General features: G+C 68.0%; 103 protein-coding genes and 5 pseudogenes (2 of these 108 running past the window's edge). 47 read left to right on the forward strand and 61 right to left on the reverse strand.

Translation table 11 applies throughout. The annotated features are described in order from the left end of the window. The 5 genes in view from EV376_RS24785 to EV376_RS24805 are tightly spaced (at most 51 nt apart) and all read left to right on the forward strand, a layout consistent with a single transcriptional unit that may run on beyond the window. Positions 1 to 34, forward strand: partial view of an ABC transporter ATP-binding protein gene (locus EV376_RS24785; RefSeq protein WP_130327048.1) — the final stretch only. 809 nt of this gene lie to the left of the window's left edge; 34 of the gene's 843 nt are visible here — the last part of the coding sequence; its start codon lies beyond the left edge, outside the window; its stop codon occupies positions 32 to 34. A gap of 1 nt (position 35) precedes the next feature. Then, the gene (locus tag EV376_RS24790; protein WP_130327050.1) at positions 36 to 932 is read left to right on the forward strand and encodes a branched-chain amino acid ABC transporter permease; all 897 of its coding nucleotides are present in this window, start codon (positions 36 to 38) and stop codon (positions 930 to 932) included. Then, positions 925 to 2,073: a branched-chain amino acid ABC transporter permease gene (locus tag EV376_RS24795; protein WP_130327052.1), complete on the forward strand. Its 1,149-nt coding sequence runs from the start codon at positions 925 to 927 to the stop codon at positions 2,071 to 2,073. Before EV376_RS24790 ends, EV376_RS24795 begins: the two co-directional genes overlap by 8 nt. A gap of 51 nt (positions 2,074 to 2,124) precedes the next feature. After that, positions 2,125 to 3,348 (forward strand): ABC transporter substrate-binding protein, encoded by a 1,224-nt coding sequence (locus EV376_RS24800; protein ID WP_165438104.1) that lies wholly within the window; start codon positions 2,125 to 2,127, stop codon positions 3,346 to 3,348. A 33-nt stretch (positions 3,349 to 3,381) separates the two neighbouring features. Next, complete coding sequence (locus EV376_RS24805; RefSeq protein ID WP_130327056.1) at positions 3,382 to 4,110, forward strand: branched-chain amino acid ABC transporter ATP-binding protein; 729 nt, start codon at positions 3,382 to 3,384, stop codon at positions 4,108 to 4,110. Between the two features lie 76 nt (positions 4,111 to 4,186). Here EV376_RS24805 and EV376_RS24810 read toward each other — a convergent pair whose 3' ends face one another. From EV376_RS24810 to EV376_RS24820, 3 genes are read right to left on the reverse strand one after another with little or no spacing between them, the layout of a single operon-like run. Beyond that, complete coding sequence (locus EV376_RS24810; RefSeq protein ID WP_130327058.1) at positions 4,187 to 4,879, reverse strand: nitroreductase; 693 nt, start codon at positions 4,877 to 4,879, stop codon at positions 4,187 to 4,189. Continuing rightward, entirely contained in the window at positions 4,876 to 5,265 is a 390-nt protein-coding gene (locus EV376_RS24815) for a nuclear transport factor 2 family protein (RefSeq protein ID WP_130327060.1), read from the reverse strand. The genes EV376_RS24810 and EV376_RS24815 overlap by 4 nt, the downstream gene beginning before the upstream one ends. After that, positions 5,262 to 6,755, reverse strand: a complete 1,494-nt coding sequence (locus tag EV376_RS24820) for an AMP-binding protein (RefSeq protein WP_130327062.1) — start codon at positions 6,753 to 6,755, stop codon at positions 5,262 to 5,264. The genes EV376_RS24815 and EV376_RS24820 overlap by 4 nt, the downstream gene beginning before the upstream one ends. 99 nt (positions 6,756 to 6,854) lie before the next feature. Here EV376_RS24820 and EV376_RS24825 point away from each other — a divergent pair, with 99 nt between their 5' ends. Together EV376_RS24825 and EV376_RS24830 are read left to right on the forward strand one after the other, a co-directional pair. Next, positions 6,855 to 7,871: an LLM class F420-dependent oxidoreductase gene (locus EV376_RS24825; RefSeq protein WP_130327064.1), complete on the forward strand. Its 1,017-nt coding sequence runs from the start codon at positions 6,855 to 6,857 to the stop codon at positions 7,869 to 7,871. Next, a complete protein-coding gene (locus EV376_RS24830; RefSeq protein WP_130327066.1) occupies positions 7,781 to 9,448 on the forward strand; it encodes an AMP-binding protein in 1,668 nt (555 codons plus the stop codon). Before EV376_RS24825 ends, EV376_RS24830 begins: the two co-directional genes overlap by 91 nt. On the opposite strand, the gene EV376_RS24835 is transcribed toward EV376_RS24830, so the two are convergent. Then, on the reverse strand, positions 9,402 to 11,012 hold the full coding sequence (locus EV376_RS24835; RefSeq protein WP_130327068.1) for an AMP-binding protein: 1,611 nt from the start codon (positions 11,010 to 11,012) through the stop codon (positions 9,402 to 9,404). The two genes, EV376_RS24830 and EV376_RS24835, sit on opposite strands and share 47 nt — an antisense overlap. A gap of 131 nt (positions 11,013 to 11,143) precedes the next feature. Here EV376_RS24835 and EV376_RS24840 point away from each other — a divergent pair, with 131 nt between their 5' ends. From EV376_RS24840 to EV376_RS24850, 3 genes are read left to right on the forward strand one after another with little or no spacing between them, the layout of a single operon-like run. Continuing rightward, positions 11,144 to 12,010: a 3-hydroxyacyl-CoA dehydrogenase family protein gene (locus EV376_RS24840; RefSeq protein ID WP_207228405.1), complete on the forward strand. Its 867-nt coding sequence runs from the start codon at positions 11,144 to 11,146 to the stop codon at positions 12,008 to 12,010. An 18-nt stretch (positions 12,011 to 12,028) separates the two neighbouring features. After that, entirely contained in the window at positions 12,029 to 12,916 is an 888-nt protein-coding gene (locus EV376_RS24845; protein ID WP_130327070.1) for an acyl-CoA thioesterase domain-containing protein, read from the forward strand. A gap of 27 nt (positions 12,917 to 12,943) precedes the next feature. Next, positions 12,944 to 13,315: a nuclear transport factor 2 family protein gene (locus tag EV376_RS24850; protein WP_130327072.1), complete on the forward strand. Its 372-nt coding sequence runs from the start codon at positions 12,944 to 12,946 to the stop codon at positions 13,313 to 13,315. Between the two features lie 281 nt (positions 13,316 to 13,596). On the opposite strand, the gene EV376_RS24855 is transcribed toward EV376_RS24850, so the two are convergent. The 8 genes from EV376_RS24855 to EV376_RS24890 all read right to left on the reverse strand — a co-directional run bounded on the left by EV376_RS24855 (position 13,597) and on the right by EV376_RS24890 (position 21,146). Next, on the reverse strand, positions 13,597 to 14,679 hold the full coding sequence (locus EV376_RS24855) for an acyl-CoA dehydrogenase family protein (protein ID WP_165438105.1): 1,083 nt from the start codon (positions 14,677 to 14,679) through the stop codon (positions 13,597 to 13,599). 74 nt (positions 14,680 to 14,753) lie between these two features. Continuing rightward, entirely contained in the window at positions 14,754 to 15,959 is a 1,206-nt protein-coding gene (locus EV376_RS24860; protein WP_130327075.1) for a thiolase family protein, read from the reverse strand. Positions 15,960 to 16,012: 53 nt separating this feature from the next. Beyond that, positions 16,013 to 16,840, reverse strand: a complete 828-nt coding sequence (locus EV376_RS24865) for an enoyl-CoA hydratase-related protein (RefSeq protein ID WP_130327076.1) — start codon at positions 16,838 to 16,840, stop codon at positions 16,013 to 16,015. Positions 16,841 to 17,020: 180 nt separating this feature from the next. Then, complete coding sequence (locus EV376_RS24870) at positions 17,021 to 17,686, reverse strand: TetR-type transcription factor C-terminal domain-containing protein (RefSeq protein WP_165438106.1); 666 nt, start codon at positions 17,684 to 17,686, stop codon at positions 17,021 to 17,023. A 536-nt stretch (positions 17,687 to 18,222) separates the two neighbouring features. Then, the gene (locus EV376_RS24875; protein WP_130327078.1) at positions 18,223 to 18,675 is read right to left on the reverse strand and encodes a PaaI family thioesterase; all 453 of its coding nucleotides are present in this window, start codon (positions 18,673 to 18,675) and stop codon (positions 18,223 to 18,225) included. A gap of 132 nt (positions 18,676 to 18,807) precedes the next feature. Beyond that, positions 18,808 to 19,359, reverse strand: coding sequence for a TetR/AcrR family transcriptional regulator (locus tag EV376_RS24880; protein WP_165438107.1), 552 nt, complete (start codon positions 19,357 to 19,359; stop codon positions 18,808 to 18,810). 48 nt (positions 19,360 to 19,407) lie between these two features. Beyond that, positions 19,408 to 20,025, reverse strand: a complete 618-nt coding sequence (locus tag EV376_RS24885; protein ID WP_130327081.1) for a UGSC family (seleno)protein — start codon at positions 20,023 to 20,025, stop codon at positions 19,408 to 19,410. After that, positions 20,022 to 21,146, reverse strand: coding sequence for a hypothetical protein (locus EV376_RS24890; protein WP_165438108.1), 1,125 nt, complete (start codon positions 21,144 to 21,146; stop codon positions 20,022 to 20,024). The genes EV376_RS24885 and EV376_RS24890 overlap by 4 nt, the downstream gene beginning before the upstream one ends. 249 nt (positions 21,147 to 21,395) lie before the next feature. Here EV376_RS24890 and EV376_RS24895 point away from each other — a divergent pair, with 249 nt between their 5' ends. The 6 genes and pseudogenes from EV376_RS24895 to EV376_RS24915 all read left to right on the forward strand — a co-directional run bounded on the left by EV376_RS24895 (position 21,396) and on the right by EV376_RS24915 (position 26,583). Beyond that, positions 21,396 to 22,520, forward strand: coding sequence for an ABC transporter substrate-binding protein (locus EV376_RS24895; protein WP_165438109.1), 1,125 nt, complete (start codon positions 21,396 to 21,398; stop codon positions 22,518 to 22,520). 222 nt (positions 22,521 to 22,742) lie between these two features. Then, a pseudogene (locus EV376_RS31075) lies at positions 22,743 to 22,901 on the forward strand (transposase); the annotation flags it as partial. Between the two features lie 158 nt (positions 22,902 to 23,059). Further along, positions 23,060 to 23,209 carry a hypothetical protein gene (locus tag EV376_RS30350; RefSeq protein WP_165438110.1) on the forward strand — a complete coding sequence of 50 codons (150 nt, stop codon included), beginning with the start codon at positions 23,060 to 23,062 and terminating at the stop codon, positions 23,207 to 23,209. A gap of 5 nt (positions 23,210 to 23,214) precedes the next feature. After that, on the forward strand, positions 23,215 to 23,997 hold the full coding sequence (locus EV376_RS24905; protein ID WP_130327089.1) for an RNA-guided endonuclease InsQ/TnpB family protein: 783 nt from the start codon (positions 23,215 to 23,217) through the stop codon (positions 23,995 to 23,997). A gap of 89 nt (positions 23,998 to 24,086) precedes the next feature. Then, a complete protein-coding gene (locus EV376_RS24910; RefSeq protein ID WP_130327091.1) occupies positions 24,087 to 25,349 on the forward strand; it encodes an IS701 family transposase in 1,263 nt (420 codons plus the stop codon). Positions 25,350 to 25,494: 145 nt separating this feature from the next. Continuing rightward, positions 25,495 to 26,583 (forward strand): IS630 family transposase, encoded by a 1,089-nt coding sequence (locus EV376_RS24915; RefSeq protein ID WP_165438111.1) that lies wholly within the window; start codon positions 25,495 to 25,497, stop codon positions 26,581 to 26,583. Between the two features lie 12 nt (positions 26,584 to 26,595). Here the strand turns inward: EV376_RS24915 and EV376_RS24920 are convergent, their stop codons facing one another. From EV376_RS24920 to EV376_RS24975, 12 genes are all read right to left on the reverse strand, one after another. Continuing rightward, on the reverse strand, positions 26,596 to 27,504 hold the full coding sequence (locus EV376_RS24920; RefSeq protein ID WP_486482792.1) for an IS630 family transposase: 909 nt from the start codon (positions 27,502 to 27,504) through the stop codon (positions 26,596 to 26,598). A gap of 361 nt (positions 27,505 to 27,865) precedes the next feature. Then, positions 27,866 to 29,065, reverse strand: coding sequence for a CoA transferase (locus EV376_RS24925; RefSeq protein ID WP_130327095.1), 1,200 nt, complete (start codon positions 29,063 to 29,065; stop codon positions 27,866 to 27,868). Next, positions 29,065 to 30,549 carry an aldehyde dehydrogenase family protein gene (locus EV376_RS24930; RefSeq protein ID WP_130327097.1) on the reverse strand — a complete coding sequence of 495 codons (1,485 nt, stop codon included), beginning with the start codon at positions 30,547 to 30,549 and terminating at the stop codon, positions 29,065 to 29,067. The genes EV376_RS24925 and EV376_RS24930 overlap by 1 nt, the downstream gene beginning before the upstream one ends. Next, the gene (locus EV376_RS24935; RefSeq protein WP_207228407.1) at positions 30,546 to 31,019 is read right to left on the reverse strand and encodes a MaoC family dehydratase; all 474 of its coding nucleotides are present in this window, start codon (positions 31,017 to 31,019) and stop codon (positions 30,546 to 30,548) included. The genes EV376_RS24930 and EV376_RS24935 overlap by 4 nt, the downstream gene beginning before the upstream one ends. Further along, positions 31,016 to 31,918: an HpcH/HpaI aldolase/citrate lyase family protein gene (locus EV376_RS24940; protein ID WP_130327099.1), complete on the reverse strand. Its 903-nt coding sequence runs from the start codon at positions 31,916 to 31,918 to the stop codon at positions 31,016 to 31,018. The genes EV376_RS24935 and EV376_RS24940 overlap by 4 nt, the downstream gene beginning before the upstream one ends. Then, positions 31,918 to 33,084, reverse strand: a complete 1,167-nt coding sequence (locus EV376_RS24945; RefSeq protein ID WP_130327101.1) for an acyl-CoA dehydrogenase family protein — start codon at positions 33,082 to 33,084, stop codon at positions 31,918 to 31,920. Before EV376_RS24945 ends, EV376_RS24940 begins: the two co-directional genes overlap by 1 nt. 22 nt (positions 33,085 to 33,106) lie before the next feature. After that, on the reverse strand, positions 33,107 to 34,765 hold the full coding sequence (locus EV376_RS24950; RefSeq protein WP_130327103.1) for an AMP-binding protein: 1,659 nt from the start codon (positions 34,763 to 34,765) through the stop codon (positions 33,107 to 33,109). After that, positions 34,762 to 35,820 carry an LLM class flavin-dependent oxidoreductase gene (locus tag EV376_RS24955; RefSeq protein ID WP_130327105.1) on the reverse strand — a complete coding sequence of 353 codons (1,059 nt, stop codon included), beginning with the start codon at positions 35,818 to 35,820 and terminating at the stop codon, positions 34,762 to 34,764. Before EV376_RS24955 ends, EV376_RS24950 begins: the two co-directional genes overlap by 4 nt. A 44-nt stretch (positions 35,821 to 35,864) precedes the next feature. Beyond that, a complete protein-coding gene (locus EV376_RS24960; RefSeq protein ID WP_165438112.1) occupies positions 35,865 to 36,656 on the reverse strand; it encodes an SDR family oxidoreductase in 792 nt (263 codons plus the stop codon). Positions 36,657 to 36,866: 210 nt separating this feature from the next. Beyond that, entirely contained in the window at positions 36,867 to 37,310 is a 444-nt protein-coding gene (locus EV376_RS24965; protein WP_130327109.1) for a nuclear transport factor 2 family protein, read from the reverse strand. Then, positions 37,307 to 38,092 (reverse strand): SDR family oxidoreductase, encoded by a 786-nt coding sequence (locus EV376_RS24970; RefSeq protein WP_130327111.1) that lies wholly within the window; start codon positions 38,090 to 38,092, stop codon positions 37,307 to 37,309. The genes EV376_RS24965 and EV376_RS24970 overlap by 4 nt, the downstream gene beginning before the upstream one ends. A gap of 274 nt (positions 38,093 to 38,366) precedes the next feature. Continuing rightward, positions 38,367 to 38,870 (reverse strand): pyridoxamine 5'-phosphate oxidase family protein, encoded by a 504-nt coding sequence (locus EV376_RS24975; protein ID WP_130327113.1) that lies wholly within the window; start codon positions 38,868 to 38,870, stop codon positions 38,367 to 38,369. A gap of 159 nt (positions 38,871 to 39,029) precedes the next feature. On the opposite strand from EV376_RS24975, the gene EV376_RS24980 reads away from it, so the two are divergent. The 3 genes from EV376_RS24980 to EV376_RS24990 are packed head-to-tail and all read left to right on the forward strand — an operon-like array spanning position 39,030 to position 41,753. Further along, a complete protein-coding gene (locus EV376_RS24980) occupies positions 39,030 to 40,211 on the forward strand; it encodes a thiolase family protein (protein WP_130327115.1) in 1,182 nt (393 codons plus the stop codon). A gap of 13 nt (positions 40,212 to 40,224) precedes the next feature. Next, positions 40,225 to 40,989, forward strand: coding sequence for an SDR family NAD(P)-dependent oxidoreductase (locus tag EV376_RS24985; protein WP_130327117.1), 765 nt, complete (start codon positions 40,225 to 40,227; stop codon positions 40,987 to 40,989). Beyond that, a complete protein-coding gene (locus tag EV376_RS24990) occupies positions 40,989 to 41,753 on the forward strand; it encodes a crotonase/enoyl-CoA hydratase family protein (protein ID WP_130327119.1) in 765 nt (254 codons plus the stop codon). Before EV376_RS24985 ends, EV376_RS24990 begins: the two co-directional genes overlap by 1 nt. Positions 41,754 to 41,882: 129 nt before the next feature. Here the strand turns inward: EV376_RS24990 and EV376_RS24995 are convergent, their stop codons facing one another. Further along, complete coding sequence (locus tag EV376_RS24995) at positions 41,883 to 42,647, reverse strand: enoyl-CoA hydratase/isomerase family protein (protein WP_130327121.1); 765 nt, start codon at positions 42,645 to 42,647, stop codon at positions 41,883 to 41,885. Between the two features lie 374 nt (positions 42,648 to 43,021). Between EV376_RS24995 and EV376_RS25000 the strand changes: the two genes are divergently transcribed. Then, positions 43,022 to 43,774: an FCD domain-containing protein gene (locus EV376_RS25000; RefSeq protein WP_130327123.1), complete on the forward strand. Its 753-nt coding sequence runs from the start codon at positions 43,022 to 43,024 to the stop codon at positions 43,772 to 43,774. Between the two features lie 68 nt (positions 43,775 to 43,842). Here EV376_RS25000 and EV376_RS25005 read toward each other — a convergent pair whose 3' ends face one another. From EV376_RS25005 to EV376_RS25030, 6 genes are all read right to left on the reverse strand, one after another. Continuing rightward, positions 43,843 to 44,562, reverse strand: coding sequence for a branched-chain amino acid ABC transporter ATP-binding protein (locus EV376_RS25005; RefSeq protein WP_130327125.1), 720 nt, complete (start codon positions 44,560 to 44,562; stop codon positions 43,843 to 43,845). Beyond that, entirely contained in the window at positions 44,555 to 45,349 is a 795-nt protein-coding gene (locus tag EV376_RS25010; RefSeq protein ID WP_207228409.1) for an ABC transporter ATP-binding protein, read from the reverse strand. The genes EV376_RS25005 and EV376_RS25010 overlap by 8 nt, the downstream gene beginning before the upstream one ends. Beyond that, on the reverse strand, positions 45,346 to 46,299 hold the full coding sequence (locus EV376_RS25015) for a branched-chain amino acid ABC transporter permease (protein ID WP_130327127.1): 954 nt from the start codon (positions 46,297 to 46,299) through the stop codon (positions 45,346 to 45,348). The genes EV376_RS25010 and EV376_RS25015 overlap by 4 nt, the downstream gene beginning before the upstream one ends. Next, positions 46,296 to 47,183 carry a branched-chain amino acid ABC transporter permease gene (locus tag EV376_RS25020; protein WP_130327129.1) on the reverse strand — a complete coding sequence of 296 codons (888 nt, stop codon included), beginning with the start codon at positions 47,181 to 47,183 and terminating at the stop codon, positions 46,296 to 46,298. Before EV376_RS25020 ends, EV376_RS25015 begins: the two co-directional genes overlap by 4 nt. A gap of 71 nt (positions 47,184 to 47,254) precedes the next feature. Then, complete coding sequence (locus EV376_RS25025; protein ID WP_130327131.1) at positions 47,255 to 48,439, reverse strand: ABC transporter substrate-binding protein; 1,185 nt, start codon at positions 48,437 to 48,439, stop codon at positions 47,255 to 47,257. A gap of 617 nt (positions 48,440 to 49,056) precedes the next feature. Then, a complete protein-coding gene (locus tag EV376_RS25030; protein WP_130327133.1) occupies positions 49,057 to 50,292 on the reverse strand; it encodes a cytochrome P450 in 1,236 nt (411 codons plus the stop codon). Positions 50,293 to 50,380: 88 nt separating this feature from the next. On the opposite strand from EV376_RS25030, the gene EV376_RS25035 reads away from it, so the two are divergent. Next, positions 50,381 to 51,448, forward strand: a complete 1,068-nt coding sequence (locus tag EV376_RS25035; RefSeq protein WP_130327135.1) for an LLM class flavin-dependent oxidoreductase — start codon at positions 50,381 to 50,383, stop codon at positions 51,446 to 51,448. Between the two features lie 7 nt (positions 51,449 to 51,455). Here EV376_RS25035 and EV376_RS25040 read toward each other — a convergent pair whose 3' ends face one another. From EV376_RS25040 to EV376_RS25065, 6 genes are read right to left on the reverse strand one after another with little or no spacing between them, the layout of a single operon-like run. Next, entirely contained in the window at positions 51,456 to 52,616 is a 1,161-nt protein-coding gene (locus tag EV376_RS25040; RefSeq protein ID WP_130327137.1) for a CaiB/BaiF CoA transferase family protein, read from the reverse strand. Continuing rightward, positions 52,609 to 54,150 (reverse strand): AMP-binding protein, encoded by a 1,542-nt coding sequence (locus EV376_RS25045; protein ID WP_207228411.1) that lies wholly within the window; start codon positions 54,148 to 54,150, stop codon positions 52,609 to 52,611. The genes EV376_RS25040 and EV376_RS25045 overlap by 8 nt, the downstream gene beginning before the upstream one ends. Then, positions 54,147 to 55,616, reverse strand: coding sequence for an aldehyde dehydrogenase family protein (locus EV376_RS25050; RefSeq protein ID WP_207228413.1), 1,470 nt, complete (start codon positions 55,614 to 55,616; stop codon positions 54,147 to 54,149). Before EV376_RS25050 ends, EV376_RS25045 begins: the two co-directional genes overlap by 4 nt. A 5-nt stretch (positions 55,617 to 55,621) precedes the next feature. Further along, positions 55,622 to 55,936: an AtuA-related protein gene (locus tag EV376_RS25055; RefSeq protein WP_130327141.1), complete on the reverse strand. Its 315-nt coding sequence runs from the start codon at positions 55,934 to 55,936 to the stop codon at positions 55,622 to 55,624. After that, entirely contained in the window at positions 55,933 to 57,249 is a 1,317-nt protein-coding gene (locus tag EV376_RS25060; RefSeq protein WP_130327143.1) for an acyclic terpene utilization AtuA family protein, read from the reverse strand. The genes EV376_RS25055 and EV376_RS25060 overlap by 4 nt, the downstream gene beginning before the upstream one ends. A 26-nt stretch (positions 57,250 to 57,275) precedes the next feature. Continuing rightward, positions 57,276 to 57,467 carry a ferredoxin gene (locus tag EV376_RS25065; protein WP_130327145.1) on the reverse strand — a complete coding sequence of 64 codons (192 nt, stop codon included), beginning with the start codon at positions 57,465 to 57,467 and terminating at the stop codon, positions 57,276 to 57,278. Between the two features lie 90 nt (positions 57,468 to 57,557). Between EV376_RS25065 and EV376_RS25070 the strand changes: the two genes are divergently transcribed. Further along, positions 57,558 to 58,820 carry a cytochrome P450 gene (locus EV376_RS25070; RefSeq protein ID WP_130327147.1) on the forward strand — a complete coding sequence of 421 codons (1,263 nt, stop codon included), beginning with the start codon at positions 57,558 to 57,560 and terminating at the stop codon, positions 58,818 to 58,820. A 16-nt stretch (positions 58,821 to 58,836) separates the two neighbouring features. After that, entirely contained in the window at positions 58,837 to 60,444 is a 1,608-nt protein-coding gene (locus EV376_RS25075; RefSeq protein ID WP_130327149.1) for an FAD-dependent oxidoreductase, read from the forward strand. Positions 60,445 to 60,720: 276 nt separating this feature from the next. Here the strand turns inward: EV376_RS25075 and fdxA are convergent, their stop codons facing one another. The 3 genes from fdxA to npdG form a co-directional block, all read right to left on the reverse strand. Further along, positions 60,721 to 61,065, reverse strand: coding sequence for a ferredoxin (fdxA, locus tag EV376_RS25080; protein ID WP_130327151.1), 345 nt, complete (start codon positions 61,063 to 61,065; stop codon positions 60,721 to 60,723). A gap of 251 nt (positions 61,066 to 61,316) precedes the next feature. Continuing rightward, positions 61,317 to 63,902, reverse strand: coding sequence for a bifunctional FO biosynthesis protein CofGH (locus tag EV376_RS25085; protein WP_130327153.1), 2,586 nt, complete (start codon positions 63,900 to 63,902; stop codon positions 61,317 to 61,319). A gap of 11 nt (positions 63,903 to 63,913) precedes the next feature. After that, positions 63,914 to 64,594 (reverse strand): NADPH-dependent F420 reductase, encoded by a 681-nt coding sequence (gene npdG / locus EV376_RS25090; RefSeq protein WP_130327155.1) that lies wholly within the window; start codon positions 64,592 to 64,594, stop codon positions 63,914 to 63,916. Between the two features lie 63 nt (positions 64,595 to 64,657). On the opposite strand from npdG, the gene EV376_RS25095 reads away from it, so the two are divergent. From EV376_RS25095 to EV376_RS25105, 3 genes are all read left to right on the forward strand, one after another. Next, positions 64,658 to 65,911 (forward strand): NAD(P)/FAD-dependent oxidoreductase, encoded by a 1,254-nt coding sequence (locus tag EV376_RS25095; RefSeq protein ID WP_207228415.1) that lies wholly within the window; start codon positions 64,658 to 64,660, stop codon positions 65,909 to 65,911. Next, the gene (locus EV376_RS25100) at positions 65,908 to 67,833 is read left to right on the forward strand and encodes a 2-oxoacid:acceptor oxidoreductase subunit alpha (protein WP_130327157.1); all 1,926 of its coding nucleotides are present in this window, start codon (positions 65,908 to 65,910) and stop codon (positions 67,831 to 67,833) included. The genes EV376_RS25095 and EV376_RS25100 overlap by 4 nt, the downstream gene beginning before the upstream one ends. 75 nt (positions 67,834 to 67,908) lie before the next feature. After that, complete coding sequence (locus tag EV376_RS25105) at positions 67,909 to 68,946, forward strand: 2-oxoacid:ferredoxin oxidoreductase subunit beta (RefSeq protein WP_486482928.1); 1,038 nt, start codon at positions 67,909 to 67,911, stop codon at positions 68,944 to 68,946. 269 nt (positions 68,947 to 69,215) lie between these two features. Here the strand turns inward: EV376_RS25105 and EV376_RS25110 are convergent. Beyond that, a pseudogene (locus EV376_RS25110) lies at positions 69,216 to 70,211 on the reverse strand (IS701 family transposase); the annotation flags it as partial. Positions 70,212 to 70,406: 195 nt separating this feature from the next. Between EV376_RS25110 and EV376_RS25115 the strand changes: the two are divergent. The 3 genes from EV376_RS25115 to EV376_RS25125 are packed head-to-tail and all read left to right on the forward strand — an operon-like array spanning position 70,407 to position 73,536. Then, the gene (locus EV376_RS25115; protein WP_165438021.1) at positions 70,407 to 71,603 is read left to right on the forward strand and encodes a site-specific integrase; all 1,197 of its coding nucleotides are present in this window, start codon (positions 70,407 to 70,409) and stop codon (positions 71,601 to 71,603) included. After that, positions 71,600 to 72,550 (forward strand): tyrosine-type recombinase/integrase, encoded by a 951-nt coding sequence (locus tag EV376_RS25120; RefSeq protein WP_130324601.1) that lies wholly within the window; start codon positions 71,600 to 71,602, stop codon positions 72,548 to 72,550. The genes EV376_RS25115 and EV376_RS25120 overlap by 4 nt, the downstream gene beginning before the upstream one ends. Then, positions 72,547 to 73,536 carry a tyrosine-type recombinase/integrase gene (locus tag EV376_RS25125; RefSeq protein WP_130324599.1) on the forward strand — a complete coding sequence of 330 codons (990 nt, stop codon included), beginning with the start codon at positions 72,547 to 72,549 and terminating at the stop codon, positions 73,534 to 73,536. The genes EV376_RS25120 and EV376_RS25125 overlap by 4 nt, the downstream gene beginning before the upstream one ends. A 125-nt stretch (positions 73,537 to 73,661) precedes the next feature. On the opposite strand, the pseudogene EV376_RS25130 reads toward EV376_RS25125, so the two are convergent. Further along, positions 73,662 to 73,961, reverse strand: a pseudogene (locus EV376_RS25130) (transposase); the annotation flags it as partial. A 184-nt stretch (positions 73,962 to 74,145) separates the two neighbouring features. On the opposite strand from EV376_RS25130, the gene EV376_RS25135 reads away from it, so the two are divergent. After that, positions 74,146 to 75,147, forward strand: a complete 1,002-nt coding sequence (locus tag EV376_RS25135) for an MFS transporter (RefSeq protein ID WP_486482929.1) — start codon at positions 74,146 to 74,148, stop codon at positions 75,145 to 75,147. A gap of 119 nt (positions 75,148 to 75,266) precedes the next feature. Here the strand turns inward: EV376_RS25135 and EV376_RS25140 are convergent, their stop codons facing one another. Beyond that, positions 75,267 to 75,842, reverse strand: a complete 576-nt coding sequence (locus EV376_RS25140; protein WP_207228417.1) for a nuclear transport factor 2 family protein — start codon at positions 75,840 to 75,842, stop codon at positions 75,267 to 75,269. A gap of 249 nt (positions 75,843 to 76,091) precedes the next feature. After that, positions 76,092 to 76,700, reverse strand: a complete 609-nt coding sequence (locus EV376_RS25145) for a TetR family transcriptional regulator (protein WP_130327167.1) — start codon at positions 76,698 to 76,700, stop codon at positions 76,092 to 76,094. A 60-nt stretch (positions 76,701 to 76,760) separates the two neighbouring features. Between EV376_RS25145 and EV376_RS25150 the strand changes: the two genes are divergently transcribed. Next, positions 76,761 to 77,294, forward strand: coding sequence for a GNAT family N-acetyltransferase (locus EV376_RS25150; RefSeq protein ID WP_130327169.1), 534 nt, complete (start codon positions 76,761 to 76,763; stop codon positions 77,292 to 77,294). A gap of 144 nt (positions 77,295 to 77,438) precedes the next feature. On the opposite strand, the gene EV376_RS25155 is transcribed toward EV376_RS25150, so the two are convergent. Beyond that, positions 77,439 to 77,627, reverse strand: coding sequence for a hypothetical protein (locus EV376_RS25155; RefSeq protein WP_130327171.1), 189 nt, complete (start codon positions 77,625 to 77,627; stop codon positions 77,439 to 77,441). Between the two features lie 45 nt (positions 77,628 to 77,672). On the opposite strand from EV376_RS25155, the gene EV376_RS30355 reads away from it, so the two are divergent. Then, the gene (locus EV376_RS30355; protein ID WP_165438114.1) at positions 77,673 to 77,876 is read left to right on the forward strand and encodes a hypothetical protein; all 204 of its coding nucleotides are present in this window, start codon (positions 77,673 to 77,675) and stop codon (positions 77,874 to 77,876) included. A gap of 157 nt (positions 77,877 to 78,033) precedes the next feature. On the opposite strand, the gene EV376_RS25160 is transcribed toward EV376_RS30355, so the two are convergent. After that, a complete protein-coding gene (locus tag EV376_RS25160; protein ID WP_130327173.1) occupies positions 78,034 to 79,470 on the reverse strand; it encodes an MFS transporter in 1,437 nt (478 codons plus the stop codon). 126 nt (positions 79,471 to 79,596) lie between these two features. On the opposite strand from EV376_RS25160, the gene EV376_RS25165 reads away from it, so the two are divergent. From EV376_RS25165 to EV376_RS25175, 4 genes are read left to right on the forward strand one after another with little or no spacing between them, the layout of a single operon-like run. Further along, entirely contained in the window at positions 79,597 to 80,220 is a 624-nt protein-coding gene (locus EV376_RS25165; protein ID WP_130327175.1) for a TetR/AcrR family transcriptional regulator C-terminal domain-containing protein, read from the forward strand. A gap of 47 nt (positions 80,221 to 80,267) precedes the next feature. Beyond that, on the forward strand, positions 80,268 to 80,927 hold the full coding sequence (locus EV376_RS30570; protein ID WP_486482930.1) for a chorismate-binding protein: 660 nt from the start codon (positions 80,268 to 80,270) through the stop codon (positions 80,925 to 80,927). Continuing rightward, a complete protein-coding gene (locus EV376_RS30575; protein WP_207228605.1) occupies positions 80,863 to 81,102 on the forward strand; it encodes a chorismate-binding protein in 240 nt (79 codons plus the stop codon). The genes EV376_RS30570 and EV376_RS30575 overlap by 65 nt, the downstream gene beginning before the upstream one ends. A gap of 56 nt (positions 81,103 to 81,158) precedes the next feature. Beyond that, positions 81,159 to 81,764, forward strand: a complete 606-nt coding sequence (locus EV376_RS25175) for an alpha/beta fold hydrolase (protein ID WP_207228421.1) — start codon at positions 81,159 to 81,161, stop codon at positions 81,762 to 81,764. Between the two features lie 55 nt (positions 81,765 to 81,819). Here the strand turns inward: EV376_RS25175 and EV376_RS25180 are convergent, their stop codons facing one another. Both EV376_RS25180 and EV376_RS25185 read right to left on the reverse strand, forming a co-directional pair. After that, positions 81,820 to 83,544 carry an ABC transporter ATP-binding protein gene (locus EV376_RS25180; RefSeq protein ID WP_130327177.1) on the reverse strand — a complete coding sequence of 575 codons (1,725 nt, stop codon included), beginning with the start codon at positions 83,542 to 83,544 and terminating at the stop codon, positions 81,820 to 81,822. Beyond that, positions 83,541 to 85,319: an ABC transporter ATP-binding protein gene (locus EV376_RS25185; protein WP_130327179.1), complete on the reverse strand. Its 1,779-nt coding sequence runs from the start codon at positions 85,317 to 85,319 to the stop codon at positions 83,541 to 83,543. The genes EV376_RS25180 and EV376_RS25185 overlap by 4 nt, the downstream gene beginning before the upstream one ends. Positions 85,320 to 85,439: 120 nt before the next feature. Between EV376_RS25185 and EV376_RS25190 the strand changes: the two are divergent. Next, positions 85,440 to 86,045 (forward strand): annotated as a pseudogene (locus tag EV376_RS25190) (NF041680 family putative transposase); the annotation flags it as partial. 138 nt (positions 86,046 to 86,183) lie between these two features. Here EV376_RS25190 and EV376_RS25195 read toward each other — a convergent pair. Further along, on the reverse strand, positions 86,184 to 86,999 hold the full coding sequence (locus EV376_RS25195) for a TetR/AcrR family transcriptional regulator (protein ID WP_486482793.1): 816 nt from the start codon (positions 86,997 to 86,999) through the stop codon (positions 86,184 to 86,186). Between EV376_RS25195 and EV376_RS30580 the strand changes: the two genes are divergently transcribed. After that, positions 86,915 to 87,862: a recombinase family protein gene (locus tag EV376_RS30580; protein WP_207228425.1), complete on the forward strand. Its 948-nt coding sequence runs from the start codon at positions 86,915 to 86,917 to the stop codon at positions 87,860 to 87,862. The two genes, EV376_RS25195 and EV376_RS30580, sit on opposite strands and share 85 nt — an antisense overlap. Before the next feature lie 305 nt (positions 87,863 to 88,167). Here the strand turns inward: EV376_RS30580 and EV376_RS25205 are convergent, their stop codons facing one another. Both EV376_RS25205 and EV376_RS25210 read right to left on the reverse strand, forming a co-directional pair. Next, the gene (locus tag EV376_RS25205) at positions 88,168 to 88,650 is read right to left on the reverse strand and encodes a hypothetical protein (protein WP_130327183.1); all 483 of its coding nucleotides are present in this window, start codon (positions 88,648 to 88,650) and stop codon (positions 88,168 to 88,170) included. Positions 88,651 to 88,983: 333 nt separating this feature from the next. Beyond that, positions 88,984 to 92,274 carry a DEAD/DEAH box helicase gene (locus tag EV376_RS25210; RefSeq protein WP_165438116.1) on the reverse strand — a complete coding sequence of 1,097 codons (3,291 nt, stop codon included), beginning with the start codon at positions 92,272 to 92,274 and terminating at the stop codon, positions 88,984 to 88,986. A 349-nt stretch (positions 92,275 to 92,623) separates the two neighbouring features. On the opposite strand from EV376_RS25210, the gene EV376_RS25215 reads away from it, so the two are divergent. The 5 genes and pseudogenes from EV376_RS25215 (at position 92,624) to EV376_RS31085 (ending at position 96,712) form a co-directional block, all read left to right on the forward strand. Further along, positions 92,624 to 92,977 carry a hypothetical protein gene (locus EV376_RS25215; protein WP_130327188.1) on the forward strand — a complete coding sequence of 118 codons (354 nt, stop codon included), beginning with the start codon at positions 92,624 to 92,626 and terminating at the stop codon, positions 92,975 to 92,977. Positions 92,978 to 92,979: 2 nt separating this feature from the next. Further along, a pseudogene (locus EV376_RS25220) lies at positions 92,980 to 93,634 on the forward strand (nucleotidyl transferase AbiEii/AbiGii toxin family protein). A 244-nt stretch (positions 93,635 to 93,878) separates the two neighbouring features. After that, a complete protein-coding gene (locus tag EV376_RS25225) occupies positions 93,879 to 94,823 on the forward strand; it encodes a DUF6880 family protein (protein ID WP_486482931.1) in 945 nt (314 codons plus the stop codon). 627 nt (positions 94,824 to 95,450) lie between these two features. Beyond that, on the forward strand, positions 95,451 to 95,894 hold the full coding sequence (locus EV376_RS31080) for a hypothetical protein (RefSeq protein WP_486482794.1): 444 nt from the start codon (positions 95,451 to 95,453) through the stop codon (positions 95,892 to 95,894). Next, the gene (locus tag EV376_RS31085; RefSeq protein ID WP_486482795.1) at positions 95,891 to 96,712 is read left to right on the forward strand and encodes a recombinase family protein; all 822 of its coding nucleotides are present in this window, start codon (positions 95,891 to 95,893) and stop codon (positions 96,710 to 96,712) included. Before EV376_RS31080 ends, EV376_RS31085 begins: the two co-directional genes overlap by 4 nt. A 744-nt stretch (positions 96,713 to 97,456) precedes the next feature. Here EV376_RS31085 and EV376_RS25235 read toward each other — a convergent pair. Beyond that, positions 97,457 to 103,705 carry an RHS repeat-associated core domain-containing protein gene (locus EV376_RS25235; protein WP_130328855.1) on the reverse strand — a complete coding sequence of 2,083 codons (6,249 nt, stop codon included), beginning with the start codon at positions 103,703 to 103,705 and terminating at the stop codon, positions 97,457 to 97,459. A 610-nt stretch (positions 103,706 to 104,315) separates the two neighbouring features. Here EV376_RS25235 and EV376_RS25240 point away from each other — a divergent pair. Together EV376_RS25240 and EV376_RS25245 are read left to right on the forward strand one after the other, a co-directional pair. After that, positions 104,316 to 104,723: a hypothetical protein gene (locus tag EV376_RS25240; protein WP_130327192.1), complete on the forward strand. Its 408-nt coding sequence runs from the start codon at positions 104,316 to 104,318 to the stop codon at positions 104,721 to 104,723. A 366-nt stretch (positions 104,724 to 105,089) separates the two neighbouring features. Beyond that, complete coding sequence (locus EV376_RS25245; protein ID WP_130327194.1) at positions 105,090 to 105,485, forward strand: hypothetical protein; 396 nt, start codon at positions 105,090 to 105,092, stop codon at positions 105,483 to 105,485. On the opposite strand, the gene EV376_RS25250 is transcribed toward EV376_RS25245, so the two are convergent. Further along, on the reverse strand, positions 105,479 to 106,288 hold the full coding sequence (locus tag EV376_RS25250) for a Scr1 family TA system antitoxin-like transcriptional regulator (protein ID WP_130328856.1): 810 nt from the start codon (positions 106,286 to 106,288) through the stop codon (positions 105,479 to 105,481). The genes EV376_RS25245 and EV376_RS25250 overlap by 7 nt on opposite strands. A gap of 399 nt (positions 106,289 to 106,687) precedes the next feature. Here EV376_RS25250 and EV376_RS25255 point away from each other — a divergent pair, with 399 nt between their 5' ends. Continuing rightward, complete coding sequence (locus EV376_RS25255) at positions 106,688 to 106,891, forward strand: DUF397 domain-containing protein (RefSeq protein WP_130327196.1); 204 nt, start codon at positions 106,688 to 106,690, stop codon at positions 106,889 to 106,891. A gap of 663 nt (positions 106,892 to 107,554) precedes the next feature. On the opposite strand, the gene EV376_RS25260 is transcribed toward EV376_RS25255, so the two are convergent. The 3 genes from EV376_RS25260 to EV376_RS25270 form a co-directional block, all read right to left on the reverse strand. After that, positions 107,555 to 108,943 (reverse strand): IS1380 family transposase, encoded by a 1,389-nt coding sequence (locus EV376_RS25260; protein ID WP_130327198.1) that lies wholly within the window; start codon positions 108,941 to 108,943, stop codon positions 107,555 to 107,557. A gap of 389 nt (positions 108,944 to 109,332) precedes the next feature. Next, on the reverse strand, positions 109,333 to 110,313 hold the full coding sequence (locus EV376_RS25265; protein WP_130327200.1) for an ATP-dependent DNA ligase: 981 nt from the start codon (positions 110,311 to 110,313) through the stop codon (positions 109,333 to 109,335). A 539-nt stretch (positions 110,314 to 110,852) separates the two neighbouring features. Next, positions 110,853 to 111,527, reverse strand: a complete 675-nt coding sequence (locus EV376_RS25270) for an HNH endonuclease family protein (protein ID WP_130327202.1) — start codon at positions 111,525 to 111,527, stop codon at positions 110,853 to 110,855. Positions 111,528 to 111,924: 397 nt separating this feature from the next. On the opposite strand from EV376_RS25270, the gene EV376_RS25275 reads away from it, so the two are divergent. Next, a complete protein-coding gene (locus EV376_RS25275; RefSeq protein WP_486482796.1) occupies positions 111,925 to 112,182 on the forward strand; it encodes a hypothetical protein in 258 nt (85 codons plus the stop codon). A gap of 219 nt (positions 112,183 to 112,401) precedes the next feature. Here the strand turns inward: EV376_RS25275 and EV376_RS25280 are convergent, their stop codons facing one another. The 5 genes from EV376_RS25280 to EV376_RS25300 form a co-directional block, all read right to left on the reverse strand. Further along, complete coding sequence (locus EV376_RS25280) at positions 112,402 to 112,626, reverse strand: hypothetical protein (protein WP_486482797.1); 225 nt, start codon at positions 112,624 to 112,626, stop codon at positions 112,402 to 112,404. A gap of 50 nt (positions 112,627 to 112,676) precedes the next feature. After that, positions 112,677 to 113,456: a phosphotransferase gene (locus tag EV376_RS25285; protein WP_130327204.1), complete on the reverse strand. Its 780-nt coding sequence runs from the start codon at positions 113,454 to 113,456 to the stop codon at positions 112,677 to 112,679. Positions 113,457 to 113,472: 16 nt separating this feature from the next. Then, a complete protein-coding gene (locus EV376_RS25290; RefSeq protein ID WP_130327206.1) occupies positions 113,473 to 113,964 on the reverse strand; it encodes a hypothetical protein in 492 nt (163 codons plus the stop codon). Positions 113,965 to 114,129: 165 nt separating this feature from the next. Continuing rightward, on the reverse strand, positions 114,130 to 114,792 hold the full coding sequence (locus EV376_RS25295) for a GNAT family N-acetyltransferase (protein ID WP_130327208.1): 663 nt from the start codon (positions 114,790 to 114,792) through the stop codon (positions 114,130 to 114,132). A gap of 38 nt (positions 114,793 to 114,830) precedes the next feature. Continuing rightward, positions 114,831 to 115,343, reverse strand: the final stretch of a protein-coding gene (locus EV376_RS25300) for a histidine decarboxylase (protein ID WP_130327210.1). The gene runs 744 nt beyond the window's last position; only the last 513 of its 1,257 coding nucleotides appear in the window; the start codon falls outside the window, past its right edge — the gene reads right to left on this strand; its stop codon occupies positions 114,831 to 114,833.

Consider the following 115,343-nt stretch of genomic DNA (forward strand, 5'->3'; position numbering starts at 1 on the left):
CGGCAACTCCGCCCCGTCGACAACGGAGATCTGACGTGCAAGAACCGTTCCAGCTTATTGTCAGCGGAGCGTCGCTCGGCTCGGTCTACGCACTCGTGGCCGTCGGCTTCGTCCTCATCTATAAGGCCACGGGCCAGATCAACTTCGCCCAGGGCGACGTGATGACCATGGGCGCCTTCCTCGTCTACCTCTTCGGGGTGGGCGAGTTCGGGCTTCCCTTCTGGGCCGCGGTGCTGCTCGCCATCGTGGTCGCAGCCGCCTTCATGGTGCTGGTCGAACGGATCGTCGTACGGCTGGCGCAGTACTCGCACGAAGCGGTTCTGATGGGCACACTGGGCATCGGGATCCTCATCCGCGCCGTGCTGGCCGCGGCGTTCGGGACCGACAAGCTCGGGATCGGCGACCCGTGGGGCGACCGCACTGTCTCCGTGGCGGGCGTCGCGCTGACCGTCTCCAGCATCGTCGCGATCGCGGTGACGAGCGTGATCATCACTGCGATGGCGATCTGGTTCCACCGCAGCAGGACCGGGATCTCGATCAAGGCGATGTCCCAGGATCCCGTCGCGGCCGCTGCTCTGGGCGTGAACACCAGGCGCATGACGGTTGCGGTCTGGGCCAGCGCCGGAGCCCTCGCGGTCATCGCCGGGGTCTTCCTGGCCGGATACCCACGGGCCATCGACCCGCACATGGGGCTGATCGCACTGGCTGCCTTCCCGGGGGCCGTCCTCGGCGGCTTCGACTCGATCAACGGCGCCGTCGTCGGCGGTGTCTTCATCGGAGTCCTGCAGACGATCGTCGCCGGCTACGAGGCACCGTACTCCGGCCTCATCGGACAGAACTTCCACGTCATCGTGCCATGGCTGGTCCTCGTCCTGGTCCTGCTCATCCGGCCTCATGGTCTCTTCGGAACGAAACGAGTGATCCGTGCCTGACACCGCAACCGATGACCTCCCCACGGCGCGCGCGACGGCTCGGCCCCCGCGTCTCGCCCGGAGTGAGACGACCTCCCAACTCCACCTGCTCGGCACCGCTCACGCCCGGTGGGCCGCCCTGCTCACCGCTGTCCTCGGCATCGCCATGCTGGCGTCGGCTGAGAGCAAACTCCTCTCGGTTGCGAACTTCGGGCTGATCGCGGCGATCGCCGCCATCGGCCTGAACATCGCCATGGGCACCACCGGCATCATGTCGCTGGGCCACGCGGTGTTCGTCGGCTTCGGCGCCTTCACGGCCGCGGTGGCCGGCGACCACGGCCTGCCGTTCGTCGCCGGGGCGCTCGCGGCGATGGTCGTGGCGGCGCTGGCCAGCCTGACAATCGGCCCACTCGCACTGCGTCTCTCCGGCCTCTACCTCGCCGTCGGAACCATCGGAATCGCGTACGTCGGTAAGCACCTGTTCGTGAATCTGCGATCGTTGACCGGCGGCGGAGCCGGCCGCAGCGTCAAGTCGCCGTCGATCCTCGGCGTACCGCTCGCGGACTCGTCCGCCGTCGCCGGACGGCTGGTCACCGGGGACATGAAGTGGTTCATCCTGCTCGCCCTCGTCACCATCGCGGTCGGGACGGCGGTCGCCTCCCTCAATCGGCTCCGCTGGGGGCGCGCGTTCCGCGCCGTGCGGGACAACGAAAACTCCGCGGCCGCGGTCGGGGTCAACGTCAACCACGCCCGGGTCGTCGCCTTCGCGATGTCGGCGGCGCTCGGCGGCCTGTCGGGAGCGCTGCTGGCCGGTTATCTGCGCTACCTCAACCCCGAGACATTCGGGCTGGAGTACTCCATCCAGTACATCGCGATGATCATCATCGGTGGGCTCGGCACCGTCAGCGGGGCGGTCATCGGCGCGCTGGTCATCATCGCCCTGCCGACGGTGCTCAACAACCTCTCGACCAGCCTCGGCCTGGTCGAGCAGGCCAGCGGCACGTCCGGGAGCTTCAACACCGGGACCCTGGCGGTGATCGCCTACGGCCTCATCATCGTCTCGGTCATGGCCCTCGCGCCGAACGGCGTGATCGGCGGCCTGTCGAGGCTCCTTGGTCATTTTGGCCGACGCTGCTCAACGCGGTCGAGCCACAACGCATAGTGGCCCCCCTGCACTGCGCATAAGCAACATCCCTTCAGGAAGGACATGACGATGCGTAATCTCCGCACGTGGCTGCTCGCAGGCCTCACGACCTTGACCCTTGCCGCGGCCGGCTGCGCCGCAGCCGACCAGGACGGCGCCGGCCCGGCCGGAGGGCTGAAGACCGGGAACGGCGTCACCGCCGACACCATCAAGATCCTCTCGATCACCGACCTCACCGGGCCCGCCGCCTCTGGCGGCAAGCCGGTCCAGGCCGGGTTCGACGCCTACGTCGAGCAGCTCAACAAGAACGGTGGCATCGACGGTCGGAAGATCGAGATCGTCATCGCCGACACGCAGTACGACCCGCAGCGGGCGGTGCAGGCCTACCAGGGTGCGCGGAACGACATTGTCGCCGTCCTCAGCTACGGCACCCCGACCACTGACGCGATCCGGCCCTTCACCGCCGACGACGACGTACTGCTGCTCGGGCTGAAGGGCCCCTTCGCGGAGGCGAACACCTTCGCCCAGGGCACCGCCTTCGAGGTCGACGCCGCCAACCTCGTCTCCTACGTGTTGGAACAGCAGCCCGACGCGAAGATCGGCGCGATCTACCAGACCGATGCCCTCGGCGAGGGCGTCAAGCGAGGTGTCGAGGCCGCCGTCGAGGCCGCCGGCTCCAAGGTCGTGGCCGAGGCCACCGCCGACGCCACCAGCCAGGACCTGACCGCTCAGGTGACCGCGATGCGCAAGGCGGGCGTAGACCACATTGTGCTCGGCATGGGGCCCAGCACCACCATCGCCGCCACCGGCGCCGCCTCGGCCCTTGGGTACGACGCCAAGCTGCTCTCCCCCGGCACGGCGTACAACCGCGTGCTGCTCAGCCTCCCCGTCGGCCCGACCATGGAGAAGCAGATGCTGATCACCTGCTCCTACCCCGAATGGGACCAGAAGAGCGAGGGCAACAAGGAGTTCCAGGCGGCACTGCCGGCCGGCACAGAGGCAAATCCCACGATCGTGCTGGGGTGGATCTCCGGGATGATCCTGCAGGGCTTCTTCGAGCAGGCAATCGAGGACGGTGACATTACGCCGGCCGGCGTGATCAAGGCAGCGCAGCACACCACGGTGAAGACCAAGGGGCTGACCCCGGACATCACCTACGGCGAAGACATCAACGAGCGCACACCGTTCCGAAAGTCGCGCGTCTGCAGCGTGAGCAACGACGGCAGCGACGGCATCACCGTGGTCAAGGAATGGTTCGAGAGCGCCGCCGCCACCTCGGTCAAGCTCAAGTGAGCGCTCCGGTCACCGATACCAGGAGCTGAGGACGTGCTCGAGGTCAACAACCTCACCGTGGCCTATCCCGGAGGGGCAGTCGCCCTTCGCGGGGTGGGCCTGACGGTGGAGACTGGCAAGATCACAACGGTGCTGGGCGCCAACGGGGCAGGGAAGAGCACTCTCCTCCGCGCCGTCGGCGGCCTCCTGCCGCAGTACCGCGCGTCGCTGCGCTCCGGCACGATCACCCTCGCCGGCGACCGCGTCGAAGGGCTGCCCCCGTGGGAAATGGTCAGCCGCGGCGTGGCGCAGGTCCTCGAGGGCCGGCACATCTTCACCGACCTGTCCGTTCACGACAACCTCGTGGTCGGTGCCCAGGGGCTGCCGAAGGCGGCGCTCGGTGAGGCAGTCCAGCGGGTCTACGAGCGATTCCCCGTACTGGAGAAGAAGGCGCACACCAGCGCGGGCTACCTGTCGGGCGGGGAGCAGCAGATGCTGGCGATCAGCAGGGCCACCCTGCGCACGCCGCGGCTGCTGATCCTCGACGAGCCGAGCCTCGGGCTGTCGCCGCTGCTCCAGGAGCAAATCGCCGAGGTCGTGGCGCAGATCGCGGCCGACGGGGTCACCGTACTCCTCGTGGAACAGAACGCCCATCTCGCTCTCGGGATCAGCGAGCAGGCGGTCGTGCTGGCCAATGGCCGGGTCGTCACCACCTGCCCCGCAGCCAACCTCCTCGACGACGAGGCCCTCGCTGCGGCATACCTGGGGGTGGCGGTCACCTGAACGCAAGGCGCCGCACGGACACGGAGGCGGGTGAGGAGACGTGCTCCTCACCCGCCTCCGGCGTCCTGGGCCGGGCTCAGTCGCGGAGCTCGACCGCCTCGTCGAAGGTGGCCCGGGTGGTGCGGAACCCGTTGGCCGGGTGCTCCTCGTCGGCGTACCCGAAGGACACCGCGCAGACGACCATCCGGTCCTCGGGCAGCCCGAGGTGGTCGCGGACCGCGTCGGAGTACATCGCGATGGCCGCCTGGGCCACCGTGGCGATCCCGAGCGACCGAGCCGCCAGCAGGAGGGTCGCGACATAACCCCCGCAGTCGATCGCCCCGTACACGGCCTGGTCCCGGTCGGTGGTGACGACGGCGACGTGCGGCGCCCCGAAGAAGGAGAAGTTCTCCGCCGCCTGCTCGGCCCGGGCCTGACGGTCCTCGCGGGCGATCCCGAGGCTCTCGTAGAGCGCGAACCCGCTCTCCCTGCGACGGACGTCGTAGACCCCGCGGTACGTCGCCGGCATCTCGAAGTCCGATCGGGGCGGGTGGCTGCGGGCGTGCTCAGTGAGGAACCTGGCGAACCGTTCGGTCGCGCCGCCGCTGGTGACGACCACCTGCCACGGCTGGGTGTTGCACCACGAGGCAGTCTTCTGCGCCATGGTGAACATCGTCCGGATCGTCTCGACCGGCACGGGGTTGGAGAGGTAGGCGCGGCAGCTGTACCTGTCGTCCAGCAGGTGGTCGAGCGCCTGCGCCCTTGACGAGTGGGAGTCGGTGGGCCTCACGACCCCACCTTCTCGTCCTTGATCCTGGGGACCACCTCCGCGGTGTCGTAGAACGTCCTGACCGACCGGATGAGCCCGTCCTGCAGCTCGATCACGTCCGCCGCCGGGAAGGTGAGCGCCGTGCCGTCCTTCTTGACCACGGTCGCGGTGATCTCCACGACGACCACGTCGCCGTCAACGAGCATGCGGGTAGGGCGGTCCTCGTGCTGTCCCTCGCGGTACTGCTCGACGATGGCCCGGTAGAGCCGCACGACCTGCGGGACCCCGTCGGCGGAGAGGAGAGACATGTGCCGCACGGAAACGTCCGGGTGCAGCACCAGGGCAAGGCCCTCCCAATCCCGAGAGTTCACCGCGTCGAAGTAGCGGGTCACCAGCTCCCTCGTCATGCGGTCCCCACCCGCTCGGCCACCTCAGCCCGGAGGGTACGACGGAGCATCTTGCCGTTCGCGCTGCGCGGCAGGAGCTCCTGGCGGATCTCGATGCGGCTCGGCACCTTGTACCCCGCGAGCCTCTCCCGCAGGCCGGCCTCCAGCAGCTCCGCCGTCAACCCCGGGTCGTCGGTCACCACGAAGGCGTAGGGCGTCTCCCCCCACTTCTCGTGCGGCACGCCCACCACGGCGCACTCCCGCACCCCGGGCAACTCCTGGAGGGCCCTCTCGATCTCGGCCGGGAAGACGTTGATGCCGCCGGTGATGATCATGTCCTTGAGCCGGTCGACGACGTACAGGAATCCGTCCTCGTCCTGGGTGACGATGTCGCCGGTGGCCAGCCATCCGTCCTGGAGGGTGGTCGGGTCGGGCGCACCGTCCCGCCAGTAGCCGGCCATCACCGCGGGGCCCCGGAGCCACAGCTCCCCCGGCTCCCCGCGGGGGCACTCGTTACCGAGCGGGTCGACCACCTTCGCCTGCATGAGCATCATCGGGCGGCCGATCGAGCCCTGCTTGCGATCGATGTCCTCGGGCCGCAGTGCGGTGGCCACGCCGGAGCACTCGGTCAGCCCGTACCCCTGGCAGAGCTGGATCCCGTGGGCCTGAAGCCGCGCCATTAGCTCAGGGGTCACCATGGCCCCGCCGGCCGAGGCCGTGGAGAGCGTGTCGACCTTGGTGGTCGCGACGTCGGGGTGGTCGACGATCGCCTGCCACAGGGTGGGAACCGCCATGAGGACCGTGATGCCCTCCTGCTCGATGCGCCGCAGGGCAAGCCCGGGCTCGAACACGGGGTCGACCACCGTCATTCCCCCAGCGACCGTGGTCGCCATCCAGCAGGCGAGGATGCCGGCCGAGAACGCGAGCGGGTAGGGCACGTAGGTGCGGGTGTCCCGCGACCAACCGTCGTTGACGATGCGGTCGTGGGCCATCGCGTAGATGCTGCCGTGCGTGATCGCGATGCCCTTCGGGCGACCAGTCGTCCCCGACGAGTAGAGGATCACGGCCACGTCGGAGAAGTCACGCTCCACCCGCAGCGACCGCTCCCCGTGGGGCATCTCGCGTACCTGGCCTGGGGCAAGCAGCCGGATCGACACGTGCGCTGCGGCCTTCTGCGCGAGCCCGGCATAGGCCTGGTCGTGGAGCAGGACCGCCGCGCCTGCGTCCTCGAGCTGCTCGGCGATCTCGCGGGCGTGAAGCCGGAAGTTGATGGGCACAACCACCGCCCCGGCGGCGAGGCCGGCGAGCACCGAGACGCAGAACTGCCGCGAGTTCGCCATGAGCACGCCGACGCGATCGCCGGGGCGCACGCCGAGCCCGGCCAGTTCGGCGGCGCCGTCCTGCGCCGCGACGACGAGTTCCGACCACGTCAGGTCCCCGTCGGCGTCGCGGAGGGCGGTCGCTCCGGGCAGGAACCGGGCCCAGTAGGCGGGTGCGTCGAAGATATCCATCGGTATCACCGGTCCCTCCGTCGCTGCGCATCGAGCCACAGCCTATAGCAACCAAACGGATGGTTGCTATAGGCGGGAAGGGCGTGATGACATGGCCTCATGGTGCATGACCTGAAGCTCGGTCTCGGTCTCGGCTACTGGCAGAAGCACCCCGACGACGCGACGGACGTCGTCCTCGCCGCCGAGCGATCCGGATTCGACTCCGTGTGGGTCGGCGAGGCCTACGGCTCCGACGCCCTCACCCCCCTCACCTGGTACGCCGCGCGCACGACACGCATCAAGCTGGGCACCTCGGTCATCCAGCTCGACGCGCGTACCCCCGCCAACGCGGCCATGGCCGCGATGACGCTCGACGCCCTCAGCGGCGGACGGCTCATTCTGGGGCTGGGCGTCTCCGGCCCGCAGATCGTCGAGGGCTGGTATGGGCGACCGTTCCCCAAGCCGCTCGCCCGCACCCGCGAGTACGTCGAGGTGATGCGCCGGATCTGGGACCGGGAGCCGCTCACGAACGACGGCGTGTTCTTCCCCCTCCCCCACCCGGGCGGAGCGGGACTCGGCAAGCCGCTGCGCCTGATCACCGAGCCGCTCCGGCCCCGGGTACCGATCTACCTCGGCGCCCAGGGACCCAAGAACGTCGACCTAGCCGTCGAGATCGGCGACGGCTGGATCCCCGCCTTCCTGCACGTCGAGCGGTTCGAAGCGATGTACGGAGCGGCAATGGCCCGGCGGAGACCCGGCTTCGACGTGGTGGCGACCGTCAACACGTTCGTCGACCGCGACCTGCGAGCCGCCTTCCGTCGCGCCAAGGAGCCTCTCGCCTGGTACGTCGGAGGGATGGGCGCCAAGGGCGCGAACTTCCACTTCGACGCGGTCAGCCGAGCCGGCTACGCCGACGCGGCCCAGAAGATCCAGGAGCTCTTCCTGACCGGACGCCGCGAGGAAGCGGTCGACGCGGTCCCCGACGATCTCGTCGACGGCACCTCGCTGATCGGGCCCCCGCGACGGATCAAGGAGCGTCTGCAGCTGTGGCGGGAGTCGAAGGTGGACACCGTCGTGCTCATGGGGCTGCGCGACGAACGAGACCTGACCGTGCTCGCAAAGGAGATCGGGCTGTGACCACGCAGACGACCGGACAGCCTCACACCGCCGCCGACCTGCGCTTCCGCCCGGGGGTGGCTGCCTGGATCACCCGACACGCCGATCGCTTCCCCGACAAGCCAGCCATCGTCATGTCGGACCGTACGCTGACCTACGCGGAGCTGGAGCGGCGCACCTGGCAGATCGCCACCGCCCTGACTCAGCTTGGCGTCAGGCGGGGCGACCGCGTCGCGGTGCTGCACGAGAACCACGGGGAGTTCATGCCCACGACGTTGGGGATCCTGCGGCTCGGCGCGATCTACGTCCCACTCAACCCACGCCTCTCCGACCGCGAGATGGAGGCCCTGGTGGCCGACAGCGAGCCGGTCGTACTCGTGACAACCTCGCGCCACGGCGCGCGCGCCGAACGCTTCGCCACGGTGGCTGCGGGACTCACGTCGATGTTCACCGACGAGGTCCCTGCCGGCGTCACCGCACCGGTCGCCGCCTGGCCCGGGCCGGACGCACCCGCGACCGCCTTCGCCGTCGAAGAGTTCGACGACAACTCCGCCGCAGGGATCTTCTACACGTCAGGCACGACAGGGACCCCCAAGGGCGCGGTCATCACCCACGGCAACATCCGCTCGGTGGCGACCTCGCTGGCGGTGGACATCGGGTTCACCGCAAACGACCGACCGCTGGTCTCCCTCCCGATCAGCGTCTCGGGCGCGATGCTCGCTGGCGTGCTCCCGTTCCTCCACCTCGGCTGCACCTTGCGGATCCTCGAGGCGGGCACGCCGGAGGCAATCTCTGCTGCCATCCTGGACTACCGCCCGACTTACATGGCGAGTGTGCCGACGGTCTACAAGATGCTGCTCGACCACCCCGCCTTCGCCGAACTCGACCTCAGCTGCTTCAACCGCGTGCTCTCGGCGGCCGCGCCCATGCCCGTCTCGCTGATCGAGCGGTTCCACGACCGCGGCCTCTCGGTGTTCGTCCAAGGCTACGGGCTGACCGAATCGTGCGGCTTCTCGACGTACCTCATGCCGGAGGACGCGGTGCGCAAGGCCGGGTCGATCGGGAAGTCCCTGCTCTACAGCGACGTGCGGGTGTTCGTCGACGACCGGGAGGCCACCCCCGGCGAGATCGGCGAGTTGCGCGTCTCCGGCCCGTCCATCATGGCGGGCTACTGGCGCCGGCCCGACGAGGTCGCAATCGTCGACGGGTGGCTCCACACCGGCGATCTGGGGTACGCCGACGAGGACGGATACCTCTACGTGACCGGCCGGCTGAAGGACATGGTCGTCACCGGCGGCTACAACGTCTACCCGGCCGAGGTCGAGAACGTCATCTACGGGGTCGCCGGCGTCGCTGAGGCCGCCGTCGTGGGCGTCGCTGACGACCACTGGGGCGAGCGGGTCGTGGCGGTGGTGCGGCCCCGTCCCGGCAGCGGCCTAGACGAGGCCGAGGTGCGCGCCGCGTGCATCGACGCGTTGGCCGACTACAAAGTGCCCAAGGACATCGTGTTCGTGGATGCGCCGCTGCCGGTGAACCCGACCGGGAAGATCGTCAAGGCCCGAATTCGTGAGGCGCTCCAGGCCGGAACGCTCGGCTGAGCCCAGGAGGAGCAGCCCCGGAACATGGGAGGGTCTCCCATGTTCCGGGCTCAGCCCTCCGCGACGCCAGTTCGTCGCGGATCTCCCGCTTGAGAATCTTGCCGCTCATCCCACGCGGCAAACCGTCCTGCCAAAGCTCCAACCGCCGCGGACGCTTGAACTTCGCAAGCGAGTCCTGGGCGAACTGGTGGAGGTCCGCGAGGGTCAGGTTCGGGTTCCTGCTCACCACGCACGCCACCGGTGTCTCGCCCCACTCGTCGTCCGGCACGCCGACGACCGCGACTTCCACGATGTCGGGATGCCCGGCGAGCACCGACTCGATCTCCGCGGGGTAGACGTTGATCCCGCCAGAGATGATCATGTCCTTGGCCCGGTCCACGATCCGGTAGTAGCCGTCCTCGTCGACGGTGGCGAGGTCGCCGGTGTGCAGCCAGCCGTCCCGGAGGGTCGCGGCGGTGGCGTCCGGGTCGCGCCAGTATCCCTGCATCACACAGGCGCCGGAGAGCAGCAACTCGCCGGGCTCGCCGGGGGCGACGGGACGACCCGACGGGTCGACCACCTTGGCCTCCTGGCCGAGCAGCGGGATGCCCACCGACCCGAGCCGCTGGATCGACTCGTGGGCGGGAAGCTCGAGGTTGAGCCCGGACCCCTCGGTCAGGCCGTAGGCGTTGACCAGCCCCACGCCGCGCGACTGGTAGAGCCGGATCAGATGCTCGGGCACCGGCGCGCCGCCGGCCTTCGCCACCCGCAGCCCGCTCAGGTCGCGGCTCTCGAACTGCGGGTCGGCCGCCATCCGCTCCAGGACCAGCGGCACCACGCCGATGAAGGTGACACCTTCCCGCTCGATGTCGGCCAGGAGCTGCTCTGGCACGAGCCCCTGGCGGATCACGATCGATCCGCCGGCCCGCAGGAGCGGAATCGCGAACGAGACACCGGCCCCGGTGAACGCCAGCGGCACCGGCACGATCGCTCGGTCGTTGTAGCCAAGGGCGTCGACGCACGCGGCACTGGTGGCCACCCCGTCCATGTTGGCGTGGGTCAGCACCGCACCGCGCGAGCGGCCCGTGGTGCCGCTGGTGTAGCAGATCATGAGCGGGTCTGTCGGGTGGACGTCGACCTCGTCGCGGAGCAATCCGTGGCCACGCAGCTCATCGAGCGCCCGGCCCTGCTCGGGCGGTGTGCCGACGAAGAAGATCCTCTCCGCCCCCACCTGTTCCTCCAGTGGGGACAGCACGCTGACGAAGCTGTCGTCGGTGACCACAGCGGACAGCTCGGCATCGCCGGCCAGAGCGGACAGCTCCCGCGACGTCAGAAGCGGGTTGAGGGGGACGAAGATCGCGCCGATCCGGGCACAGGCGAGGACCAGCTCGAAGTGCTCGGGGGCGTTCTGCATCAGCCCCCCGACCCGGTCGCCCTTGCCGACACCGACGGCGAGGAGCCCGGCCGCAAGCTGGGCGCACCCCTCCTCCAGTTGCCCCCAGCTCCGGTCGCCTCCTTCGAAGAGAAGCGCCGCCCGGTCGGCTCCGAACCTGGCCCAGTGACTTGCCCAACGACTAATTCCCACGTTGCTAGTCTACCAATCGGTTGGTAAGTTGAAAACTGTGCACGCCCGCCTCACAACGGGCCCGGCGACTCCGCCAGCGCGGCTCCGCGCCGGTCGCAAATAGAGATCGCACGATCGCGAAGGGAAGCTCCATGACGATCAACAAGGTGATGGTGGTCGGTGGCGGCGGCCAGATGGGCAACGGGATCGGTCAGGTCGCAGCCGTGGCCGGGCTCGAGGTGACCCTCGTCGACCTCACCCAGGCCGACCTGGATCGCGGCGTCCGCCGGATCGAGAAGAGCCTGGAGCGGCTGGTTCGCAAGGGCAAGCTCACCGACGCCGCGGCGCAGGAGGCCCGCGCCCGCATCTCCACCAGCACCGACCTCGAGAGCACCGGCGCGGAGACCGACCACGCGATCGAGTCGATCGTCGAAGACATCGAGGCCAAGCAGGACGTGTTCCGCAGGCTGGACGCGGTGTGCCGGCCCGAGGTGATCCTCGCGTCGAACACTTCCCAGTTCGCCATCTCCAAGATCGCGAGCGCCACCGGCCGCCCCGACCGGGTCATCGGCACCCACTGGTTCAACCCGCCGCCGCTCATGCGGCTGATCGAGATCGTGCGCGGGGTCGAGACCAGCGACGAGACCCTCCAGACCATCGAGGAACTCGCTAAGCGGTTCGGCAAGGAGACCATCGTCTGCCGGAAGGACGCCCAGGGGTTCCTCACCTCCCGTCTGATCATGATCCTCGCGATCGAGGCAATGCGGATCGTCGAGGAGGGCATCGCCTCCGTCGATGACGTCAACCGCGCGTGCCAGCTCGCCTTCAACCACGCCATGGGCCCGCTCCAGACCGCCGACATGGGCGGCCTCGACACCTTCGTCAAGGCGTCCGAGGCGATGACCCACCACTTCGGCGACCGGTTCCGCCCCACCCAGGAGCTCCGCGCCCTCGTAAACGCCGGGCACTACGGGTACAAAACCGGCCGCGGCTTCAGCGCCTACGGCGACGCACGCTGATCCCGGTCGGCTGACATCATGGACACGACGACGGAGGCTTTGGCGGGCCGGGCTGCGTTCGAGGAGCTCTGTGAGGTCCTTCGCCCGGCACCCGGCAGGCGGGCGACCTTCATCGGGCAGCCGTGGCCCGTGCAGTGGGGTGTCCCCTACGGCGGCATCCTGGTGGCCCAGGCCTTTGCGGCCGCTGCCGCGACGGTCGGCCCCGGGTTCTGGGTCCGGAGCCTGCACGCCTACTTCCTCCAAGCCGGTAGCGCCGACGCCCCCGTCGACATCGACGTCACGACGGTCCGTGACGGGCGGGGCAGCAACTGGCGCTCGGTGGAGGTGCTGCAGGAAGAGCGGCCGCTGATCCGCGCCGAGCTGATGTTCTCCATCGACACCGTCGGGCCCCGGCACCAGGACCCGATGCCGTCGGTCCCCCGTCCCGACGGGCTGGACAACGTCGGCGCCGTACTCGCGCCGTACCGGGAGGACACCTTCACCCCCTGGGGCGAGCACTCCCCCTTCGACCTCCGCTACGTCACCTGCCCGCCCCGGATCGACGCAGAACGGGGCCACGGCGAGGCGCGCTCGGCTGCCTGGCTGAGGGCGCTTGGCTCGGCCGGCGAAGACCGGCACCTCGCCACCGCACTCCTAATCCACGCCAGCGACATGTGCATGCTCGACCCGTGCCTGCGTCCGCACGCCATGTGGTTCGGCGCGGGAAGCGCCGAGGGCCGGTCGGTCGACCACAGCATGTGGTTCCACGGGACACCCCGCGTCGACGACTGGATCCTCATGAGCCAACGCTCCCCAGGCATGCGCGACGGCCGCGGCCTGGGACTCGCCGAGATGTACGCCGCGGACGGCGAGCTGCTCTGCTCCATCGCCCAGCTCGGCTTCATCCGCCCGACCGACCGCTCCTGACCCCGTCAGACCGAAGGAAACCTCCGTATGCAAGTGCAGGCCCTCGTCGAGAAGTACTTCGACGCCGTGAACAACCACAAGTGGGACCAGCTCGCCGAGGTCTTCCACCCCGACGTCACGATCCAGCATGGGATGACGCTCAACACCCAGGGCAAGGACAAGGCGGTCAAGCTGCTCAAGGCCGTAGTCGGCCAGTTCGAGGAGCACGAGGACCTGCCGACCCGTTACATCATCGACGGCAACGTAGCCGCGGTCGAGATCTGGTTCACCGGCAAGCGGCCCCAGGGCGAGACCATAAGCTTCAATGCCGTGGACATCATTGACACCGACGGCTCCTCGATCACGAAGATCGTCTCGTGGTACGACACCGCCGAGGTGCTCCCGCTCATCAAGAGCTGACCTCCCGCGAACGGCAGAGCCCCGCCCCCGCAGGGCGGGGCTCAGTCGCCACCTGGCCCGACAAAGGTACGGATGCCCCGAGCAAGACCTGACTGAACTGATGCGCCGATCTCACCATCGGGCACCCACCGGTTCGACCGAAACGCCGCTCGGACCATCCGTTTCACCGTCAACGAAGGACCGTCGTGCATGCCCGGATGCTCATGCACATCCCCACCTCGTCGGCATTGTCGCTGCCGGTCGGGCCCGGCCGAACGGAGCAGCGGACGCCGACATCCGGATCAGTAGGAGCGTGGCAGACCCAGCCCGGCGACGGCGATGTGGTTGAGGGCGAGTTCGCGGGCGACGGGCACCGAGCGGAGCAGCCGCAGGTAGCCGAACCGCTCGAACATCAAGGTCTCCTCGGTGAAGCCGCTGCCGCCGAAGACCTGCAGCGCCGCGTTGGCGGCCTGCAGCCCGGCGTCGCACGCCTTCACCTTCGCCAGGTTGCAGGTCAGCCCGGCATCCTGGCCGCTCTCATAGGCCGCAGCCCCCCGCTCGACCATCCCCCAGGCGGCCTCGATCTCGATCAGCGCCTCCGCGAGAGGGTGCTGCACGGCCTGGTACTCACCGATCGGTGCGTCGAACACGACGCGGCGTTTGGCGTACTCGGCTGCCTTCGCCAGGCACCAGCGACCTATACCCACCGCCTGGGCCGCGACAACAAGTCGCTCCGGGTTGAGCCCGTCGAAGAGCGCCCGTCCGCCCTTGCCCGGGGCGCCCACCAGCGCGTCCTCGGGCACTTCGACGTCGTCGAAGTAGACCGTCCACTGGTTCTCCGGAACTCCCACCATCACCGGCACCTGGTGAAGCTGGATCCGGTCGCATGGCAGAGGGATGGCGACGAGGCTGAGTCCTCCGGACTCGGAGTCCTTGACGACCGCGAGCATCAGGTCGGAGTCGTCGACGGCGGAGATGTAGGTCTTCTGGCCGGAGATCCGCCAGCCGCTCGCCGTCCGGGTGGCCGTCGTCATGATCCGCGTGGAGTTCGAACCTGCGCCGGGCTCGGTCAGCGCGAAGCAGAACCGGATCGAACCGTCGCCGATGCCGGGGAGCCACTTCGCCTGCTGCTCCGGCGAGCCATGGCGCAGGAGCACTGCGCCCGCCATCGCCGTGGAGATAGTGAGCTTGCCAGCCGGATAGCCACCCGCCGCGAGCCGCTCCACCACGAGCAGCAGGTCGGAGATTGATCCCGCGCCGCCGTACTGGGGCGGAAGAGACACGGCCGGCAACCCGGCCTCGCACACCTCGCGCCAGTGGTCGCGGGCCGCCTGCACGTCCGCGAACCGCTTCCGCTCGTACCTCGCCCCGAGCGCAAACGCCACCTCGGCCAACGCTTGGCGCTCGTCATCCTCGAGCGGCTCTCCCAGGTGAGCCGCCTGCGAACGAGCGTCCAAGGTCAGCATGCGCGTAGCGCTGCGGCGTCGCCCTGCCCCAGCCCACCGCAGATAGCCGCGACCCCACGCTCCAGTCCCGAGCTGCGCAGCTCCCGGGCAAGGGTCAGCAGAATGCGGGCACCGGACGCACCCGGCGGGTGGCCCATCGCTACCGCACCGCCGTTGACGTTCAGCCGGTCGAGGATGGCCTGCTCGCGCCCCTTGTCGCCGTCGCTGAGGACGCGCGCGGAGGTGAGCGGGACACAGGCGAAAGCCTCGTTGATCTCGATCCGGTCCACGTCGTCGAGCGCCCACGCCGCTGCGGCGAGCGCCTTGCCGATGGCGTCGGCGGGCGTCAGCGCGATCTCCCGGGGCGACCGGGCAGCGGCGCCGAGCCCCTCGATGACGGCCAACGACCCGAGGCCCCGCTCCTCCACCCAGCGGCGGCGGGCGAGCACCACGTAGCAGCCGCCCGCGTCCTGGCCGGGAGCGTTGCCCGCAGTGACGATGGGACCGCCGAAGATCGTCCGCAGCCGAGAGAGCCGTTCCAGGGAGCTGTCGGCCCGCGGCCCCTCGTCCTCGCCGAGCTCGCCGAGCTCGCTGGAGAAGGCAACGACCTCGTCGTCGAAGTAGCCGCGCTTCTTGGCCTCGAAGTACCGCTCGTGGCTGCGCAGCGCGAACATGTCGGACTCCGCACGGGTGATGCCGTGCTCGGCCGCCACCTCGCCGGCGTCGACCGCCACCGGTTTACCACCGATGTCGGCACCGGGCTCAGCCATCGGGTCCTTCAGCCTCGGCCCGCCCCGGCGGATCCCCCAGCGGATACTCGGGGTCATCAGGAAGGCCGCCCGCCCCATGTTGTCCGCGCCGCCGACGAGGACAACGTCCGCGTCGCCGCCACGGATCGCCCGCGTGCCCAGGTGGGTGGCGGTCATCGAGGAACAGCAAGCCCGGTCGATGGTCAGGGAGAGCCGGTTCTCGGGGATGCCGGCCCGGAGCATCGCGACCCGGGCGGGGATCGACCCGTCGAGAGCCTCCTCCGCCGGGATGGTCACGCCACTGTAGACCTCGTCGACATCCTCGGGCCGGACACCGGTCTTGTCCAAGGCGGCACGCATAGCGAACGCCGCCAGGTCGACGCTGGGGACCTCGCGGAGTGCGCCGCCGAAACGGCTGAACGGCGTCCGGGCGCCACCCACCAGCATCACGTCGTCTGCAGAACCAGGCATCGGAACTCCTTGTCGTGGATACGGCGGCGACGGCGGGCCGGTGAAGGCAGGGCTCAACGGTGGGTGAATCGTGGCGCGCGCTTCTCGGTGAACGCGGTGAACCCCTCGACGAAGTCCTGCGACGCCACAGCCTTCAGAAACAGCTGCCGCTCGTTAGCGAGAGCCGCGGTGAGGTCTGGTTTCGTCGCGGCCTTGATGGCCTGGACGGCCACCCGGGGCATCGCGGCGATGCGGGACGCCACCTGCTGTGCCTCGGCGAGCACCGATCCGGGCTCGGACACGTAGTCGACCAGCCCCATCTCGGCAGCACGGGCGGCGTCGACGACCTCGGCGAGGTACATCAGCCTACGGGCCGCGGCGGTCCCGACGCGGAGCGGCAGCCGCTGGGTGCCGCCACCGCCGGGGAGAAGCCCCAGCCGGACCTCCGGAAGCCCGAACTTCGCGCGCGGCTCGGAGACGATCAGGTCGGCGGTCAGCGCGATCTCGAGACCACCGCCGACGGCGCTGGCTTGGACTGCCGCGATCAGCGGTTGTGGCAGGTCGGCCCAGGCCCGGAGCACTCCACCGGCCCAGACGCTATGCCGGTCCATGCCGTCGGGCTTTGCGCGGAGCTCCTCGAACTCGGAGATGTCGGCACCGGCCATGAAGGCCTTCGTACCGCCACCGGTGAGGACCACGGCTCGGACGTCTTCGGTACCGGCAATCAGCTGAGCCGCGGCCTCCAGCCCCGCCAGCACGGCGCGCCCCATGGCGTTGACCGGCGGACTGTCGACAAGCACAGTGGCCACGCCGTCGGAGAGCTCGAGGTGCACCGGTCCGAAGGACTCGGTCCGCTTGCCGGAGATGGCTTCATCCGGCGCATCGATGACTTCAGTTCCCATGATGGTGTGGGAGTGCGCACGCGGCGCCCCGACCCCTCTCCTCCGTAACGGGCTGTGCGGCGGGACCGGGCACGATCGCCCCGGCCCTGCCCCGCCAACGTAAAGCGCCCCACGGCACCTTGTCAACCAACCGTTTGATAGTGAGGAGTAGGAGGGGTCGCTTCACAGGCGGGTGAGGGCTCAGCTCGCCGGCTCCTGCTGGGCCCACCCCCGCGGACCCAGGAGGCTCGCCATGGCGTAGTCGGCCAACTCCGAGACGGTCCGTTCCAGCGTCAGCGACCTGCCGGGCCGGTACCAGTTCACGACCCAGTTGATCATCCCGAAGACAGCGCGGGCAGCGAAATCCGGGCGCACGCCGGGCCGCAGAAGGCCTTCGTCGATAGCCTCCCTGACGAGCCCACGGAACTCCTTGTCGTAGGCCTCCTGGGTCTTCACGATCTGCGCGGCCCGCTCTGCGGACAGGGCGCGGAAGTCCCGGATGTAGACCTCGCTGTCCACCGGGTGCTGCAGGGACTGGCGGATGTGCCCCTCGACGAACGATCGAATCGCCGCCACCGGGTCGCCCTTGATCTCACGCCAGGCGCTGTTCCCCATGGTGATCCGCTCGTGGTTGCGCTGGATGATCGCGTAGAGCAAGTCTTCCTTGGTGTCGATGTAGTGGTAGAGGCTCCCCTTGAGGATGCCGACCTCGTCGGCAATCTCCTGCAGGCTGGTGGCGTCGTACCCCTTGCGCTGGAAGATCGCCGCAGCGGTGTCGACCACCAGTTCGTAGCGGTCGAACCTGCGCGGCGTCACCGCGTGGCTACCGGCACCGCTCTTCCGGGCGTGCGTCCCCTGGTCCCTCACCGGCGTTACCCCTCTTGCTCGTGTTCCGCGACATCTGAGTCTGTCAGACCCGAATTCGCAGCTAGCGTCTTGCCGATCACTATCTATCGTCAAATGTGGATCGCGTGCGTGTCAGATCGGATGGCGGGCGGTGGCTTGCGACGTGATGCGCGATGGCTACCCAGCCCGCTTCGATCATGGAAACAGCCGCGCCTGGGCGATCAGGATCATGACGTCAAGATGGGGGCCCGCGCGGCTCGTGCCGTTGTATCTGTATTGTTACGCAGCGTTCACATCGGCACCAATGCGGCCTCGCTGGGAGACGAGGCACTCGGCCCCTCACGGCGGGCTGGGATCAGGCTGATCACCCCGCGGGAAGCTTGGCCACCTCGAGAGCTTCGGCCAGCAACGCCGTACCGGTAGGCCCTCCGGCACCGAATCGAGCGCCACGGTACGACCGACCGCGGGTCGGACCGATCTTGAGCGACGCGGTGGCAACCGGACCGTTTCACGGGCTGGCAATCCTTCCGGCCCGGCCGGGTGGACACCTATCGAGGTCAGGGCCTTCGAAGTATCCAGGTACCCGTCGCCACCGCGCAGAGGACCCCCGCAGCGTCCTTGATCCGGATGCTCGGCACACAGTTCCGCCGCCCACGGCGCAGCACCACCGCCTCGATGGTGAGCGGCCCATCCACGGCCACGGCCAGGAAGTGCATGCTGAGATCGGTCGTCGCCGAAGACTGCGACAGTGGTCCGGTGGAGCTGACAGCCGCACCGGCGGTCACGTCCGCAGCCGCGAGCAGGAACCCGCCGTTTATCGAGCCGTTCGGGTTGCGGTGGTGCGGCTGGGGGTCGAGAACACTGACCGCCCTACCGTCTCCGAGCTCGATGCACCGGACACCGAGCGCACGCATCACGCCGAGCTCGTTGAACCAGGCCAGGAACTCCTCTCGGCCGAGGGACCCCTCGACCGACGTCCCGTGGTCACCGGAAACACGCTGGGTTGCCATGTGCAAGACTCTACCAAGCGTTTGGTCGGCAGCGAAGTCGGTCGGCGCTCGGAGGCGGGGCCGTACTGATCAGGGTGGTTCGGCATGATCAGACGGGAACAACCCAGACCAATGCCAGCCGGAGCATCCACGTCAGGTCGTGGGAACGCTGACTGCCGCGAGGACCAGTTCGGCGATCCGTCGCCATGCCGAGGGGTCAACCACTCCGATCTCGCTGAGCCGGCTGGCCGTGCCGAGCACCAGGACAGACAGCTCGGCGTAGGTGACGTCCTCCTTCACCGCACCTACCTCGATCGCGCGATGGAGGGCCTGCGTGAACAAGGCCTCCACGCGCATGCGAGCCGTAGTGACCTCATCGTTGATCGCTCCCGCCCGCAGCAGGTCGGCGGCCAGGCGGTCGGTGCGAAGCCGTTCGAAGACCTCGAACATCAGCTCACTGAAGGCCTCGGCGGGTTGATCCGAGCCGACCCGATCCTCGAGCACCCCGGTCCAGTCGGTCAGCCACCGGAGTGCGACCTCGGCCAGCAGGTCGAACTTCGAGGGGTAACTGCGGTAGATCGTCGCGCTGCCCACCCCGGCGCGTTCGGCGATCGTGGTGATCTTCGCGTTCACGCCCTGCTCGGCGAACACCTCGAGCGCCGCCTCGGAGACCCGAAGCCTGTTCCGGACCGCATCCTTGCGCATCGAGGCGGCCCGGACGCCCGTCGTGTGAGCCATAGGCAGGAGGCTAGCTCAGCCGGTCTTGACCAGAGCGGTCGCCGCGACCTGCTCCCGGGCTGCGTCCGCGATCGCGGACGCGAACTGGCGGAGCTGCTCGTCGGACTTTGTGGCGACGGGGTGCGGCACCACCAGGCTGTGATAGCCGGGCGCGCCCAGGTTCGCGGCGAACCGCGCAACGTGGGAGGTGAAGACTTCGGTGATCAACACGGTGGCCGGCACACCGGCCCGCTCGAAGAGCAAGGCGTCCTGAAGTGAGCACGCGCTGCAGGCCCCACAGTCCCCCAGGCCGGTCACCACGAAATCCGCCCGGCCGGCGAGGACAGCCACCTGCTCCTCCTCGAGGGGCGCAGCAGCCGATGGCTTGCTCTCGACGTCTACGCTGCCGATCGGCAGCCGGTCGCGCAGCTGCTCGGCCAGATGCAGCAGCAGGTCCTTGGCCTTCGGCTTGCCGTTGTCGACCAGCAGCAGCCGCGCGCCCGGACCGACGTCCGCACGCGGGGCCAGCGCCACCGGGTCGCTCGGCGTCTCCTCGACGACGGGAACGTGCACTCGGATGGTTGAGATTCTGGCCATGACTGCTCCGCTGTGGGTGTCGATGGTTCTGTCGGTCACAGTGTCGGCGGCGGTCACGAGGCCCCCGCGGTGGAGCGGCGGGTCAACGCAGAGAGATCGACCTCGCAGGCGTCCGGACCGCAATCCGGCATTGCCTCGCCCGGCAGGCGGACTCGGCGGGTAACCGCCTTGATGTGCTGGGACGGCGCGAACGCGGGGATGTACGCCGACCAACCAGGACCCGCTCCCCCCGCGGTCACCAGGAACACGTCAGCCTCGGTGATGAGCGTCGGAAGCTTCCCGTCGGGCCCGGGCACCATGTCATGCTGGTTGCCGAGCTCGAGCGGCACCCCTGAGCCGGTGAGGTGCTCCGGACGCACCCTGCTCTCGGCACTCAGGAACTGCTTGACCCTGGACTGAGTCCAGCCGGCCTGGCGCAGCGCCTGGGCGTGCTCCGGGCACAGCACGACGATGCCCTGCCCACCCTTGCCGACGATGTAGTTGGAGGGCGCGGTTATCGCGCCGAGGAAGGTCCGCAGCAGGTCCTCGGGAACCTCGCTGAGGTGGTTCGCCACCTGTCGCGGAGCCTCAGTCGCCATCACCGTCACCGTCGTGTCGACCTGCGCGTAGCCGAGCTGGACCCGCAGCGGCACCCACGGTGCAGCAGGCTCCTCTTCGGCGAAACAAAGCGTGAATCTGCCGGGATTGCCCATCGACGTCGCGTCATAGCCCCCGGTCACGGCGCCGAAGACGTTGCGGGCCACCAGCCGAATCGCCCGGCCGATCGTCGCGTTGGCCCGGTTGCCGGCGCCGAGCGCGTTGTGGCCGGCGTTCATGCCGATCTGCGCGGCGAACGGCCCGCTAACCACGACGCCGGTGGCGGCGCCACCGGTGCTGGTGAACGCGGCGTGCGCGTTGAAGGCCGGATCGAGCGCCGCCCCGAGCGCCGCGACGACCACCGGGAAGTACGACGGATGGCAGCCAGCCATCACCGCGTTGACCGCAGCCTGCTCGACGGTGACCGTACGGCGGCGGCGCGGGATCGAGCCGATCACGTCCTCAGGAGCGAGGTCGACGGCGGCGACCATCGCGCTCACCAGCGCCGGGGTGGGCGGCACCACGGGCAGGCCGTCGGTCCATCCGCGCTCGAAGAACTCCTCCATGGCGCGCTCGGGGTCCAGATCGATCAGGTGAGACATCGCTGCTCCTCTCGCTGGACTGCGGATGCATCCCGCGCGCTTCATCACATCGTAGCGATGAAACGGAATCGGTCAATCCGTTTTCCGCAGCCTCGTGCAGTGGCTTTACACCACGCCCCGGCTTCTCTATGTTGTCCGTCACAGAGCAAGATTCATGATCATTATAATCAACATGATGAGGAGCCAGGTATGGCACGGTTCACCCGACGTACGCGTCGCCTCAGAGCACAGGCAGCAGTCGCAGCCACGATGTTGCTGGCCCTCGCCGCCTGCGGAGGCGACGTAGACGCGGAGGCCGGCAAGCTCACCGAGCGGGTCAAGCTAATCTCGATCAACCCCACCACCGGGCTCATCGCCTTCGCCGGGAGCTCCGCCAACAAGGGCTACGAGCTGGCAATCAAGGAGATCAACCAGCAGGGCTTCCTCGATGGAGCCACCGTGGAGATCGACTTCAAGGACACCAAGAGCCAGCCGCAGACGGCGGCCCAACACATGTCGCAGGCGATCGCCGGAGGCAATTACGCTACCGTCTTCGGGTCCGTCTCGAGCCCTGAGGCCGTCGTCATGGCTCCGCTGGCCGAGAAGGCGAAGCTGCCCACCATCTTCACCCAGGCGGGCAGCGAGGGGGTGGTGATCGGCGACTACACGTACCGCGCGACGCCCCTGATGAGCGAGTACTACCCGCTGCTGACCGAGTGGCTGAAGAACACCGGCGCGAAGAGCATTGGGATCGTCTACACCGGCGCGACCCCGACGTTGGCCGAGATCGGCAAGAAGACGTTGCCGCAGATGGCCAAGGACCTCGGCATAGAGGTCACCGCCTCGGTGGAGACACCCGCCACGACGCAGGACTTCACGGCACCCATCTCCCAGATACTCAAGTCCAAGCCGGACATCGTGTCGGTCCTGCTGGCTGGCGCGCAGAACGCAACGGCGATGACGCAGCTGCGTCAAGCCGGCTACGCCGGGCCGGTCGTCGGCAACCTCGGTGCCGGCTCCGGCAACCTCGATCCCGCTGGTGACGCCGGTTACGGGATCGTGTGGGCGACAAACTTCCATCCGGACATGAAGGCCGCGTCCACCCGGAAGTTCGTGGAGGCGTACAAGGCCGAGTATGGCGAGACACCGCTGAACTTCGCGGCCGAGGCGTACGACGCGGCCTGGTTCGTGGCCAAGGCCATCAAGACAGCGGGATCGACCGAGCCCGCCAAGATCCAGAGTGCGATGGCCGCCATCGCCGGCGAACCGTTCGACGGGGCACTGGGCACCGGGCTCCGGTGGGTGGATCGCAACCTGCAGGTTCCGGGTGCGGCAGTGGAGCTGACCGCCGACGGCGAGAAGCTCCTCTACGAGGGAGAACCGGTCTCCGGCTGACGCCGACTCAACGGCGAGATTCAGCCAGGTCCCGTGCGACAGGGGTCGGTGGCCGGCAGGCCGGCCACCGACCCCTGTCGGTCCGAGACCATCCGTCTAGTCCGTGTTTCGTAAGGCCTTGCGGGCGGTGAGGTGAGCCCGGCGTGGCGGTGATCGACAAAAGTTGAGGTCTCCGGTGGATCGGTTAGCGACCAAGCAAACCGAAGACCGACCGGAGACCTCGTGCCCAGGGTGGCGGCAGCCAGGCGGCATGATCTCACCGACGTTCAGTGGGCAGGAGCCCGTTCTGCCTGCGGAGTCGGGTCGGGGTCGGCCGCCGCGGTGGACGAACGGCAGATCATCGGCGGGATCCGGTGGCGGGTCCGGACCGGGACGCCGTGGTTCGCGGCGGCGAAACGCCGCAACGCCGGTGACGGGGCGGCGCGGTTTCCGCGTCGGCGGCGCCGGTTGGTGCCGGTGCACTGGTATCACGGCACCTTCAGGATCGACGGGGTGGCGGGTGCGTATCCCCGCCGGCAAAGGCCGCCCGTCGTTGTTGGGTGCGGTTGGCGCGGGAGTTGCCGTATCCGGTGAAGCAGGTCCGCTCGATCACTCTGCTGTGCGAGGACGGCCGTCTGTTCCTCGACGTGACCGCCGAAGTCCCGATCGCCACCTACCCGCCGGGCGAGGAGCCGGATCCGGCCGGGTAGCCAGCATGGACCTGGGGATCATCCACCCGTTCGCGGTGCCCGGCCTGGACGGTGAGGGGCTGCTGGTGTCCGGGCGGGCGATCCGCGCCGAGCATCGCACGCATCTTGCCGACACCAAGGCCCGCCGCCGCGCCGTCGCCCGCCGGGCACCCCGGCCGGGCGTGAAGGGGTCGCGGCGGTGGCGCACGTTCCGGCGCCGGGCCCGGCTGGTCGAGCGCCGGCATCGGCGGCGGACCCGCCAAGCCCGGCACGAGGCCGCCACCGCATTGGTTTCCTGGGCGCAGCAGCGGCAGGTCGGGGTGCTGCACGTCGGCGACCCTCGCGGCGTGCTGGACCTGCCGGCGGGGCGGCGGCACAACCTGCGGCTACGGCAGTGGCAGATCGGCCGGCTTTTGCAGGTGCTGACCGACAAGGCCGCCCTGGCCGGGATCACGGTCCGGCTGGTCGACGAGCGCGGCACCTCTTCCACCTGCCCCACCTGTCACCGGCGGGTGCCGAAGCCGCGTGGGCGGGCCCTGTCCTGCCCACACTGCGCAATTTCCGGGCACCGCGACCTCGTCGCGGCGGCCACCATCGCCACCCGCACAGCAGTTGTGCTGCCTGAGGTGGTCACGCACCGTCGAGCCGGCCGGCACCTGCTCGGTGCCGGCCGGTCCCGACGTGGCCCCCGCCGCCCGCCCCGGACGGCGCGAGGATCAGTTGGCCCGCGGAGGCCCGCCCCCACCACCCGGCGGGGAGTCGCTCACCCCAACGGTGAGGACCCACCACACCCATCGGCAACCCGGTGAACGTAAGTGGACACCGCACTAGTAGTACTTTGTTAGGTGTCGGGCGTGTCGTTGGTGATTTCCACTATGGATGGTGGTTGGCTGGTGGCGTGACTCCGGAGCAGATCGAGCAGGTACGCCCGCGGCTGGTCGAGTTCGCCGCGCAGATGTTGGACGGTGCGGTTCGGCGGTCGGATCAGCGGGTCAAGGGCGAGTTGTATGTGCGGGGCCTGCTCACTGACGGGGCGCGTAAGTCGATGCAGCCGATGGCGGAACGTCTCGGGGTCGATCATCAGCAGTTGCAGCAGTTCGTGACGTCCTCGACCTGGGACTACGCGACGGTGCGGGGGAACGTGGCCCGGTGGGCCGCCGAGGCGATCGACCCGGTTGCGTATGTGATCGACGATTCGGGGTTCCCGAAGGACGGCACTGCTTCGGCGTGCGTGGCCCGGCAGTACTCGGGCACGTTGGGTAAGACCGGGAACTGCCAGATCGGGGTCAGCGTGCAGTTGGCCACGGACACTGCGTCGGTGGCCGCGGACTGGCGCCTGTTCTGCCCGGCATCCTGGGACGACACCACGATCAGCGACCCGGACAAGGCGGCGACGGTCCGCGAGAAACGGGACCGGGCCGGTATCGGCGACGATGTGCGACACCGGGAGAAATGGCGCCTCGCACTGGACATGCTCGACGAGATGATCGACCAGTGGGGGCTGCCGAGGCTGCCGGTGGCCGCCGACTCCGGCTACGGGGACTGCACCCTGTTCCGGCTCGGACTCGCCGAACGTGGCCTGCGCTACGCGGTGCAGGTCGACCCGACCGCCACCGCCCACCACGGCGACGCCGTTCCGGTCACCCCGCCCTACACCGGCCGGGGACGCCCACCCAAGCCCGCCTACCCCGACCCGCCGGCCACCTTCAAAGACGTCGTCCTCGCCGCCGGCCGAGCCACCGCACGGCAGGTGACCTGGCGACAGGGCAGCCGCCGCACCAAGACCAACCCGACCGCGGTGATGCGCTCACACTTCCTACGCCTACGCATCCGCCCGGCCAACCGCGACATCCCCCGCAACAGCGACGGCACCCTACCCGACGTGTGGCTGATCGCCGAATGGCCACCCAACGCCGCCGAGCCCGTCAAGTACTGGCTGTCCAACCTAGGCACCCGCACCTCACTGAAAGCCCTGGTCCGGCTGGCGAAGCTACGCTGGCGGGTCGAACACGACTACCGCGAACTCAAAACCGGTCTCGGCATCGACCACTTCGAAGGCCGCAGCTTCACCGGCTGGCACCGCCACGTCACCCTCGCCGTGCTCGCCCAAGCCTTCTGCACCCTGCTACGCCTCGACCCAAAAGCGGATGCGCCGGCCTGACCCTCTACGCCGTGCTCCGTGAGCTGCAACAACTGCTCACCGTCATGGCCGGCGCATGCCCACCTGCAACCGCCCATACGACGACACGACATAACAAAGCACTACTAGTATCGTGAGTCGTTAATTCGGCTGCAGATAGTAGGCTGTGGGGGTGGCTGGTCGTCCTCGTGGTCTTGTCGAGCTGACTGATGATGAGCGTGCGTGTCTGACCCGGTGGGCGCGGCGGGGTAAGTCGTCACAGGCGTTGGCGTTGCGGTCGAAGATCGTCCTGTTGTCCGCCGATGGGCTGGTCAATACCCATGTCGCGCAGCGGCTTGGTGTGTCGCGGGACATGGTGGGCAAGTGGCGTAGCCGGTTCCTGGCGCGCCGGTTGGAGGGCCTGGTCGACGAGCCGCGGCCTGGGGCGCCTCGCCGGATCAGCGACGACCAGGTCGAGGAGGTCATTGTTCGTACGCTGGAGCAGCAGCCGGCCAATCAGGACAGTCACTGGTCGACACGGTCGATGGCCAAGGCCACCGGGCTGTCGCAGACCGCGGTGTCGCGGATCTGGCGGGCGTTCGGCCTCAAGCCGCACCTGGTGGACACCTGGAAGCTGTCGGCGGATCCGCTGTTCGTGGAGAAGGTCCGTGACGTGGTCGGCCTATACCTGGATCCGCCGGTCAAGGCGATGGTGCTGTGCGTGGACGAGAAGTCGCAGATGCAGGCCCTGGAGCGGACCCGGCCGATGCTGCCGATGATGCCCACGGTCCCGGCCCGACAGACCCACGACTACGTTCGTCATGGTGTGGCGAGTCTGTTCGCCGCGTTCGACGTCGCCACTGGCACGGTCATCGGGCAGGTCCACCGCAAGCACCGTCACCAGGAGTTCCTGCGCTTCCTCAAGGCCATCGACGCGAACACCCCCGCCGAGTTGGACCTACACCTGGTCCTGGACAACTACGCCACCCACAAGACCCCGGCCGTGCAGCGATGGCTGGCCGCGCATCCCCGCTTCCACCTGCATTTCACCCCGACCTCGGCGTCCTGGCTGAACCTCGTCGAGCGGTGGTTCGCCGAACTGACCAACCGGAAACTGCGCCGATCCAGCCACCGGAGCCTCGCCGAGCTCGAAGCCGACGTCCGCGCCTGGATCGACGCATGGAACGCCGACCCGAAGCCCTTTGTCTGGACCAGGACCGCCGACGACATTCTCAACAGCGTCGCCACCTACTGTGGCCGAATTAATGACTCATGACACTAGTGCCCGTCATGCAGCCTTGAACGGGTAATCCGGGTGGCGGATCTTGGATCCGGTGGCGAATCCGGATTTCGGTCGGGCGCGTTGGTTGCGCCAGCGGATGTAGTCGCCGATGGCGGCGTCCTGTTCGGCGTGGCTGCGGTGGTCGGTGCCGTTGAGGGCGAAGTAGCGGACCGCGGCGAACTCGGCCTCGATCCAGTTCAGCCAGGACGCGTAGGTCGGTAGGAACACCAGTTCCACCTGGTTGGCGGCGCACCAGGCGCGGACCTCGGGGTGCTTGTGTGGGGAGAAGTTGTCCACGATCAGGTAGAGGCGCTGGTCGGGCCAGCGGCGGCGCAGGGTCTTGAGGAAGGACAGGAACTCGCGCCAGCGTTTGCGGTCGCGGATGCGGTAGTGCAGCTTTCCGGTGGCCAGGTCGAGGGCGGCGATCATGTGCCGTACTCCCTGGTCGCGGGTGTAGGTGGCCCGCAGCCGCACCGGCTGGCCCTGCGGGCGCCAGGCCCGGCCGGGGCGGGGTTGCAGGTTCAGCGGCCCGAACTCGTCGACGCAGATCACCCGCCCGTCGGCTGGAGGGTCGTCGTAGAGGTCGAGGATCCGGCGCATCTTGGTCGTGAAGTCGGGGTCGGTGCTGGCCTTCCACGTCTTGGTGGCCTGCCAGGAGACCCCACGCTCGCGCAGGATCCGCCGGATCGTCTCCACGCTGGTGGTGCTCACGTAGCCGGCCTCAATCAGGTAGTCGCGCAGCTTGGCAAGCGACCAGCAGGAGAACGGTTTACCGAGGAAACGGGGGTCGCACCGGGCGATGACGCAGATCCAGTCGCGGGTCTGCTCATCGATCCGTCTCGGTGCGCCCCCGCTCCATTTTGGGTCCAGCGCGTCGAACCCCCGCTCGTTGAACGCCTGGATCACGTCCCGCACGTAATCCTCGCTGGCCTTGAGCAGGTGAGCGATGTCCGGAGCAAGGCTGTCCCTGGGCGGACATCAGCACCACGATCGCCCGCCGCAGCTTCACCGGATCCTTCGCGGTCCGGGTGATCCGCTGCAACCGCTGCCCCTCGGCCATCGACACCTGCCGGACGAACACCTCCGGGCGTCTACCCACCCGGCACCACCTCCCGCAGCCTTATGCACTGGGAGACAGCCTGCCTGACGGCTCCTCAGAACCGATGGATTACACGATCAACGTTCAAAGACGCGGCACTAGTTGATGACGGCTGGACCGATAGAGCACCCGCACGACCAGCGGGCGCGGACACGGAAAAATCGTCACCCGGCACAGTCAGGCAAGCTTGATGATCCCCGCGCTGACGAGGGCCTTCACCGCATCACCGTCGAACTTCAGCAGCTCACCGAGCACCTCACCGGTGTGCTCGCCGACCGACGGCACCCCGTCGTACACAGGCCCGTCGTAGCTCTTCACGTGCAGCACCGGCCCCGGCATGAGCACCTTCCCGAGCGCCTCACAACCGGTGAGCTCCACCAGCGTCCGGTCCAGGTAGTGCGGGTCCGCCACGATATCGCTGGCGTCGTTCACCTGTGAGCACACCACCTCGAACTTTTCCAGGATCTCGAGGACCTCCGAGCGGCTCCGCCCGGCAACCCATTTCTTGACGATCTCCTGGAGTTCGTCGTTGTGCTGCATCCGGACCTCGTTGGTCGCGTAGCGCGGGTCTTCGATCATCTCCGGCCGGCCCATCGCGGCGAAGAGCCGCTTGGCAATCCCCTGGTTCGACGCGGCAATCGACAGCCACTTGCCGTCGGCGGCCTCGTACACCCCGCGCGGCGACGCGGAGCCGGTGCCGTTGCCGACCCGCCCCTGGATGAAGCCGGTGCCGGTGTAGTTGAGGATCATGTCACCGACGATGAACATCAACGGCTCGTAGAGCGCGATGTCCACGTGGTCCCCCTGGCCCGTGCGCTCGCGCCGGTACAGCGCCATCGCGGTCCCCATGGCGGCAGAGATACCGGCGATGGAGTCGGCAAAGCCGAACGGCGGAGAGGTGGGGGGCGTCTCAGGCCATCCATTGATGTACGCGAAACCACTGCCGGTCTCGGCGACTGTGCCGAAGCCCGGACGCTCACGGTACGGGCCGGTCTGCCCGAACCCGCTGACGCTGGTGAGCACAAGGCCGGGGTTGTCAGCGGAGAGTACGTCGTAGCCAATCCCCCACTCCGCCATCCGGCCCGGCCGGAACGACTCGATGACGACGTCGACCTGCGCCGCCAGCCGACGGACCAGGTCGCGGCCCTGTGTGGTGCGCAGGTCTATCGCCACCGAGCGCTTGCCGGAGTTGATCCGGGCAAAACCCATGGACTGACCGTTCTTCATCGGCGTCCACTGCCGGGCGTAGTCGCCCGACACCGGGTCCTCGACCTTGATTACCTGCGCGCCGAAGTCGCGGAGCATGCGCCCACACGTCGGCGCGGCGTACATCGAGCCAAGCTCAAGCACCTGCACGCCCGCAAGCGGCCCGGACATCAAACCCTCCACTGGATGTGCTTGACCTCGAGGTACTCCTTCACGCCCCACTCGCCGAGCTCCCGCCCGAGGCCAGAGCGCCCGTAGCCGCCGAACGGCGCATCCGGACGCATCGCGCCGCCGCCGTTGATCCAGACCGTGCCGGCACGAACCTGCTCGGCCACGCGCCGCGCCTCCACCGGGTCATCACACCAGATGTTGGCTGCGAGCCCGTACGCCGTGTCATTCGCGAGCCGGATCGCCTCCTCGGTGTCCTTGAACGGCAGCACGACGGCGACTGGGCCGAAGATCTCTTCCTGGACAGCTCGGGCATCGTGCGGGAGGTCACCGAGCAGCACCGGGTTGACGAAGTACCCCTTCTTTGGGAGCGGCTTGGTGACCTCGAGCAGCTTGGTACCGCCGGCCTGCACCGCCTCGTCGATGAAGCCGAGCACCCGAGCTTTGTGATCGGGCCGGATCATCGGGCCGATATTCGTGGCAGGGTCCCAAGGATCGCCGACGACCATCTGGTCAAACGCTGCCGCACCTGCCTCGAGGAACTGGTCGTACTTGCTCTCGTGCACGAGCAGCCGGGCCAGTGCGGCGCAGCCCTGCCCTCCGTTGCGGGACCAGCGCAGGTGCATCTCGACAGCGATCTTGGTGACGTCGGCATCCGGCATCACAATGCTGGGCGACTTGCCGCCGAGTTCGAGGGTGACGCCGGTGAGGTTCTGCGCAGCCTGCTCCATGATCTTCGCTCCGACGGCGTCCGAGCCGGTGAAGGAGACCCGGTCGACGCCACGGTGGGAGGACAACTGCTGCCCAACGTCGGCACCGCCGATCACCACGTTCATCACGCCGGCCGGCAGCCCGGCCTCCTGGATCAGCTCGCCGAGCAGCAAAGTGGTCAACGGGGTCCGTGGCGACGGGAGCAAGACGACGGTGCAGCCGGCTGCGAGCGCGGCACCGAACTTGAAGATCGCCAGGTTCAGGGGGTAGTTGTACCCGGTGATCGCGGCCACCACGCCGACGGGCTGGTACACCACGTCGCTCTCCGTCGGGTGCGGCTTGTCGTAGCCACCCAGGTGGATGGTCCGGTCCACCTTCGCGGCCTCCGCGGCCCACCGCAGATGTTCGTCCACGGCCATCTTGACCTGAAGGTACGCCGCGAGGGAGACCGGAGTGCCGACCTCGTTCACAATCGAGGGCAGCAGCTTGTCGGCGGCCTTCTCGAGCACGTCCGCAAGGCGGTGGATATGCGCGGAACGCTCGTCGCCAGACAGCGCGGCCCAGGCCGGGAAAGCCTTGCGAGCCGCAGCGACGGCGGCATCGACCTGTGCGGAGGAGGCGCCGCCAACGGTCGCGATGACCTCCTCGGTGGCCGGGTTCACCACATCCCAGGTCTCGCCCTGCGGGTCCTGCATCTCGCCACCGACGAGCAGCGTTCGGGTCGAAGGGACCCAGTCCTGCATGGGGTGCCGTGCGGTCTCGGTGATGGCGGTCATGATGCATCTCCGTTCGTGGGTCGCTTCGCCATCAGGCCGACGCGGATCATCTCGACGACCACCTGGTCACGCTGGTTCAACCCGATGTGTTCGAACCAGACGATCCCCGAGTCGGTGCGGCTGGTGGACTCGCGCTTGTCGAGGATGGTGGTCTCGCCGCGCAAGGTGTCGCCGTGGAACACGGGGTTGGGAAACTTGATCTTGTCGTAGCCAAGGTTGCCCAAGGTGGTGCCCATGGTCAGCTCCGGCACGTGGAAGGCGCCGATCAGCGCCACAGTGAAGAGGCTGTTGAGGACCCGCTGGCCGTGCACCGTGTTCTTGCTGAACTCCTCGTCGAGGTGCAGCGGCTGCACGTTCATCGTCAACGAGGTGAACAACACGTTGTCCATCTCGGTGATAGTCCGAGTGAGGCCGTGCTTGTAGTGCGCACCGATCTCGAACTCCTCGAAGTAGAGGCCTCGCATCCTCATCGGCCTTCTCCTGTCCACTTGTTTCCGGTGACCCGCGCCGCCTGGTCGAGCCACTCGACCGCCTTGTCGTAGTGCGCCCTGTCGATGTGCAGGCCGTGGTAGCGCAGGGCGCCCGTGCCCTCCGCGGCGGCGGCCTCGTATGCCTTGACCATGCCCTGGTAGAACGTGATGTCGTCCGACGACGGTGTGAACACCTTGTTGATCGTCGCCACGTGCGAGGGATGGATGGCGATCATCCCGCGGAAGCCGAGTTGCCGGCCGCGCAGCGCGAACTCGCGGAGCCCGTCGAGGTCTTCCAGGTCCTCCCAGAGGCCGGTCAGCGCGTGGATGCCAGCCTCGCGGCACGCGAGCAGCACCCGGCTACGCAGGTAGAGCGTCTCCAGCCCTTCCGGGGTCCACTCGTAGCCGACCGCCCGGGCGACGTCGGCGTGCACGGCGCTCGGGCCGATCATCGCGCCGACCCGCGGAGAGGCGAGCGCGACCTCACGGCAGTTCTGGATCGCCTGCACGGTCTCGATCGGCACGATGTACTCCAGGCCACCGACGCCGTTACGTGCCTCGAAGTGGTCGAGCAGTGCGTCGTACTGGAGCACGTCGGTAGCCTCTTCGATCTTCGGCGTGAAGACCCCGTCCAGGCCGGGCACGACGGCCGCCTCGAGGTCGGCGCCGGTCATCCTGGTGGCGAGCGCGTTGACCCGAACCAGCAGGCCCACCTGATCGTTGGTCTTGCGGACCCGGGAGATCGACTCGGCAACCACGGCGCGAGCAGCCTCCTTCTCGCCGCCGGGCACCGAGTCCTCAAGGTCGAGGACGATGCAGTCGGCGCCGGCGGCGATCGCCTTCTCGACCCAGGTTGAGCGGTGGCCGGGAACGAAGAGGATCGAGCGGTACGGTTTCATCAGTAGCTCCGTGGCAGCCCGAGCACATGCTCGGCGACGTAGTTGAGGACCATCTCCTGGCTTATCGGAGCGATCCGCATCAGCCGGGCCTCGCGGAAGTAGCGCTCCACGTGGTACTCCTTGCTGTACCCGAACCCGCCGTGCACTTGAAGGGCGACGTCGGCGGAGAAGAATCCCGCCTCCGCGCACAACCACTTGGCGTAATTGGCCTCAGCGCCGCAGGGCACCTTCTTGTCGACCATCCAGGTCGCTCTCTGCAGCACGGCGTCGGCCGCCTCGATGCGGATCTTCGCCTCAGCCAACTGAAACGCGAGGCCCTGGTTCTGACCAATCGGGCGACCGAAGACCACCCGATCCTTGGCGTAGCGCGTGCCGCGGCGCAGGGCAGCCTCGCCGAGGCCCAACATCGCGTTGGCCGCGACCACCCGCTCGGCGTTGAGACCGGTCAGGATGACCTTGAAGCCGTCACCGACCTCGCCGACGACGTCCTCGTCGGCGACGAAGAGGTCATCGATAAACAGTTCGTTGCTGTCGACGGAGTTGCGGCCCATCTTGGGGATCCGGCGAATGGTGACCTTCTCCCGGTCCATGGGGGCGAAGAAGACGGTCAGGCCGTCCGTCTTCTTCGCACACTCCTCCTTCGGGGTCGTGCGCGCCAGGAGCAGCATCCGGTCAGCCTGGTGAGCGTTGGAGATCCAGACCTTCTTGCCGGAGATTGACCAGCCACCGTCGACCTTCTTCGCGAAGGTCGAGAGGTTGGTGGTGTCGGTGCCCGCGTCGGGTTCTGTGACCGCGAACGAGATCTGGAGCTCACCGGTGGGCACGAGCGGGAGGAAGCGCTCCTTTAGGTCCTCGCTGCCATGATGGAGGATCGGCTCGAAACCGAAGATGCCGATGTGAACGGCCGAGCAGCCCCCCATGCCCGCACCCGATGCGGAGATCTCCCGCTCGACGATGGCCGCTTCGGTTACACCGAGCCCGCCACCGCCGTACTCCTCGGGAATCGTGAGGCCGAGCCAGCCACCCTCGACGACGGCCTTGTAAAAGTCCCAGGGAAACTCGTGCTTCTCGTCCCTTTCTGCCCAATATTCGTCCGGGAACTTCCTGCACAACGTCCGGACCGCCTGACGAATATCATCGTGCACCGGGTCGGTGGTGTAGTCCACTGCCTTGTCTCCTGCGTGAGTCTCAGTTCGCAACCGTCATGCGGTCGAAGGTGTCGACGGTGATGCCTTCCTCGCGGAGCGCGGCCTTGCGCACTTTCTCCGACGGCGTCTTCGGCAGAGCGTCCACCATCCGCAGGAATCGCGGGATGGCAAACGCTGGGATCTTTCCCTCGCACCAGGACAGCAACTCCTGGGGGTCCACCGGCTCGGAGACGACCACGACGGCGAGCACCTCGTCCTCACCTGCCTCCACGTCCGCCGGTACGCCGACGACGGCGCACTCGGTCACCGACGGGTGCTGCAGAAGCGCCTGCTCGACCTCGTAGGAGCTGATGTTCTCCCCGCGGCGGCGCAGCGCGTCCTTGTATCGGTCGACGAAGTAGTACCAGCCGTCCTCATCCTTGCGCAGCGCGTCACCGGTGTGGAACCACAGGTTGCGCCAGGCCTCGAGCGTCTTCTCCGGCATGTTGTAGTAGCCGTTGCTGCATGTCCACGGATGCACCGGGCGTACCACGAGCTCGCCGATCTCCCCAACCGGGACCTCGCGGTCGGTGTCCGGATCCACCAGCCGGATGTCGAACCAGTCCGCAGCCTGCAGCCCCGCAGCGCCGGGGGGCCGCTGCACCCCGTACGGCGCGAGGATCGGCGCGCACGTCTCGGTCAGGCCGAAGGCGTCCACGAATGCCTCGATGCCGTAGCGCTCCTTGAACTGCTCCACGATCGTGCTCGCCGTCGGTGCGGCATAGACGCAGCGGAGCTTGTTGTCACGGTCGTTCTCCCGCGGCGCCTGTTTCCAGGCGAAGTCCATCATCACGCCGACAAAGTTGGTCACCGTGACGCCGGAGTCGCGGACGTGGTCGATCCACCGGCTGGCGCTGAACTTTGAGCGGACGACGGCACGACCCCCGGCCACAATCATCGGATAGACGGCCATAAATTGTGCGTTGCCGTGGAACAACGGCGTGGTGGTCAGGTAGGTGTCCTCCGGCGTGAGCCGGGTCAGGCAGACCACCTCCTGGGCGAAAAAGTAGAGCTGGGAGTACGGCATCGCGACCCCCTTGGAGGGACCGGTCGTGCCGGAGGTATAGAAGATCGCACCAAGGTCCTGCGGCTTCGGGGTGGGCAACTCGACCTTCCCGCCGCTCTCGAGCTCCTCCCACGCCGACGCCCGGAAGCCGGTCTCGATGAGGAGAGCGATCGCCTTGTCTCGGATACCAACACCGCTGTCCCGGACCCAGAACTTCTCGATCCCCCGGACGTGCTCGGCGATCGCCACCCACCGCTCGGCGAAGGCATCGTCGATGACGGCATACCGGGCCTGCGCGATGTCGAGTTGGTGGCGGAGAAACTCACCCTCGTAGTTGGTGTTGATCGGCACCTCGACGAGCCCCCCGACCGCCGTACCCCACCAGGTGCGAACCATCTGCGAGGAGTTCATCGTCATGATGACGACACGGTCGCCCTGGACCGCTCCGCTGCGGTAGAGCGTGCTGGCGATGTGCTCGGCGCTGTCCAGGGCCTGCGCGTACGTCCAGGTCGCGTCCTCCTCCGGCACGTCGAGGCACACGGCGTCCGGACGTTCGGCGGCGTGATGTCGGATCACGTGGTCGAAGGTCCACGTCTCCGGGTCCGGAAAGGTCGGCACCAGGTCCCGGTAGACCATCGGCTTCGACTGGCTCATTCGGCACCCTCCGGCGTGCGGAACGACTCCTCCGAGATGTCTGTGCGCGGGCTGATCGCATTCATCGCCGGCACAACCTCTCTGCCGAAGCGGCGGATCGCGGCGATGGTCTCGTCGCAGTCCATCGACGGCCACTGCGGGCGGATCAGCAGCGGGTCAACCGGCAACGTGGTGACCAGGTCGACCAACTGGTTGACCACGTCCTCGGGGGTGCCGATCACCGCGTGCCCAGACACGGCCTTGGCGAACTCGTTCTCCAGGTCGGTGCCCGCCATCACGTCCAGGCCCTTCTTCGCGTAGGTGAGGTAGCGCCCCTGGGCGACCCGGGCGTACTCCACCACGGCCTGCTCTTGGCTGTCCGCGATGAGGCAGTTGCGGCGCAGCGGCTGCGGGGTGAACACCTTGCCCCGCTTTGCGAACCCCTCCCGGACGATGGCGTACCGCTGCGCAACCTCGTGCTTCGGGGTCTCTGGCGGACAGGCGTAGGCATCGCCGTACTTCGCCGCTCGCCGCACGCCGGGAATGGCGTGCGCACCGATCCAGATCGGTGGATGCGGCTGCTGGACCGGGAACAGGTGCGGGTGCACGTCCTCCAGAGTCCAGTACTTGCCCTGATGGTTGACGGTCTCCTCGGTCCAGAGCTTCTTCATCAGCTCCAGCGACTCGTCGAACCGGCCGGCCCGCTGCTTGTACGGCACATCGAGGTAGTCGAACTCCTCGGGCCGGTAGCCGAGGCCGGCGCCGAAGATCAGCCGACCCTCGGTGACCACGTCCAGGGTCGCGATCTCCTCGGCCAGCATCACCGGGTGGTAGAGCGGCGCGATCATGATCTGCGTAACCAGCCGGACGTCGGGATCGACCTCGGCGGCCAGCCGGGCCAGGAGCGGCACGGGCTGCAACCAGCGCAGCTCGCCGTACAGGAAGTGCTGCCCGATCGCGATGTACTTGAAGCCGTTCTCCTGAGCGGCCGCCACGATGCGCCGAACGTCGTTGAACTGCTGCGCCGGGCTGACCGACTTCGGCACGTCGCTCAGGAGCAGACCGACCTGGACCATTGTTGCCTCTTCTCTTGGCCGGGGAAACCAGTGACGGAGCGGAGTCAGCCGGAGGCCGGCAGACCGCCGCCTGCCCAGCCGCCGTCGACAGGGAGGACCACTCCGCTGACGTAGCTGGCCTGGGGTGATGCGAGGTAAAAGACGGCGTCCGCGATCTCGTGAGGCTCCCCCACGCGCTTGAGGGGGATACGGCCGAGGTACTGCTCGTTCGACGCCGCACCGCTGGCCACGGCGGCCCGCTGCATGTCGGTCCGGACGGTGCCGGGGGCTACCGCGTTGACCCGGATCCCGTCCGGCCCCCACTCCATGGCCAGCGAGCGCACCAGCCCGTTGATCCCCGCCTTCGAGGCGCCGTACGCGGCGCGACCGGCGAAGCCCTGCGAGGCGCAGATCGACGAGAGCATCACGACGCTGGAGCCGTCGGCGAGGTAGCCGCGCGCCACCCTGGCTCCGACGAACGCCGCCCGCAGATTCACCTCGAGCAACCGGTCCCACTCCTCGAGCGGGTAGTCAGTGGTAGCGCCGGTCGAGTGCACGCCGGCGTTCACGACGAATGTCGCGAGCCCGCCACCGAGTTCGGCCGCTCGTTCGCACGCGCGGGCGACCGCCTCGGGGTCTCCGGCATCCCCCATGATCGCGTCGTGTCCGGCACCGGCATTGCTGGCAAACGAGGCCGCGTCGTCGGAGACGTCGAGCGCGACTACCGCGTGGCCGGCAGCGGCGAACCGCTCGGCGATGGCCTTGCCGAGCCCGCGGGCAGCGCCGGTGACGACGACACCATGAGGACGTTCCGCGGCAGCTGGTGCAGCGCTTTCGGCTGCGGAGAGAACGCTCACGACCTGCTCCTCATGAGGTCCGAAGACCGTAGCGGCTAAGGCCGCTGCCAGATGATCTGGGGACGGTAACACTAATCGAAAGTCTCTGACAATCATGCGCCTGAAATGGCCGCCTCGGGGCTCAGCCGGCCCCTTGACGTCCGAGCAGATGGAGACCTACGGCTTCCGAGCTGGCGCCAAACGGGGCACGTCACCAGGCGCCGAAGTCGATCAGGACGTGCCGACGTGCGTGAACTGGCTGGCAGCCGCCGGCAGTTGCAGCACGCGCTGCACGCGGATCTTCTTGTGGGCGAGCTTGAGCCGGCCGCCCTGCTCGACGTGCACGTCGTCGTACACGCCGATGACCACCCGGGTCGCCTCGGCCTCGAGCATGGTCGCCTGGAAGCAGGCGTGGGTGACGATTCGGTCGCCGGCCTGCTTCGCGAGCACGTTGGTCACCACGTGCTTGCAGACGGGTATCCGCAGTGCGTTGTGGGCGCGATAGACATCCAGGAACGCCTCGACACCCTGCTCAGTAGGGTTGTCTCCGCGGGTGATCCGGACGTCGTCGGTGACAATGTCGCGCAGTGTGTCCAGGTCGCCCTCGTCAACGGCGCGGGCGTAGATGTAGTAGAGCTCCGCGCTGCGGGCGCCGAGGATCGCGGTGTCGGTCATTTCGCGGTCAGTCCTCCGTCGATGGGAATGGTCACGCCGGTCACGAAACCGGCGTCGTCGCTGGCCAGGAAGGCCACGACCCCCGCGATCTCCTCAGGGCTGGCGGGCCGCCCGAGCGGGACCAGGCCGATGAAGCTGGACATCAGGTCCTGCATGTTCGCGCCCGGGTCACGGCCGAAGAAGGTCGGCAGCATGGGGGTGTCCACGGGACCGGGGCAGATCACGTTCACCCGCACCTTGTCCGGCCCGGCGAACAGGGCAAGGGCCCGGGTAAAGGAGGTCAGTGCGCCCTTGGTCATGGAGTAGAGCGGGCTGAAGGGCGAGCCGACGAGCGCGGCGGTAGACGCGGTCATCGAGATCGACCCCTTACCGTCGGCCTTCTTCACCAGCTCATATCCAAGGGTCGCGGCGTAGAATGCGCTCTTCACGTTGACGTCGATGGACCGGTCGAAGTCCTCCACCGACACGTCAATGCCGCCAGCTCCGGGCATGCCCACCTGGTTGTGCAGCACGTGCAGCTTGCCGTGCGCGACCTCGATGCCGGCGTAGAACGAGCGGAGCGCGCCGGGGTCAGTCGCATCCACCTCCCGGGCGTACGCCACACCGCCGGCCTGCTCAATTTCGGACACCACGGCCTTGGCCGCCTCGTCGGACAGGTCCGCTACGTACACCGCCGCCCCCTCGGCGGCCAGTCGAAGCGAGATCGACCGCCCCATGCCGGAGCCGCCACCGATGACCGCGGCGACTCGGCCGTCGAAACGTCGGGTACCGCCCGTGCTCATCTGCTCACCTCTGGTAGACGGTGGGATCCGGTCAGTGATCGCGAAGGAAAAGCCAGTAAGGACGTACTCGGGATCGAGCGCATACAAGACCGCCGGACTCGGGCCCATCGGCAAGGCGACCTGCTCCTGTCGCCGACGGTCGAGCTGTACGCAGGCGTAGCCGTCGACCTCGCAGGTCGTACCGAGAGTGCGCAGGCCGGAGTACCTGCGGTTGGACTCGTCCGCCCCGGCCTGACCTGGTGTTGCTCAGGACCACCGGGTGCGCGGCCATGGTTCAGCCCTTCCTCGACATGCCGCGGCCGTTACCGGGCAGCTTGCGCTGATCGTGGCTGGCGGTGATCCCAACCGGGCGAACCTCGATCACCACCCGGTTCGGGCTGTCGAGAAGCCTCCGCCACGAAACCGGGTCCTCGGGCTGGAGCCGGGTGGTGAACTCGTCGAGGAACCAGTCGAGCGTCTTCCGGTCGCGGTGGACCGTCGCCTCGCCTCGCACCGAGAGCATCCGACGGCCTTCCAGCCCACTTCCGGCACTGGAGACGACGATGGAGACGCGGGGGTCCCGCTCGACGCCGCGTACGTGCCGCCGCCCCTCCACCGCGGTCAGCCAGAATCTCCCGTCGACCACGACGAAGCTCATGACGACACCGGCCGGCCACCCCTCGTCGTTGTGAAAGATCACGGTGCACTCGGTCTGGACGGACAGCAGCTCCGCCTGGTCCGCCTTGTCGAGATGGGTGCCCTTCAGTTGCTCCAGGTCGTCGATGCCGAGCCGCGCCAACGCTGCCTCCTCGGGGTGGTGGCCAGTGTGACCGGCCTGTTACGAACTAGTGGACAACCGCTAAACATGATATTCGTAGGCAGGGATTGGGAAGTCAAGACTTCCCCCTACACCGAGTTCGGTATATGTTTTTGATGATCACTAATTTTGGGAGGGGCGATGGCCTACGCCGTGATCGTCGACGCGGTCCGCTCGCCGATGGGACGGGGCAGGGCCGGGGGAGCCCTCTCGAGCGTGCACCCGAGCGACCTGCTCGCCGCCGTTCTCACCGGCCTCGTCCGCCGCACCGGGATCGACCCCGGCATCGTGGAAGACCTGATGGTGGGCTGCGTCAGCCAGTCCGGCGAGCAGTCGGCGACACCGGGCAGGCAGGCCTGGCTCTCGGCCGGCTACCCCGTGCACGTTCCTGCGGTCAGCATCGAGCGCAAGTGCGGCTCCGGCCAGCAGGCGGTCGAGTTCGCTGCCATGGGCATTGCTGCCGGTGTCTACGACGTGGTGATCGCCGCCGGCGTGGAGTCGATGAGCCGGGTGCCCATGGGTTCGAACCGTCAAGGCGCCGACCCACACGGGCCCGGCGTGGCAGCCCGCTTTCCGGGACTTGTCTCCCAGGGCGTCTCCGCCGAACTGGTCGCCCAGAAGTGGGGCCTGTCCCGGCGCGCCCTGGACGAGTACGCCGTCTCATCGCACGCTCGTGCCGCCGCCGCAGCCCGAACCGGCGGCTTCGACAACGAGATTGTGCCCATCACGCTGGCCGACGGCAGCGTCGTCGACCGTGACGAGACGATCCGTCCGGACAGTGACGCGGGAAGGCTCGCCGAACTGCGCGCGGCGTTCAGCACTGACGAGTTGGCCTCGCGCTTCCCCGACATCGAGTGGAAGGTCACCGCAGGGAACTCCTCTCAGATCACAGATGGAGCAGCTGCTCTGCTGCTGATGAGTGAGGAGAAGGCCGCTGCGCTCGGTCTCGCCCCGCGTGCCCGGATCGTCGCCTCGTCCGTGGTCGGCGACGACCCGATGCTGATGCTGACCGGCCCCATCCCCGCCACCCGGAAGGTGCTCGAACGCGCCCGGATGTCGATCGAGGACGTCGACGCGATCGAGGTCAACGAGGCGTTCGCCTCGGTACCGCTGGCCTGGCAGGCGGAGTTCCCGGTTGCCTCCGAGCGGCTCAACCCGCGCGGTGGCGCGATCGCGCTCGGCCATCCACTCGGTGCCTCCGGCGTGCGACTGATGGCCACCCTCATCAACCACCTCGAGCAAACCGGCGGCCGCTACGGGCTGCAGACGATGTGCGAGGCCGGCGGGATGGCCAATGCCACCATCATCGAGTCCCTCGCCTGACCACGGAGACAACATGAACCTCACGAGCAGCTCCGCCGTCGTCACCGGCGGAGCCTCCGGCCTCGGCCTCGCCACAGCGACGATGCTCGTCGACCGAGGCGTAGCGGTCACCATCATCGACCTGCCCTCCTCGGCCGGCGCCGAGGTCGCGGCGAAGCTCGGCGACCTGGCGAGCTTCGCCCCCGCCGACGTTCGCGACGCCGAGGCGGTGGAACGCGCGCTTGACGTCGCCGAGTCGGCGGCACCGCTGCGGGCACTGGTGCACTGCGCCGGCAGAGGCGGGACCGTCCGGCTGGTCAACAAGGACGGCACCCCCGGCAACTACGACCTGTACCGCGAGCTTGTCGACATCAACCTGATCGGCAGCTTCAACATGCTACGGCTCGCCTCGGCCCGGATGGCCGCGCACGAGCCGGTCGACGGCGAGCGCGGCGTTTGTGTGCTCACCGCCTCGGTCGCCGCCTGGGAGGGCCAGATCGGCCAGATCCCCTACGCCTCGGCCAAGGCCGGCGTAGTCGGGATGACGCTGGTCGCCGCCCGCGACCTGGCGCAGCGCCAGATCCGGGTCTGCTCGATCGCCCCAGGCGTGTTCGACACCCCGATCCTGTCCCGCTTCTCCGACGAGATACGGGAAGGGCTCGCCAAGCAGGTCCCGCACCCCGCCCGGCTCGGCCGCCCCGAGGAATTCGCGGCCACTGCACTGCACATCCTGGACAACCCGATGCTGAACGGTGAGACGATCCGTCTGGACGGCGCGATCAGAATGGCGCCGCGCTGATGTCGGACTCCGTGCTCACCGACGTCGTCGACGGCGTCCTCGTCGTCACCCTCAACCGGCCCGACGCGCGCAACGCGATCAACACCGAAACCGCCGTCGCGGTTGGCGAGGCGATGGACCGGCTGGACTCCGATTCCTCCCTCGTCTCCGGGATCATCACCGGCGCCGGAGGCACCTTCTGTGCCGGCATGGACCTCAAGGCGTTTTTGGCCGGTGAGAAGCCGTCGATCCCCGGCCGTGGCTTCGCCGGCATCGTCGAGGGCCCACCTGCCAAGCCGATCATCGCCGCGGTCGAGGGGTACGCGATCGCCGGCGGGTTCGAAATCGCGCTGGCGTGCGACATGATCGTCGCCGCCGACAACGCGAAGTTCGGTCTGCCCGAGGTCAAACGCGGACTCGTCGCCGCCGGCGGCGGCCTGATGCGGTTGCCACAGCGGATCCCCTACCACGTCGCGATGGAGTGGGCCCTGACCGGTGACCTGGTCACCGCGCAGCGCGCACACGAGGTGAGCCTGGTCAACCGCCTCGCTGAGCCGGGAAAGGCTCTGGACGCCGCGCTCGAGCTGGCCAATGCGATCGCCGTCAACGGCCCACTCGCGGTGGCGGCCACCAAGCGGATCATCATCGAGGCGCCGGAGTGGAGCGCTGCGGAGATGTTCGACAAGCAGCGGGAGATCAGCGTGCCGGTCCGGGAGTCCGAGGACGCCCGCGAGGGTGCGACCGCGTTCAAGGAGAAGCGAGCCCCCCGATGGCGCGGCGTGTGACATAACGGCCCTGCAGGGACTTCCCACGTCTGGCTCACCGGTGACCTGGACTCAGCGCCAAACCGCCCACCGATTGTTGGTGGGCGGTTTGCTCGCTACGGGCTCCTTGCCCATCAGGGCGCCGAGTTCTCACTCGGGGGCGGGAAACTGCGGCTTGCGCTTTTCCATGAACGACGCCGCGCCCTCGGCCATGTCAGGGCTGCCGATCGCCTGCACCAGCATGCCGAGTCCGGTAAAGAACGAGTCGCGGGCAGCGTTCCACCAAATATTCGAACTCACCTTGGTGATCTCAAGATAGCGCGGGCTCAGTGCAGCCAGTTCGTCACACCACGCGGTCACCGTGTCCTCAAGCTGGTCGTCATCGACGACATCGTTGACCAGCCCCAGCTCCATCGCCCTCTCGGCCGGGTACCGGCGGCACAGCATCGCGAGCTCCTTCGCACGCTTCTCGCCGACCTGCACGCCCATCACATTGGTCGCACCGGTCACCGGCGAGCTGCCGACCTTCGGTCCGGTCTGGCCGAAGGTCGCCGACCGGGCCGCGATGGCGAGGTCGCAGGCGACCACCAGTTCGTTGCCACCGCCTGCGGCCGCACCGTTCACGGCCGCGATTACCGGTCGAGGACAGGTGCGCACCGCATCGAACAGCCGCAGACTCGCCCGGTAGAGCGCCCGCATGTTCGCTACGTCCGGCGCGGCGAGATTGGTCAATGCTCCACCGGCACAGAACGAGCCGCCCGAGCCGGTGATCACGACCGAGTGGTACGACGACGCGCCCTCCAGCGCGTCCGCGATCGCGTGCGCCATGGGCCCGTCGTACGCGTTGCGGCGCTCCGGCCGGTTGAGGCGGATCCACAGTGCATTGCCACGAGGCTCGACCTCGATGTCTGCCATAGCTCTCCCTGCGAAGTTCGTGCGATGCTTATCCATGTTCTTTAATCCAGCGGTCGTCGACGATCAGGATGGCCTGGATCTTCGCCGGCCCCTCGCCGGCCAGGGCTTGGCACAAGCTGACCGGCAGTTCGTTGCGGAAGCCGGCGCCGACCGCGCCTGCGTAGGACGTCGTGCTGGAGCTTCATCGGAGGCGGCCAGCAGCAGGCAGACCCGGGCGAATCGCCCACCACGAACAGTCTGTGTCACCATGACTCAATCCCCTGCCACTCACCTGGGCCGGTCGGCGCCAATCAACAGTCTGTGACGTGCGCCACAAGACCCTGATTTGTGCTAATCTTAAGCATCATTCCAGTTATTGAGGACGGAGTCGCCTGATGACCCTTGCTGAGCCAGCACAGCGCCCTCCGAAGGCCGCCATGCTGGTAGCCCAGCGCATCGTGCGTGACGCGCTGCGTGACAATCTCCAACCGGGAGACCTCCTGCTGCCCGAACGCACAATGCTGGAGAAGTACCAGACCGGCCGGGGAACCCTGCGCGAGGCGCTGCGCCTGCTCGAGTTCCAAGGCGTGATCGCGCTCAAGCCAGGCCCCCGCGGTGGACCGGTGCTTCTGAACCCGGACGCCAGCCACCTCGCGAGCACCATCGTGCTGCTCATGCAGCTCAAGCAGGCACCCTTCCGCACGATCGTCGAGGTGCGCAGCGCCATGGAGCCGATGATCAGCAGCCTGGCCGCCCAACGGATGTCGGACGAGTCGCTCGATGACCTCGCCGGCACGATCGAGCAGATGCGCGAGGAACTGGACAACCAGCACTCGTTCCTCGACGCCAACAAGCGGTTCCACGACATCATCGCCTGGTCGTCGGGCAACACGCTGTTCGGCTACATCGTCGACTCGCTGCTCGGCATCATGGACGGCACAGTGCTCGGTGTGGACTACCCCAGCCACCGTCGCAGCGCGATCCTGAAGGCGCACGAGGAAATCTACGCGGCACTCAAGGCCCGTGATCCGGAGGCAAGCGAGGCCCGCATGCGCGAGCACATCGCCGCCTACGAGCGGTACGCCCAACGCAAGTTCCCCCAGGTCCTCAAGGAAACCATCCCCTGGGATCAGCGCTTCTACGGGTGACCTGACCGAGCACCTGGCACGGCCCCGGCTCGCACTCGCGGACCGGGGCCGATGCCTGCGCCTGATGGTCACTGTCCGGCCAGAGCAGCCTCGCCCAGGAAGGCGCGCAGAAGCGAGGCGTGATTGCGCGCATCGCCGGCGACTCCGGAGTAGACGACCGTGCCGCGGGCGATCGCGACCACCTGGTCAGCGACGTCGAGACCGGCCTCGGCGTTCTGCTCGACCATCAGAATGCCGATCCCCGAGTCGGCCATCTGACGCACCTTGGCGAGGATCGAGTCGACGACCACCGGAGCAAGGCCCATCGACGGCTCGTCCATCAGCATTACCTTCGGCTGCGACATCAGCGCGCGGCCGAAGGCCAGCATCTGCTGCTCACCGCCGCTGAGCAGCCCGGCCGCCCCATTGGCCCGGTCGGCGAGGATAGGGAACATCTCGTGGACCCGGGCCAACGTCTCGTCGTACGCGTCCCTCGACGCGGTGTAGCCGCCCAGGCGCAGGTTCTCGGCCACCGTCAACGGGCCGAACACCCGCCGTCCTTCCGGCACCAGCACAACTCCCCGGCGGACCATCTTGTGCGGCGCCAACCGGGTGATGTCCTCACCGTCGAGGTGGACACTTCCCCGCACCGGCGGCTGCAGGCCCGCCGCTGCCTTGAGCGTACTGCTCTTCCCGGCACCGTTGGCGCCGAGCACCAGCGTGACCTTGCCGGGCTCTACGCTGAGGCTCACCCCGCGCACGGCCTCGATGTTGCCGTAGTGGACGTGGAGATCCTTGATCTCAAGCATTCCTGCCCCACTTCCTTCCGAGGTAGGCCTCCTGTACGGCCGGGTTGCGCACGACCTCGCGGGGCTCACCCTCGGCGATGAGCTGGCCAAAGTTCATCGCGAAGACGTAGTCACAGGTGTCCATCATCATCTGCACATCGTGCTCGACGAGCAGCTGCGTCAGGCCTTCGTCCCGCAGCTCTCGCAGCAACCCGGAAATCTCGGCCCGCTCGGACTGGTTCATGCCCGCGGTGGGCTCGTCCAGCAGCAGCAGGCGCGGGTCCATCGCCAGCGCCCGCGCGATCTCCACCCGACGCTGCGTGCCGTAGGACAGCTCCGGGGGGTAGTAGCTCTCGAAGCCCTGGAGGCGGGTCCGGCGGATGGCGTCCGCCACTCCCGGTGATGCTGCCGGCCGCAGCCGCTCGAACCAGCGCCGCTTGACCTTCTCCTCGGGGGTGCTCCGCGCGTCCGCGCCGACCTGGACGTTGGCGCGCACATTCAGGTCCGGCAACAGCCGCACGGTCTGGAATGTTCGTGCCACCCGAAGCTGGGCGAGCCGCGACGGCGGGACATGCGCGTAGGACTCCCCGTCGAAGAGCAGCTCGCCGCGGGTCATCCGGGTGAGCCTGGTGATAGCGCCAAGCAGGGTGCTCTTGCCGGACCCGTTCGGTCCGATGATCCCGTAGATCAGGCCCGGCATCAGCCTCATGGAGATGCCGTCGACCGCCTTGACGCCGCCGAAGTGCACGGCGAGGTCACGAAGCTCCAAGACGGGGGTTGTGGTCTGCTCGATCGACCGGACGCTCACGGCACGACCTCCTTGAGCGCGAGCTCTCGCACGTCGCCGGTCGTCGGGTCGACGTCACCGGCCTCCATCGCTGCGGCAGCAGTCGGCGGCTGGTGCCGTAGACGACTGCGCCGCTGGAACACCTTCTTCAGGTCGACCAGTACGCCGTAGATGCCGCGCGGCAGGAACACCGCGGCAAACGCCACGATTACCCCGTAGACGAGTTCCTGCCACTCGCCGATAGCGGTGAGGATGTCCGGCAGCCACGTGAAGATGACCGCGCCGATGACCGCGCCCTTCCAGGAACGGGAACCACCCACGATGATCATGGTCAGGCCGAGCACGATCAGGCCGAAACCGATGTCCAGCGGGCCGATCGCGCTGCGGACGAGCACGTTCATCGAACCGGCCAGGCCACCGAGCGCGCCGCTGACCACGAAGGCGGTAAGCCGGTAGCGACGCAGGCTGATACCCATCGACGAGGCGAGTTCGGGGTCGTCACGCACCGCATCGACCCGGCGCCCGGTACGACCAACCTCGCTCAGCGCCACGAGCACAAGGGCGATGAGCGTGACCATGAACATCTGGCTCATCGTGAAGTCGGTGATAACGCCGTACAGGCCGGTCGAACCGCCCGTGGTCTCCCCACCGTTGATCGCGATGACGCCGATGATGAGGTCGAATGCGACGGTGGCCATCGCCAGGTAGAGGCCGTTGAGCTTGAAGATCAGGAGACCGAGCAGCAGGCCGATGGCGGCGGTCGCCAGCATCGCCGCCCCGATCGCCACGAACGTTGGTGCCTCCTGCTCGATCACGAGGATCGCAGCGAGGTATGCACCGATCCCGTACGAACCCGCGCCGGCGAACGAGAAGACGCCCATCCGCAGCGGCACCTGAATCGACAGCGCCAGGATCAGGCCGGTAAACGTGGCCTGGATGAGAACCAGGTTAGAGTCGTAGAAGTCGATCATGTGCGTCGCACCTCCGCGCGACCGAAGACACCAGACGGCCGGAGCAGCAGGACTAGGAAGATCAGGCCAAAGCTGACCGCTTCTACCCAGGATCCGCTGGTCCGGGTGAGCACCACCGTCTCCGCGGCGGCCAGGAAGAAGGCGCCGAATGCGACGCCGCGCATGCTCCCGACGCCCCCGAGGATGATGCACGCAAAGGCCTTCACCAGCAGCGTGTCACCGCTTTCGGGAGTGATTGCGCCAAGGCCGAAGGTAAACAGCACGCCGGACAGGCCCGCCATCCCGCCCGAGACGGCCATCGTGGCCAGCGCCATCGTCCGGCGGTCGATGCCCATCAGGGCGGCAGTCTCGGCGTCCACGCCGATGGACCGGAGCGCCAGGCCCTGACGCGATCGCCGTAGCCACACCGCGGCGGCGACCCACAGGACGACGGCGACCACGACGCTGAGAGCGGCGATGTTGGTGATCCGCAGCTCACCCACCGTCCAGGTGTTCACGTCGAACGTGGAGTTGGTGAACCCGAACGGGTTGCTCTTGGTGTGATGCTGGGCGATCGCCAGTGGGATGATCGCGACGCCGATCCCGCCAATGAGGATCTGCATCTCGGCGGTCCGTTTGTCTTTCGCACGCTTGATGATCTGCTCGAAGGCGAGCACCTGGATCAGCAGGGACATGAGAGTGCCGACGATCAGGCCGATCAGCACGACGAGCGGCAGGCCAAGTTCGGTCTGCTGCAACACCAGATGTGCCGTGAACGATGAGAACATGAAGATCGCACCGTGGCTGAAGTTCAAGATGTCGATCGTGCCCCACGTCAAACTCATGCCCAAGGCGAAGAGCAGATAGATCGACCCCAGGGTCACCACACTCAGAAGGTCTTGCACGACTTGCTCCCGTCTGCTTCCTTCTCGACCGGCCGCCTGGCGGGACAGGGCGTCCCACCAGGCGGCATCGGTCACTGTCCGGTGCCCTCGTAGAGGAGCTTCTCGCCCTCGGTGGTGTACTCCACCATCACACCGGACACCTGCAGGGTGCCGTCCACCCACTTCAGGTCCTTACCGAGCGCGCCGTCGAAGGTCTTGGTCGCCTCTTCCTTCATGGCATCCTTGATCGCTTCCCGGTCGATGGAGCCCGCCGCCGCGATCGAGCGGGCCAGGAAGTAGGCCGCGTCGTACGCCTCGGCCGCGTAGTTCAGCGGGTCCTCGCCGTACGCGGCACGGTAGGCCGCCACGAACTTCTGACTGCTCGCCGCGCTCTGCTGAGAGTTGAAGTCAGCAGGCCAGACCATGCCCTCGCCGGCCTTACCCACGGGCTTGAGGCTGCCCGCGCTCGCACCCGAATTGCCGAGCACTTTGCCCTGGTAACCGGCCTGACGCAGCTGCATCATCGCGGTCGGGTTGGACGCACCCACCTGGAGCACGGCGACGACATCAGGCTTTGACGCCAGTAGCTGAGAGATCGGGGCCGCGAAGTCCTGCGTCGTCGCCGACGTCGCGATGCTCTTCGTGATCTTGATGTCGAGCTCCTCGGCGAGTTGGGGATAGGTCTTCTCACCGATCTCCTGCAGCGTTGGAGTCACGCTGGTGTACATGACACCAACCGACTTGTAGCCCTGCTCCTTGATGAACTTCGAGATGATCGGGTAGTAGGAGCTCATCAGCGGGGTAGCGCGGTAGGTGTAGTCGCCCACCACCACCCCGTGGCTGCCGGCCTGCGTGTAGACGATCGGCATGCCCCGCTTCTGCGCCAGCGGCGACATCGCCACCGCCTCGGTACTCGAGACCGACCCGAACACGGCCGCGACATTGCGATCCGCGATCGCCGCCGTCAAGGCGCTCGCCGCGGTCTGCGCCTCGCTCTTGGTGTCTACGAAGTCAAGCTTGATCTTGCTGCCGCCGAGCAGGTCAGAGTCGTTGATCTCTTTCACGGCGAGCTCGTAACCCTTGTTGGCGGAGGCGCCAGCGAAGGCCACTATGCCGGTGGTCGGGTTGATCGACACCAGCTTGATCTCACTCGGCAGGCCCTTGTCCGAGGCAGGCGCGTCACTGCTCCCGCAGGCCGCCCCGTTCAGCAGTACTGCGGCGGCCAACGCCGCGACCGCGATCTTGCGCCATCCCCCTCGGCGTGCGTTCCAGATCATTCACGTCTCCGATCAGGCATGCATATGATGCACATGATTGGCATGTGTTTCGTTTGTGATGGGCACCATACGGCGTGGCAACGCTCCTGTAAAGCAGTTCAGGCGGCCCAAACGGCTTGCATCCCGGCCCGAAGGGGTTGGGACAACCGACCGACGTCCAGACCTTCGAGCAGGCCGAGCCACTGCCCGGTCTCTGCAGCCAGCCTGCCGCAGCTGCTTCGACACGCGGCGAAACCGTCGCCTGCGGCGCAACCCGCTCGACGCAGCGGACCGCGCCCGTGGACGCGGCCCACCCGCTAGACCAAACTCCATGGAGGCCTCGACCGCCAGCAGCCGCCGCGCGTAGTCCACCTTCTCGCCGACGAACAGCCGAGTTCGATGGGTGCCGATTCAACTCCTCGGCAGCCGCCCGCGCCAGGTCGGTGGACCGAGCGACGTACGCCGGGACCAGCTCCGCTGCGGACAGGCATGTCGTCCACGTGACAGTCAGGCCGGCTGCCCACCGCAGCCGTGGGTGGAGACGGCACGGGCCACGGGTCGTCCTGTTCCACCCGGCTACCTTGTCTCGCCGTGGTGCACGGCCACGACCTCCGAGCCGAGTTACTCCAAGAGGCGCATCACGCCATTCGACCGCAGCGCTTACCGGGGGTGAAGGTCGCCGGGATCCGTTGGAAGCCGGCGTTGACGCCCTGGTGCGGATAGGTCTCCACGCCGTTCAGATCGACCTGGTAGTCAGGCATCCGTGCCAGTACCTGGCCAATCAGCTCTCGAGCGATTGCGCGGCCAAGATGGGCTCCGGCGCACCGGTGAATGCCAATGCCGAAGGCGGTGTGCCGGTTCGGCCACCGGTGCAGGTCGACCTCGTCCGGGCACTCAAACTGCGCGGGATCCCGGTTCGCCGAGCTCCAGGCCAGCAGCACGCGGTCGCCCGCCTTCATCGGGCACCCCCGAAACTCGATGTCCTGGGTTACGGTCCGTGCCAGCGCCTGGGTCGGTGAGAACGCGCGCAAGAACTCCTCAATCGCGCGCTCGAGGAGTTCAGGCCGCTCGATCAGCTCGGCCCGCTGCTCCGGGTGCCGGTGCAGGTGCACCAGCGTCTGGCTGACCAGGGAGGCAGTGGTGCCCACCCCACCGGAGATCAACAGCTCGATGATGGAATACGCCGCGTCGTCGGTGATCGGCTCACCGTCGACCTCCTGCGCCAGCAGGTGACTGATCAGATCCTCGCGCGGTTCACTGCGGCGTACCGCTATGGCCTCGGTGATCTGCCGTTCCATCCATGGAATGTCGACCTCGACCGACCGCTTGTGCGCCGGACTGCCCGGCGAGTCAGCGAGCACGGAGTGCAGGGTGCGCGTGTAGCGCTGCCAGTCATTGACGTCAAGACCGAGCCAGTCCAGGGTGACCACCGCGGGCACGCCGATCACCGAGGCGAGGTCGCACTCCCCCTTCTCGATCACCTGGTCGATGAACCACTCGGTCCACTCCGCGATCATCGGCCGCAGCTGCTCGATCGCCGCCGGCGAGGTGATCGGGTTGAGGATCCTTCGGTACTTGCGGTGCTCAGGCAGGTCGAGCTCCACCGGGATGTGCAAACGGACCGGCGCCTTCGGGATCACGTTGTTCAGGCCTTCCCCGCCGTGCGAGCTCCGGCCCGATGAGAAGACGGCGTCGTTGCGCGCGGCCTCGAAAACAGCGGCGTAGTCGGTGAGCACCCAGTAGCCACCGTGCGCATCGGTCCACACGATGGGCGCCTCGGCTCGCAGCCGGGCGTACGAGGCGACCGGGTCGACCGAGTGCTGCGGGGAGTTGTGGTCGAAGTGAACAACAGGGCAACCACGTCGCTCGGCCATCGTTCCACCTTCCAGCTGGCAGAATTTATGCTTATGATAGCCAGGATCGCGTTGCTGTCTACCTGACGCCTGGACAAGGAGTGCTGCGGTGCAGATCGGTGTGATTCTCGGAGATGTCCACGCGAGCGTCTCCCCCAAGGACCACCTCGACGGCCTGCTGCGGCAGGTCGAGGCGGCGCAACGCAATGGCATCTCCTACCTCACCATCGGGCACCACTACCTTTACGGCGACCTCCGCTGGTTGCAGCCGCTCCCGACACTCGCCCGGATCGCGGCAGAACTCGACGAGCACGTCACGCTCGCGACCACCGTCATCCAAGTGCCGCTCTACCACCCGATCGCACTGGCCGAGGAACTCGCCACCCTCGATATCCTCGCCCGCGGCAAGCTCGTGGTGGGCGCGGGCGCCGGCTACCGCCAAGACGAGTTCACCTACTTCGGCGTCGACTTCACCAAGCGGTTCGCGATGATGGACGAGTCGCTTCAGCTAATGAAGATGTTGTGGACCCAGGACGTGGTCGACTTCGACGGCAAGTTCTGGAAGCTCGAGAACGGCCGCACCCACATCCGGCCGTGGCAGGACCCGCACCCGCCGATCTGGATCGGCGCGATGAAGGACGCCGGCGTCCGACGCTCGGCGCGCCTCGGTGACGGCTGGCCGGTCACCCCGGAGACGAAGGTTCCCGAGATGGTCCGGCTGATGGCGCTCTACGAGGACGAGCGGAACAAGCTCGGCCGGCCCCACGTCAAGCATCCACTGCGGCGGGAGATCATCCCCGGCCGAACCACTGACGCGGCATTCGAGCGATTCGAGTCCATGGCCAAGGAGCGCCTGCTGGCATACGCCGCGCGCCAACTCGCGACCCGCAACGCCGACGAGCTGAATCGGGAGTTCCGCAACGTGGCCGCCAAGGAAACCTTCATCGGCACGCCGAGCCAGTGCATCGCGCAGATCCGCGCACTCGCCGCGATCGTTCCGATCGACCCGATCCTGGTCCGTGCGCAGTGGCCACACATGAGCACCGAGCAGGTGGTGGAGTACCTCGACGATCTGGGTCGGGACATCGTCCCGGCCCTACGCGAGATCGAATCCGTCGACCACGTCGTGCGCGACGTGGTCGACGGATTCGATCCGACCTCAGTCGGCGCGGTCTAGCCCGACCTCACTCGGCGACCGCACCTGACGCCAACAGCCGCTCGATATGTTCCTCGCTGAACCCGTGCTGGGCGAGAACCTGCCGGGTGTGCTCACCCGGCCGGGGCGGCAGCGCCGGCACCGGCGTGGCTGAACGGCTGAAGCGAGGGGCGACCGCTGGCTGCACATGCCCGGTATCCCCGATCGGCGCATACATCCCACGTTGCCGGGCATGTGGGTGTTCGGCCGCCTCGTCCATGTCCAGCACGGGCGTCACGCAACAGTCCACGCCGGCGAAGGAAGCGGTCCACTCGTCCCGGGTTCGGGTGGCGAATGCCGCGGTCAACGCCTCGCGCAGTAGCGGCCACCTGCTGCGGTCCTTGTGGCTACCCGTCAGCCGACCATCGGTATCCAGGCCGAGCACCCGCAGCATGTTGACGAAGAACTTCTCCTCGATCGCACCGACCGCGATCCAGCGCCCGTCCGCACAGGTGTAGATGTCGTAGTAGGGACAGCCGGTGTCGAGCAGGTTCGTGCCACGCTCCAGGGACCAGCGCCCCGCCGCACGCAGCCCGTGCACCAGTCCCATCAACGTGGACGTCGCGTCCAGGACGTTGCCGTCCACGACCTGTCCCCGGCCCGACGTCCGTGCTTCCAGGAGCGCGCAGACGATCCCGAACGCGAGCGAGGACGCTCCCCCACCAAAGTCGCCGACAAGGTTGAGCGGCGGGACCGGCCGCTCACCCGCCCGGCCCATCGCGTACAGGGCGCCGGTCATCGAGATGTAGTTGATGTCATGGCCGGCAACCGGAGCGAGCTCACCGTCCTGGCCCCACCCCGTCATCCGGCCGAAGACCAGTCGCGGGTTGCGGGCCAGACAGACGTCCGGACCGACACCGAGCCGCTCGGCCACGCCCGGCCGGTAGCTCTCCACCAGCACATCGGCCGACTCCACGAGACGGAGTAGGACCTCCACCCCATCCGGGTGCTTCAGGTCCAGGACAATGGAGCGTCGGCCCCGCTCGATGACCGGGTTGGGCGTGTAATCGGCCCGCCCGTCGCCGGGCCGGTCGACCCGCACCACGCTCGCCCCCATGTCAGCCAGCAGCATCACACAGAATGGCCCGGGCCCAATGCCGGCCAGCTCCACCACGGTGACCCCGGCGAGCGGTCCGGCCGCCTCAGGCATCGCAGGCCTCTGTGCAGAGCAAGTCACGCAGTCGGGACTTGGCGACCTTGTTCAGCGTGGACCGCGGCAGGTCGTCGACGATGCGTATCTCGCGCGGCCGCTTGAAGTCGGCAAGCATCTGCGAGCACCGGCCGGCCAGCGCGCTGACGCTGACCTCCGCGCCGTCGTCCGTCACGACGAAGGCGACCGGCACCTCACCGAGCATCGCGTCCGGCCTCCCGACCACGGCCGCCTCCCGGACACCGGGCACCCCGAGCAGCACGCGTTCGACCTCCGTAGCGCCGATGTTCTCTCCCCCCACCTTCAGCACGTCCTTGTCCCGCTCGACAAAGGTCAGCGTGCCACCCATGTCGAGGCGAAGACGGTCACCGGTGACGAACCAGCCGTCGCCTGCGTAGGCCGCGGCGGTGGCCTCTGGGGCGTGCAAGTACTCCTTGAAGAGCGACACCCCCGGCACCCCCCGCACGTGCAGGCTGCCGGTCTCACCGGGAGCCACGCAACGCCCCTCGTCGTCGACGACGCGTACGTCGTACTCCGCGGCTGGCCGGCCTATCGTGCCGGGCGCGTCCTGGTGATGCAGGTCGCCCACCACCGGGTGCGAGACGGTCTCGGTCATCCCGAACCAGCCCACCACCGGCACGCCCCCGGTAACCGGTGCAGGATCGAGGTTCGCGCTGTTGCCCCAGCCGCGGTATGTGTGCCGGTCAGGCACCTCGCGGTCGGCGAGGGCGCGCAGCACGAAGGAGACCACGGAGGTCCAGGTAACCCGATGATCCACTGAGACGCCCCAGAAGCGGGAGGCGGAGAACTTCGGCTGCAGCACCAGTGCGGCACCCGACCACAGGCACGACAGGAAGGAGTAGGACAACGCGTTGGTATGGAACAGCGGAAGGTGGATCAGGTAGGTGTCGTCGGGGCGCAATCCCTGATGCGCGGCGCCGACCTTGCCCGCCCACAGGCAGTTCGCCTGGGTCCAGACCACCCCCTTCGGCCGAGCGGTGGTGCCCGAGGTGTACTGCACCGAGGCGGCATCCATGCCCGCAACCAACGGTCGACGCACGACTGGATCGGCGCGCAGCAACGCCTCGACCGCGTCAGCACCGGTTCCCTCGCTGACCGCGACCCACGCCAAGTCCGGCATCGCGCCGGACACGACGTCGGCGACCGCACCGCTCACCACGGCGCCAACCGGGCCGCAGTGCGAGCCGACGTAGCCCAGTTCGTCAGAGCTCAGCCGCGGGTTCAGGCATACCGCGACCGCCCCCATGGCGCTCAGTGCGGTCCACGCCAGCAGAAAGTCGGGGTGGTTCGGCATCACCAGCGCGACCGGATCCCCCGGCCGTACGCCGCGCCGAGCAAACCCTGCCTGCAAGGCCCCGACGTCTCGGGCGAACTCCGACCACGTCCAACGGCGCACGGGTGCGTCGAACGGTACCCACGTGAGAAACGTCCGGTCCGGCGCGGTCGCCGCCCACCGGTCGACCAGCCAGCCGACATCGCGGCCGGCGAACGCCGACAGTGGGGAAGCGCTCACGCCGGCCATTGCAGGTGCTTAACCGTGAAGAACTCGGCGAACCCGTCCTCGCCCATCTCCGAGCCCGTGCCGGACCGCCGACGGCCGGTCCAAGGAACATCGGGCCGGGCACCACCACCACCGTTCACGGCCACCGTCCCGGTGTCGAGCCGTCCGGCGATCTCCATCGCTTGCGCCGGGTCACCCCACACCAGGGCGTTGAGCCCGTAGCGGCTGTTGTTGGCGATCTCCACCGCCTCGTCGACGCTGTCGTAGGGGAACAGAACGGCGACCGGCGCGAAAAGCTCGTCCTGCGCGATCTCGTCGTTGGGGTGGACGCCGGTGAGCAGCGTGGGCTTCAGATAGTAGCCGTCCAGGTCTGCGGGACGGACACCCCCGACAAGCACGGTCGCGCCCTTGTCCACCGCCCGCTGCAGGTAGCCCTCGACGCGGCTCCGGTGCTCTTGGGTGATTAGCGGGCCGACCTCGGTCGACTCCTGGGTAGGGTCACCAACCGGCAGCTCGTTGAGGAAGGCGGTGGCCCTGGCGACAAACGCATCGAAGTCATCTCGATGCACAAGGATCCGGGTGGTCGCCCCACACCCCTGCCCCGCGTTGCGGCAGAACCGCAGCATCGACGGGCCCACGGCCCGGTCCAGGTCGGCTCCCGGGAGCACGACCGTGGGTGACTTGCCGCCGAGTTCGAGGACCACCTTCTTGTGGGTCTGCGACGCGGTCGCCATCACCGCGGCGCCGATCCGGTCGGAGCCGGTGAAGGAGACCATGTCCACCGCGGGGTGGCCGGCCAGCCGCTCACCCACCGCGGCGTCACCGACCACCAGGTTGAGCACGCCGGCGGGAACTCCAGCCTCCTCGGCGAGCCGCACGAACGCCACGGTGCAGAGGGCGCCGCGCGGTGAGGGCAGCAGCACGACCGAGCATCCGGCAGCCAGTGCCGGCCCGACCTTCCAGGCGATCAGGTTGATCGGGTAGTTGTAGGCCGTGATCGCACTGACCACACCGATCGGCTCGCGCAACAGCACGCTCCGGGAAGCCGGCGGGCCTTGCTGATCGGGCAGCTCCTCGCGGTACCCGCCCCTCGGGCCACGCTCTGCGGCGTCGGCGGCCCACCGGAGATTGACCGCCGGGGTCGCCGTCTGCAGCGTCCGCGCCAGGCTGATCGGGGATCCGACCTCGGCCGTGATCAGCTGCGCCAGCTGCTCCCGGTCGCGATCCAGCAGGTCCGCCAGCCGGCGCAGCACCGCCGCCCGCTCAGCCGGCGGCTTGGCCCGCCACAGCGCGTGGTCGAAGGTACGGCGGGCCGCGGCGATCGCGGCGTCCGCCTGATCCACCGTCGCCATCGACCATGTGGCCAGCTCCGTCGCGGTGCCCGGCTCGATGCTGGTGAACTCCCCGGCATCCCCGGTGCTCCACCGCCCGTCGATGAAGCAGGTCCACAGGGCGAGGTCGGCCGCGAGCTCGGACACGCTGATCACCGCTGGTCTCCGGGAAGGTCGATGTCGAGAATGAGGGACTGGAAGGACTTGCCATGCGGGTCCACTCGCAGCGTCATCGAGACGCCGCCGTCCAAGGCCTTGTCCAGCACGAAGTTGAGGCCGTGCACGTTGGGTAGCTCGTACCGGACCACGTTGCCGTTGACCAGCGCTCCGAAGTGCTCGCGGACGACGTCGGCGGTGAGCATTTCAACCAGTCTCGGGTAGTCGGCCTGGTCGTAGACGAACACGCAGATGTTACTGACATCGCCCTTGTCGCCGGACCGGCTGTAGGCCATCTCGCGCAGTTTCATGACTCCAGCACCTCGGTCTCGAGCCGAACCTGATCCCGCGGCACGTAGGCGGGGGTGACACCGAGTGCCGGAACCACGTTCCCGGTAGCGCCACCGCCACCGGCTGGCCCGAAGTAGAGGAGTTCGACCTCGTGCACGGCGGCGCGGGCGGCCTCCAGGTTCGGCGTACGGACCGCGAGGCGGAGGCGCACCTCGGTCGGCTCGCCACCGACCAGGCGGTCACCGAACAGCGATCCCATGCCCTGCAGATCGACCCGTAGATCGTCGATGTCGCTGCCAAATGCCTCCAGCCTGGCGCGGACGATCTCCTCGGCCCGACGCGCGCGATCAACGCAGCCCGGTCCGCCGTAGGACATCTCCCCGACGGCCCGCCAGCCCTGATCCACGCCGACCAGCACCTTGAGGTGGCTGGGCCGTTCCCGACCCCGGGCGCCGGAGAGGCGGACCCGGTTGTCTCCGAGGTCCTCGATGGTGACGCCGGTGAAGTCCGCGGTTACGTCGGGCGTCAGGTAGCGCTCAGGATCGTGGATCTCGTAGTACAGCTGGGTCTTCATGGTGAGCTCGTTGACGGCGCCGCCGGTGCCGGGCAGCTTCGTGATCACGACCGATCCGTCCTCGACGTCGGCCAGGGGGTAGCCGAGGTTGTGCGGGTCTGGGACCACCCGGTACGGCGGATCCTCGAAGTTGCCTCCGGTGGAGTGCACGCCGCACTCGAGCAGGTGGCCCACCATGGTGGCGTGCCCGACGCGGTCCCAGTCCGTGAGATCCCACCCCAGCTCGTGGCAGATCGGCCCGACGAACAGCGACGGGTCTGCGAGGCGGCCACCGAGCACGATCTGTGCGTCCTCGCGAAGGCAGTCGACGATCGGCGCGGCACCTACGTAGGCGTTGGCCGAGACGACCCGATCACCGAGCGCGCCTACCGTGGTACCTAGCTCAGGCAGCGCGCAGTCCAGCCGGGTGACCAAGTCGTGCACATCGTCCCCGCGGATGACACCGATCCGCACACCCGGCAGGCCGAGCTTGCGCAGGTGCGCCGCGAACTCCTCGTAGGCGGCGTCGGGGTTGGCCGCGCCGAAATTGCCGACCACCTTGCCGCCCTGGGACAGGTAGCCACGCAGCAGTGGGACGAGGGCGCCGATGCGCTCGTCCTGCCCGGCCGAGGGGTCCTGCCGACGCCGGACATGGGCGAGCGCCATGGTCCGTTCGGCCAGGCAGTCGAAGCCCATGAACGAGACCCGACCGCTGTCGGCCATGGCCGCGGCCGGCTCCAGCCGGTCGTTGGCGTACGCCGAACCCGATCCGATACTCACAACCGGAGCCAACGCCTTGGGCACGGTCAGTCGACCTCGATCGCGAGCTCGGGACAGCTGTCCGCGGCGAGCTGCGCCTCGTGCTCCATGCCGAACGGCACGTTCTCGTCCTTCACATACGCGTGCCCGTCCTCCTCACGCGCGTGGAAGAGCTCAGGGCCGCTCAGACGGCACAGGCCATGGCCCTGGCACTTGTCCTCGACAACGCGCACCTTCATCTGCTCCTCCTCGGTGAAGCCTCACCTTGACACCGGCGGCATCGAGTATAACGATGATCAGAGTAAAGGGAACCCTAGGGAGGCGTCGACATGACGGAAACGGTCCGTTGTCCGGTCGTTCAGTTCGACCACAACTCCGACAAGCACTCCGCTGACCCAGCCGGCTCCTACAAGGCCCTCCGGGAGACGACGCCGGTGGCGTGGTCCGAGGCGCACGGCGGGTACTGGGTGCTCTCGGACTACAAGGCCGTCTTCGAGGCTGCGCGCGACGACGCCACCTTCTCCTCTGAACGCAACAGCTACGGCGGTGAGGGATTGTCGGTGGTGATCCCGAAGACCCCCGCGCCGTTCCACATCCCGATCGAGATCGACCCGCCGGAGTTCCGGAAGTGGCGAAAGATCATCAACCCGATCACCGCACCGGCCGCAGTCGAGCGGATGGAGCGAATGGTCAGACACTACGTCACCGCCTTCATCGACGACATCATCGAGGTCGGGGCGGCCGACATGACGTCGGTCATCGGGGTGCCCGCCATCGTGACGGTCGACTGGCTCGGCTTGCCGATCGAGCACTGGAAGACCTACGCCAGCGCCTTCCACGCCCTGCTCATCGCAGTGCCCGGCACGGACGAGTTCGAGCAGGCCGTCAAGCTCGACCTGCCCCGCCTCGAGAAGGTCACGCGCCAGGTCATCGCCACCCGGCGGGCAAGGCCGACCGACGACATCATCAGCTACCTGGTGCAGCAGGAAGTCGACGGCCGACCGGTCACCGACGACGAGGTGTTCGCGATGGTCGACCTGCTACTGTCCGGCGGCGTGGGCACCACCGCGTCGCTCGTCTCGAACACCGTGGTGTGGCTGTACCAGAACCTCGAGGTCCGATCCGAACTGCAAGCCGACCTCTCACTGCTGGACAAGGCCGTCGAGGAGTTCCTCCGCTACTTCTCCCCCACCCAGGCGCTGGCCCGGACCGTCACCCGGGACACCGACAAGCTCGGTTGCCCGATGAAGAAGGGCGACCGAGTGCTGCTGTCCTGGGCCTCCGCGAACCGCGACCCGAACCAATTCGAGAATCCCGACAAGCTCGACATCCACCGATGGCCGAACCGGCACACCGCCTTCGGCATCGGGGTGCACCGGTGCGCCGGCTCCAACCTCGGACGGTTCATGGCCAAAGAGCTGCTCAGCCAGATCCTCACCCGGCTTCCCGACTACGAGGTCGACCTCGATGCGCTGAAGCCCTACCCGCACCAGGGCACCAACACGGGCTACGTCAGCATCCCTGTCACCTTCACGCCCGGTCCCCGGATCCTCCCGTCGGCGGCCCCCGAGGCCACCACCCCCTCCTACTGACCTAGGCGGCCCTTGCATGGAGTCCTACGACGTCGTTGTCCTCGGCACCGGGGCCTCCGGACTCACCGCGGCGCTCGCCGCCGCAGACGCCGGCGCGTCCGTCGGGCTGTTCGAGAAGGCCGACAAAGTCGGCGGCACCACGGCGCTGTCCAGCGCCGTGGCCTGGATTCCGAATAACAAGTACGCCGCACAGGCCGGCGTCGCGGACTCACGCGAGGACGCCCTGGCCTACCTGGCGTCCCTGTCGCACGGAATGATCCTGCCCGAACTCGCCGAGGCGTTGATCGACACCGGCCCGGAGCTGATCGAGTGGCTGGAGTCAGCAACGCCGCTCAAGCTGCGGCTCGTGCCCGGGTTTCCCGACTATCATCCGGAGCACCCGGGCGGAAAGCCCCAAGGCGGCCGGTCCCTGGAGCCGGAGCTCTTCTCCTTCGACGAGATCCGCGGTTGGGGTGACCGCATGGTCGGCGTGACTCGACCGATGCGGGTCACCGAGACCCCCATCGGTGGGGGGACCGGCGTCGTCGATCCCGAGGTGGAGGCCCAACGACGATCCCGATCCATCGAGGGACTCGGCCGGGCGATGGTAGGCGCGCTGCTCAAGGGGTGCTTGGAGCATGGTGTCGTGCCACATCTCGAGCACCGTGCCATCGAACTGCTGATGGACAACGGCGCTGCGCGTGGTGTCCGCTTCGACATCCCCGACGGGACCCGTGAGGTGTGGGCCAGGTCCGTGGTCATCGCCACAGGTGGATTCGAGTCGGACGAGGCCCTAGTCCGTGACTTCCTCCGCGGCCCGATCAAGTATCCCGCCGGCGTTGCCACCAACACCGGGGACGGCCTGCGGATGGCGATGAGGATCGGCGCGCAGCTTGGCAACATGCGTGAGGCGTGGTGGGTCCCGGTAGCCGCCCTCCCGAAAGCACATGCCGACGATCACCAGCCGGTGATGCTGATACTGCGGGAGCGGACGCTTCCCCGGTCGATAATGATTAATCGGTTCGGCAGGCGTTTCACCAACGAAGCCGCAAACTACAACGCGCTGGGCGGGGCATTCCACCAGTTCGATCCCACCTCCTTCAGCTATCTCAACCAGCCCTGCTGGCTCGTCTTCGACCAGGGGTTCGTCGAGCGGTACGGCGGTTTTGGGGTCGGCCCTGGCGGACCGGCACCAGAATGGGCTGTGCGCGCGGACTCGCTGGCCTCGCTTGCCAGGAAAATCGACGTGCCGGCCGACCAGCTGGAGAAGACGGTCGCCCGGTTCAACGACCTGGTCGCCTCAGGGCACGATGATGACTTCAATCGGGGCGACAGCGCGTACGACGGCTGGTGCGGTGACCGGACCAAATACCCGGGGCCGATGGCGACTCTCGGACCGCTCGACGAAGGCCCGTACTACGCCGTCGAGTTGGTCTCGTCGGCGCTGGGCACCAAGGGTGGCCCACGCACTGACGCCGACGGTGCGGTGCTCGGCGTGGACGGCGAGGTGATCCCCGGCCTGTTCGCCGCGGGCAACGCGATGGCCGGTGCGACTGGCATGGTCTACGGGGGCGCCGGTGGCACTCTCGGCCCTGCGCTGGTCTTCGGCTACCGGGCTGGTCGGCGGGCAGCAAAGGGCCGCTGACGACGACGTTCGGTATCGAGACGACGCTCGGTGCCGACAGCACGCAACGAGGGGCTGGGACACTCATGTCCCAGCCCCTCGCGGCGTACCGGCTCGACGTCCAGGCTGGTACGCGTAAACGTGCCCGGGGTCGTCCGATCACCAACCACCCTCGCACCGACACCTCCGCCGCGAAGGCTAGGCGACAACCCCGAATCCGGCCTGGCCGGACCAGCCGGTTTGGTACGTCCAGCCGCGCCTGCCCAGGCGCCCGAAGTCCCCCGCCGGCAGCCCTCGTTATTGGTCACGCCGCAGCTCAGGATGGTGTTCCTGAAGCGGGAGCGCGGCGACCATCGGGTGGTCCCGGTCGGTGAAATCGAGTCCCGATGCCCCGCCCGGTGAGCCCAGCCCGGCGAAGAACTCGACGTTGGCCGCGTGGAATGACTTGAGGTCCTCCGGCACGTCGTCCTCATGGGCGATCGCCTCGACCGGGCAGACCGGCTCGCAGGCACCGCAATCGACGCACTCATCGGGGTGGATATAAAGCATCCGTGAGCCTTCGTAGATGCAGTCCACCGGGCATTCATTCACGCAGGCGCGGTCCTTGAGGTCCACGCACGGTAGCGAGATGACGTAGGTCATGTTGGATTCTCCTTCAGGTCGAGCACCGGCTCGCCGGTCAACTCGTCGGCCGCCAGGTAGGCCGGGGGTAGTCCATGCCACGCGCGAAGCCGCGGCTGCAGCAAGTTCCTGTTGTCGTAAGCGCTGCGCACCAGCCGATGGCGCGCAGACCGAGCTCGATATCCGCTCACCGACAGGACATGTCCACCGCCGTCGGCCGGCGGCCTCCTCGACCCGGTTCCCGTCGATGCCCAACGGCGATGACCGCAGCCTCAGGCGAGCCTGTGCTCATGGCCGCCTCCCTGTTGTGTCGACTGCCGCGGATCGGTGTAGAGCGTCGTGCGCTGACGGGCCGGCCTGCCGGCGAGGGCCGCCATCTCCTCGAGTTCGGCCACCGAACGCCGGGAGCCGTTGGTGGACCCGGCCATCCGGCTGATGGTCTCCTCCATCAGCGTCCCGCCCAGGTCGTTCACGCCGCCGTGGAGAACCTTGGTGCACACGTCCGGGCCGAGCTTCACCCAGGAGGTCTGGATGTTCGGAACCAGCCCGTGGAGCATCACCCTCGCCAGTGCGTGCACGGCACGGTTGTCGCGCTCGGTGGGACCGGGCCGGGCAATCCCGGCAAGATAGATGGGTGCCGACTGGTGCACGAACGGGAGCGGTACGAACTCGGTGAACCCGCCGGTGTCGCGCTGGATATCCGCGAGGACACGCAGATGCGCGACCCAATGGCCCGGATGATCGACGTGGCCGTACATCATCGTCGATGTCGTGGGGAGCCCGATCGCGTGCGCGGCCCGGATAACCTCGATCCACTGCGAGGCGGGAAGCTTGCCCTTGGTCAACACCCATCGGACATCGTCGTCGAGAATCTCCGCTGCCGTTCCAGGCAGCGAATCCACGCCCGATTCGCGCGCCTTCAGCAGGAAGTCGCGAATGGACAGACCGGTACGGGCAACGCCGTTCATCACCTCCATGGGGCTGAACGCGTGCAGGTGCAGGGACGGCGCCCGACGCTTCACCTCGGCAGCGATATCGAAGTACGCCGAAGCTGGCAGATCCGGATGGATGCCGCCCTGGATGCACACCTCGGTCGCCCCGGCGGCTACCGCCTCCTCGGCTCGCCTGCCGATCTCGTCCAAGGAGAGCGTGTAGGCGTCGGCGTCCGTGCGCCGTTGCGCGAACGCGCAGAACCGGCAGCCCGCGTAGCAGACGTTGGTGAAGTTGATGTTGCGGTTCACCACGTAGGTGACGTCGTCACCGACTGCCTCCCGGCGGAGGTCGTCCGCAAGTCGGCACAGCTGTTCGAGAAGATCGCCGTCGGCAGTGACCAGTGCGAGCGCGTGCCGCTCGCTGATGCTGGCTGGATCCCGTTCCGCCGCAGCCAGCGCCTCCTTCCCGGCCGCGTCCATTCGAGCAGGGACAATGCCGCGTGGCTCCGGGCCGCCGGCGATCCCCTCACGGAGAGCGTTCCAGTCGCCGTAGACGTCGTCGAAGTCCTCCCGGCGGTCCGACATACGCCCCTCGCGGTCAATGCTCGCGTGCAGGTCGGTACGCCCAGCAGATGACCAGCCCTGCCCGTCGTACGCGCCATCCGGCTCCTGCCAGGGGATGCCGCGCGGTGTGACGTCGGTCCGGGCCAGCCCCGCCGGACCCGCAAGCGCAGCCACGTGCGGCCCGAGCCGCGGATCGAGCCAAGGTTCCCGGAGATAGGGCGGGTGCGCGGTGAGTCGTTCCACGAGTCGGAAACCGACTGATTCGCAGGCTCGGCTCAGTTTCTCGATCTCAGGCCACGGACGTTCGGGATTCACGTGGTCCGGCGTCAGCGGACTCATGCCACCAAAGTCGTCGATGCCCGCAGCCAGGAGGGCCGTGCACGCTTCAGGCTCGACCAGGTTCGGTGGCGCCTGCAGGCGCATGCCCGGCCCGAACACGACCCGTGCCGTCGCGATGGCAGCAAGATACTCCTCGAGCCCGAGGTCACCGTGCCTGCGCATCGCAGTATCCGACTTGGCCCGGAAATTCTGGATGATGACCTCTTGCACGGCCCCGTACTGGCGGGCGATCCGTCGGATCGCGAAGATCGACTCGGCTCGTTCCCGCAGGGTCTCTCCGATTCCGACGAGGATGCCGGTGGTGAAAGGGACGCTCAACCGCCCAGCGTCTTCCAGGACCCGCAAGCGGACCGCGGGATCCTTGTCCGGCGAGCCGTAGTGAGCAGCGCCACGCTCGGCGAAGAGTCTCGTGGACGTCGTCTCGAGCATCATCCCCATCGACGGCGCGACAGGTTTAAGCCGGTTAATCTCCGCCCAGGTCATGACGCCCGGGTTGAGGTGTGGCAACAGGCCGGTCTCCTCCAGCACCAGCACTGCCATTGCCCGCAGGTAGTCGAGCGTCGAGTCGTAGCCCTGTTCGTCGAGCCATTGCCTAGCCTCGGGCCAGCGGTCCTCAGGACGGTCACCAAGAGTGAAGAGCGCTTCCTTGCAGCCGAGCGCCGCACCGTGAGCGGCGATCGTGCGAACCTCGTCGGGACTCAGATACGGTGGCTCGCCGGCTCGCGCAAGGCGGCTCGGAGTCGACACGAACGTGCAGTAGTGACAGCGGTCGCGGCACAGCCGCGTGAGTGGGATGAACACCTTCCTGCTGTAGCTGACCGTGCCCGGCCGCCCGAGCGCGACGAGCCCGGCGTCACGCATCCGAGCGGCGGCGGTCATCAGGTCGGTCAACTGCTCGCCGCGAGCGGCCAACAGCGCGGTCGCCTCCGCGATGTCGATTGACTTTCCGTCTCGGGTTCGCGCCACGGCGCGGGATACCTCCCGTGGCGTCGGGAACGAGACGTCGGGGCGCACCGAAGACATGGCGGCGGCTCTCAGATGTCCGTGACGCGCAGCGATGCGTGCGCGTTGTAGCGCTTGTTGATGGCGATGAGGTTGGCTGTCAGCGCCTCGACCTGGCCGGCGTTGCGGAGCCGTCCCGCGTACACCCCTCGGCAGCCGGCGATCCGGCCGGCGAGATCCTGCACCAGATTCGTGGCCTCACGGTCGTCGCCCACCACCAGCACGTCGGCTTCCAGCTTCGCGACCGTGTCGTCGAGCAGCGCCACTGCAGACAGGTGGTGGAAGGCGGCGACCACGGTCGCGTCGGCGAGCAGCGCCTGGGCCTGCTCGGCCGCACTGCCTTCGGGAACGCGAGGCGCAAACGGGCCCATCTTGTCAAAGGCCAGGGGGTTGACGCAGTCGACGACGACCTTGCCCGCCAACTCCTTGGCCAACGCCTCGACCTGACTCCGATGCCCTTCCCAGGGCACGGTGACGAGCACGATATCCGCGGCCTCGGCGCACTCCTCGTTGGTCGTCCCACGGACGCTGCCACCCAGTTCGGCAGCCGCAGCCGCCGCGCGTTCGGCGGACCGAGATCCGATTATCACCTGCAGTCCGCCGGCAGCGAACCGGCGGGCCAGTCCCCTGCCCTGCGGGCCGGTTCCACCGACGATCCCGACGATCTTGCCAGCGACCCGGTCCACGACCTGGTCGTGTACGTCGGTGCTCATCTTGACTCCTCAGCTTGCCGAATTGGCTTCTAAGGATAATCATATGCATAGAATGGCACAAGGGTGGAGGGCTGGATGACAAGAGCGGTCGTGGTGGTCGGCGCCGGACTGGCCGGGCTACGAGCAGCCGAACAACTGCGCGCCGTCGGCTGGGTCGAGCAGGTCACCGTCATCGGTAGCGAGCCCCATCCGCCGTACAACCGACCACCGCTTACCAAAACGGCCCTGCGCGATGGAGTGGACCCCACGGCCCTCGCATTCCGGCAGCGACCGTCCACCGCCGACGTGGAATGGCGCCTCGGCACAACGGTTCGGTCGGCTGACCTGAACGACCGGACGCTGAGCCTCGGCGACGGATCCACCCTGCCGTACGACGGCCTGGTCATCGCGACCGGAGTGTCCGCACGGCGGCTTAACCTCGCTGCCCCCCGCTCGTGGCGGCACGTCGTGCGAACCATCGAGGACGCCAGGGCGCTCCGCGCGGCCCTCGGAAACGCCCGCCGAGTGGTCGTCATCGGCGGCGGGTTCATCGGCTGCGAGGTCGCAAGCACAGCGGTTTCGCTCGGCTGCGAGGTAACTGTTGTCGAAGCCTTTTCCGTGCCGCTCGAAGGCCCTGCCGGAAAACTCCTCGGGACCGAGGTACAGCGCCGGCATGAGAGCCACGGCGTCCGGTTCCGGACCAGGCGGACCGTGGCGGCCCTGCATCGAGAGACCGCCGACGGCCCGATGACCGTCGAACTCGACGATGGCAGTCAGATCGTCGCCGACGTCGTCGTCGAAGCAGTGGGCTCCACCGCGAACACCGACTGGCTCGACGGACAGGGCCTCGACCTCACCAACGGGGTTCTGTGCGACGCGGACCTACACCCACTGACTGCGGCCGGCCCACTTCACGACGTGGTGGCCATCGGCGACGTTGCCAGGTTCCCAGTACCCATGTTCCGAGGCATGCCATGCCGCGTCGAGCACTGGACGATGCCCACGGACATGGCCGGCCACGCGGCACGCTCGCTCGTCGCCGGAATCATTGGAAAGCCGGTAGCAGGTCCGGCATTCAACCCACTCCCCACGTTCTGGAGCGACCAGTACGGCACCCGAATCCAGTCCTTCGGAATCCCCGCCCTCGGGCGAGACGACGTCCGCGTCCTGGAGGGGGACCTGACGTCCGAGGCGGTACTCGGCTACTACCGCGACACCATCCTGGTCGGCGTCGTCCTCCTGGGCATGCCGAAGCAGATGATCACCTATCGCCAGGCGCTGATCGACGCCAACCCACCGGCAGCAGCCGCCGAGCTCCTGAAAGAGGGCACGCGATGACGTCGAGCACCGAGACCACACGCGCAAGCAGTCGAGATCTCCAGATCGAGAGGCTAGACCGGGTGATCATCCGATTCGCCGGGGACTCCGGCGATGGGATGCAGCTGGTTGGGGATCGGTTCACCCAGGAGACCGCGTCATTCGGCAATGACCTGTCGACGCTGCCCAACTTCCCGGCCGAGATCCGGGCCCCGCAGGGCACCATCCCTGGCGTGTCCTCGTTCCAAGTGCACTTCGCCGACTACGACATCCTGACGCCGGGCGACCGTCCCGACCTACTGGTGGCGATGAACCCGGCAGCCCTGAAGGCGAACATCACCGACATGCGGGCCGGTAGCACGATCATCGCGGACTCACACGACTTCACCTCCCGCAACTTGAGCAAGGCCGGCTACTCGGACAATCCGCTTGAGGACGGGTCGCTCGACGACTTCAACCTCCACGCGCTGGACCTGACCGGAATGACCATCGAGGCAGTCAAGAAGTTTGGTCTCTCCCGCAAGGACGCCGCCCGGGCAAGAAACATGTTCGCGCTCGGCCTGCTGTCATGGATGTACGGCCGGCCGACCCAGGGCACCATCGACTACATCGAGGCCCGGTTCGCGAAGAAGCCAGCAATCCGAGACGCCAACCTCACCGCATTCAAGACCGGCTGGAACTTCGGTGAGACCACCGAGGCGTTCGCGGTCCGGTACGAGGTCAAGCCGGCCACGATGCCGACGGGCACCTATCGCAACATCACCGGAAACGTCGCGCTGTCATACGGGATCGTTGCCGCCGGTCAGCTCAGCGGACTGGACGTCCTGCTGGGCGCCTATCCGATCACCCCGGCCAGCGACATCCTGCACGAGCTGAGCAAGCACAAGAACTTCGGTGTGACCACCTTCCAGGCCGAGGACGAGATAGCGGCCATCGGTGCCGCCCTCGGCGCCTCGTTCGGCGGGTCGCTCGGGGTGACCACCACGTCCGGACCCGGAATCGCGCTGAAGTCGGAGACCATCGGACTAGCTGTAATGCTTGAGCTTCCGCTGCTGGTGATCGACGTGCAGCGGGGCGGCCCCTCGACCGGTCTGCCCACCAAGACCGAGCAGGCTGACCTGCTGCAGGCGATGTTCGGCCGCAACGGCGAAGCGCCGATCCCGATTGTGGCGCCGCAGTCGCCGGCCGACTGCTTCGATGCCGCGGTCGAGGCGGCCCGGATCGCAGTGACCTACCGGACTCCGGTGATTCTGCTGTCGGACGGGATGCTTGCCAACGGCTCCGAGCCATGGCGGATCCCGGACGTCTCGGAACTGCCGACCATCGACCCCGCGTTCGCGACCAGCCCGAACCACCTCGCCGCCGATGGGACCGAGGCTTTCCATCCCTACAAGCGGGATCCCGACACGCTTGCCCGCCCCTGGGCGCCTCCTGGCACCGCTGGTCTGGAGCACCGGATCGGTGGAATCGAGAAGAAGGACGGCACTGGCGAGATCTCCTACGACCCGGCCAACCACGACTTGATGGTCCGCACCCGGCAAGCCAAGGTCGACGGCGTGGCACGGTCGATCCCCGACCTCGAGGTGGACGACCCGTCCGGCAGGGCCCGCGTGCTGGCGCTCGGCTGGGGTTCCACCTACGGCCCCATCGGGGCAGGAGTACGGCGAGTACGCGCGGCCGGCTACGACATCGCACAGATTCACCTACGGCATCTGAACCCGTTCCCGTCGAACCTCGGCGACATCCTGCGCTCTTATGACCGGGTGATCGTGCCGGAGATGAACCTCGGACAGCTGTCGATGCTGCTGCGGGCCAGGTACCTCGTCGACGTGCATAGCCACACAGCCGTTCGGGGGATGCCGTTCCGAGCCGAGGAGCTCTACGGCGTGTTCATGGGCATCGTCAAGAACCTGTCCACCCCAGACTCAGCCGACCAGAGCTGAGCTGGCAACCAGCAAGGAGCCGTTGACGTGCGCAATCTGACCGAGCTCCCGTTCCCGGGTCTGCGCGGCGTTCCGGTGGCGGAGTCCCGGGGAAACCGCAAGGAGTACACCTCCGACCAGGAGGTGCGCTGGTGCCCAGGCTGTGGTGACTACGCGGTGCTCGCCGCGGTGCAGGGTTTCCTGCCCCAGCTCGGGCTCAAACGCGAGAACGTTGTCTTCGTCTCGGGCATCGGCTGCTCGTCCCGGTTCCCCTACTACCTCAACACCTATGGGATGCACTCCATCCACGGTCGCGCCCCCGCGATCGCCACCGGCTTGGTTATGAGCCGTGCGGACCTGAGCGTGTGGGTAGTCACCGGCGACGGCGACGCGCTCTCGATCGGCGGAAACCACCTGATCCACGCGCTGCGCCGGAACGTGAACCTGAAGATCCTGCTGTTCAACAACCGAATCTATGGACTCACCAAGGGCCAGTACTCCCCCACGAGCGAGCCCGGCAAGGTCACCAAGTCGACTCCGATGGGTTCCCTGGACAACCCGTTCAATCCGGTCTCGCTCGCACTCGGCGCAGAGGCCACCTTCGTCGCCCGCACCATCGACTCCGACCGCAAGCACCTCACCGAGGTGCTCACCGCAGCCGCCCGGCACCGCGGCACCGCACTGGTCGAGATCTACCAGAACTGCCCCATCTTCAACGACGGCGCGTTCGACACGATCAAGTCGGACGACACCAAGGCAGATGCAATCATCCCGCTGGTGCACGGCGAGCCGATCCGGTTCGGCGCCCTCGGCGAGGACGGGCTCGGTTCGAAGGGGGTCGTCCTCGACCCGGACACCGGCGGCGTTCGCCTGGTCCGGGTCGCCGACATCGACGCCGCAGATCTGCTGGTGCATGACGCGCGCGCCGAGGACCCGATCACCACATTCGCGCTGTCGCGGCTCACCGACGCCGGTCACCTCCACCAGGCCCCGATCGGCATCTTTCGTTCCGTCGACCGCCCCACCTACGACGACCTCGTCCGCGATCAGATTCGCACCGCCACCACCGGCCAGGACCCCTCTCACGCACTCGCCAGGCTTCTAACCGGCAAAGACACATGGACCGTGGACTAACCCGTTGACGCAGCCACGGGTCCCTCCACCCCACGACGTAGACGAGAGTGCTGCCTCCCCCGAAGACAAGTTACTTCCCGCTTGGCTTTTCGTGGCGCTGGCGACCCTGATCGGGCTCAACCTTCGCGCGGCCCTGGGCTCGGTACCTCCGCTGCTACCGCCGATCACCGATGAGCTCAAGCTGTCGAGCACGGCACAAGGAATGCTCACCTCGATCGCGATCCTCTTCACTGGACTGTGCGCACCGTTAGTACGGCAGCCCGGGTTTGTTATGTAGATGCGTGTTGATGCATTGGCCGCGCGCGGTGGCGGTAGTGGCTGGTCTGGGCGCGTGCTTGGTGTTGGCGTCGCCAGTGTGACCAGGTCAGCCAGTGGCTGATCGGGTGGACGGTGTTGGTGATCAGCTTCGCGAACAGGCGGCGGATTTCGGGCAGGGTCATCGGGATCGACTGGTGGTCGGCTGGCCGGTGGTGAGCGTGTTCGCGGGCGGCGATCACGGTGAGGATCGCGTGGGCGAGCATGACGAGGGTGACGTGGCGGTGCCAGGCGTGCCAGCGGCGGACCTGGGGTTCGTCCAGGCCGATGGTCTTGCCGGTTTGGAAGCAGGTCTCGATGGACCATCGGGTTCCGGCCACCCGGACGAGGACGCGCAGCGGGACTGGTTGGGGTGACCAGCAGCGGTAGAAGGCCAGCTCGCCGTCGCTGATCCGGCGGCGGATCAGCAGGGTGTGCTGCCCGGTGGTCTCGTCGGCGGGCGCGGTGATGGCGATCCAGGCCCAGTCGTAGTCGCGGGCGCCTTTCGACCCGGCGCCGGCGGAGAGCCGGTTCCAGGCTCGGGCGGGTAGGTCGGCGGCGAGCCGGTCGGCGCGCAGCGGGCCGTCGGCCGGACGGGCGGTGACCCGGTGGCTGCGGGCCACGGCGAGGACGTGGCCGATCCCGTGGTCTTGCAGGTCGCGGCGGAGTTGCCGGTCACCGCCGTAGGCCTCGTCCGCGGTGGCCCACGCCGCCGGCACGTTGGCCTCCAGGGCGCGGGTGAGCATCCGCCGGGCCAGGACGAGCTTGGTGGCGAACCCGACGTCAGCCGGGATGCCGGCGGCGGCGCACCGATCGGGATCATCGGTCCACGCCTTGGGCAGGTAGACCTCCCGGTCGATCAACGTGTAACCGCCCGGCGCGGCGTAGGCGAGGTAGACCGCGACCTGCGCGTTCTCCACCCGCCCCGCCGTGCCGGTGTACTGCCGCTGCACCCCGACGGTGTGCACACCTTATGACGAGCCGGTGGTTATGCCGCGTTGCTCGTGAGCCATGCTGGTCAGCGCGCTGATTCTTCGGCGTCGCGCGGCATTACGCAGCGGTTGTCCGTCGTGGTCGAGGGTTTCTCGTGTCTGGTCGATGGGTCCATCGACAGACAGGAGAGGATCATGGACGCGGAGGATGTGAGACGGCGTCGCCGTCGAGTCGTGGTGCAGGGACCGCTCGCGCCGTTCGTTGACGGGCTGCGCGAGGACTTGGCGGGGCAGGGGTTCTCGCCGGACACCATCGTCGATCATGTGCACCGGTTGGCGGATCTGAGCCGCTGGCTGGTCGAGCGTGGTCTGGTCACGGGTGAGTTGACCAGCGTGGTCGTGCGGGAGTTTCAGCAGGAACGCCGGTCAGTTGGTGTCCGGGCCGGGACCAGTGAACGGGCGTTGGCGCCGGTGCTGGGGTATCTGCGCCGGCTGGGGGCGGTCCCGCCGCCTGCGGTGATTGCCGCGGTGGCGCCAGTGGATGTGCTGTTGAGCGAGTACCGCCGGTACTTGGAAGACGAGCGCGGGCTGGCCGCGGGCACGGTGAAGCACTACCTGCGATGCGCTCGGACGTTCTTGACTGGGCTGTCCGGGCCGCTGGAGGAGGCGCTGCTGGGGCTGTCGGCGGGGCAGGTCATCGACTTCGTGCGGGACTGGAGCACACGGCGGCGGAGTACGGCGTTGGACATGGTGACGCTGCCCGCGTTGCGGTCGCTGCTGCGGTTCTTGCACCTGACCGGGCGCGTTCCGGCCGGGTTGGCCGGTGCGGTCCCGGCTGGGCGGGGTCGGCCCCGCAAGCTGGCCCGGCTGCGGGCGGCCGATCGCGAACAGGTCCGGGCGGTACTGGCCGGCTGTGATCGGGACAGCGCGGTCGGGCGTCGGGACTACGCGATCCTGTTGATGCTGGCCCGGCTGGCGGTGCGTGGCGGTGAGGTGGCCCGACTGGAGTTGGCCGACATTGACTGGCGGGCGGGCGAGTTGACCGTGCGCGGCAAGGGCGGCCGGGTCGATGTGCTGCCGTTGCCGGCTGATGTTGGCGCGGCGATCGCCGACTACCTGCTGCACGGCAGAGCGGCCACCGCAGCGCGGAACGTGTTCATCACGGTGAAGGCGCCGTTCACCGGGTTGGCGACCTCGTCGGTGACCGTTCTGGTCGGTGCCGCGTGCGGCCGGGCCGGGGTGTCCCGGTTCGGGCCGCACGGGATGCGGCACGCGGCGGCCTGCGATCTGCTCGCGGCCGGCGCGTCGATGGAGGAGATCGGGCAGTTGCTGCGTCATGCCCAGCAGCGGACCACCGCGATCTATGCCCGGCTGGACCAGGCCCGGCTGGCCGAGTTGGCCAGGCCCTGCCCGCAGGGAGCACCGCGATGAGGATGCGAACCTGGGCGCAGCAGTACCTGGCGATGCGCCGCAGTCTGGGTTTCAAGCTTCGCGGCGAGGGCCGGATGCTGCTGGAGTTCGCCGACCGGCTCGACCACAACGGCCAGAGGACCGTCACGGTTGCCGCGGCGCTGGGATGGGCGAGCGAGCCCAGCGGCACCACTACCGCGCACCGGCAACGGCGGCTGGCGGTGGTGCGCGGCTTCGCCCGCTACCTGGCGGCATTCGACCCGGACTGCCAGGTCCCACCGCCCGGGCTGCTGCCCGGCCGGGCGCATCGGCCGACTCCTTACCACTACTCGGCTGAGGAGGTCGCGGCGTTGGTGCACGCCGCGGGAACGATCGCCGCGCCGCTGCCCGCGGCCACGATGCAGACCTTGATCAGCTTGCTGGCCGCCAGCGGTCTGCGGGTGGGCGAGGCCCTGGCGCTCGACCGCAGCGAGGTTGACGAGCACGAGGCGGCGGTGACGGTGACCGGCAAGAACGATCAGACCCGCCTGGTCCCGCTGCACCCCACCACGGCGCAGATGCTCGCCGGCTACGCCGCGCGCCGCGACCGGCTCTGCCCCACCCCGGTCTCGCCCGGGTTCTTCCTGACTGCCACCGGCCAGCGAGTCCAGCACCGCGGTGTTCACCAGATCTTCGCCAGACTCCTGGCCGCCGCTGACATCCACACTCCGCCCGGACGCCGCCGCCCCCGCATCCACGACTTACGTCATACCTTCGCGGTCGACGTCCTCATCGCCTGGTATGAGGCTGGTGTCGACGTGTCGGCCCGGCTTCCGGTGCTGTCGACGTTCCTCGGCCACAGCAGCCCGGAAGCCACCTACTGGTATCTGCAGGCCACTCCGCAGCTACTGGCACTGGCCGCGCAACGCCTCGACGCGGCAGTCCACCAGGACACGCCACCCGAGCGAGGCGAGGTGACCGGGCCGTGACCGCGCTCGCCCCGCTGCTGCAGGCGTTCTTCACCGACCGGCTGATGACCCAGTACGGCGCCAGCCCACACACCATCGCTTCCTACCGCGACACGCTGCGGCTGCTGCTCACCCACATCCACCAGCGGACCGGCAGGCTCCCCGCCCAGCTCGACCTGACCGACCTGGACGCCGTCACCATCGGCGAGTTCCTACACCACCTGGAAACGAAGCGCGGCAACGCCGTCGCCACCCGCAACAACCGGCTGGCCGCGATCCACTCCCTGTTCCGCTACGCCAGCCTGCACGCACCCGAACACGCCGACCTGATCAGCCGGGTCCTGGCCATCCAGACCAAACGGGCCACCACCACGATCGTGAGTTTCCTCAACCCCACCGAACTCGACGCGCTGCTGGCCGCACCCGACACCACGACCTGGCACGGCCGCCGAGATCACGCCCTTCTCGCACTGACCGCACAGACCGGACTACGCGTCGCGGAACTGACCGCGCTCACCGCCAGCGACCTCCAACTCGGCGTCGGCGCGCACGTCTACTGCCACGGCAAAGGCCGCAAGGACCGCTGCACCCCGCTGACCGCGCACACCGTCAGCGTCCTGACCACCTGGCTCACCGCCCACCGGCCAGCCGGCACCGACCCGCTGTTCGTCACCCGTCGCGGCACGCGGCTGTCCCATGACGCCGTCGCCGGCCTCGTCGCCAAACACACTGCCACCGCAGCTCGCACCTGCCCATCGCTGCAGGCCAAGAACGTCACCCCGCACACCCTGCGCCACACCGCAGCGATGAACTTGCTCCACGCCGGCGTCGACATCACCGTCATCGCGCTCTGGCTCGGCCACAAATCCCCAGCCACGACCCGCATCTACCTACACGCCGACCTGGCCCTCAAGGAACAAGCCATCGCCCGGACCACCCCGCCGAACACCGACCCCGCCCGCTACCAGGCCAGCGAGGACCTACTCGCCTTCCTCAAACAACTCTGACCTGGCCCCCACCAGCAGTTATGCCGCGTCCGACGGTGAGGACCCGAACAACCACACGACATTCCCGTCGGCCGCGGCATAACCGCCGGCTCGCCATAAGGTGTGTAATGCCGAGTTCGGCATTACACACCCTTCTTCAGGTCACCGGTGTCATCCAAGATGAGCACCCCGCCCGGGTCGCCCAACGCGTCGATCACATAGCCCCGTACGTCATCACGGACCGCGTCGGCGTCCCACACCGCCTCCCCCAACAGCCGCTGCATCGCATGCGGCGACGCATCCCCAGCCTGCTCAGCCAACTGCCAACACGACCGTCTGTCCACATCCGACAACAACCCGAGCAGGAACGACCTGGCCTGCCGGCGCGGCTCGACCCGGAAGAACCGGCCCGCGATCCACGCGAACCCGGTGTCGAACTCCGCCAGCCATCCCTCGGCATCTACGCTGTGCCCAGCGGCCGCCGCACGATCTTCACTTGTCCTCACAAACAGTGCATGATCAACCGGCGGCCGCCTCCATGCCCGCAGACACGCCCACCAGCCCCGACCCAGCTGAACTCATCGCCGGTCATCTACATAACGAACCCGGGCTGCCGTATTAGGACAGAAGCTGGGCGCCTGGATCGGACCGGAGCGGGCCACCGCCGTGATGCTGGGCACCCTGGCGGCCGGCTGCTCGATTCGCTTGGTGGCCAACCACACCTGGATCTTCCTGCTTTCCAGTGCGGTGGCCGGGGCGGGCATGGGCGGTGCCACCGCCCTGCTCCCGAGCCTGATCGCCCATCACGTACCAAAGATCCGCGGACTCGCAATGGGTCTGTACTCGACCGGGCTTGCCCTGGGTGTAGCGGTTGCCGCCTGGATCGCGGTACCGACCGACGACTGGCTCGGTGGATGGAAGCCGGCACTTGCGCTGTGGGGGCTCGTTGCCCTGGTGACCCTCGCCCTGTGGCTTTGTGCCATTCCCCGTCTACGCCGCGCGCACCCGTCCCGCGGTGTGTCCGGACTCGTGGTTAACCACACCCTGCCGTGGCGCTCCCACACGGCTTGGTGGGTCACGTGGTACACGACCGCAACCATGATCATCGGCTTCAGTGGACTGGCCTGGCTAACACCGCTGTACGTCACCCTCGGCGTACCCGACCAGCGGGCGGCCGGCTACTTCGTGACTTTCCAGGTGGTCCAGCTCACCAGCATGCTCACCCTGCCCTGGCTGACGGACTACACGCGTGATCGTCGTCCCCTTCTGGCATTGGTCCTGATCTCCAGCGCCGCGGGAATCGCTTGCCTGCTGATCGACCCGCTCGGACTCGTGTGGCCCGCAGTCTGCTTGTTCGGAACAGGTGCTGGCGGGGGCTCAACGTTGGCTCTCGTGCTCCTGGTGGACGTGGCGAGCAGCCAGGCGGACGCAGCGAGGCTGAGCGGGATGGTCATGCTGGTCGCCTATGTCGCCGGCGCGTTCGCCCCGGTACTGCTCGGAGTCCTTCACGACCTAACCGGCGGTTTCACCGCCGGTTACGCCGCCATCTTTGGCCTGACCATCGCCGTATTGGTGACGATCCCGGCCTTCCGGCCCGGCCGCCGGCTGGAGCACCCACGTCGACCGGAGTAGTGGGCGGGCCTCGGCCGCCACCGGCGCGGCGCCGTGGCTGCAACCCGCGGTGGGGCACTTGCGGTCGCTCTAACGGATGCGAAACGGGTGCTGTCGACCCGGCTCAGACCACCCGTCGGTTAGCTCAGCTGGCTCCGATAGTCCTTGAGAAAGGCGTTGCCCTGATCGGAGTAGAGCACCTCGGGCCAGTCGGACGGCCTGTGGTCGCCATAGGCCCGGACGCTGTTGCGGTCGCCGAGGCCGGTCGCCAACTCCGAGAACGGCAGGTAGTACATGTAGCCCATCTTCCGGTCGGCGAAGCGCCACCGGCCGTCGACGCGGCGGTAGGTGTCCTTGTACCTCAACGCGACCTGCATCGCGACGCCGTTGCGATCGACCTCGGCGTGGCCCGCGAGAAGGCCAGTCGCCCGGTCGGGATCGGACTCGTCGAACCGGACCACGTGGCCATGTGAGAAGTGGTTGGTTGGTCCCAGCGCGGCGAAGCGGCCGAGGTACGTCGTGACGATCTCCTCGATCCCATTGGCGGCGAACACGCCGTCCTCCGAGCGGAGGGTCGCGTCGTCGCAGAAGATCTCGCGGATCCCCTCCTCGTCACGCTCGTCCATGATGAAGCCGTAGAGCACACCGAGTTCCTGGATTGCGAGCCGGTCCTCTAGCCGACCGACTCGCGTCTCAAGAGACGTTAATTCACTCACGTGCAGCTCCTTTACAACCTTGCCACGGGCGAGAGATTTGCTGCTCATTATATGCATGGATTGGTGACCTTGACAACGTTCCTCTACGCACTCCCACCGAGTGACGGTGGGCGCCCTCGGGAAGAGGTATAAGGGCACCTGGACGCGACGTGGAATGTTGAAGCGCCGGCTGAGCGGACGGCCGTGCCGAGGCGCCACGAGACGCACGGTCGGCGGCAGATCCGCACGTGGTCACGACGGCGCAGGTGGTTAGGGTCGGGGCACTGCGGCGCATCGGTGATCAAACAGGGCGAGCTGGTGGTGGACCGCGGCCGTCACCCGGTCGTGGTCATCGGTGGCCAGCAGGTCGAGCAGGGCGCCTCTGAGTATGGCGAGGGCAAGGGTGCGGCGGGCGGCACCCTTCTCGCTGTCCCTCTCGTGCGGGGGCTGGCATGCGGCGAGGACGGCGAGCCAGTCGCTCACCGTGGTGGCGGCGAAGCCACCCCACACTCCGTCGGGTTCGATCAGGGAGCGGGTGTACGCCTCGGCCCACAGCCTCAGCAACTGCCGATGCTCATCGGCGACGAGCCACGCCCAGACGCGCTCGATGGCGGCGGCTAGGCCGATGGCCGTCGTGTTGCCCGGTTCTTGGATGTGCTCGAGCATCGCAAGTTCGTCGATGCGGGCGCGTGCCAGCAACTCGCGCAACAGGCCGTCCTTGTTCCCGAACAGGAACATGAGCACCCGGGGGCTGGAGCCGATCGCCGCAGCCAGCGGGCGTAGTGACAGGTCGGCCAGGCCGTGCGCGAGCGAGTACCGATAGGCGGCTTCCAGCAGTTCGATCTTCCGCGCGGACGCGATTGTCGTCTCCTCGGACACGGGCGTAGCCTACCCTCCACTGAAACAGTCGTGTCAGTATCCTTGCGGAAGGGGTTCATGATGGCGCAGCAGAACCAGCCGCCGGCGAACGTGACCGTGCGCCGAGCCGACCACCCCGGCGACCTGGGCTGGGTGGTGATGGCCCATGGTGAGATCTACGACCGGCAGTTCGGATGGAACATCGACTTCGAGGCGCTGGTAGCCAGAATCGTCGGCGACTTCGCCACCGGCCACGACCCGGCTCGCGAAGCGGCCTGGATCGCCGAAGTCGACGGCGAACGGGCCGGATGCGTCTTTCTGGTCTCGAGCGACGAACCCGAAACGGCCAAGCTGCGTATCCTGCTGGTCACTCCGACATCCCGCGGCCTCGGCATCGGCACCCGCCTGGTCGACGAATGCCTCATCTTCGCCCGCAACGCCCACTACCAACGGGTCGTCCTATGGACCAACGACGTGCTCGTGTCCGCACGCAGGATCTACCAGGCCTTCGGGTTCACCCTCACCGACGAGGAACCACACCACAGCTTCGGCCACGACCTCGTCGGTCAGACCTGGACCCTCGAACTGGACCGTCCAAGCTCGATCGTCAGGTAAGGGCCGACATCATCGGCATGTCCGAACGTCGTCGCACCTGTACGCGCATGGGTCGACGGATACCGGTAGTGACGGACGCGTCAGCGCCGCCGCGAGCTGACTGCGGCAGATGAAAGCGTCCGCGACGTCCAATCGCGAACGTGACTACTCGATCGCCGTGGCGTCGGCAGCCGCGCTGCGGACCGCACTGTCGTACTGGGATCGCGGGAAGACGACGGGTCCGAAGGCCGCGTAGTCGCGCTGCGGGCGGAAGGGCTGGGAGAAGCCGCGCCACGCGATAAGGCCGTCTTGTTCAGGCGTCGCTGCACCAATCCCAACCAACGCGTCGAACATGGGAACCTCACTCGGAGGGACGATTCCTGGGCGGCCGGCCACCCTATGGCTACCGACTCGTCGACGCCCACTCCCTACCTGTCCGTGCCCGGCCTACCCGTGGCGTACGACTACCCGGCCTGGCTGCGCGGCCGGATAGCCGGCGCGGTCGTCGAATCAGCGCCGATCGCCACCCACTACCCGCACCTGGCCGACCCCGCCTGGTTCGTCGGACGGCTGATCGCCTTCGACGATGCCCACTCTCGGTAGGGGGCCAGCTTCAGCTCGGGGTGAGCGGTGATGTCGGCCTCGGAAACCACCGTGTCGTGCTCACCTGCCGGCGTTGGCCGAGCGGGCTGGAGGCGGCGCACCGCCTGCCGCAGGGGACGTGCCCGCGTCCGTCTCGCGGCCCGGCTGGCACCCGGTGTCAGGACTGTCGCCCGGACCTTGGCAGGGCCAGTGCCACGAGGGTGGCCGCCAGCATCACGGCGGCGTTGACCAGGAAGGCGGCGTGGAATCCGTCCACGATGGCCTCGGCTGGCGTCGTGTCAGGCAGGGCCCGCTCGGTGGTCGTGGTGGCGATGGTGACCAGGACGGCCAGGCCGACCGCCCCGCCGATCTGGCGCGAGGTGTTGAGCAGACCGGACGCGGCGCCGTCATCGCCGGGTGCCACACCGGTGGTGCTGGTTACCGTCGCCGCGGGCAGCAGCAGGCTCATGCCGAGGCCGGTCACCAGGGTGGGGCCCAGGACGTGGGTCAGGTAGGCCGGCTCCGCCGGCATCCTGGTCATCCAGAGCAGGCCCACGGTCGTGACGAGACCGCCGGCGAGCAGGAGCGGTCGGGTGCCGACCCTGGGCAGGAGCTGGCGGGCACCGAGACCGCCGGCGATCACGATGGCGGACATCGGGAGCAGCGAGAGGCCCGTGGTGAACGGGTCGTAGTCGAGCGCCTCCTGGAAGTACAGGGAGAGCAGGACCATGCCGGCCGTCATCGTGACACCCATGCAGAAGATCAGGAAGTTTCCGATGCTGACGGTGCGGAGGCGGAAGATGGTCAGCGGGATCAGCGGATGACGGCTCTTCGCCTCCACGGCCACGAAGCCGATCAGGAGCACGGCGGCGGCGATCAGGGCGATCAGCACGTTCGTCTCGGTCCAGCCGTCGGTGGCGACCTCGGAGAAGCCGTAGGTCAGGGCACCGATGCCGAGGGTGGCCGTGAGCGCACCCGGGAGGTCCAGGCGGCGGCGTTCGCCGGTGTCGCGGTCAGGCAGCAGCCAGAGCAGGCCGGCGACGAGCAGGATGAGGCCGGGCGGGACGTTCACGAACATGACCCAGTGCCAGCTCAGGCCGGCGGTCAGGACGCCGCCGAGGATGAGCCCGGCGACGCTGGAGAGGGCGCCCATCAGGCTCCACAGCGTGACGGCTCGCTCGCGACGGTCCTCGTCGCTGTGGCTGGCGGTGATCAGGTTGAGGCTGGTGGGTGACAGGGCCGCAGCGCCGAGGCCCTGGAAGACGCGGGCCACCAGGAGCATCCAGGGGCTGGTGGCGAGTCCACCGGCGAGGCTGGCCAGGGTGAAGATCACCGCGCCGGCCAGGAAGACCCGCCGGTAACCGAACAGGTCACCGGCCCGGGCCGCCAGCAGCAGGAAACCGCCGAAGGCGATGAGGTATCCACTGACCACCCACTGCTGTTGGCTGGTCGACATTTCGAGGCTGGCACGCATGTCGGGCAGCGCGAGCGTGACGATTGTGGCGTCGAGCACGACTGTGAACTGGGCCAGGCAGGAGATCGCCACGACGACGCCGAGCGGCAGGTGGGGCCGCACGACGCCGCGGGGTGTCAGGCCGGTTCGGGAGTCGAGCATGTGATCTCCTCACTGGTCCAGAATCACGCACGGGAACTGGATGAGGCCGACGTTAACACCGTTCACGGTGAACGGTGTTGATGCTAGGAATGACCGCAAGTCGTTGTCAAACCAGAGGAGCGACGGGTGCTGCGCAAGGCTGACGTGGTCGACGGCGCGTTGAAGCTGCTGGACGCCGAGGGGCTCGACGGACTGACGATGCGCCGGCTCGGCGCCGCGCTCAATGTCCAGGGCAGCGCCCTCTACCGGCATTTCCCGAACAAGGAGGCGTTGCTCGATGCCCTGGCGGACCGGATCGTCGACGGGCTCGGCGATCCGCTGCCGGAGGCCGACTGGCGCCGGCAGCTGTACGTCCTCGGCGACCGGATGCGGTCGGCGATGCTGGCGCACCGGGACGGCGCCCGGGTGGTGGGCGGCACCTTCGCCCCCGGCCTGAACACGATGCGTGGCGCCGACCGCGCGATCACCGCACTCTGCACCGCCGGCCTGGCGCCGGCCCAGGCCGGGTGGCTCGCCTTCGCCCTCTTCTACTACGTGCTCGGCCACGTGATCGAGGAGCAGGCGCTGGCCGAACTGCCGGCGGGTGACAACTGGCGTCAACGCATCGAGAAGCTCGACGCCGAGATGTCGACGCACTGCTCGGCCGCGCTGGTCGCGCTCACCGGCGCCGATCCGGAGGAACGGTTCCGCTACGGCCTGCAGGTCTTCATCGACGGCGTCGCTCAACAGATCGACCGGGCCGAAAGCTGAGATCCGCCCCCACCACGGATGCGAAATTCACATCCATTCATGAGCCGATCCGGGTCCGCGAGCGGGGCGTCGCCGAGTACCGGCGGCGGGTCGCTCGCGTGATCCGGGCGATCAGGAACGGCTCCCTGCAGAAGGTCATCCTGTCCCGGAAGATTCCGGTCCACGACGACATCGACCTCGTCGGTACCTACCTCGCGGGCCGTCGGGGCAACACGCCGGCGAGATCCTTCCTGCTGCGGCTCGGTGGCATCGAGGCGACGGGGTTCAGCCCGCACAGCGCGCTGGACGTGACCGCGGACGGTTGCGCGACGACCCACGGGCTGGCCGGTACGCGCGCGCTCGCGGCCGACGACGACGAGCACAACCAACGGCTACGGGCAAACCTGCTCCGGGATCCCAAGGAGGTGTACGAGCACGCGATCTCCGTGCAGGCGGTGATCGACGACCTCAGCCGCGTCTGCGCGAAGGATTCGGTGGCCGTCGCGGAGTTCATGGCGGTACACGAGCGCGGATCGGTACAGCACCTGAGTTCCCGGATCACAGGTCAACTCGCGCCCGGTCACGGCACGTGGGACGCCTTCGGGGCGGTGTTCCCCGCGGTCACGGCCTCGGGCGTACCGAAAAAGGGCCGCCTTCCGCTGCATCCGGGAGAACGAGGACGGTCCGCGGCAGCTCTACGCCGGATCCGTCCTCACCGTCGGGCATGACGGCTCCATGGACGCGGCGCTTGTGCTCCGCGGGGTCTATCGGCAGAACGGGGCGACGTGGCTGCAGGCCGGGGCGGGGATCATCGGACAGTCCGATCCGGACCGCGAGTTCGAGGAGACCCGCGAGAAGCTCGACAGCGTGGTTCGCTTCCTCGTTCCAGCCCAGGGCAGCTGACGGCACTGGTTGCGCAACTCCGACACCGGCTACTCCTATTTTAGGAGTTCCATCAGGTGAGGGAGTTCGGGATGCCGCATGTGTACTCAGTCGACGGCACGTCGATCGGCTACGACCAACTCAGCGACGAGGGGCCTGCGCTGAAGCTCATCGGAGGCGGCCTGGACGACGGCACGGAGAACCGACCGCTGGGCGAGTACCTGGCCAACAACTTCGGCGTCGTGAACTACCGGCGCCGCGGCCGCGGCGACAGCGACGACAGCCAGCCCTACACCGTCGAACGGGAGGTCGAGGATCTGGCAGCGGTAATCGACGCCGTCGGAGGGCGAGCGCACCTGTTCGGGGCGTCGACCGGAGGCGCACTCGCGTTCGAGGCCGCCGCCGCAGGACTTCATGTCGACCGGATCGCCGTCCACGAGGTGCCCTACCTGGTTGACGACGCGATGGTCTCCGCTTGGCAGGCGTACCGGCGTGAGCTCGACGCCGTGCTCGACGCCGGCGACCTCGATCAGGCACTCAGGCTGTTCATGCGGCTCGCTGGATCCTCCGAGCAGACCGTCGCGGACGCGGCGGCCGCCCCGCGGGTGACCCTCGAGATCGAGGGTCACGTGGCCGATCCGGCCGTGCTCGGCCCCATCCTCAGCACGTTCTTCGCTGGCTGACGCGTCATTCGGTGGCCATGCGCAACTGGTGGGCAGCGCGCGGTAGCGGCTGGTCTCAGACCGTCAAGCGCCAGCCTTTGGCCCGTTCCCGTTCCCGCCAGAAGTCCTGGTAGCGACCGGGTTGGTCGATCAGCTCAGCGTGCGTACCGCGCTGGGTGATCCGGCCGCCGTCGAGCACGAGAATCTGGTCTGCCGCCGCCACTGTGTGCAGCCGGTGCGCGACGACGACAAGGGTCCGCCGTTCGGCAAGCATGCGGAGGGCGGCGGTGACCGCCGCCTCGCCACCCGGGTCGAGGGCCGCGGTGGCCTCGTCGAGCAGCACGATCGGCGCCTGCTTGACAAGTGCCCGCGCGATCGAGACCCGTTGGCGTTCGCCACCGGAGAGGCTGACACCGCCCTCCCCGACGCGGGTGTCCCACCCGTCCGGCAGCCGGTTGACGATCTCGTCGACCCGGGCGAGCCGGGCCGCCTCGTGGATCTCCTCGGCCGTGGCGTCCGGCCGCCCGAGCCGGATGTTGGCCTCGATGGTGCCGTCGAACAGGTACACGTCCTGGAACACCATGGCGAGCTGGTCGGCCAGCGCCGCGGTCGTCAGCTCGCGCACGTCGACGCCGCCGACCCGGACCGCACCGGCGTCGACCTCCCAGAACCGCGCCGCCAGCCGAAGCACCGTCGTCTTCCCGGAGCCCGAGGGTCCGACGATCGCGGTGAGGGTGCCCGGCCGCGCCGCGAAGCTGACGTCCCGCAGCACCTGACGATCGTCGTAACCGAAGGAGACGTTGTCGAAGCGCACCTCGCCCGGTTCGGTCAGTCGGTCCACGCTGCCCTCGGGCAGCGGTCGAACGGCGAGCACCTCGTCGATCCGGTCGATGTCCTCCGACGCCATCCGCAGCGCAGCCGCATGGTCCACCACCTCGATGAGTGGGCCGATGAAGCGGGTCACGAGGACGAGCAGCACGATCAGCTCGGCCGCGTCCAGCGAGCCACCGAGCGCCAGCGTCACGCCGACGGCGATCAGGGCGACGAAAGCGGCCTGCACCGCGGTGGAGAAGGCGATCAGAGCGATCACCGCGTTGCGGCTCATCTCCCCGTACGCCCGGCGCTGCCTGACCAGGGCGTCGTCGAGCAGCCTGTTGTTCTCGCCGGTCCGGCCGAACGCCCGCAGCACCGGCTGGCGCTGCGCGAACTCCACGACCCGGCTCGCCGATTCGACAGCGGCACTGTCGATCGTGCCGAAGCTGCGGGCGATGGCGGCCTGAGCCCACTGGTGCGTCGCGAGCAGTACCAGCCCGGCGACGAACAGCGCCGTCGCGAGCCGCCAGTCGAACACGAACATGCCGAGGGCCACCACGACCGGGGTGACCGAGGCGCTGATCACAGGCTGCATGAGATGAGCGGGTACGCCGATGATGTTCGCGGTGCCCTGGGACATGGAGTGCGTGAGGCGACCACGGCGGTCGGTGCCGAACCAGCTCAGGGGCAGCCGGGCCAGATGGTCCCCGATCCGGCGATGCATGCCGAGCAGCAGGTCGTCGGCGATCTGTTGACCGTGCAACGCCTGAGCGTAGAACAGGACACAGGTCGCAGCCGTGACCGCGGCGAGCACGACCAGCCACGGCACCGCCGCGTCACGGTCACCGTCGAGCAGTGGCCGCAGCACGGGAACCACGGCCAGGACACAGACGCCCTGTAACACGGAGAAGGCGACAAGCAGCACGATCCATCGGATGAACCGTGGCCGGTCCGCGTGGTCGACGATGCGGAACAACTTGCGGATCATGCCGGCTCCTCCGATGCCGCCGTCTGGGTCGCCCACATCCGGGCGTACTCGCCACCGGACGCGATCAGGTCGTCGTGACTGCCGGATTCGACGACCCGGCCACCGGCGAGGACCACGATGCGGTCGGCGCTGCGGATCGTGTGCAGCCGGTGCGCGATCACCAGCAGCGTGCGGCCGGACACCAGACTCGACAGCGCGTCCTGCACCGCCGCCTCGGACTCCGGGTCGGCGAAGGCCGTCGCCTCGTCGAGGACCAGGACAGGGGTGTCGGCCAGGATCGCACGCGCGATCGTGACCCGTTGCGCCTCGCCGCCGGACAGTTGGGCGTCCTCACCGACCACGCTGTCGTAACCGCGGGGTAGCGACATGATGCGGTCGTGGATCTGGGCCGCACGGGCCGCTGCCTCGATCTCCGCGCGGGTGGCGTCGGGGCGGCCGAGGGCGATGTTGTCACCGATGCTGGTACGCAGCATCGACGTCTCCTGGAAGACGAATCCGATCTGGCGGTACAGATCCTGCTCGGACACGTCCCGGACATCCACGCCGCCGATCCGGATGGCGCCTTCGTCGACGTCCCAGAACCGCGGGAGCAGCCGAGCCAGTGTCGACTTGCCGGAACCGGACGAACCGACGAGCGCGGTAACGGTGCCGGGCTCGAGCACGAGGTCGATGCCGTCGAGCACGAAGGTCCGCCCGTCGTAGGAGAAGCGCACACCGTCGAGTTCGACGCGGGCGCCGGCCGGCCGGCGCGGCTCGGCGGCACCAGGCAGTTCGGGAGCCGCCAGCAGTTTCGCCACCCGGCTCGCGGCATCGGTCGCCACCTGCATCGCCTGTGCCCCGAAGCCGAGCGCCAGCACCGGCGCCCCCAACCCGACCGCCAGCATCACGAACGCGACAAGCTCGGCCGGATCGGCGTCGAGCCACACGCCACCGGCGAGTGCCACGAGCAGCATCACCTGCGGGGAGATGATCATGGAGGCGAGTGAGTCGAGGTGACGCATCCCGCCGGCCCACTCGCTGAGGAAGCGCGCCAGGTCGTCGCCGGCGCGGCGGTACCGGTCCTGGGCCCGTCCGGCCTGGCCGAAGGCCTTCACCACAGCGATCCCGTCGACGAATTCGACGACGGCGGCGTTGACCTTGTCCAGCTCGGCACTCCAGCGCGCGGTCCGCTCGCCCTCGTCGCGCATCATGTACGCCACGAGGCCGAACCACACCACAAGCGGACCAAGGCAGAGCAGCGCCAGCCTCCAGTCGAGCCAGAACAGGTAGCCCAGCGCGATGAGCGGGGTCACCACGGCGGCCACCAGGTCGTTCACCACGTGCGCGACCGCGTGGTGGACGGCCGCGACGTCATCGGCGAGCACCCGCTTCACCTGGCCGGAGCTGCGTTCGGTGAACCAGCCCAGAGGCACTCGGCTCAACCGTCTGGCCGTGTCGCGCCGGATCTTCAGACCGACGTCGGCGTCGGCGACATGACTGATGGTGTACGCGGTCGTGGCGCAGATCGTGCGGACCACGAAGCCCACCGCCGCCACCACCACCCAGAGCCACACCGCGTCGCGGTCCACCACGGCGGCACCGAGGAAGTCGCGCGCGATCTCCACCACCGCGATGTACGGCGCCAGCCCGGCCACCGCGCCGATCAGCTGGAGCACGGCGGCCACCACGAGCCGCCCGCGCACCGGGGTGAGCACGACGCCCAACCCGCTCGACTTCTCCGCCTGCTCCGGTCGCGCCTGTCGGGTCGCCACCGGATCCTCAACCGCTGTGCTCACGGCGCCCCCACGGCCCATTGGATCGCTGTTCCAATTCGGACTCTACCGTTCGGACGGCCGGTTCGGACAGCTGGTGGGCGGACCCGGGTCATCCGGGCAGCGGCGCGGGCTCGACGAGGCGCCTGCAGCTGGGACCGGCTGCACCCGCGGTTGACCCGCCGCACCTGCTGGATCGACCACGACGGTGACCTGCCCGTCATCGCCGGCACCCTGATCCGGCTGCAGGTCGAGCACCTACCCGGCGACCGCAACCCCAAGCCCGTGTGGCTGTGGTGCTCCACCGTCGGCGCCACCGCCACGGACGTCAACCGGTGGTGGCAGGCGTTCCTGCGCCGCTTCGACCTGGAGCACACGTTCCGGCTGTTCAAACAGACCCTCGGCTGGACCCGCCCGAAACTGCGTACCCCCGAGGCCGCCGACCGCTGGACCTGGCTGATCATCGCCGCCCACACCCAACTCCGCCTCGCCCGACCCCTCGCCGCTGACCTGCGCCGCCCCTGGGAACGACCCACCGCACCAGGCCGGCTCACGCCCGCCAGGGTCCGCCGAGGATTTCGGAACCTACGCGCGAACAGTGCCCTACCCGCTGGTGCGCCGAAACCCGCAAGACCAGGCCCCGGACGCCCACCCGGCTCCACCAACCACCGACCAGCACCCCGCCACGACGTCGGCAAAACCGCCAAACGCGACCTGAGCATCACCGCACGTAAACAGCGCACAGGTTAAAGATCAAGCTAAGATCCGCGGATCCGTCGCGCTGCCCTCCCGCCGCCCGGCATCCCGACAGCCGACCCGGACGCCCGCGGACAATCCGCAGGCGTCCACGGAGGATGGCCGACGGGGTCCGCAGGCGTCCACGGAGGGTCAGCGCGGCGCCGAACCCCCGCTCACGATCTCGCTCAACCGCGCCTCCAGCCCGTCCAGGATCCGGTCCAGCGTGTACCGGCAGTACTCCTGCCGCGCCGCCGCCCGGTCGGCGACGTCGCCTGTGAAACGGGCGACCATCCACTGCATCTGAGCAGCACCGGAACCGGTCGACGGATGCGATTCCAGCATGCGTCCCAGGCCGACCAAACCCGAATCGGGATCGCTCACGTCCAGGTCACCGAGCGCGATCGCGCCCAGGCAGGTGTTGAACGCGAAGGAGTAGGCGATGGCGGCCTCGTCGCCCCACCCGGCCTCAAGCATCCGGGTCACGCCGACGTCGAGCAGGGGCAGCAGCAGCTCGGTCTGCGGACCGTTGCGCAGCAGCCAGCTGGCGACGCCGGGATAGCGCGCCAAGTGGTCGATCATCAGCGTCAGCACGTCATGCAGCAGGGTGCGCCAGTCGGATTCGTCGACAGTCAGGTTCATCCCGGCGTAGATCCGGTCGACGACGGACGCGCACACCCGCTCCTTGTCACCGACGTGGTGGTAGATCACCGACAGCGAGGTGTCCAGGTAGGCGGTCAGGTCGCGCATGCTCCAACCGTCGAGCCCGCGCTCGACGGTGAGCGCCACGGCGGCATCGACGACGATCTCGCGCGACAGTCCTGTTCGGTAGGTGCGCCTGGGACTCTTCGACATCACACGACCCTTGCTTACGGTGAGCAGCCATGTTATTGGTTCGGCGAAAGGCTGGAAGCCGGGGCCGACCCCCACCCGAATCCGAGCAAGGTAGCCGACGGCCGGCGACTTCACCGCCTGGAACCCGATCCGCTCACGGCACCCGTCGTACGGCGCATCTACGCCGAGCACCTTGCCGGAAACGGCATCCTCGCCATCGCCGAAGGACTCACCCGCGACGGCATCCTCTCCCCCTCCGCCTACGAGGGCGGCGCAACCCGCACCGCACTACCAGCGCGTGGAGCAAGAGCGCCGTCCGGGTCATCCTGACCAACCCCCGCTACACCGGCCGACAGCTCTGTAACAAACAGCGCAAGGCCGAAATCCTCATCGATGTCGACGACGTCGCCCTCGGGCACGAGACAAAGATGCGGTGGAACCCGGCCGAGGAATGGATCTACTCCGGTGCCTTGGCACACGAGCCTTTGGTCGATGACGAGACCTTCGCCCGCGTCCAAGCCCTGATCGCCACTGCGGGCAGGCGTCCCGATGGGGTCAGAAAGCCGCGGGCCAGCAAGCGCAACTACGTGCTGTCCGGCCTCCTGCACTGCGGCATCTGCCAGCGGCGCAGGATCGGCAGCTTCAACAACGACCGCAACCACTACCGCTGTACCTACGCTGCCGAGTACGCCGACGCCAACCGCATCGCCCGCCCCCGCAGCGTCTACGTCCGAGAGGACCACATCCTCGAACAGTTCGACCCGTGGCTCGCCCAAGCCTTCTCACCCAGTCGGCTCACCGAAACCCTCCACGAGGACGATGTCGTTGCCGCCGCTGCGGGCGGCGCCGTTGATCTCCTCCAGTTCCTGCGGGGTGAGGGCGCGGCGGGTGTTGGGCAGCCGGCGAGGCTTGCGCACACGGTGGGCAGGGCTGGCTGTTGGCGTGATGAAGCCGTCGGCGATGGCGCGGTTGTAAGAAGGCTCGGGCGGCGGCGATGAAGTGCTCGCCGGCGTGTCGGCCATGACGGGAGTTGCGGCGGGAGCGGGCGCCGGCGGTGGCCTGGCGCATGAGGGCTTCGATGTCGCTTGCGGTGACCGTGTCGAGGCGGCGGTCGCCGAGGGTCGCGGCCATCCGGTTCCAGTATGGGCGGTAGCTGCGCCGGGTGCCGGGGCTCGCCGCCGCCACGACACGGGGCAGATATTCGGCGACTGTCGGCACCGCGCGGCTGGACGTGTCGGTGAGGTCGGCGACGGTGAGGCCGAGATGGTCCAGCAGAGCTCGGGTGATCGTGATGCGGTCCGGGTCAGCGTGCATCGGGGTCTCCGAGGATGTGGGCGTGCAGGTCGGCCAGGAGCGCGGTGATGGTGTTTGAGGGGTGCACGACGATCAGGTCTCGGCCGCGGAAGGCGGCCACGAGCACAGGTTCCCCGCTGGTGATGCCGCACAGGCGGCGGGCGGCGGCCGGCAGGGGAAGCTCCTCACGGACACCCACGACGTGCTCTCCGTCAACGGCGGGGGCGATGAGCACTGCGGCGTGCACGACGTCGACGCGCAGGGCGAGGCCGGGCATCCAGCCCAGGGCGCGCAGCAGTGGACGGGCGGTCACCCGACCCGCGGAATCGGGGCGGGCGACGTCGGACAGCACCCCGCCGCAGGTCTGGTCAGCGGGCGGCGGCAGGGCCGGCATGGGTACTGGCTGCGGCGGCGTGGTCGGCCGTGGGGTGGGCACGAGCGCCTCGACGAGCTGCTCGTCGTGCCGGCGAGGAGAGGGGCGCCGGCGGCTCACGGCCGCCCCCGCCAGTGCGGCCGCGCCAGCATCAGCGCAGGCGGGATCGCCCCCCGAGGTTCGTCATGAGCACGGATGCCACCGGTGGTGAGCCGCTGCCCCGCCGTTACCGGTCGATCTTTCGCGAATCTCCACAAAGACTGGTGTCCGAGGGGGGATTCGTGCGCAAATTTGCGGCACCCATGCCCAGCATGGGTGCTCATGCCGTAATCCTATAGCAGTCAGCGGGTGTGGAGAAGCAGCTGCTGGCCGGGGTGGTCATCATCGCTGCTCGCTGCGGCCCTCACCCCGGTCGGCCCGCCGGGAGCGGCGTGAGGGCTGCCGCGAGGTGCGCTACTCGAGCAGGTCTCGGATGTCGGCGGCGGTCAGCTGCGCGGAGGCGAAATCACCGCCGTCGAGGACGCTGCCGAACAGTTCGGCCTTGCGGGCCTTGAGCGCCATCACTTTCTCCTCGATCGTGTCCTTGGCAACTAGGCGGTACACCATCACGTTGCGGGTCTGCCCGATGCGGTGCACGCGGTCCACGGCCTGTGCCTCTGTGGCGGGGTTCCACCAGGGGTCGAGCAGGATGCAGTAGTCGGCCTCGGTCAGGTTCAGCCCGAAACCGCCGGCCTTGAGGCTGATTAGGAACACCGGTGCCGTACCGTTCTTGAACTCGGCGAGCACCGTTGCCCGGTCGCGGGTGGCCCCGTCGAGGTAGCAGCAGCGGATGCCCGCTGCTTCCATCCGCTGCCAGGCGGCGTCCAGGAAGCGGGTGAACTGGCTGAACACCAGAGTCCGGTGGCCTTCGGCGACGAGATCGCTGACCTGCTCGGCCAGTACGTCCAGTTTGGTTGATGGCACGGATGTGTGTTTCGGGTCGACCAGGGTGACGTCGAGGCTGGCCTGCCGCAGCAGGGTCAGTGACCGGAAGATCTCGAACCGGTGCTGCTGCAGGTCGCCGAGCAGTCCGAGCACCTTCTGCCGCTCCCGCTGCAGGTAGGTCTGGTACACCTTGCGGTGTTTCGGGTTGAGGTCCAGCTCGATGACCTGTTCCTGTTTGTCCGGCAGGTCGGCGGCCACGTCGGCTTTGCGGCGGCGCAGCATCAGCGGCCGGATCCGCCGTCGTAGCTGGGCGAGCCGTTCCGGGTCGTGGGCCTTCTCGATCGGATTGCGGTAGTGATCGGTGAACCGGTCCGCGCGGGGGAACAGGCCAGGCGCGGTGATGGAGAACAGCGACCACAGTTCGAGGAGGTTGTTCTCCATTGGCGTGCCGGTGATGGCGAGCTTGAACGGTGCCGGGAGTTGCTTCGCGCAGCGGTATCCCTGGGAGTGGGAGTTCTTGACGAACTGGGCCTCGTCGAGGATCAGCCCGGCCCAGTCGAGGGCCTCGTAGTCTTCGAACTCGAGTCGGAACAGGGTGTAGGAGGTGACCACCAGATCAGCACCGCGGACCGTGTCGGCGAGGGTCGCGTTGCGACGCGCGCGGGTCTGGGTGATGGTGACGACCACGAGGTCCGGTGTGAACCGGTTCGCTTCGCTCGCCCAGTTGTGCACGACGCTGGCGGGGGCGACGACCAGGAACGGCGCCTGTGGACCGCCGGTCTCCCGGACGTGGCAGATCAGGGCCAATGCCTGCAGGGTCTTGCCCAGGCCCATGTCGTCGGCGAGGATCCCGCCGAGTCGGTGTTCGTGCAGGGCGGCCAGCCACCGGAACCCGTCCTGCTGGTACGGCCGTAGCGTGGCCTTCAGCCCCGATGGGATCCGATGCTCGACGCGGCTGCCCACGTCGGACAGTGAGCGCACCGCCTCCTGCCAGGCAGCGGCCTGGCCGGTAACCTCGCCGAGTTCGGCCAACTCCTGCCACAGCCCGGCCTGGAAGCGCCCGACCCGCAGTACCCCGGGCGGCGGGTCGTCCAGCGCGCGGGACTCGGCGATCAGGTCGCGTAGCTGGCGGAACTCGGCACGGTCGAGGCTGAAGTACGCGCCGCTGGGCAGGATGAGGTACTGCTGATCTGCGGCAAGCGCGACGAAGAGCTCGTCGAACGGCACCTGCTCGCCGCCGACTGCCACCTGTACCGACAGGTCGTACCAGTCCGGCTGCCCGCTGGTGTCTGCGCTGGCGAACGTGATGACCGGGGCCTGCAGCGTCTCCTGGTAGGCGGGGCCCGCGTCGTCGAGCTGCGTGACGATATCGACGCCGTCGATGTCGGTCAGCCGGGGCAGGATGTCGTTCAGGAACCGGATCATCGTATCGCCGGCCACGTCGGCGGTGGCCGCCAGCTGAGGCCCCGCGGGCGTTGATTCCAGTAGGCCCAGCGTCGGGTCGGCGACCATTTCGGTCACCCGCCGCACCGCCTTCTCCCGGTCGGCGGCGTGGGCGACGGGTGCGGGCGCCCACAGCGGCTCCCGATGATGGCGGTCCCCGACCGGCAGCACCCACTCCCATCTCAGCGAGAGCCGATGCCCAGCCATGCGGTTCACCGTCAACGTCAACGCAGCCGCCCCGAGATCGGGCAACCGCACCGACGGATCCACCGCTACCATTTCCGCCTGCCGTAGCAGACTCGGATAGTACTGCTCGAAGAACCGTGCCTCGTCGTTGGCGGGAACCTGGATCGCCGGCTTTGTCAGCATGGCGATGAAGCCCGGCTCCAGCGGCCGCGCCAGCGGCGCGAGCCGCAGCACCCTGTCCCTTGGCCGCGGGGCATCCTGGCCCCGCACGCCCCACCAGGCGACGCCGTGGACCGGCTGGCCCACCAGCAGGGACGAATTCGGGGCGACCAGCATGCCGTCGGCCAGCAAGGTTGGTACGAGTAGCAGGCCGTCGCTGGTCCGGTCGACCTGTATTGATACCCGCGCTGGTTCCCGGCACACGACGACAGGCCCGGCGGTCTTTCCGGCCTGCATCATCGGCAACCCGGTCTCCTGAGCTTCGCTGAGCAGGTCCCAGATCCGCCGGCTCGCGAACGCGTCGAGGTAGATCGTCTGCTGGTAGCCGCTGTAGTAGTGCCGGTCCTCGGCCGCCGTGGACAGCGCCAGGATCTCCTTGAGGAGTTGCCAGTGCTGCTGCACCCGCCTCGGCTGCCCGTAACAGGCGTAGCTGAGATTCGACCAGGAGATCCCCGACCGCACCCACCCGCTGCGACCTGGCACCACAGGGCGCAGGGCGATCCGCCACGAGGATTCCGCGCCGGCCTGCCCAGCAGCCGCAAGATCGAACTGCAGCCCGACGCCGGCCCGGTCCGACTCCGGATCGGCGGAAGGCTCGGGCGCCGTACCGACCAGCGGGGACAGCGCGGTCTCCCACGCCGGCGGTGGCGCCACGGCACGCGGGCGGGGCACACCTCGGGCCGACAGGACGGCGAGGATCAACGCGGCCGGATGGGCGCAGCCAGGATCGTCAGCGCACCTACACGATCCCTGCACCGCAGTGATGTCGCCACTCGGATCGGTGCGCGCGATGGCGGTCACCGTGCCGGACGGGTCGCCACGGAGCCGGGCATGAGCGTGCCCGGCCTGCGGATCCCACTGCATGTCGACCAGCTCGCCGCGATTGAGGTGGGCCCGTGCCTGGACGAACAACCGTGTACCCACCGCCACGCGCACGGACTCCTCGTCCTCGGTCAGCAGCAGCCGCGCCAAGGTCACCTCCACGACATCTGGCCCGGGCATCCGCGAGCGTATCCTCTAACAAGGTGGGCAGTGCCAACGCCACCCGGTCCGTCCGCCCCGTCGGCTCGGGCACAAGCGGACTGCGGCCCGGCAGTGGTCGACCGGAGGCTGCCGACGTCCGGCGCAAGACCTTCGAACCCCGCGGGCGGCGGCACCCTGACCTGACCCGCCTTTGGTGCGCATCGGCACGCGGTGTTCGCCCTTCCAGCGATGATCATCAGGCCGCAGGCCGATCCCGAGAGATCAGATGGCCGGCAGGTCGATGTCGTACCAGCCGGCGACACCGCCCACACGTACGATCGGGGCAGGAGGTAGAGACATGGCCAGCGGCAGTGGTGCACCGCCTGGGTCACGGTATGTGGACCAGCGGCACTTCGTGGTCGCCGCCACCCTGTCCGACCTGCGCGGTCCGGTTCGCGGTGTGGTGACGCTCGATCGATGGTTGGACTGGTCCGGCGACAGCACCTACGACTTGGACGACGCCGGTGATCTGCAGCTGATGTACCAGACGGTGCTGAACCAGGCCAATTCGGTCGACGACTTGCGCCGGTGGCTGCACGGTCCCACGCTGCGCCGTTTGTGGCCCAGCTTGTGGCTCCCGGCCCGGCTGCGGGCGTTGTGGCAGGCACGCTTTCCCGAGCTGAGCACGCCGCCGCAGACCCTGGCCGGGTAGAAGTGGATCAAGTTCACCTCCGCTTGGCGGAGATCGGATTGCGGGTCGCTGCCCGCTACGGGTTCGCGTTGGCCGGTGGCTACGCCGTACAGGCCCACGGCATCCTGGACCGGCCGAGCGAGGACGTCGACCTGTTCACGGCGTGGGAGCGGCGTGGGGAGTTCGCCGCAGCAGTGGACGCGGTGGTCGACGGCTACCGCGCCGGCGGGTATTCCGTCGAGGTGACGCAGCAGTTCGACACCTTCGCCCGGCTCGCGGTCACCGATCCCGCTCAACCTGAGCACCCGTACAAGGTCGAACTGGCGGCCAACTGGCGTGCGTTGCCGCCGGTGATGATGGACGTCGGGCCGGTGCTGCACCCCGACGACGTCGTCGCGGGCAAGATGTCCGCCCTGTACACGCGCGCCGAGCCCCCGAGATTTCTTGGACATCGACGCGGCGCTCGCGACCGGTCGCTACACCCGGACGCGGCTGTGCGAGCTGGCCGAACAATCCGACGCGGGGTTCGACCGGCGCATCCTGGCGGACCTGTTCGGCATGCTGGAGCGCTACCCGGACCGACGGTTCGCCGCCTACGGTGCCGACCCCGCTCACATCGGCGAGATGCGCAAACGCTTCGCACAGTGGCGCGATGAACTCACCGCCAACCTGCCCTAGCGCACGAAGCAAGGGGGCATGATGGCCACCCGTCCCCACCGGGCGGTGGCCCGCATCAGGTTCACTGAACACCACGCGGCCCGCCTGGGTCGTCGCGCGCGTTCTGGTGTGATGTACCGGTGAGGGCAGGGAACGAGAATGAGCTGACTGTGCTGGTGGACGGGATCGCCGTCGTGACCCGTACGCGGGCCGGCAGGCCTACTCGCAGGCGGCGCGTGAGGTCGCGGACCACTGTGCCCGGCTGATCGACGCGGGTGACGCGGCGGTCGCGGTGCCGGTGCTGCGCAAGGCAGTCGATCGGATGACGACCGCCTTGATGTACATGGACAGCTCCTCCGGGGTCCTCGGCAACGACCTCGCTCATCTGATGGAGCTCTACGCCCGGGCGTGCCGGGCCGCACCGCCACGACCCGCTGGCCTGGCCGCGTGGCTGGTCCGGCTCGTCTGCGACGGTCCCGGCTGGCCGGACGTGATCCTGCGCGAGTGGGCGCCGGCTCTCGGGGCGAAAGGCCTGGCCGAAATGACTCGCTTGGTCAAGCAGCGTGCCGCGGTGGCGGATCCGGACAACTGGCACCAGCAGTGGACGATACGGCACCTACGCGAGCAGCTCGCCGAGGTCTCCGGCGACGTGGACCGGTACGTGGCCGTGCTGGCGGAGCACCTGGTCAGCGCCGACCAGTACGAGCGTGCCGTACCGGTGCTGGCCGAGGCGGGACGACCCGCCGACGCAATCGACTGGGCCCGACGCGGACTCGCCGAACACTCCACCGGCCACCAATCCGCGCGGCTGCGTGACTTGCTGGTGGGGCTGCTGATCGAGACCGGCGACCCGCGGGCCGCGGTGGCCGAGCGTCGGGCTGCGTTCGACAAGCAGCCGACCATCGACAACCTCCGGTCACTGCTGGCGACGGTGGCCGAGACCGACCGCGACGAAACCCACACCGAGTGGGCGCTGACCGTGGTACGCCACCGCGTCGCCCAGCAGCCCGGCTACCTGCCCCACCTGATCGACGCCCTGCACCACATCGGCCGTGATGACGAGGCCTGGCACACCGGACTCGCACGCCTGGACGAGTTGCCCGCCCGGCAACGCGTCGAACTCCTGCACCGCCCGGCAACAAGGCCATCCGGCCGACGTACGGGAACCCTACCGGGCACTCGTCAACGCCCACCTGCTCGATCCGCATGACAAGCGCCGCTACGACACAGCCATCACGCTGCTCCGCCATCTGCGTGACGCGTACGCCGCCACCGGCGAAACCGACCAGTTCGCCAAATACCTGGACGAGTTGCGTGGACAGCACCGGCGCCGGCCGGCGTTCCTGGCTAAGCTCGACACCGCCCGCCTCCACGCCGGCCGGTAGAGCGCCCGCCCATGGCAGTCCGCATGGACATCGACGCGTTCGACCGTTAGCCGGCCTCCAATTGAAGGGCCCGCTGCACGGTTGAGTCAACAGATGGTGCGACTAGCCGAGTCCCACGTACCACCGCATCGTTAGTCATCCATATCGAGATGGATGGCTGCAGCGCCCCTGGGTGTGGGAAGGGTACTGATGCAATACGCGCCGGAACTCGACGGCCCCGACCTGCTCGCCTGGTGGATACGGCAGCCGAACCAGCGAGGCCGCCATCGGGCGCGGCGCCCGACAACATCACCTTCACCCGGCATCCGCTCCGCCTTCTATGGTCGGATGTCCACCGTCGACTTTCAGGATCGGGCTTCGTCGTGTCGGTGGCAGCGCAACTACGCTGAGGACCTGATCGCCGGTCATGGTCGGATCGTGGCCGAGTTCTTCGACGAGGGTGTCTCTCGCCGGTGGCCTGGCCGGACCGGCCGCAAGCGGCCTTGCTGCTCGCCGCGGTAGCGGACCCGGCGCGCGCGTTCGACGCGATCGTCGTCGGCGAATACGAACGCGCCTTCCATGGCCAGCAGCTCGAACAGTTGACCCCCACCCTTGTCAAGCACGGCGTGCAGCTGTGGCTGCCGGAAACCTACGGGCCGGTGGACTTCGGCAACCCGCGACAGGTGGCGCTGCTGGACCTGCTGGGCGTGCACTCCCAGCGGGAGGTGTCCCGGGCCCGGTACGCACCACCGCGGCCATGCGTGCCCAAGCCGAACGCCAAGGCCGGCATCTCGGCGGCCGGCCACCCTACGGCTACCGACTCGTGGACGCCGGCCCTCATCCGAACCGCGCCCACGCCGCCTGGGGACGCCGTCTGCACCGCCCGGAACCAGACCCGGCCACCGCGCCCTGGGTGAGGTGGATCTTCGAGCAGCGGCTCGCCGGCTACAGCGTGGCCAGCATCGCTCGCAGGCTCAACGACAACGGTGTGCCATGCCCATCCGGCGCCGACCCGGCACGTAACCGGCACCGCAGCGGCCACCAATGGATGCTGACCACCGTCGCGGCGATCCTGGCCAACCCCCGCTACACCGGCCGCCAAGTGTGGAACCGGCAACGCACCGACCACGACGATGTCGACCCGGACGGCACCATCACGCGGCGTCACGAGGTCCAGCGCTGGAACGCGGCCCCGCAGTGGGTCATCTCGCGCCAGATCGCCCACCCGCCGCTGGTCAGCGAGGAGCAGTTCGTCGCGGCCCAGGCGATCCGCACCGCGCCTACCCCAGCCGATGGCGCTCCTCGCCGCTACCTCCTGGCCGGCCTCGTATGCTGCGGCGTCTGCGGCCGCATCATGGACTCGCACTGGGTCCACGGCCGTCCTGGTTATCGCTGCCGGCACGGCCACACGAGCACCCGCACCAAGGCCTCTCCCCGACCGAAGATCCTCTACATACGGGAAGACCATCTCCTGGACCGCGTCCAGCACGACCAGGCGCTCCACCGCAACCACCCCAGGCTGCGCAGCCTCGACCCTGAGAACGTCGCCGCCTACCTGCGGACCAACAACATGATCATCGTGCGCGATCACCGCGCCTGGACCGTCGAAGCCGAGGCCGCGGTCTATACGCTCAGCCCCGCGGGAAGCTTCGTCGCCGCCGCAGCAAAAATCCCCGCCCAGCGGGACGGGGATCACGCAAAACACGAAGAACCATCACGCTTCGTGTGGAAATAACGTGTCCGAGGGGCGACGTTGACCAGGAATCCATGATCGTCGTTCGCGGCGAACTGCAACTCAGGCCCAGATAACCGCATCAGCCGATTGGTGGCGCCGCTGTTCCGGCTCGTGTTCGAGAGGGGATTCGGACACGCCTACGTAGCACCCATATTCGAAATGAGTATTCATGCGCCAACAGTAGCGAACTACGTTGCGTAACACCGAGAACTTCGAGAAGCCGCGCCACCCTGCCCGGCCGACCAGCGGATGTCATGCCGCCACACCGTCCACAACAGACCTCTCAAACACGCTCTAAGAGGGCACGACCCGCGAGGGCTTCATGTCAACGTTGAAGTACGCCCCTCTCCGACCGATGATGTGGAGCAATTATGAATTTCGGGAAGCTGAAGAGCATTACCGTCCAATATAGCAGCGCACCCACAAGCGCAAAGCCAAGGAACACAAGAATTAATAGTTGAGCCCAAGCCGGAGGTTTCCCCGGCGTCGCCGACGGAAGAAAGAGAAGCGACATCGCAATCGCGCATGAGAAACCGGTGAGGAAGACTACAGGGGTTGCCCTGATATGCCCTTGGCGGAAGCGCTTCGACCGATACCAAATTGCCGCAGACTGCCCTTCATAAGAACTGGCCTTACCCCGCCAATGCCGATACGTTACCACTGGCGAAACGAAAATAGCTAGAGCAATAAATATTGCTATAAACCAACCCATACTACGATTCAATCCTATCGCAGCAGCGACCACTAATCCCAGTCAGACCAGCTTCTGGTCCAGTCATACGGCCTCCATCCAAAAATGCCACCGTCCGATTCAGCCAACTGGTTAAGCTTGGCTCCGCCGCTGGCCCCGCCGATGGCTCCAGCTACGCCAAGGGCGGGACCGCAGACCACTGCAAACGGGCCACAAGCAGCACCCATCGGCACTAGTAGCGCGGCGCCAACCACGCCCAAGCCGGTCTCGACGCCAGCTTTTGCCACGGAAGTCGTCACGTCGTCGCCGTCGACATAGTAACCAGCGGCAGAAAATACAAACCCAGCCACGATCAGCGCTCGCGCCCCTCCACGAATCCATCGATTCTTTCCAAGTTCCCCGATCCGGCCGATGATCGGGTATTTCTTCAGGACGAGCATCCGCCGCGCGGCTGCGGAACGCTCGGCCTTAGTCTCTCCCCATCGCATCGTACGAGCGGCCTCTCGCCGCGCGTCAGCGGTGTCCTTCAACCCGCCTGTCGTTGCTCCACCGGACGCAGCACCGCATGCGCCCTTCGCATAGCCGCTGTCGATATTCGTACAAGGTACCGGCGGAATATTTGCAGGTTTCTTTCCTGCCCTGATGGCAGCGGTCTTCTTAGCTTTGCTGCGCTTGTCCGCAGCCGCCTGACACGCGTACGGGCTGCCTTGCGGGCAGTGGTTGCTCTTCCGAGTACTGGAAGAGCCTCCCTTACCGTACGCGCCATATCCTTCCGTGCCCGCGCCCTGACCGTTGAAGTGAGGGTCCGTGCCGACCTGGAAGTCAGTCCAAATTAGTCCCGTCGGGTCGCTGTACGTGACCGGATTGTTGTTTGCGTACGCATACCCGTGCCACTGCTGCGGATCGGTGACATCTTGGACTGGGTCGACGGAGATGAAGCGGCCGAGGGTGGGGTCGTATTCGCGGGCGCCGAGGTGGGTGAGGCCGGTGTCGTCGGTGGTGCCGCCGACGAATCCCTTGGTTCCGTACCAATCGGCTGGGGGTGTGCTGCGGTCTTCGCCGTAGGGCATGGTGCGGCGGCGTTCGCTGTCGAGCGTGCTGGGGTCGATCTGGATCTGGCCGGTGCCTTGGTGGTTGTTGATCGTCCATTTGAGGCCGGTGATGGTGCGGACGGCGTAGCCGTCGTAGTAGCGGGTGCCGTCGGGTTGACTGCTGCCGGTGGTGAGTTCGAGTTCGGTGGCGCCGAGGTAGAGGGTGGTCTTCTCAGGTGCGCGGGCAATGAGTCGGTTACCGTCGGCGTCATACAGGTAGCTGGTGGTTTGGCCGTTCTCGGTGAGGGTGGCGAGGTGGCCTTCGGGGTCCCAGGTGAGGGTTTGGTTGGCGCCGGTTTCGGTGGTGCGGGTGAGCATGTTGCCGGCGTTGTCGTAGGTGAACGTGCGGGTTGGGGTGCCGGCCTTGGGTCCGGTCGCGGTCACGCTGGTCAGCGCGTGCGGTCGGGGCTGTCCCGTGGCGGGGGTGGTGTAGGTCCAGGTGGTGTCGGTGCCATCGGGGTGTTTGTCGGTCTGGGTGAGCCGGTTACCGATCTTGTCGAACGTCCACTGACGCCAGTACGGGTCGGCTCCGGCGCGTTGTGGGGTGGCGCAGTTCCAGGTCGCTTCGGTCCAGGCCTCGTTCAGGCGTTGCAGGTAGTCGTAGGTGAAGCATTCGACCTGGTCGCGCTGGCCGTTGGTCTTGCCGGCGATGACGCTGATCAGCCCGTTGTCCCGGTAGGCGTACTGGGTGCTGAACTTCTCATCCCAGGTGTTGGGGGTGGTCTCGTTTTCGGTGTCGACGCGGGCGTCCAGCAGGCGCCGGTCGGCGGTGCCGTGCTGGTTGGTCAGCCGTACCCGCTTGCCGCCCGCCCCGAGGTAGGTGCGGTAGGGCAGGCCGTCGTAGGCGTAGTCGACGTCGGCGAGGTAGGTCTGCTGGCCGGAGCTCATCGAGGTCAGCAGGCCCAGGTTGCGGTAGGTGTAGGTGAGGGTTTCGGCGGGCAGACCACCGACGCCGGGCAGGCTGACCGTCGCAGGCGCGCCGTTGACCTTGTAGGTCATGGATGTGGTGTAGGTGCCGGCGAGGGCCCCGTTGGCGGTGGACGCGGGGATGGTGACGGTGGAGGACAGGGGCCGGTAGCCGTGGTCGTAGGAGCCAACGCTCGTGGTGTAGGCGAGCCCGTCGGTGTCGTATCGGGTCGAGCTGGTCAGCTGGCCCTTGGCGATGGTGTCGTAGGTCCAGGCGGCCATCAGCCTGCCGGCGGAGTGGTCCTCGCGTATCTCCTTACGCCGGTTGAGGTTGTCGTAGGCGTAGTACAGCCGCTTGCCGCGGCCGTCAGTGGTCGCCTTCAACAGGCCGTTGCTGTGGTACTCGCTGGTGGTGCTTCCGGCGTCGGGGTCGACGGCCTGGGTCTTGCGGCCGAGCAAGTCGTAGGTGTAGGTCCAGCGGTTGCCGGCCGGGTCGGTGACAGAGGTCAGGTCGCCGCGCAGGTTGTAGCCGTACACGGTCGTGTCGTGCGCGCCGCTGGTGTTCGAGGTGTGGTACTGGCGCTTCTCCACGATCCGGCCGTGGTCGTCGACGATTTCGCGGGTGGGGAAGGATCCGGCCGGTGGTGTGACGGTGGTCGAGTTCCACGCATACGAGGTGCTGATTTTCCACTTGAGCGCGTTCAGCGACCAGGTCTCGGCCGCGGTCTGTCGATCTCGCCCGTCGTAGGCGAACCGGGTCTGCCGTTCGATTGCCGTGTCAGCGGCTGTGACCAGGTTGCTGGTTGGTCCGGAGTCGGTGTTCCAGAAGGTCGACTCCTTGACTGTCAGGCCCCGCTCGTCGTACACCCGTTCGGTGATGATCCGGTTGCCGTCGGCGGCGGTGGCTTGGGTTTGGCGGTGCTGCAGCAAGCCGTCGTAGATGTCGACGGAGCTGACCTGGGTGCCGTTGGGCCCGAGCGTCTTGGTCCACACCCAGGATGGTGCGGTTTGGGACAGGCTGTAGCCGTACTGCTCGTCCGGTGTACCCGTGGTGTTGCCCGGCCTGGTCACTGTCAGCAGTCGACCCAACGCGTCGTAGGTGCCGGTGGTCACCTTGTCGTTGGCGTCGGTGACGGTCAGCGGCAGCCCCCGCGTCACGTCGAAGGTGCTGGTGGCCGTGTGACCGGCCGGGTTGGTGACAGTCGTCTGCGCGGTCAACCGGTCGGCGTTCTCGCTGTAGGCGGTGGTCGTGGTCCGGTTCAGCGCGTCGGCGGACGACGTGATCTGGCCGTGGGGGTCGTAGACCACGTTCTGCGACGCGACCTGCCAGCCGCCGTCGACGTAGTTTTCCGTCTTGGTCACGTTGCCCCGGCCCGGCGCCCCACCGTGGGCGAGCCCGTCGTAGTAGTAGCGGGTGTCGGAAAGCAGGGCACCTGGGGTTTCCTCGCAGCCTTCGGCCCGCAGCGTCTCCTGTCTGACGAAGTCGTACTTGTGGGTGGCGGGGTTGTCGGCGTACGCGTAGGTGGTGCAGGTTTCGTCGTCGGTGGCGGGACCGCCCTCGTCGGAGACGGTCAGGATCCGCCCGTTAGTGGTGTCGTAGGTGGTGTCGACCAACGAGCGCTGGGACCACGCGCCGTCGACCCACTCCCAGCGGATCTCCTTCTTCGTCCTGGTGACATAGGAGCGGTGCACGTTCGGCACCGCCCACGAGGTGGACAGTGTCCGGGTGCCGGTGGTGACGGTCCACGGGTCGTGCTTGAGGATCTGCACCACGCTGCCGCCGGCGCGGTCGTAGATCCGCTCGTTGAGTAGATGCCCCCGCCGATAGTCCGCATCGGTGGCCGCTTGCCCGCCGACCACGGAGTCGAACGGGGTCACCGAAACGCTGCGGGTGCCGGAGTCGGTGCGGTCGCCGTGCAGGCCGCGCAGGTACAGGTAGTCGACCTGTGACCTCGTGCCCGAGGTGGGGTTGCCTGTTCTGACGGTGACGTTGGTGTAGCCGGCCCACTGCGACCAGGACCGCTTCTCCAACGGTGCTCCCCACACCGCGGCGCCGTCCGCGTGCCCCCACAGCACATTGCTGGAGGAGTTCGCCGTCGAGTAGCTGTACTCGGTGGTGATCGGCGCAGAGCCGCCGACCTGGTCGGACTCGACGACCTTGCTCACGATGCGCTTGTGCCACCACGCCCACCCCGTCTGACCGGACGGGTTGGTGTAATACTGCGGGAAACAGCGCTTGGTGTTGTTGTCCGGGTTCGGGAAGCTCCCGCCGAACACGCAGCCGGAGTCGGTGGCCGCGTAGGTGACGTCGATGTCGGCACCGGACTCGGTGCGCAGCTTGGTGATGCGGTACTTCTCGTGCGACTGCATCGACGCGTTCGGGTCGTAGTCGGCCCGGTTCTGTGACTTCGTGCCGTAGGTCAACAGCTTCGGCAGCTTGATCGACTCGCCGGCGGTCTTGCCCGTGCGCTCGATGCTGGACAGCCACAACACCGGCGACGGTGCCGACGGGAACGTGTGCCCGATCGCCCACTCGTCTACCGCTGAGTACGAGCCGTTCTTTCGCACCTCTGTGGAGATCTTGGACACGCGCTTGCTCGACCAGAAGCTCGGCGTCAGGTTGTTGGAGCAGGGCGCGTTGACGCATTCCAGGTCCCATGGAGTGTCCGGCCAGTTCGCCTTGTTGTGGGTCCCGCAGGAGGTGGTGACGCAGCGGTCGGAGTTGGTGAACACCACCCGCGCCGGCGCCGCTACCGACGAGGCGTCGGAGGTGTGCGTGCCGTACTCGATCCGGTTGAGGTACACGTCGCGGTGATACCCGATGGTCGTTGACGCCGAGTTCATCAACCCGGTACGAACGGTCGCTCGCTCGTACCAGTACGAGATCTCGTTGCCGTTGCGGTCCACGACGTAGTCGAGCATCCACCGCCACGCCTGCTGACAGCGCGACGCCAACGCCGAAGCGGTGCTAAAACACGGCTCACCGGAGTGGTTGGCGAACACTGGCACTACCGGCGTGGAGTTCGTGTTGCCTTTGCCGTTGGGCATCGTCTGCCGGCCGAACCAGTACTGCGTCCCGTCGGTCGTGGTGATCTTCCAGTGCTCACCGTCGTTGTCGCCGTTGGGTGCCCCGGTCAGCAGCTCCACCTTCGAGCCGTCGTCGTCGGCCAGCCGCCACTTCCCATCGCCGCCCAGAACGATCTCGCTGGACGTGCCGTTAAGCATGATCTGCGCGTTGGGCAGCCGCCAACACAAGTCCCCCGTGTAGTTCAGCGCCGTCCAACGCGGGGAATTCTCCGCATCGTCGGCACATGGCCGGTAGGTCCGCTCGATGAAGCCAGGCGTGTAACTCCAGCCCTCACCGAACATCGACGGCTGCGTGTTCGACCCGGCGATCTGCCCGTCCACCGCACCGGAGCTGTAAGCCAACGCAACGTCTGGCACCAGGCCACCCGGCACCGCCGGCGCCTCCACCGGATAGGAGTAACTGAAGTCACCGGAGTTACCGCTGACCGCCCACGTCGAGGACTCCTTCAAGTCCGTCTTCGAGAAGTCCCCGGCCTCCGTCGAGGCACCACTCGCGGCCAACACCACCACCTGACCGACAGCCGCGGCCTCAGCGTCGGCGCCCTCAGCGCGGGCCTCCCCCGCCGCCTGCGTCGAGCCGCGCATGTCAATCTCGGCCCTGATCACACCGGACTCACCGTCGTTGACCGAGTCAAGCCACGTGACCTGGCCACACTGCTCAGCCTCCGGGGTAGTCAACGCGCACGCCGGCATCGTGGCCAGCCGCAGCCGCCACGCCCAGTCACCCCCGTACGCACCCGCGAACCCCGAATAGTCGACCCGCACCTCGGCACGCCCACCCGCCGCACCGTCGGCACGGTCGACCTTGAGCGCAAGCGCCACACCCGCCCGCTCAGCCACCTTCCGATCAAGAACCTCGACCCGCACCTTCCCCGGCAGCTCGGACGCGTCCGCCGCGTCCGCCAGCACCTTGCCGGACAGCACATCCGTGGCGTGCACGTCCACCGCCGTCACCGCAACGGGCAACCCACCGGGCTTCGCCGTCCCCTGCAGGCGTCGCGACCGATTCTCCGACAGCGGCAAATCCACCACTGCAGAACCGGCAGACGGCCACACCGCCGGCTCACCCTCGAACACCGGCATCTCCGGCAACGGCTTCGGCTTCGTCGCCGCCGACGACACCGGCACCGGCCGCTCCGGTCGGACCGGCTCCTCAGCGGGCGCGGCCTGCGCCGCAGGCACCCCACCCAGCAACGAGGCCACCAACGACCCCACCAACAACGGCGACAGACGCCGGACCCGGCGATGGGCTGAAACCATGCGACGGCGAGCAGACACGCGGAACTCCGGGGGCGGGATGATCAACGAGTCCTGGGAGTATCCGAAGAGATCAACAACCTGTCAAGATCCGCATCGAAATACCTCCACATCAGGGCCGCCAGACACGGAGTTGCCCAACACATCCCACTCGTGACCGGTTTCAACCGGACTAGCGCTGCTCCTTGACGAGGATCGCAGCGAGTAGCGGGGTGGCTCAGCGTGGGCAGCAGTGCAGCTTGGCCAGGAGCTTCCACGTGGCGTCTCATACCACAGATTTCGCATGATCCTTGCGTCATCCACAGCCCGTCCAATTGTCCGCAGTGCATTCCCCAGGGCTGCGCGCCCGTCGACTTTCCTGATGAGCTACTTCAGCACGTGACCAGGGCCGCGCACTTGTTGAGAGGACACGAGCATGACGAGGAAGTGCGAACGTTGGGTACGCCGAACAGGGAGTTTGAATGAAGCAGCACTACGGTCGGTTGGTTGGCGTGGTGACCGCACTCGCGAGCTTCGTCACAGCGGTCGCCGGGCTGGTGACTGCGATCGGCAACACTGTGGGCGGTCGCTGATGCCCGCCGTGCAGGTCTGGTTTCTGGGCGGCCCGGTCGACGGCCGCCTGGCACCGGTCGAGGTCGACGCGGCTGGAACATTGCCGCAGATGGTGTTCCTCCAGCAGGCCGGCTTCTACATCGGCCCGGGCGACCACCCCTGCCAGCCGGTCGAGCATCGGTACGTCCGAGACGGCGCGGAGGACAGCCCGCCGGTGTACCGCTACGCCGGACCACCGCCGCTGCCGGGTGAGGACGAGGAGTACGAGTGGCTCGTGAAGGACGTGGGATGGCGCCCGCGGCTGCGCCTGACCGGGTGGTGTCGACGATCGTTTGGCCGTTGCGTCGCGTCGGGCGGCTACGGACGCAAGACTCGCGACGCTCGCGGGTTGTCGCGGATACCGCTCGACAGGTCGATCTCGCACTGACCGCCATCGAGTTCTAACTTTGACGGCCGGCACCGCCGCTCGATGCTCAGGCCTGTGCACGGCGATCCCTTCATGGCCGCCTTGGTCGCCCGGTAGGAGCGGCACGTGGTAGCAGAAGCGCGCATGGTGCCGCGCCCAGTTGCGCTACTGCTGGTGTTCGAGCACCAGGTCGGGGTCTCCGTTGCGGCGGTCGCGTCGTGAAAGTTGGCAACCTGCCCGGCGCGGCGTCGCCGAGCGGCGACCCTCTCCCGCTAGTCTGCCTGTGGCAGAAAGCCATGGGCGAATCGGAAATTGCGTTTTGCAACTCGAACAACTGGGCGGTTGTCCAGCGGAGGGAAGACGATGGTGGGTGCGGCGGAGGTTCTGATGACGGACCGGCTGTCCGACTCCGAGGCGCAGTCTGTACAGCTTGCTGTGGCAGCGACGCCGAGCGGCATGACGGCCTGGTCGTGTCGGGCGGCGCTGATGATGCGGTCGGACGCGGTGTGCCGGGCGGCGGTGCCCGCCGTGGCGCTTGTGGTCGGCGCGGCCATCAGCGACGTGCGGACATCTGCGCTGATGGCCGCGTTGCTGCTCGTGTCGCCGTACGTGACGGGTCGCGCGCCGGCGAGCGTGGTGATCGTGCAGCCGATTCGTCAACGCCGCCTTGGCCCGTGCGGTGAGCGGCGCCGAGGGGAGGCGGGTGCGGTCCGGTCGGATGTCGGGGCGGTGCGCGTTCCGGGTCCCCGGCATGCCCGAGGTGGTGACCGGGATGGTCAGTGATGTAAGCGAGCCTCAAGTATCTTGCGCGCGGCGTCGGAGTCGCTGGCCTGTTGGTAGAGGTCGTGGAAGGAGGCCTTGTAACCGGCCACCATGTCGGCGTCCTCGACGAGGGCCACGTCGTCGGGCTGGTTGTCCAGGTAGACCACGTCCGGGTCGAGGTCGGAGTCGAACTCGTGGAAGGAGAACGGCCCGACGAAGCCGGATTCGGCGGCGCTGTCTTGCCGGAGGATGACGAGGTCGAGGCGCGGTAGCAACTGCAGTATCTTGTCGATCTGCCGCTTCATGACATCGGGGCTGTGGACCGGTTTGAGGGCGCGTTCGTCCAGTACCACCCGCACGGTGCAGTGTCGGTTGGCGGCGAACACTCGGTCCTGGCGGGCCATTCGTAGCCGAACCCGCGCCTGGGCGGCGGGGTTGTCTGTCCGGTAGTGCGGCCCGGCGGTGACGACGAGCCGGGCGTAGTCCTCGGTCTGGAGCAGCCCGGGGATCAGGAATGGGTGGTACTGGCTGATCCGTGAGGCGTCATCCTCGTACCCGAGGAAGTCCATGTAGGAGGCGGATACGAATTCGCGGAACTCCGCGGCCCAGTGGCGTCTGCGCGCTAGCCGCGCTAGGTCGACCATGCGACCGGTCTCGTCAGCGTCGGTGACGCCGTAAAGGGACAGCAGCGCTCGCAGGTCGTTGACGGAGATGCTGACTAGGCCGCTCTCGATTCGAATGACCTTCGATAGTGACCAGTCCATCTCGCGGCGGACGTCGTCGAGGGAGTAACTGCGCGTGAGGCGCATCTGCCGCAGGGCCAGCCGTAGGCGTCTGCGGTTGGTCGTCGGCCCCTGCCCGCCCGTCGTCACGTCCACGCCTTCCTGCCGGAAATTGCGACAGGCGAGATGAGAAGGGAAGCTTGCCATTGGCATATTGCTTCTGCCCGTCGGATTACGGCTAGTGGCAATAAGCTAGCAGACCATCGCATCCGTTCTCGTCGGGGCTGCCGGAGTGCGACATTCGTAGCCGAACCAGTCATCACCCTGATATCTTGCTTACATAGCGCGACGGCCCCAAAGACGGAACGTGAGGCCGCTTGGGTCGACCTCGACTCATCGCCCCCTTCGCTGTGGGCTACGCCGGAAGACTTGGCCCGAACCGAACAGTCACCCATAAGAGAAACCCCCACCCAGAGGTTCGACAACATTTAGGAGGTTGCGATGGAGAGGATCGGGCCTACACAGCCCCTATGGACGCGACGCAGTTCCAGATGCGCCAACGACCATTGCGTCATCGTCTCGCGCCACCATGACGGAGTCGGCGTATTCGACTCCACCGCGCCCGGCTCCGTCCTGTCCTTCTCTGACAGTTCATGGCGATCCTTCCTTCTCGGGCTCCGAAACAACACCCCCGTGATCCCGTAGACGGGACCGGCTAGGGCAACCTGATCAGCGTTGCCGAGTCCAGTTATGTGCCAACCCACAGCTGTCGGCTAGTTGACAACGTCGGCGGGCGTCCGATCAGGGACGCCCTGCCGTCCCCAGCTCGCTTGGTCAGCCCGAGCACAACGAGACCAGCGAACTACCTCAAGAGGTGCCCGAATGCACTTGCTGCCGACAGACCCTACGGAATTTCGACCCTCTGATGCTGCCGCGACACGACGGATGTGGACAGGGCCACTCGGCCGCGCTGACTCACCACCAGGTCTGAACAACTCTCGACCCCTAGGGCTGCACCCGCCCGTCATCTCTGCCTTTGGCGCCGCAGAGGGCAGGAGGACAACCGGGCGCACTTCCCACTGCAAGCCGAAGCCACATCAAGGAACGACCTGCCGGAATTGGCCCCGGCCACCTGAAGGCCACGCCGACAATTCTGCAGGGCCCATTGCCGCCCCGACAACGACTTAGCCTCGATCCACCGACGGGGTTTCCACCGAACATCGGTTGATCATCTCGGTATTGGGTGATTCGGCGGGTATGGGGAAGCCGCTGATCACGTGATCGGCTTGCTCCGGGCGTGTTTGTTCGGGGTGGGACCGGGGTTGTGGCCTGTGGTCGGGCCGCCTGGTTTCAGTCGTTATGACGTGGTCAGCCGGGCGCCGGGTGGACGGCGGTGAACAGGTTGTCGAATCCTGCCTGCCAGGGCCAGTGCTCGGGTAGGTGCAGGTGGATGGCGCGGGCCCGGTGCGCGAGGCGGGCGGTGACATTGATGATCCGGGTGCGGATGGTGGTGGTCCGAGCGGTGGCGTAGCCGCCGGCGGCGCGGTGTCCGGCGGCGCGGTTGAGGTTGTGACTGATGGCGGCGCAGGTCAGCCAGGCGTCGTTCGCGGCGAACCGGCCGGACGGCAGGTGCGCCAGGGGCCCGGCGATCAGATCCGCGTTGACTTGCTCGATGACAGCATGTTGGCGGTGCTGGGCTTCGGCCTGCACCAGGGTGAACGGGCTGTCGGTGAACACCGCGTGATACCGGTAGGCGGGCAGCAGTTCTTCCTGGCCGGGGATCTGTGCCGGGTCGTCGCGGCGAACCCTGCGCACGATCAGCCGGGCGGTCACAGCGTGCCGGGTGCCGACGAACGCGGTGTAGACGGTTTCGGCGATCTGCGCGTCGGAGATCCACCGCTGGGCGTCGTCGTCCCAGACGGCTTGCGGATACCGGATGTCGATCCACTGGTCCTCGTTGATGCTCGCGCACGCGGCACGGATCTTCGCATCGATCCGGCAGGTGACCGAGAACCGCACCTTCCGGCGGCGGCACGTGGAAATCACGGTCTTGGCGTAGAACGCCGAGTCGGCCCGGACCACGATCTCCCCGGTGGCGCCGCACGATCGGGCGGTGGTGATCGCTTCGGCGAGCATGCTCGCGGCACCGCGCGCGGAGCCGGCGTTACCGCTGCGCAGCCGGGTGGCGGCGATCACCGGCGCGGACAGCGGAGTGGACAGCGTTGTGATCAGCGGGTTGTAACCGCGTAGCCAGACGTTGTAGCCGCCGACCTTGGCATGGCCGAACCCGGTGCCCTGCTTCTGCTTGCCGTAGACGCGCCGCAGCATCGAGTCGATATCCACAAAGGTCAGCACGTCGGCGCCGGCCAGCAACGGTGTGCGCCCGGCCAGGCCGATCAGGGTGTCGCGGGCGGCGCCCTGCAACTGCCGCACGTGCCCGTGGGTGAACGTGCGCAGGAACGAGCCCAGCGTCGAGGGCGCGTACACGCCGGTGAACAGCGACCGCATGCCACCGTGCCGGGCGATGCCCAGGTCGTCGATGCTGTCCGCGCCGGCCAGCATGCCCGCCACGACCGTGGCGACCTTGCCCGCCGGGTTCGCGCCCTTGTCCGTCGGCAGCCGCACCCGGTCGGCGACCGCGTCGTGCAGACCGGCCTGCTGAGCCAGGCGCATCACCGGGACCAGACCGGCACAAGACACCAGATTCGGATCATCGAACGTCGCGCGCACCACCGGCGCATCATGGCGTAATCTCACCTGCGAGGTGCCCTCTCGGACCGGCGGAATAGAAGCGTCGCAACTCCTATCCTTCCAGTTCAGAGGGCACTTTCTATCTCCGGGGTCCCGTCATCCCAGCATTGATCGGTGGATCGAGGCTTAGCAAAGACCCCGAGAAGCACTCAAAGCGAGTGCTGATTCTCCTTCTCGATATGGCGAAGCCAGCAACCCCCACCGCAGCGGACGTTAGGAAGTGTTGGAATCCATTCGTTTCGGGAATCACGTGTCAATCAGTCGAGAATTCGCGAATTGAAAAGCGGTGCGGGGTCTGCACCGCCGACCATCGCATTGATTAGCGAACGGGCGCTATGAGGCGTGCCCGCAGCGGATCAAAGGGCACCTGCGGCCCATTAGCCATCCACCGGCGCTCACCTCGGGCCGCGGTTCTCCTCGCCGAGCAACAGCGGCACGTCATCGACCGACAATTCCGTTCGCACGCGCGCGTATCGCACTCGGTGGCGCCACTTGTGGTGTTCGAAGGCGACGTCGGCGTCGATTTCCGCCACGAGGGTCGGCTCTACCTGTACGTACGGCAGGGGTTCGGGTTGATCGAGTTGGCCGGACCAGGATGCGGGCAGTGGCTGCGGCCACGGGTGTGCCACGCCGGGGCGTGGCGGCGCGAGCAGGGCGGCCAGGCTGACGGCCTGATCGGTGGTCAGCGGGTGGGAGCGGCCGGTGTAGCGCAGCCGCCCCTGCCGGTCGAAACGGCCCAGCAGCACGGTCTCGGGTCGGCTGAGGCTGCCGGTGACTCCGCCGACGATGGCCTCCGTGACGATCCGGGTCCGGAACTTCGACCAGCCGCGCCGGCCGGGCTCGTACCGACCGGCCACACGTTTGCTCACCACTCCCTCGATGCCCGCCGCGACGGTCCAGTGCAAGAGCCACTCCCCTACCTGCCTCATGTCCGCCGTCTGCGGAGTCAGGGTGAGCTGCGGCGGCGCGTCGGCGAGCAGCTGCTCCAGCAGGGCTCTCCGCTGCGACAGCGGCAGGTCCACGATCACCCGGCCGCCGGCGTCAGCGAGCAGGTCGAACAACACGTAGTGAGCCGGGCACTCGGCGGCCAGGCGCTGCAGGGCGCGGCCGGCGGTAACCCGGCGTTGAAGCAGAGCGAAGTTGGTGCGGCCTCGCTCCCAGACGATCAGCTCGCCGTCGAGCACCACCCCGGGCGGGATGGCCGTCCGAATGGCCCGGGTGATGTCCGGGAAGTAGGTGGTCAAGTTTCGGCCGGCTCTCGACTGCAGGTACACCTCGTCGGCCTCGCGGAAGGCGATCGCCCGCCACCCATCCCACTTGGGCTCGTGCACCAGGCCTGGGCCGTCGGGTACGACGTCAACCGGGGCTGCGAGCATCGGCGCGACCGGCCGGCGCAGGACAGGTTCCGCTCGGGCGTGCGCGCGTGGGTGGGTGGGAGTCACCTCCTGTCCCCACGACGCCAGCCGCCGGTGCCACTCATCCTCCGCCCACCCCCACCTCATCGTGAGAGCGACACGGGATGTCCCGGGCGAAGATCCGCGACAACGAATCCGCATGCGCCCGGCCCGGGCTCGCTTGCGTCGTCGGAAATGAGCTTGATGTGGGATGTGTGGTGCGGACGGTACGTCGTGCGGTGCGGCGATAGTTCGACTTGATGACCGGCGTCGCCGGTGAAATGAACCGCCCGCCGACCAGGCGGCGAACAGCGCGCCTGGCCTGCCGGGCCTGCCGATCGTGGTAGAGGTCCGACGACTGATCCGGCGGAACAGGTGGGCCACGATGACCGGACGCGACGCCACCGGTGCGGGGACCGGCCACCAGCCGGCCCCCGCACCGCTCCTGTGTACGGACGGCAGTTAGGTCATAGGACCCATGGGGCTGTCGTGCGTTGACAAAGCCTGGTCGGGTCGGCCTGTCAGGACGAGCAGGTGTTGAGCATGCTCTGCAGCGCGGACTTCTCCGACGACTGCAGGGTCAGGCCGTAGGCGTACTTCACGGTGATCCACATCTTGCTGTAGGTGCACCGGTACGCCGAGCGCGGCGGCTGCCACGTCGACGGGTCCTGGTCACCCTTGGACTGGTTGACGTTGTCGGTCACCGCGATCAGCTGCGGCCGGGACAGGTCGTTGGCGAAGCTTTGCCGCCGGCTGGTCGTCCACGAGCTCGCCCCCGACCGCCACGCCTCAGCCAGTGGAACGACGTGGTCGATGTCGACGTCCGAGGCGGCGGACCAGGTCGCCCCGTCATACGGGCTGTACCAGCGCCCGGAGGTCGCCGCGCACGAACTGTTCACGACGACGGAGGTGCCGTCGCGCTTGAGGACCTGCTCGCGAGTGTTGCAGGTGCCGCTGATGGTGATCCAGTGCGGGAACTTATCCCGCGAGTACCCGCTCATCGAGCCCTCGGCCCGAACGGTGAGAGCGTTGAGCTGCGACTGTGCGGTCGCCTTCGACGGAATCCCGGGCGGGGTCGCCGACGCCGGGGCAGCCCCCGCGACCAGGACGCCGGCGCCGACGATCACGGTCGCCGCGGTCGCTGCGGCTCGGTGCACGGCACGGCCAGGGCGGGTGATAAATCGGGGGAAACTCATGGCAGGCCTCCTCGGCGTTCGGGACGGGACAACGATGGTCCCCCGCGATCATGTCCATCGAACGCCATCCACGTAAAGGGACGACGACGCGGCTACCGCACATGCTCGCCGTCAACCACGGCTACGCGCGGTTGCTGACCTGTGCGACGCTGACCCTGCGTCCGAGGGCGCGTCCAGGTGAAGGTGCGATCTCGCACCACCTCGCGTCCGGCGGAACCCGCCTGTAGAAGCTCCGCCGTGCGGCGAAGCAGCGGACCTGATCTTCGGGCACGTCGGCACCGCCCGGCCCGCCGCGAGTCGGAGGCACCAGGGCTACTGGCGGTGGCGCTCGCCTCCGCGCGCGAGGCAGCTCGCGGTCCGAACCTTCTGCATGATCGAACACATGTACTATCCCTGTGTGCAGGAAGTGGTACGGCGGTGGTGGAACGGCATCTGGGGGCGCCTGACCCGCCGCGACGTGTGGCTGGTTCGTGAAACCCGTTGGACAGTGATGGCCCGGGCCGGCGATACGGAGTCCGGGAAGGTGCTGCGGTGGGAGTTCGACTCGGAGCCAGAGGCCCTGCAGATGGTTGATCGTCTGCTGCGCGCGGACACCGCTGGCCGGTGGCGGGAGCAGACAAATGGCACTCCTCCGCCGGCTCGTGGCGCCGGGTGAGGTGTCATCGGCTACGCAATGCGGATTGTTGTGCTCCCCCTGGCGAGGCGGCATCCCGCCGCAACCGTGCCACCGTTACGCCACTCACACGCCGAGCCGCGGGCAGGGTTTTGCGGAGCGCCCGGTGACCAATTCAGTGCAGGTGCCCGTCGGCAGGCTCCGCGTCGATCGATCGTTCGTACACTGCGCGGTGCTTTCCTGGCCACTTGTAGTCGCAAATCACGGACACGCCCTGTAGATCGTTGACGGGTCGACCTGGCTTCGGAAGGCGATCACGCTGCCGATCACCTGCCCGTCGATGATGGCGAGTGGGCAGGTGTTGGCGAACAGCGTGGCGTACAGCCAGTAGTCCGATGAGCCCCGCAGCCTGATGTACGGCTCTCCCAGCGCCAGCAGCTTCTCCAAGTGGGGAATCCGGTCGACCGTGAGCGGAGTGATGTTCATGAGCGGCCTCCTTCAATGAGCTCGGTCGATGCGGCGAAGGGCCGAAGATTTCAGTCGCTTTGGCTTCGGTGGGCTGCCCACTCGCCGGTCCAGGCTGCGAGGTCGTGTACCCATCGCTGTGGGGCTTTCCGGGACTTGGTAGCCCACTTCGCGGCGTTCCTTGACGCGAAGTCGTTCAGGACGTCGCGGTCAGCGGTGGTCCAAGCGGGGAACTGTGTCAACCATTGCTCTGCCTGCTCGGGCGTGTGGCCGCTGCCGATGAGCCACTGCGCGAGCAACGCGAGCTCGACCCACGGGGCAGCCTTGGTCGCGTACGCCCAGTCGACGATGCGCAGGCCGCCTGCCGTCACGATGAGGTTGGCCGGATTGAGGTCGGAGTGCACGAGCGCCTGGCCGTCCATGGCCGGAAGGGCGAAGCCGAGGCGGCCGGCAGGAGTGAACCACGTTCCGGCGGGCGCCGGCGTTTCTTGCAGTCCTTTCAAGGCCGCCGCGAGCAGCCCCAGGTCGTGGCTGTCGGGCGACAGGTCCGGGTGGGGGCCGTCCAGGTGTTCGACCCCCACCACGAACCAGCTGTCGTACGTGAAGTGCCAGAGCACGGCCGGCGGATACCAGTCGACCGCTGTGGTTGCCGCCAGCTCGTAGCGCAGTGACCGGACGCCCAGGTCACCTGATGCCGCCTTGACGAAGACTGTGCCGGTTGAGCCGGTGACGGTCGATGCGATCTCCGCGTGGTTGCCGCACGGAGCCGGGTACACGTCGATGATGCCGCCGACTCGTTCGGCTATCCCCGCCGTGACGGCGTCGGGTAGCGCGGTCCAGTCACTGCGCATGGGTTACCTTCCGCTGTTACTTGCCGCCGCCGGGCTGGGGCGGGTTGGGCGGGCAGCACGACTCCGCCTCACCGGCCCAGAATTCCATGTCGACCCGGTAGCCGGTCTTGTGCAGTGCCGCGAGTGTGAAGGTCACGGCGGTTCCGTCCATCATTCCCTCGGTGAGGATGGGGATGTGGTGGACGAAGCCTTCGGCGATCTGCTCGCACGCGGCGGCGTACGGCACGGTGTGCTGCAAGACGGAGTGCCACACTGCGTCGATCGGGAGGGTCGGCACGACGCGGCCGATCGATCCGTCCGGAAGCGGCATTCCGAAGTTCGGGTTGTCGACGTTGTCGGCATGTGCCTTGAGGAACACGCAGAACTGCTCGACGGCCCGCTCGGCGTAGGTGCGGGTGACGTGCCGGTCGGCGGCGAAGTAGTCGACCAGCTTGCCGAACGTTTCGGCGTCGATGAGGGTTCGGGGGTCGGCGGCGATCGTGGCCGGTCTGTCTGCGGTGATGGTCACGGCTTCTCCTTCAACCTGTGCGGTCAGCGGCGCTGGACTCGCGCCGAGCGCGGAGGTAGGGGCCTCGGTCCCTTGTCTGTTCTTCGGCGAAGCGTGCAAGGTGCGGGTGGCTCGCGGCAGGGCCGCACGGAGGGCCCCTCACCGTTGGCCAGCGGTGGCGCACCATCACAGGTGCCCGATGACCGGCTTGCGGACCTGGCTACAGCTGGCATGGGGGGTGTTGAGCGGCCACGCGCCGCTGCCGCTGTCGGGGTTGCGGCGCATCGGATGGATGGTCGGGCCGTCGGGCAGGGTGATCGGCTGTCGGGGTGTGTAGCCGTGGCGGGCATACAGGTCCCCGACCCCGGTGGTGGTGTCGGTCCAGGACGGCAGACCGACCCGGTCGACGCGGGTGCGGTGGTGGGCGAGCATCGCCGTGCCGCGGCCGGTGTGCTGGGCGTCGGGGTGCACGGCTAGGACTGCCAGGTGGTAGTGGGGTTCGGTCGGGCGTGGGCCGGACAGCAGTTGGTCGAGCAGGTGGAAGCGGTCGGTGTGCGGGCCGGCGGCGTCCTGGAGTCGGAGGCGGTAGTTGGCCGGTGGTGGGATGGGGCGGTAGCGGTGGAAGCCAACGGTGGCGGCGGTGAGGTCGTCGGTGAGGTAGATGTCGCCGAAGAACATGGCGTGCTCGACCCAGATGGCGAGGACGTCGGCGAGGATCTGCCGTCGGTGTGGTGGCTCGGGGACGAGCCAGGTCGCGAGGGCGCTCGGTTCGAAGGCGTCGGCGATGAGGGCGGTAACTGGGTCCTTGTCCGTCCAGCGGGCGGCGCGAATGCGAGGTACGGAGTCCATGGGGCTGCTCCGGCGGGATGTCGGGTTGGCGGGTGTGTTCATGTCAGGTGCCTCGGTCGGGTGGTTGGCGGTGCCGTGAGCAGTGGTGCGGCGGGTGTCTGGGAGGTTGTGGGCAGGCGGGGTCGCGGTACCGGTCCCGCTGCGGCGGTGTTGAGGGCGGTGGCGAGGTCGGCGGCGAGGGCGTCGATTTGGCCGCGGGTGATGCCGGGCATGCAGATGATGTGGCTGGTGGCGCCGTCGGTGGCCAGCAGCCATTTGGCGCGGACGGGTTCGGGTGGTGTGGGTAGGACGACGGTGAAGGCGTGTGGGTGTCGCCAGGCGGGCCAGCCGGTGGTTCTGATCTGGTCGACGGCGTACGCGGCTAGGCGTCGGGCTTCGGTGGTGCGCCAGTGGTGTCCTTCGCGGCCGTGGGTGGCGATGGCGTGCCACAGCAGCGCGGCGGACAGGCCGCAGCGGGAGCCGGTGATGGTGGTGTCGGCGCTGTTGGTGTAGGCGACCTGCCAGGCCGGTTTGCGGACGCTGTCGCGGATGAGGACGACCCCGCATGGGGT

Source organism: Micromonospora sp. CNZ295, assembly GCF_004217535.1.

Excerpts from the sequence above, each read along its gene's own strand:
- EV376_RS24800 (WP_165438104.1), top strand. The coding sequence starts at position 2,125 with ATGCGTAATCTCCGCACGTGGCTGCTCGCAGGCCTCACGACCTTGACC.
- EV376_RS24815 (WP_130327060.1), bottom strand. The coding sequence starts at position 5,265 with ATGACGAGGGAGCTGGTGACCCGCTACTTCGACGCGGTGAACTCTCGG.
- EV376_RS24820 (WP_130327062.1), bottom strand. The coding sequence starts at position 6,755 with ATGGATATCTTCGACGCACCCGCCTACTGGGCCCGGTTCCTGCCCGGA.
- EV376_RS24825 (WP_130327064.1), top strand. The coding sequence starts at position 6,855 with ATGGTGCATGACCTGAAGCTCGGTCTCGGTCTCGGCTACTGGCAGAAG.
- EV376_RS24840 (WP_207228405.1), top strand. The coding sequence starts at position 11,144 with ATGACGATCAACAAGGTGATGGTGGTCGGTGGCGGCGGCCAGATGGGC.
- EV376_RS24845 (WP_130327070.1), top strand. The coding sequence starts at position 12,029 with ATGGACACGACGACGGAGGCTTTGGCGGGCCGGGCTGCGTTCGAGGAG.
- EV376_RS24850 (WP_130327072.1), top strand. The coding sequence starts at position 12,944 with ATGCAAGTGCAGGCCCTCGTCGAGAAGTACTTCGACGCCGTGAACAAC.
- EV376_RS24860 (WP_130327075.1), bottom strand. The coding sequence starts at position 15,959 with ATGCCTGGTTCTGCAGACGACGTGATGCTGGTGGGTGGCGCCCGGACG.
- EV376_RS24865 (WP_130327076.1), bottom strand. The coding sequence starts at position 16,840 with ATGGGAACTGAAGTCATCGATGCGCCGGATGAAGCCATCTCCGGCAAG.
- EV376_RS24875 (WP_130327078.1), bottom strand. The coding sequence starts at position 18,675 with ATGGCAACCCAGCGTGTTTCCGGTGACCACGGGACGTCGGTCGAGGGG.
- EV376_RS24880 (WP_165438107.1), bottom strand. The coding sequence starts at position 19,359 with ATGCGCAAGGATGCGGTCCGGAACAGGCTTCGGGTCTCCGAGGCGGCG.
- EV376_RS24890 (WP_165438108.1), bottom strand. The coding sequence starts at position 21,146 with ATGTCTCACCTGATCGATCTGGACCCCGAGCGCGCCATGGAGGAGTTC.
- EV376_RS24895 (WP_165438109.1), top strand. The coding sequence starts at position 21,396 with ATGTTGCTGGCCCTCGCCGCCTGCGGAGGCGACGTAGACGCGGAGGCC.
- EV376_RS24905 (WP_130327089.1), top strand. The coding sequence starts at position 23,215 with ATGGACCTGGGGATCATCCACCCGTTCGCGGTGCCCGGCCTGGACGGT.
- EV376_RS24925 (WP_130327095.1), bottom strand. The coding sequence starts at position 29,065 with ATGTCCGGGCCGCTTGCGGGCGTGCAGGTGCTTGAGCTTGGCTCGATG.
- EV376_RS24930 (WP_130327097.1), bottom strand. The coding sequence starts at position 30,549 with ATGACCGCCATCACCGAGACCGCACGGCACCCCATGCAGGACTGGGTC.
- EV376_RS24935 (WP_207228407.1), bottom strand. The coding sequence starts at position 31,019 with ATGAGGATGCGAGGCCTCTACTTCGAGGAGTTCGAGATCGGTGCGCAC.
- EV376_RS24940 (WP_130327099.1), bottom strand. The coding sequence starts at position 31,918 with ATGAAACCGTACCGCTCGATCCTCTTCGTTCCCGGCCACCGCTCAACC.
- EV376_RS24950 (WP_130327103.1), bottom strand. The coding sequence starts at position 34,765 with ATGAGCCAGTCGAAGCCGATGGTCTACCGGGACCTGGTGCCGACCTTT.
- EV376_RS24955 (WP_130327105.1), bottom strand. The coding sequence starts at position 35,820 with ATGGTCCAGGTCGGTCTGCTCCTGAGCGACGTGCCGAAGTCGGTCAGC.
- EV376_RS24965 (WP_130327109.1), bottom strand. The coding sequence starts at position 37,310 with ATGACCGACACCGCGATCCTCGGCGCCCGCAGCGCGGAGCTCTACTAC.
- EV376_RS24970 (WP_130327111.1), bottom strand. The coding sequence starts at position 38,092 with ATGAGCACGGGCGGTACCCGACGTTTCGACGGCCGAGTCGCCGCGGTC.
- EV376_RS24980 (WP_130327115.1), top strand. The coding sequence starts at position 39,030 with ATGGCCTACGCCGTGATCGTCGACGCGGTCCGCTCGCCGATGGGACGG.
- EV376_RS24985 (WP_130327117.1), top strand. The coding sequence starts at position 40,225 with ATGAACCTCACGAGCAGCTCCGCCGTCGTCACCGGCGGAGCCTCCGGC.
- EV376_RS24990 (WP_130327119.1), top strand. The coding sequence starts at position 40,989 with ATGTCGGACTCCGTGCTCACCGACGTCGTCGACGGCGTCCTCGTCGTC.
- EV376_RS24995 (WP_130327121.1), bottom strand. The coding sequence starts at position 42,647 with ATGGCAGACATCGAGGTCGAGCCTCGTGGCAATGCACTGTGGATCCGC.
- EV376_RS25000 (WP_130327123.1), top strand. The coding sequence starts at position 43,022 with ATGACCCTTGCTGAGCCAGCACAGCGCCCTCCGAAGGCCGCCATGCTG.
- EV376_RS25005 (WP_130327125.1), bottom strand. The coding sequence starts at position 44,562 with ATGCTTGAGATCAAGGATCTCCACGTCCACTACGGCAACATCGAGGCC.
- EV376_RS25015 (WP_130327127.1), bottom strand. The coding sequence starts at position 46,299 with ATGATCGACTTCTACGACTCTAACCTGGTTCTCATCCAGGCCACGTTT.
- EV376_RS25025 (WP_130327131.1), bottom strand. The coding sequence starts at position 48,439 with ATGATCTGGAACGCACGCCGAGGGGGATGGCGCAAGATCGCGGTCGCG.
- EV376_RS25030 (WP_130327133.1), bottom strand. The coding sequence starts at position 50,292 with ATGGCCGAGCGACGTGGTTGCCCTGTTGTTCACTTCGACCACAACTCC.
- EV376_RS25040 (WP_130327137.1), bottom strand. The coding sequence starts at position 52,616 with ATGCCTGAGGCGGCCGGACCGCTCGCCGGGGTCACCGTGGTGGAGCTG.
- EV376_RS25055 (WP_130327141.1), bottom strand. The coding sequence starts at position 55,936 with ATGAAACTGCGCGAGATGGCCTACAGCCGGTCCGGCGACAAGGGCGAT.
- EV376_RS25065 (WP_130327145.1), bottom strand. The coding sequence starts at position 57,467 with ATGAAGGTGCGCGTTGTCGAGGACAAGTGCCAGGGCCATGGCCTGTGC.
- EV376_RS25070 (WP_130327147.1), top strand. The coding sequence starts at position 57,558 with ATGACGGAAACGGTCCGTTGTCCGGTCGTTCAGTTCGACCACAACTCC.
- EV376_RS25075 (WP_130327149.1), top strand. The coding sequence starts at position 58,837 with ATGGAGTCCTACGACGTCGTTGTCCTCGGCACCGGGGCCTCCGGACTC.
- fdxA (WP_130327151.1), bottom strand. The coding sequence starts at position 61,065 with ATGACCTACGTCATCTCGCTACCGTGCGTGGACCTCAAGGACCGCGCC.
- EV376_RS25085 (WP_130327153.1), bottom strand. The coding sequence starts at position 63,902 with ATGTCTTCGGTGCGCCCCGACGTCTCGTTCCCGACGCCACGGGAGGTA.
- npdG (WP_130327155.1), bottom strand. The coding sequence starts at position 64,594 with ATGAGCACCGACGTACACGACCAGGTCGTGGACCGGGTCGCTGGCAAG.
- EV376_RS25100 (WP_130327157.1), top strand. The coding sequence starts at position 65,908 with ATGACGTCGAGCACCGAGACCACACGCGCAAGCAGTCGAGATCTCCAG.
- EV376_RS25120 (WP_130324601.1), top strand. The coding sequence starts at position 71,600 with ATGAGGATGCGAACCTGGGCGCAGCAGTACCTGGCGATGCGCCGCAGT.
- EV376_RS25150 (WP_130327169.1), top strand. The coding sequence starts at position 76,761 with ATGGCGCAGCAGAACCAGCCGCCGGCGAACGTGACCGTGCGCCGAGCC.
- EV376_RS25155 (WP_130327171.1), bottom strand. The coding sequence starts at position 77,627 with ATGTTCGACGCGTTGGTTGGGATTGGTGCAGCGACGCCTGAACAAGAC.
- EV376_RS30355 (WP_165438114.1), top strand. The coding sequence starts at position 77,673 with ATGGCTACCGACTCGTCGACGCCCACTCCCTACCTGTCCGTGCCCGGC.
- EV376_RS25160 (WP_130327173.1), bottom strand. The coding sequence starts at position 79,470 with ATGCTCGACTCCCGAACCGGCCTGACACCCCGCGGCGTCGTGCGGCCC.
- EV376_RS25180 (WP_130327177.1), bottom strand. The coding sequence starts at position 83,544 with ATGATCCGCAAGTTGTTCCGCATCGTCGACCACGCGGACCGGCCACGG.
- EV376_RS30580 (WP_207228425.1), top strand. The coding sequence starts at position 86,915 with ATGTTATTGGTTCGGCGAAAGGCTGGAAGCCGGGGCCGACCCCCACCC.
- EV376_RS25215 (WP_130327188.1), top strand. The coding sequence starts at position 92,624 with ATGGCCAGCGGCAGTGGTGCACCGCCTGGGTCACGGTATGTGGACCAG.
- EV376_RS25240 (WP_130327192.1), top strand. The coding sequence starts at position 104,316 with ATGCCCGCCGTGCAGGTCTGGTTTCTGGGCGGCCCGGTCGACGGCCGC.
- EV376_RS25245 (WP_130327194.1), top strand. The coding sequence starts at position 105,090 with ATGACGGACCGGCTGTCCGACTCCGAGGCGCAGTCTGTACAGCTTGCT.
- EV376_RS25255 (WP_130327196.1), top strand. The coding sequence starts at position 106,688 with ATGGAGAGGATCGGGCCTACACAGCCCCTATGGACGCGACGCAGTTCC.
- EV376_RS25265 (WP_130327200.1), bottom strand. The coding sequence starts at position 110,313 with ATGCTCGCAGCCCCGGTTGACGTCGTACCCGACGGCCCAGGCCTGGTG.
- EV376_RS25270 (WP_130327202.1), bottom strand. The coding sequence starts at position 111,527 with ATGAGTTTCCCCCGATTTATCACCCGCCCTGGCCGTGCCGTGCACCGA.
- EV376_RS25280 (WP_486482797.1), bottom strand. The coding sequence starts at position 112,626 with ATGAACATCACTCCGCTCACGGTCGACCGGATTCCCCACTTGGAGAAG.
- EV376_RS25285 (WP_130327204.1), bottom strand. The coding sequence starts at position 113,456 with ATGCGCAGTGACTGGACCGCGCTACCCGACGCCGTCACGGCGGGGATA.
- EV376_RS25295 (WP_130327208.1), bottom strand. The coding sequence starts at position 114,792 with ATGGACTCCGTACCTCGCATTCGCGCCGCCCGCTGGACGGACAAGGAC.